The following is a 95,726-nucleotide window of genomic DNA, read 5'->3' on the forward strand; positions in this document are numbered from 1 at the left end:
GATAGCGGGTCAAGATCATAAAGGCGCTTTAGTTCGCGCTGAGTTTAATGCCCATGTCGGTATTCGTGGTTTATTTAATTTGAGCTATCGTAATAAACCAGTTCCATTTGGTGCGACGGCCAGTGTACCCACTGAGGGAACCACTCAGATTACAGGAATAGTGGGTGACAGTGGGCAGGTTTATCTCTCCGGTTTGCCTTTGCAAGGCATAATAAATATACAGTGGGGAGAAAGTTCTTATCAGCAATGTCAGGCAAGCTATCAATTACCGGAAAGTGAGCTAGATAATGCTATTAGCTATGCAAATCTGGAGTGCCGCTGATGAATATATTACAGCAATTTATTCTATTAATTTTCACTTCATTATCCATGATGGTGGTTTCATATAATGCACTGGCTAACGATACCGTAGTGGTCACATTTACAGGCCAGTTATTAGCAAAAACGTGTGATATTACAGCTGGAAGTAAAGACCAGCCAGTAAACATGGGAACTTATGACGTCAATGATTTTTTAAATGTGGGAGATGTTTCTGGTAGCCGTACATTTACAATAAATCTGGAAGGGTGTCCAACGACAACCAGCACTGTTTATAGTTCAGGAGTTAGTGCTAATGTGCGGTTTAGCGGGGATACAGATGCTATCAATACCACCTTATTACGCCTTACTTCCAGTGCAGATAGTGCAACTGGAGTGGGCGTCGAAATTTTAGATAGCAATGATAAAATTATAGCAATTAATGGTGAGTCAGGCTTCCGGGAATTAGTTTTAGATAATAATGGCGATGCCAGTTTGGCCTTTAAACTCCGCTATAAGTCAACTCAGCAAAACGTACATGCGGGGCAGGCGAATGCACTGTTGTACTTTGATATAGACTATCAGTGAGGGTGATATGAAGCGCTATTGGAATTTAATTGCTCTGTTATTCTCTGTGATATCCATGTCATCAATTGCTGATGATACAACACATGCTGGTATTGTACGTATAGAAGGAATAATAACGGCAAAGACTTGTATTGTTGCCGATGAGTCTAAAAATTTCACGGTTAACATGCCTGATGTTCCCAGTTATAGGGTTAAAAATTCAGGGGATATCACTGAAAAAATTGACTTCTCTATAAAATTAACCCGATGTGGCAGTGATGTCAGTAATGCCAATATCAAATTTGATGGAGCATCTGTGAGTGAAGATACCACTCTGTATAAACTGGAAGAGGGATCTGTTGAGGGGTTAGCACTGGCTATTTATGATAACAACAAACAAAGTATTAGTAATGGTATAAAAAGTACCAGTTATGCCCTTACGCCATTGGTAGATAATACATTGCATTTCTTTGCTGCTTATAAAGCGATAAAAAATGATGTACAACCAGGAGATGCGAATGCATCAGTTTCCTTTATCGTCACTTATGATTAATGTGCTGATATGCTTTTTAATATGTTGCGTAAATGCGCAAGCAGGGGTTGTCGTTGGCGGTACCCGTTTTGTTTACCCAGAAAAGCAGTCATCAATTTCGGTCGAGCTTAAAAATACAGCCAGTAAAGATATGCTGGTTAAAATTTCCGTGACACCTGATGATGGACGTCAGTTAAATGGGACAGTAGAATCTCAGCCTTTACTTCCAGATAAGGCATTTATTGCTACGCCACCATTATTGGTACTTAAACAAGATAAAAATACCAAAATAAGAATTAATCGCGTAGGTGGTCAGTTACCTACAGATCGTGAGAGTTTATTTATACTGAATGTTGCTGCGTTACCTGCTCAGGAACAAGACTCACAGCTTAAGCACGAAAATCAACTCCAGGTAGCTGTACGCAACCGGATGAAAATATTTTATCGCCCGGAGGCGTTATCAGGTAATCCACTTAACGCTTATCAGCAGTTACGCTGGTCGCGAAGCAATGAGGCTGTCACTGTTTTTAATCCTACACCCTGGTATGTGACACTCTATAATTTATCTATTGATGGTAAAAACATAAATGGTGGCATGGTCGCACCATTTAGCCATCGTCAACAGAATTGGTGTCAGGGGCAAGGATATTGCGAGATTAACTGGCAGACGTTGGATCTTTACAATAATGCTTTACCTGTATGGAGTGTGAAATTAAATGTTTTGCAAAATAATGCTATGGGTACAGCAGCGATACATGGATAACTGGAGAGGCATGATGTTTACTTGTTTTTGGGGAAATGTAAAAGCAATTTTTATATTTTCTATTCTTTTAATCAGTAATTTCTATAACATTGTGTATGCTGAAGATATGGGACGTGATCGCGCTTTTTGTTATCCTGGTTCTCCTGGTAATAACAGTACGCCAGCAGTATTTTCTTATAATTTTGGTACTATTACTGTCTCTGATGTCAATAATAACTCTCCTGGAACGGTATTACCAACGCAGAACTGGAAAATAGGGCGTTATAAGGCATATTGCAATTCTCTTGATGATTATGAAGTTTATTTTTCCGGTGTGTCTGGAATTGACCCGTCGGGAGCATCTGGTGATCATCAGGGGAGCGATATATTTATTCCTCTGACTCATGAAATATCTGTCTCGACACATATAAAACTCTATAATAAAAATGGCACAATGACAGATAAAACAGTACCTTTTGATAACTATAGCACCAATTATCCAGCAGACAGAAGTAAACCATCTGATTGGACCTCAGGAACAGAGGGATATATAAAAATCAGACTGGATAAAAAAATAATATCCGATGTCTCAATAAATAGTGTGCTACTAGTTTCTTTGTACGTTAGCCAGTTCCCAACTGAACATGGCCCCGTTCCTGTATTTAATGCTTATATTGGCAACTTAAATATTGAGGTTCCACAAGGCTGCACAATTAATGAGGGCACCAGTTTTACCGTTAATATGCCTGATGTCTGGGCTAGTGAGTTAAGTCGGGCTGGCGCTGGAGTGAAGCCAACAGGTATTTCTCCAGTTGCAACCACTATTCCGATCAATTGCACGAACAAAGATATTGATGCCGTAATGACGCTGGTTTTTGATGGAAATATTTCATCAACGAGAGATGTTAACGGTCGGCAAAGTATTCTTCAGGCGGAGGATAACCCAGACGTTGGCATTATGATTATGGATAGCCAACAGGAGTCCGTAGATTTGAACGCTCTTGCTACTCATGTTGGAGTACCATTTAAGTTAATAGAAAACCGGGCAGCATCCGCTCAGACGGCAGACGTGACTTTTCTGTCTCTCCCCGTCAGTACCACAGGGCGACTACCTGCCGCGGGGCGTTATAACGCCCTGGCTGTTTTACGGGTGGAATATCAGTGATATGTGAGTCAGTGCAGAAACGGATTAGCCCGCTTTTAGCCATCGGTGCAAAATAAAGCACAGTAACAGCAAGGATGAATAATATGCAAAACGGAAAATGGATTTTGACCTCGCTGGTAATGACTTTTTTCGGCATCCCCATACTGACGCAATTTTTGGCAGCGGTTGTTGCCATGCTGGGTGCCGGGCTTGCCGCCATTCTTGAAGTTTGCAATTTACTCTTCACGCCAACAATTTACCTTCTGCTTAACATTTTTATGTTGGCGCTGGGTTCGATAATGCTATTTTTCTCGGGGCGAGTATGGGCGGGCGATAGCGCACCAGAAAAAAGAGAAATAGCCGCCTGGCGACAATGCTTTTTTCTCTTACCCGCACTATTAACCCTGATTGGCTGGATAATCGCGCTGCATCTGGAAGATTATCAATTTCGCCAGATGGGATCGGGTTGGTTGGCAGACCTTATGCTCCCCTGGCTGGGCGTTTTGTTAGTCTCATTAGTCGGTGGTGAGTATTGGTGGGTAGTCATTATTCCCGTTGGGGCGCATATCAGTTTTTCGCTGGGATACAGCTGGCCAACCAGACATTCTTTAACCGGCACATCCGGGCTACGTTGCCGTAATTCTCTCCTGTTTATCCTTCTCATACTTGTTTTTATCGCTGGTTATCAGGCTCATTTATATAAAGAACTTAATCCAGGCGTTGGTGTGCGCGAAAATATTGATACCTGGGCCTGGCAACCCGATAAACTAAATAATCAACTGACGCCACTGCGTGGTAAACCGCAAATTCAGTTCACGCAAAACTGGCCGCGACTCGATGGCGCTACGGCAGCGTATCCAATTTATGCATCTGCCTTTTATGCGTTAAGCGTAATACCAGAGGATTTTCACGTATGGGAATATCTGGATAACTCTCGTACCCCAGAAGCATATAATAAGATTGTTAAAGGTGAAGCTGATATTATCTTTGTGGCTCAACCTTCCGGTGGGCAGAAAAAACGCGCATGGGAATCGGGCGTCACTTTGAACTACATACCTTTCGCCCGTGAAGCGTTTGTTTTCATTGTCAATGCGGATAACCCAGTTAATTCCCTGACTGAACAACAAGTGCGTGACATCTTCAGTGGCACAATTACCAACTGGCGCACGGTTGGCGGTAATGATCAGGAGATCCAGACCTGGCAACGCCCGGAAGACTCTGGCAGTCAGACGGTGATGCAATCACAGGTCATGAATAATGTCCGCATGATCTCACCAAAGGAAACTGAAGTGGCTAGCATGATGGGGGGAATGATTAAAGTCGTTGCCGAATACCGTAATACAAAAAATTCAATAGGCTACACCTTCCGCTATTACGCGACGCAAATGAATGCTGACAAAAATATAAAATTATTAGCAGTTAACGGTATTACACCGACAGAGGAAAGTATTCGAAATGGTAAATATCCGTATATCGTCGATGCATTCATGGTAACACAGGAAAATACGACGTCAGAGACACAAAAATTGGTGGAGTGGTTTTTAACGCCACAAGGGCAGAGCCTGGTGGAAGATGTGGGATATGTGCCGATGTATCCAACAATGAAATAAAATTCGATGCAAAGGAATCAGCGCGATGAATAAATTCATAGGCGTTTTACTGTTAGGTGCAGTATTACTGGCGGGATGCGCCGACCGGGAAGCCTACTATAACAGTGTCAGGGAAGAAGAGAGTCGGGGACTGACTTCTCTGCGGGGAGAACCTGAACTACGTTACAGCGATGATTGGTCAAGATGGCCGAGAGTGTACGGTGCAACAGCTTTATACCCGCTGTATGCTTCTGCATATTATGAATTAGTACCGGAGCCGAAAGATGCGGATCAAACTTCGCTGGCCTGGCAGGCGTATGGTTTACAGCAAACCCGAACAGCGGAAGCCTACGATAGTCTGATTAAAGGTACTGCGACAGTTATTTTTGTCGCGCAACCTTCTGAAGGACAGAAAAAACGTGCAGAAGAAGCGGGAGTTAAGCTGAAATATACCGCGTTTGCCCGCGAAGCCTTTGTCTTTATCGTTGATATCAAAAACCCGGTTAATTCACTTAGCGAACAGCAGGTCAAAGACATTTTTAGCGGTAAAGTGAGTCGCTGGAATAAAGTAGGCGGTGGTGACGACCGCATAAAAGTCTGGCAGCGGCCAGAAGATTCAGGAAGCCAAACGGTTATGAAGGGACTGGTTATGCAAGACACTCCAATGCTGCCAGCCAAAAAATCCACTGTTATTGATCTTATGGGCGGTTTAATTACCGAAGTCGCCGACTACCAAAACACACCATCTTCCATTGGATACACCTTCCACTATTACGTCACACGTATGAATGACAATATGCTCAAAATGCGCAAACAAATCAAACTGCTGGCTATAAATGGCGTTGCGCCTACAGAGGAAAATATCCGTAACGGCACTTATCCGTACATAATTGATGCTTATATGGTGACGCGTGAAAACCCCACGCCGGAGACGCAGAAATTCGTCGACTGGTTTTTAAGCCCGCAGGGGCAGCAATTGGTAGAGGATGTGGGATATGTGCCGCTGTATAAAACGCAACCTTAAAGCAGGAGAAATAATATGGATACTACTATTATTCGCCTGAACGCGGCGAATGCTCGTTTTGTTTATCAACCGTTTACACGCGACCAGCGGGCGAGGGGATAATTATGCAACCCAGCCCCGCCATGCAGGCATTAATTGAGCAGATATATCACACCTTTCACCGTTATCCAGTGCCGAAGCGATGTGTGGTTTGTTGTGAATATTGCCTGAGTCAGCAGGAACAAATAGTAGCTTTGAGCAGGATGATGACGATAAAGCTATTACCGCCCAAATCAATACCTGGGCTGACAACAAGCAATCCATCCTGAAAGAACGCGCGCGGCAAGCGATTGAAAACCCGCTTAAACAGCCTGAACAGGGCACACAGTATCAGGTCTGGGAAGATGACTGGATGATTGATGAGTGTTTGTGCGCGATGTATGACGCATGCCCCGAATCATCAGGACAATAAAGATGAATAAAATCAGACTTTATATTCCCCCGCTAATTCTCGGCTTTATTATTGTACCGTTGTTGATATGGCCGACGGTAGTTGCGCTGGCTGCTTCTGTTATAACGCTGAGTTTTCTGGGGGAGATACTGTTCTCTATCCCGCTCATGATCAGGCGTATTTCATTTCTGGAATTACAACTTTGGTTATCGGTCGAATATGCGCTTTTCTTCTGTGTAATGTGCTGCGTCGGTTGGCAATTTGCTCGCAGAACTCAATCTGAATTGAAAAGCAGACTCCATTGTTGGCTGGTATTCGCACCAGTTTATTTCTGGTTGCTCCTGTGGAATATCATTTTTTATGTCGCGCCAGCGCAAATTGCTTTGCTGGAAAATATGCGCAGTTTCTTTCTGACAGTCGTCTGGCTCCCACTGAATTTTTCGCCATTTTGGTCCCAACCGTGGACTGGCTTTGTCGGCCCGATAAGTGCACAGCTTGGTTTTGCGTTGGGATATTATTGCCAGTGGCGTAGCAAAAATAGAAGCCAGAGGAAGAAGTGGGGCGAGTGGGTAATGTGTCTGAGTTTTGTTACGTTGGGTATGATGGCGTGGGCTTTGCGGTAATTCCCTGAATCAAAAAGTAGGTTAGATTGAAATTTGACCTCAGATTGTTGACAAAGTGCGCTTTGCTCATGCCGGATGCGGCGTGAACGCCTTATTCGGCCTACAAAATCGCGCAAATTCAATGTATTGCATAAACCACGTAGGCCTGATAAGCGTAGCGCATCAGGCAGTTTTTTTGTTTGTCATCAGTCTCAGGTCAGATTGAAATCTGACCTGGCCACCTTGCGTTAATTTACGACGCCAGCGACAACTTCTGCTGCGTATACTCCACCAGCCACTGACTCACACGAGACTGTTGTTCCGCATTTAGCCACATGCCTTGTTTTGTGCGACGCCACAGGGCATCGTCGGCGCGACGGACCCATTCGTGGTCGACCAGGTATTTCAGCTCCGCTTCGTAAAACTCATGACCGAAATCCTCCCCGAGGTCGCTTATCGCCCCCGCATTGCCGAGCAGCAGCTCGCTGTTGCTGCCGTAAGTGCGCGCGTAATGACGTGTCAGCGATTCGGTCAGGAACGGGTAACGGCGACGCAGGCGGGCTGCGTAGTCGTCGCGGTCGCCTTCGATGGCACCACCCGGCAGCACGCTCTCTTTCGTCCACGCCGGGCCAATACCCTGATAATACGGCGTCAGTTTTTCCAGCGCATGTTCCGCCAGTTTGCGGTAGGTGGTCAGCTTACCGCCAAATACCGACAGCAGCGGTGCTTTGCCGTTTTCATCATGAATATCAAGGGTGTAATCACGGGTAATAGCCTGCGGCGAATCGGACTCGTCATCACACAGTGGGCGCACGCCGGAGTAGGTCCAGACGATATCGTCCCGGCTTAACTGCTTTTTAAAGTGCGTGTTATACACTTTCAGCAGGTAATTGATTTCACTCTCTTCAATCTTCACTGCTTTTGGATCGCCTTTGTACTCTACATCGGTAGTGCCGATGATGGAAAACTCGTCCATCCACGGGATCACAAAGACAATACGTTTATCTTCGTTTTGCAGAATGTAGGCTTGTTTTTGGGTATGCACGCGCGGCACCACAATATGGCTGCCTTTGATCAGGCGAATGCCATAAGGCGAGGGCAAATGCATGCCGTCGTCGAAGAACTGTTTCACCCACGGGCCAGTGGCGTTAACCAGGCCGCGCGCCTGCCATGTATATTTTTTGCCAGTATCGATATCTTCCGCTTCCACAATCCACAGGCCGTTTTCGCGGCGAGCAGAAGTGGCACGAGTACGAGTAAGCACTTCACCGCCTTTACGCACCACCATCTGGGCGTTGGCGAGTACCAGACGGGCGTCGTCTACCCAACAGTCGGAATATTCGAATCCGCGCTTAATTTCCGGTTTTAACACTGAATTTGCGCCAAAACGCAAACCGGTTGATCCCGGCAGGCTGGTGCGTTTGCCCAGATGATCGTACATGAACAGACCAATACGAATCATCCACGCCGGGCGCAGATGCGGACGATGCGGCAGGCGAAAACGCATCGGGAAGGCGATATGCGGCGCCATTTTCAGTAGCACTTCACGTTCGGCCAGCGCCTCGCTGACCAGTCGGAATTCATAGTGCTCAAGGTAGCGCAGGCCACCGTGAATGAGTTTTGAACTGGCGGAGGAGGTCGCGCAAGCGAGATCCTGGGCTTCCAGCATCAGCACGGATAAACCGCGTCCAGCGGCGTCTGCCGCGATACCAGCACCATTGATGCCGCCACCTATCACAATCAGATCTTTGGTTTCCATGCTGCCCTCATTCACTTTCGTTAAAGCTCATAAATGTTCGTTATCGAACATATTAGCAAAGAATCGCGCTTTGGGTAACATTGAAAAAACATTTTAGAGTGATATGTATAACATTATGGCGTTTATCTGCCGCTTCGACGTAAACTGTGCGGTAAATTTGCCCACTTGTTTGTAAAGAAAGAGAGACGCATGGATCAGTTCGAATGTATTAACGTTGCCGACGCGCACCAGAAGTTGCAGGAAAAAGAGGCGGTGCTGGTCGATATTCGCGATCCACAGAGTTTCGCAATGGGGCATGCGGCGCAGGCTTTCCATTTGACTAACGACACACTGGGCGCGTTTATGCGTGATAACGACTTCGATACGCCGGTGATGGTGATGTGTTACCACGGTAATAGCAGCAAAGGCGCGGCGCAGTATCTGCTGCAACAGGGCTACGATGTGGTCTATAGCATTGATGGCGGTTTTGAAGCCTGGCAACGTCAGTTTCCCACAGAGGTGGCGTACGGCGCGTAAGGCTTTATACTGTCCCCTTTTGTGTGGAATAAGCGACAGCAACAATGTTGATGATTACCTCTTTTGCTAACCCCCGCGTGGCGCAGGCGTTTGTCGATTACATGGCGACGCAGGGTGTTATCCTCACGATTCAACAACATAATCAAAGCGATGTCTGGCTGGCGGATGAATCCCAGGCTGAACGTGTGCGGGCGGAGCTGGCGCGTTTTCTCGAAAACCCGGCTGATCCGCGTTATCTCGCTGCCAGCTGGCAGGCGGGCCATACCGGCAGTGGCCTGCATTATCGCCGTTATCCTTTCTTTGCTGCCTTGCGTGAACGTGCAGGTCCGGTAACCTGGGTGATGATGATCGCCTGCGTGCTGGTGTTTATCGCCATGCAAATCCTTGGCGATCAGGACGTGATGCTATGGTTGGCCTGGCCATTCGATCCGACGCTGAAATTTGAGTTCTGGCGCTACTTCACCCATGCGTTAATGCATTTCTCACTAATGCATATCCTCTTTAACTTGCTCTGGTGGTGGTATCTCGGCGGTGCGGTGGAAAAACGCCTCGGTAGCGGTAAGCTAATTGTCATTACTCTCATTAGCGCCCTGTTAAGTGGCTATGTGCAGCAAAAATTCAGCGGGCCGTGGTTTGGCGGGCTTTCTGGCGTGGTGTATGCGCTGATGGGCTACGTCTGGCTACGTGGCGAACGCGATCCGCAAAGTGGCATTTACCTGCAACGTGGGTTAATCATCTTCGCGCTGATCTGGATTGTCGCCGGATGGTTTGATTTGTTTGGGATGTCGATGGCGAACGGAGCACACATCGCCGGGTTAGCCGTGGGTTTAGCGATGGCTTTTGTTGATTCGCTCAATGCGCGAAAACGAAAATAATTCCAGGGATTTATAAATGAAACAAACACAACGTCACAACGGTATTATCGAACTGGTTAAACAGCAGGGTTATGTCAGCACCGAAGAGCTGGTAGAACATTTCTCCGTCAGCCCGCAGACTATTCGCCGCGACCTCAACGAGCTGGCAGAGCAAAACCTGATCCTGCGCCATCATGGCGGTGCGGCGCTGCCTTCCAGTTCGGTTAACACGCCGTGGCACGATCGCAAGGCCACCCAGACCGAAGAAAAAGAGCGCATCGCCCGTAAAGTGGCGGAGCAAATCCCCAACGGCTCGACGCTGTTTATCGATATCGGCACCACGCCGGAAGCGGTGGCGCACGCGCTGCTCAATCACAGCAATTTGCGCATTGTCACCAACAATCTCAACGTTGCTAACACGTTGATGGTAAAAGAAGATTTTCGCATCATTCTCGCCGGAGGCGAATTACGCAGCCGCGATGGCGGGATCATTGGCGAAGCGACGCTCGATTTTATCTCTCAGTTCCGTCTGGACTTTGGCATTCTGGGGATCAGCGGCATCGATAGCGACGGCTCGCTGCTGGAGTTCGATTACCACGAAGTTCGCACCAAACGCGCCATTATTGAGAACTCGCGTCACGTTATGCTGGTTGTCGATCACTCGAAATTTGGCCGTAACGCGATGGTCAATATGGGCAGCATCAACATGGTTGATGCCGTCTACACCGACGCCCCGCCGCCAGCGGGCGTGATGCAGGTGCTGACAGACCACCATATTCAACTGGAGCTGTGCTGATTCTGTACTGCTTCCCACGTCAGACCAAAACGCGCCAGGTATTTGCGTAGCCGATCCGCGTCATTGACGCTGGCTTTGCCCTGGCGCGAAACATCAAAAAGCTGTCGTCCGGCAGCAGAAAGCGACTTTGCCTGGCGGCAGATAGCGATAACGAGTTCCAGTTGCAGCCGATCAAAGAGATCGATGTTTTCTGCCTCTGCGCCCAGCAACGCCGTAAGCGCGGAGGGGCGACTTTCCTGCCAGTTATAGCGCAGACGGTTTATCTCATCTTCAACCACTTCCAGAGTGATGCGTCCGTTAGTGGCAAAGGTTGCCATCCGCGTAACGCTGGCAGAAAGCTCGCGAAAGTTACCGCGCCATGTTGCCTGGGGAGATGTCGCAAAGGCGAGCCAGGCGCGCCGCGCTTCGGTGTTAAAACGCACGCTGTCGCCAGTGAGTGAGGCGTGGCGCTCCACTTCATAATCAAGGTTCGGTTCAATATCTTCCTGGCGCTGGCGTAGACCCGGCAGGGTGAAGGTCCAGAGATTGATCCGCGCGTACAGATCTTCGCGAAATTTGCCTTCGGCAACCAGCTGGCGCAAATCGCGCACCGTTCCGGCGATAAGCTGAAAGTCGCTACTCACCTGGCGATCGCTGCCAAACGGATAAAAGGTTTTCTCTTCAATGGCTTTCAGCAGCATTGCCTGTTCGTCTGCGCCCAGTTCGCCAATCTCATCAAGAAACAACATTCCGCCGTTGGCGCTGCGTAATAATCCTTCACGAGATTCCCGCGCCCCGGTAAACGCGCCTTTCACATGACCAAACAGCGTCGACATGGCGGTATCGCCGCGCAGGGTGGCGCAGTTCACTTCCACAAACGCGCCGCTAAACTGATGCCGCGCCTGTTTTAGCTCGAAGATGCGTCGCGCCAGAAATGACTTACCTGCACCGGTCGGGCCATTAAGCAGAATTGGCGCGCGGGATTTAATCGCCACTTTTTCGATCTGCTCAATCATGCGGTTGAATTGGGGGTTACGCGTGGCAATGCCGGATTTGAGGAAATCGAGGGTTTGCTGGCGTTCTTCAGCAAAGCGGCTGGCGATGGCGTTATAACGGCTTAAATCGAGATCGATGATCGTCACTTCACCTGCGCCGCGCGGTTGTTCTTTTTTGCGCGGTGGTGAAGATTGTATCAGCCGGGCGGGCAGGTAACGCGCTTCCGCCAGTAGAAACCAGCAAATCTGCGCCACGTGGGTGCCGGTGGTGATGTGAATTAAATACTCTTCTTTATCAGGGCGAAACGCGTAGCCACGGGCAAAATCATGCAGGCAGGCGTAAACCTCTTCGAAATCCCACGGGTTATGCAGTTCAATCTCAACGCTCACCACTTCTGTTTCTGGCGAAACGCTGGCGATATCGCGTTTAAGCGTTTCAAATAGCGAGCGCGAGCGGGCGTCGTGCAATAATTCCAGTCGATCGATGACCAACGATTCTTGCTGGCATAAACAGAGTGTCGGGCGCCATTTTGACCAGCGCTGACTACCGCGCCCGGCATAATCCAGCACCGTTCCGACAAAGCCAAAAGCCACTGTTTTACGCATCTTAGATATCCTTATAAAAGACGATATTTCATTATCGGTAAATCGGCTTTGCGGGAAATCTCCGGTTACGGACGTAAAGACATAATCTTTTTTAAAGCAATGAATTAAAAAATTAATCTGCTTATTTAATTTTCTGGCACGACGGTTGCAATTATCAGGACATACCAACGAAAAGAGAAAAACAAAATGAATTACGAATTACTGACCACTGAAAATGCCCCGGTAAAAATGTGGACCAAAGGCGTGCCGGTAGAAGCCGATGCGCGTCAGCAACTTATTAATACGGCGAAGATGCCGTTTATTTTCAAACATATTGCGGTAATGCCTGATGTACACCTGGGTAAAGGTTCCACCATTGGTAGCGTGATCCCGACCAAAGGGGCGATTATTCCGGCAGCGGTGGGTGTGGATATCGGTTGTGGAATGAATGCACTGCGTACTGCGTTAACGGCGGCAGACCTGCCTGAAAACCTGGCGGAGCTGCGTCAGGCAATTGAAACGGCCGTGCCGCACGGGCGTACTACCGGACGTTGTAAACGTGATAAAGGTGCCTGGGAAAATCCACCTGTTAACGTCGATGCGAAATGGGCTGAGCTGGAAGCCGGTTATCAGTGGCTAACGCAAAAATATCCGCGTTTCCTGAATACCAATAACTATAAACATCTGGGAACGCTGGGAACGGGTAACCACTTTATTGAAATCTGCCTTGATGAGTCGGATCAGGTGTGGATTATGCTGCACTCCGGTTCACGCGGAATTGGTAACGCCATCGGGACTTACTTTATCGATCTGGCGCAAAAAGAGATGCAGGAAACGCTTGAAACCTTGCCGTCGCGTGATCTGGCGTACTTTATGGAAGGTACGGAATACTTTGATGATTACCTGAAAGCCGTGGCCTGGGCGCAGCTTTTTGCCAGCCTTAACCGCGATGCGATGATGGAAAACGTGGTAACGGCGTTGCAGAGCATTACGCAGAAAACGGTAAGACAGCCACAAACGCTGGCGATGGAAGAGATCAACTGTCACCACAACTATGTGCAAAAAGAACAGCACTTTGGCGAAGAGATCTATGTGACGCGTAAAGGCGCGGTGTCTGCGCGTGCTGGTCAATATGGAATTATTCCCGGTTCGATGGGAGCGAAAAGCTTTATCGTCCGTGGGCTGGGAAATGAAGAGTCGTTCTGTTCGTGCAGCCACGGTGCCGGGCGGGTAATGAGCCGTACTAAAGCGAAAAAACTGTTCAGCGTGGAAGATCAAATTCGTGCCACCGCGCATGTGGAATGCCGTAAAGATGCCGAAGTGATCGACGAAATCCCGATGGCGTATAAAGATATTGATGCGGTGATGGCGGCACAAAGCGATCTGGTGGAAGTTATCTACACCCTGCGTCAGGTGGTGTGCGTAAAAGGATAAATGATGAAAAGGATGATTGCGCTGGATGGCGCACAGGGCGAAGGCGGCGGGCAGATCCTGCGTTCGGCGCTGAGTCTGTCGATGATAACCGGCCAGCCATTTACCATCACCGGCATTCGTGCCGGGCGGGCAAAACCGGGACTGTTGCGCCAGCATCTGACCGCGGTAAAAGCGGCTGCGGAAATTTGTAGGGCAACGGTGGAAGGCGTGGAGCTGGGGTCGCAGCGTCTGGTCTTCCGGCCTGGTACCGTGCGCGGCGGCGATTACCGCTTTGCTATCGGTAGCGCCGGAAGCTGTACGCTGGTGCTGCAAACGGTACTGCCCGCGCTGTGGTTTGCCGACGGGCCTTCGCGTGTTGAAGTGAGCGGCGGTACCGATAACCCGTCGGCCCCGCCTGCGGATTTTATCCGCCGGGTGCTGGAGCCGCTGCTGGCGAAAATGGGAATTCATCAGCAAACCACATTATTACGCCACGGTTTTTACCCTGCCGGAGGCGGCGTGGTGGCAACGGATGTCTCGCCCGTGGCATCGTTTAACACCTTGCAACTTGGCGAGCGCGGGAACATTGTGCAGATGCGTGGAGAGGTGCTACTGGCTGGTGTGCCGCGCCATGTTGCTGAACGTGAAATCGCTACGCTGGCGGGAAGTTTTTCCCTGCATGAGCAGAATATTCATAACCTGCCGCGCGACCAGGGGCCGGGTAATACCGTCTCGCTTGAAGTCGAAAGTGAAAATATTACCGAACGCTTTTTCGTCGTCGGTGAAAAGCGCGTCAGCGCCGAGGTGGTTGCGGCACAGTTAGTGAAAGAGGTGAAGCGCTACCTGGCAAGCCCAGCGGCGGTGGGGGAATATCTCGCTGACCAGTTGGTACTGCCGATGGCGCTGGCGGGCGCGGGAGAATTTACGGTCGCCCATCCCTCATGTCATCTGCTGACCAATATCGCCGTGGTGGAGCGTTTCTTGCCCGTGCAGTTCAGTCTGACAGAAACAGACGGCGTAACGCGAGTGAGCGTTGAATGATGCAGAGATGTAAGCCGGATCTGGCGCGTTATCAGGCTAAATTCACACTCCATACCCCATCATCTTCAGCAGTTTCTGCGCGTGTTGTACCGCAGCCTGGCGGTGGGCGACGCCGAGTTTTTGATACAGGTTGCGGATATGCGTTTTGATGGTGGTCGCTGCGACTTCCAGTTCACCGGCAATTTGCTCGTTGCTGTAACCGGAGTAAATCAGCCCCAGTACCTGCCATTCACGTTGTGTCAGCGGGCTGGTGCGGATAAGTTCTGGCACTTCCGGATGATTTAGCAGACGTTCAACGAAACTCTCATCGAAATGGGCGAATTTATGTCGATGGTGTTGATTTATTTCCCGCAGAATACGCTGCGCGCGGTGCTGTTCCAGTTCCGGCAACGTATTGAGTTGAATCAGCTGACGTAACTGCTGCGCCATCGCTTCGCCTTCAATAACAAAATGACTGATAAATCCAGTGCGGTTTGCCAGTTTTAATGCATCCAGCAGCACACGCTGGGCGTCGCTTTTACGCCCGGCTTGCCAGTACAACTGATTGAGTAAAAGCAGGTTACGGTTGAGGTCGCTCATCAACCGCAGACTGCGGGCGTTTTCGTTCAGTTCTTCGAGGACAATTTCCGCTGGTTCAAACTCTCCCAGCAAGATTTGTGCGCGGGCAATGTTGCGCCATTGACCTTGCAGGAAGTGATTGTTCGCAAACTCTGGTTTCGCAGTATGGCTCAGCCAGTTGGCGGCAGCCGCTTTATCTCCGGTCATCTGCCAGTAAATCACGCGAACTTTGTTGGCGTTAGAGATCCAGTCGCTGTGATATTTGCCATTCCCCAGCAAGTTTTCCAGACGGTTAAGCTGGCTACGGGCGTTATCCAGATCGCCACGGGCCAGCGAGCATTGAATCAACATTGCCAGGCACTGAAGCTGTTGCTGCGGCTGATAAGACGACAAGACTTCAATCCCGCTTCGTGCCGAGGCTTCGGCTTCATCCAGCCGCGCCCAGGCCCATAGCAGCTGTGCACGGATGCGCACCAGAAACTCATGCATCGGCAACTGTTCCAGATGCTGCTCGTTTATCAACTGGAACGCTTTTTCCTGTGTTTCCCATGCAGTTTGCAGGAACCCTTGGGCAAACAGAATTTCACTTTGCTGGATTAAACTCCACAAGGCGTAGTGCCAAACATCGTGCTGACGTGCCATTTGTTCGGTTTGCTGCATTAACGCCAGTGAACGGGTCAATTCACCTTTGCAGTGCAACACTTCGCCAAGCACGGAGGTTGCCACAATGCGGCTGTAGAACCAGCCCGGAGGCAGTTCTTCCAGTGCCAGTTTTGCCAGCCGTTCAGCTTCATCCGGATTGCCGTCGTTAATGGCCACCTGGGCGCGCAAAGCGTTAAATTCTGCGTGCATGGTGCCTTCTCTGATGTCCTTGATCTCATGCTCGGCACGTGCAAGCAGGGTGTTCACTTCGCCATAGCGATGTTGGCTTTGCATCAGCCACGCCTGCAACAACACCAGCTGTGGGTTTTCCAGCAGGCTGTCCCACGGCAGGGCGTTGAGCGACTCTTCCAGCAGTGACAGTTCGCTATGGTTGAACAAACTCCATGCGTGATTAAGCAGAATATCGCGCAGCATCAGCGCGTCGCCCGCGGCCAGCGCATGATGAATAGCTTCGCTGGGAAAACCTTGCGCCATCCAGCTTTCTGCAGCGGCACGATGAATTTCCGGCAGTTCCGCCGCCAGTTCCCACTGGCAGCGCTGGCGCAGGAAGTTGCCAAACAACGGGTGATAGCAGAACCACTCGCCGGTATCATCCATCCGTTGCAAAAACAGTCCCTGACGCTCAATTTCTTCGAGGCGCATTTGCCCGTTGTCTTCACCTGTCACGCGGGTGATTAGCGTATCGTTCATCGATCGCAAAATGGCACTTTTCAGCAGGAAATGACGTGTTGCCAGATCAACGTTATCTAACACTTCATCGACCAGATAATCAGAAAGATGGCTGGCATTAATGCCCGCCAGGCGACGTGCGGATTTGTGCGCAGAGTGGGTATTCTGTCGGACGGAGAGGGCGATTAATTGTAAAGCCGTTGCCCAACCAGAAACGTCATCGCAAATCCGGCTACTTTCAGCGGCTTCGATGGGTGAAGACAGACGGCAATCAAAAAACTGCTTGGCTTCCTGGTGGGTAAACGCCAGTTGCTGGCTGCCAATTTCCAGCAGTTGGTCACGTACACGCAAATTGGCAATACCCAGTTGCGGAAGATTGCGCGACAAAACTACCAGGGTCAGATTTTCCGGTTGATGACGAATAAAGAAGCGCATTGACTCGTGAATCACTGGGTTAGTGATCAGATGATAATCGTCAATAACCAAGTAGAGCGGCTGGTGCCACTCTGCCAGTTCGATAAACAGTTGGGCAAAAAGTGAGGATAGACTGGCATATTGCCGCTTTTGCGCCATCACTTCACTGGCGGGGCAATGCCCGTTGGTGGCCTGTTGAATTGCGGCAATCAGGTAGCTGGCGAAACGTTCTTGCTGGTTATCGCCGTCATCCAGCGAGTACCAGCCCAAATCGTTTTTGCCTGCCGCCCATTGGGATATGAGTGTGGTCTTTCCGTAGCCCGCAGGACTTGTGATCAGCACCAGCCTGAAGTTGTTCGCGCCGGAAAGTTTAGCCAGCAGGCGCTCACGAACCACGGTATGGTCGAGTCGAACCGGACGACTTAATTTTGACGGAATCAGCATAGTTAATCACTTCACTGTGGAAATTGAGGAAATATTATTTTTTTTGCGCTTCGTAATTAATGGTTATAAGGTCGGCTAGAAATCTGTGCAATGCAAGCGATGACGGTTTTTTATGTGTCTGAATTTGCACTCTGTCACAATTCAAAACCTTTATTAATGTTTCATCTTAAAACTACGCTGATCCAGCGTAGATACTGGATCTTATGGTGTTTTCTCATGGTTCAATAGTGTTATTAAAGCAATGATGCTTCCTTAATTCATGATGAAAGGTCTATCTAAAAAGATGATTTTAATAAATCTATTAAGAATGAGATGAATCACGATTGGTATTTCATTGCTGAAACTATTTCGCTGCTTTACTTAATTTATAGAGTGGCTTTCCGCTTTTTGATAATACGCGACGCCCTTTCTTACTGTTAATCGTCGGTTTTTTTGCGCTCTTTGGCACTGGGCCGATGCTTTTGCAGTTGATTGCACTACCTTTAAGTGTTCGCGATCACATTTTCTTGCTCATCCCCGTCACTCCTCCCCGCCTAATCCCCCGTAGGATGAGGAAGGTCAACATGGAGCCTGGCAAACTAACGATAACGTTGTGTTTAATGTCTAAGAAAACTGGAACTCCTATGTCACAACCCATTTTTAATGAAAAGCAATTTCAGGAAGCCCTGTCACGTCAATGGCAGCGTTATGGCTTAACTTCTGCAGCTGAGATGACCCCTCGTCAGTGGTGGCAGGCCGTGAGTGAAGCGCTGGCGGAAATGTTGCGTGCCCAGCCTTTTGCCAAACCGACGGCGAATCAGCGCCATGTTAATTACATCTCAATGGAGTTTTTGATTGGTCGTCTGACGGGCAACAACCTGTTAAATCTCGGTTGGTATCAGGCTGTTCAGGATTCGCTGAAATCCTATGACATCAACCTGACAGATCTGCTGGAAGAAGAGACTGACCCGGCGCTGGGCAACGGCGGTCTGGGCCGTCTGGCGGCATGTTTCCTCGATTCAATGGCGACCGTCGGACAATCCGCAACAGGCTATGGTCTGAACTATCAATATGGTCTGTTCCGTCAGTCATTTGTTGACGGTCAACAAATGGAAGCGCCAGATGACTGGCATCGCGGTAACTATCCGTGGTTCAGCCATAATGAAGCGCTTGACGTGCAGGTTGGGATTGGTGGCAAGGTCACGAAAGACGGACGTTGGGAGCCCGCATTTACCATTACCGGCCAGGCGTGGGATTTACCTGTGCTGGGCTACCGAAATGGTGTGGCGCAGCCGCTGCGTTTATGGCAAGCGACACATGCGCATCCGTTTAACCTCACCAAATTCAACGACGGCGATTTCCTGCGAGCTGAACAACAGGGCATCGACGCTGAAAAACTGACTAAAGTACTCTATCCAAACGACAACCATACTGCCGGTAAAAAACTGCGTCTGATGCAGCAATATTTCCAGTGTGCTTGTTCGGTTGCCGACATTCTGCGTCGTCACCATCTGGCGGGGCGTAAACTGCACGAGCTGGCAGATTACGAAGTCATTCAACTGAACGACACCCACCCGACTATCGCTATTCCGGAGCTGCTTCGTGTGCTAATCGATGAGCACCAGATGAGCTGGGATGACGCATGGGCAATCACCAGCAATACCTTTGCTTATACCAACCATACCCTAATGCCAGAAGCACTTGAGTGCTGGGATGAGAAACTGGTAAAAGCCCTGCTGCCACGCCATATGCAGGTAATCAACGAAATCAACAACCGCTTTAAGAAGCTGGTGGAAAAAACCTGGCCGGGCGATAAAGCGGTATGGGCGAAGCTGGCGGTGGTGCATGACAAACAAGTTCGCATGGCCAATATGTGCGTGGTAAGCGGCTTTGCGGTAAACGGTGTGGCGGCGTTGCACTCGGATCTGGTGGTGAAAGATCTGTTCCCGGAATACCACCAGCTATGGCCGAACAAATTCCATAACGTCACCAACGGCATTACCCCGCGTCGCTGGATCAAACAGTGCAACCCGGCACTGGCGGCATTGTTGGATAAGTCACTGAAAAAAGAGTGGGCTAACGATCTCGATCAACTGATTAATCTGGAAAAATTCGCTGATGACGAGAAATTCCGCCAGCAATATCGCGAGATCAAACAGGCGAATAAAGTTCGTCTGGCGGAGTTTGTGAAAGTCCGTACCGGTATTGAAATCAATCCTCAGGCGATTTTCGATATTCAGATCAAACGCCTGCACGAGTACAAACGCCAGCACCTGAATCTGTTGCATATTCTGGCGCTGTACAAAGAAATTCGCGAGAACCCGCAGGCTGACCGCGTACCGCGCGTGTTCCTGTTCGGCGCGAAAGCGGCGCCAGGCTACTACCTCGCGAAGAACATTATCTTTGCGATCAACAAAGTGGCTGAGGTGATCAACAACGATCCGCAGGTGGGCGACAAGCTGAAGGTTGTATTCCTGCCAGATTATTGTGTATCTGCTGCGGAAATGCTGATCCCGGCGGCGGATATCTCCGAGCAGATCTCCACCGCAGGTAAAGAAGCTTCTGGTACTGGCAATATGAAACTGGCGCTTAACGGTGCGCTCACTGTCGGCACGCTGGATGGTGCAAACGTGGAGATCGCCGAGAAAGTCGGTGAAGAGAATATCTTTATCTTTGGTCATACCGTGGAGCAGGTTAAGGCGCTGAAAGCGAAGGGCTATGATCCGGTGAAATGGCGGAAGAAAGATAAGGTGCTTGATGCGGTATTAAAAGAGCTGGAAAGCGGTAAATATAGCGATGGCGATAAACACGCGTTTGACCAGATGCTGCATAGCCTCGGTAAGCAGGGCGGCGATCCGTATCTGGTGATGGCGGACTTTGCGGCTTATGTCGAAGCGCAAAAACGCGTGGATGTGCTGTACCGCGACCAGGAGGCCTGGACTCGCGCGGCGATCCTCAATACCGCCCGCTGCGGTATGTTTAGCTCGGATCGCTCAATCCGTGATTATCAGGCCCGTATCTGGCAGGCAAAACGCTAAGGAAGCGCGATGGAAAGCAAACGTCTGGACAAAGCCGCGTTGGCGGCGGGGATCAGCCCCAATTACATCAATGCCCACGGAAAACCGCAGTCGATTAGCGCCGAAACCAAACGGCGTTTGCTTGATGCGATGCATCAAAGTACCGCCACGAAAGTGGCGGTAACACCAGTGCCAAATGTCATGGTGTATACCTCCGGGAAAAAAATGCCAATGGCAGTAGAGGGCAGCGGCGAATTTAGCTGGTTGCTGACCACCGAAGAAGGTACGCAGTACAAAGGCCACGTGAGCGGTGGTAACGCGTTCAATCTACCGACGAAGCTGCCGGAAGGTTATCACACGCTGACGCTTACTCAGGATGAACAGCGTGCTCATTGTCGGGTGATTGTCGCCCCGAAACGCTGCTACGAACCGCAGGCATTGCTCAATAAGCAAAAGCTGTGGGGCGCTTGCGTTCAGCTTTATACGCTGCGATCGGAAAAAAACTGGGGTATTGGGGATTTTGGCGATCTCAAAGCTATGCTGGTGGACGTGGCGAAACGTGGTGGAGCGTTTATCGGCCTGAATCCGATTCATGCGCTCTATCCGGCAAACCCGGAAAGCGCCAGCCCATATAGCCCGTCTTCTCGCCGCTGGCTGAACGTGATTTATATCGACGTCAACGCTGTTGAAGATTTTCAGCTTAGCGAAGAGGCGCAAGCCTGGTGGCACATGCCGACCACGCAGCAGACGCTGCAACAGGCGCGGGATGCCGGCTGGGTAGATTACTCCACGGTTACCGCCCTGAAAATGACAGCATTGCGGATGGCGTGGAAAGGTTTCGCGCAACGTGATGATGAGCAGATGACCGCGTTTCGCCAGTTTGTTACAGAGCAGGGCGACAGCCTGTTCTGGCAGGCAGCCTTTGATGCGCTACATGCCCAGCAAGTGAAAGAGGACGAAATGCGCTGGGGCTGGCCAGCATGGCCTGAGATGTATCAGAACGTGGATTCGCCAGAAGTGCGTCAGTTCTGCGAAGAACATCGCGATGACGTCGATTTTTATCTCTGGTTGCAGTGGCTGGCTTACCGCCAGTTTGCCGCCTGCTGGGAGATAAGCCAGGGCTATGAAATGCCGATTGGCTTGTATCGTGATCTGGCGGTTGGTGTAGCAGAAGGTGGGGCAGAAACCTGGTGTGACCGTGAATTGTATTGCCTGAAAGCGTCGGTTGGCGCGCCGCCGGATATCCTCGGCCCGCTGGGGCAGAACTGGGGCTTGCCGCCGATGGACCCGCATATTATCACCGCGCGCGCCTATGAACCGTTTATCGAGCTGCTGCGCGCGAACATGCAAAACTGCGGCGCATTACGAATTGACCATGTGATGTCGATGCTGCGTTTGTGGTGGATACCGTATGGCGAGACGGCGGATCAGGGGGCATATGTTCACTATCCGGTGGATGATCTGCTCTCGATTCTGGCACTCGAAAGTCAGCGTCATCGCTGCATGGTGATTGGGGAAGATCTCGGCACTGTACCAGTAGAGATTGTCGGTAAACTGCGCAGTAGCGGTGTTTACTCCTATAAAGTGCTCTATTTCGAAAGCGACCACGAGAAGACATTCCGCGCGCCGAAAGCGTACCCGGAGCAGTCGATGGCAGTTGCGGCGACACACGACCTGCCAACGCTTCGCGGTTACTGGGAGAGCGGTGATTTAACGCTGGGCAAAACGCTGGGGCTGTATCCGGATGAAGAGGTGCTACGCGGTTTGTATCAGGATCGTGAGCAGGCGAAGCAGGGGCTGCTGGATGCACTGCACAAATATGGCTGCCTGCCTAAACGCACCGGGCATAAGGCGTCGCTGATGGCGATGACGCCGACGCTTAATCGTGGTTTGCAACGCTACATTGCCGACAGCAACAGCGCCCTGTTAGGGCTACAGCCGGAAGACTGGCTGGATATGGCGGAACCGGTAAATATTCCTGGAACCAGTTACCAGTACAAAAACTGGCGACGCAAGCTTTCCGCAACGCTTGAGACGATGTTTGCCGATGATGGGGTGAACAAGTTGATTAAGGATCTGGACAAGCGGCGCAGGGCGGCAGCGAAGAAGAAGTAGAGTACGTTTGATGCCGGATGCGACGCTTGACGCGTCTTATCCGGCCTACTAATTAATGCCGAATCGTAGGCCGGATAAGGCGGTCACGCCGCATCCGGCCATCAGTGTTATCAAATCACCATATTCAGCAGCAGACAGCCAACCAGACCGCACACTGAGATAATGGTTTCCAGCATCGACCAGGATTTGATGGTCTCGCCGATAGTCAGGTTAAAGTACTCTTTGAACAGCCAGAAGCCCGGATCGTTCACGTGCGAGAAAATCACACTACCGGAACCAACCGCAATAACCATCAGCTCTGGGCTAACGCCTGTCGTTGCAATCAGCGGCGCAGCGATACCACCTGCAGTGATTGCCGCAACGGTTGCGGAACCCAGCGCGATACGCAGTACGGCAGCAATCGACCAGGCCATCAGCAGCGGAGAAATGTTGGTTTCGTGCATCATGGAAGCAATGTATTTGTCCACGCCGCTGTCTACCAGCACCTGCTTGAACGCACCGCCACCACCGATGATCAACAGCATCATCGCAATGATTTTGATGGAAGAAACCAGCGTGTCGTTAATCTGATCCATTGAACGGCCACGGTTCAGACCAAAGGTGAACATCGCAATCAGCACGGCAATCAGCGTTGCCATTACCGGGTCACCGAGGAACTCCGCCACCGGCAGGAAAGCGTGACCTTTCGGCAGGATCATTTCGGCAATCGCACGCATCGCCATCAGCACAACTGGCACCAGAGAAGTCCAGACGCTGACGCCAAAGCTCGGCATCTCTTCTTCGCTGAAGGTTTTCGCGCTGTACAGACCTTCCGGGATTGGCTTATCGATACCTTTCAGCACGCGAGCGTAAACCGGACCCGCGAGAATCACGGTCGGGATTGCCAGAATGGTACCGTACAGCAGGGTTTTACCCATATCGGCGTTGAAAATGGTAGCAATCGCAGTCGGGCCCGGATGTGGCGGCAGGAAGCCGTGGGTGACAGACAGCGCAGCGGCCATCGGTACACCAACATACAGCAGCGGGATATTTGCCGCCGCGGCGATGGTGAACACCAGCGGCAGCATCAGTACGAAGCCCACTTCATAGAACAGGGCAAAACCAACGGTAAAACCGGTTAGTACCACGGCCCACTGGATATGTTTTTTACCAAATTTGGCAATCAGCGTGGTGGCGATACGTTGTGCACCGCCACAGTCTGCCAGCATTTTGCCCAGCATCGCGCCAAAACCCATGATCAGGGCAAGGCTGCCGAGCGTCCCGCCGACACCGGCTTTGATAGAGCCAATAACTTTATCCAGTGGCATACCTTGCATTAATCCAACAGCAAGTGCCACCAGGACGAGAGCGATGAAACCGTTCATTTTGAAGCGAATCATCAGGAGTAATAACAAGATTACACCGACAGCAACAATGACTAATGGCATGATTTACCTGGCCTTTCATTTGTTATGGGTAACGTCAGGCTTCTGACGATAAATTCTGATCGTCCCAACTGGGAACAGAGATATAACAGCACCATGGCTGACGACTTCTAAAACTAGTTAGTGTAGTCAGATGTTATGAGTGTGTTTGGTGCCCATGCAAATGATACGGGTAACATCGCGTGCTTGAGAATCACCAGAGCGGGGTAAATTTAAATTATGAGAGGTTGGTCATATTATCGCGGGGAAACGTAGGGATTGGATTTGCCGAGACAATATAGCGCTAATGCCTGGCAGATGGCCCGAAAAGACGCTTTAGCGTCGCATCGGGCAATCTACAAAAGAGAGGGTAACTTAGTAGTAGGAGTGTTCGCCGCGCTGGTGTTCGGTGAGATCGCGTACACCTTTCAGCTCCGGGAATTCGTTCAGCAGCTGCTTCTCGATCCCTTCTTTCAGCGTCACATCGACCATTGAACAACCGTTACAGCCGCCGCCGAATTGCAGAATGGCGTAACCGTCTTCGGTGATTTCCATCAGCGAAACGCGACCACCGTGACCGGCAAGTTGCGGGTTGATCTGCGATTGCAGCATGTACTCCACACGCTCCATCAGCGGCGCATCGTCAGCTACTTTACGCATTTTGGCATTCGGGGCTTTCAGCGTCAGCTGAGAACCCAGCTGGTCGGTAACAAAGTCGATCTCTGCATCTTCCAGGTAAGGTGCGCTTAACTCATCAACATACGCGGTCAGCAGGTCAAATTTCAGGGCGGTATCGGTGGCTTCCACAGCGTCCGGCGGACAATAAGAAACACCACATTCAGCGTTAGGCGTGCCAGGGTTAATCACAAATACGCGGATTTGTGTCCCTTCTTCCTGGTTTGCCAGCAGTTTGGCAAAGTGCGCTTGTGCAGCATCGGAAATACGGATCATAGTAATGGCCTAATAGTTGACTATTTTAGTTGGTTATAATACGCCCATCATCGAGGCTCTACAAGGTTCGACAAAGGCACCAGACCTGGACTGTCGCCGCACCATTGCGTAAAAGCAGCTGCGCAATCTCTGCGACGGTACTTCCGGTGGTAACGACATCATCCACAATCACCATATGGCGACCTTGCACGGGCAATTCAAGGCGAAAAGCATTCTTCAGATTGCGTCTGCGTAGTCGGGCGCTGAGGAAATGCTGGGTCGCAGTGGCTCGTGTACGCATGACGGCTTCGCTATCCCATTGGCAATTCAACCAGCGTGATAACGGCTGACACAGCAAGTCGCTCTGATTAAACCCCCGATGCCAGTGACGGCGCTGCCATAACGGGACGCTGACGATACGATCCGGCAGTTGTAATCCGGTAGTCCGACGGGCGTGTAAGACTTCTAATAGTAACAGACGTGACAGGGCGCTGGCGATTTCGCTGCGTAGCGAAAACTTAAGCTGGTGGATGAGCGGACTTAAGGGGGGCGCATAGTCGGCGACCGTGACCAGTCTTTGCCATGGCGGCGGTTTTTGCAGGCAGCGACCGCAAGGAAGATGTGAGTGTGTGGCAGGTAATCCACATTGTGGGCATAGCGTTTTATCTGTACGGGCGGCACGAGAGCATACCGAACAAATCCCCCAGTGACCTAACGCCAGCGGCATTCGGCATAGCCAGCATAATCCCGGTACTGTTAGCATATGTTCATCCTTGTAAGTAAAAAGAGAACAATAGCGGATGAATAACATCTGGTGGCAGACCAAAGGTCAGGGGAATGTTCATCTTGTGCTGCTGCACGGATGGGGACTGAATGCCGAAGTGTGGCGTTGCATTGACGAGGAACTTAGCTCGCATTTTACGTTGCATCTTGTTGATCTTCCTGGCTTCGGGCGCAGCCAGGGATTTGGTGCGCTGTCGCTTGCTGATATGGCTGAAGTGGTGCTGCGACAGGCGCCGGACAAAGCTATCTGGCTAGGCTGGAGTCTCGGCGGGCTGGTGGCAAGCCAGATTGCGTTAACCCATCCCGAGCGTGTTCAGTCGTTGGTTACCGTGGCATCGTCGCCGTGTTTTAGTGCTCGTGACGAGTGGCCGGGGATAAAACCGGACGTGCTGGCAAGTTTCCAGCAGCAACTGAGTGAAGATTTTCAGCGCACAGTAGAACGGTTCCTTGCGTTACAAACCATGGGTACAGAAACGGCGCGCCAGGATGCGCGAGCGCTGAAGAAAACCGTTCTGGCGTTACCGATGCCGGAGGTTGACGTGCTTAATGGCGGACTGGAAATTCTGAAAACGGTCGATCTCCGTCAGCCGTTGCAAAACGTACCCATGCCGTTTTTGCGATTGTATGGCTATCTCGACGGTCTGGTGCCGCGCAAAGTGGTGCCGATGCTGGATGAACTCTGGCCGCACAGCGAGTCATACATCTTCGCCAAAGCGGCCCATGCGCCGTTTATTTCGCATCCGGTCGAGTTTTGTCACCTGCTGGTGGCGTTGAAGCAGAGGGTGTAGGTGGTAAGTGAGAGCTAATTATTGTGGGTCGATTAAATTCACCAGTTTACTGATAACTTCACTAATCAATGCTTCATCGGCAACGGTATGAAATTTAGCGCCACGGGCAATAAGATCGACGGCTTTTAGCTGGTGACAAAGTACAACGCCATGCAGGCTACCGGTTTGCGTATCATGGGGGAGGACGTTCACTGTCACCCCTGTGGAACGCGCTGCATTTGCGCCTGTTGAAATTGGACAGCACATAGCAACTTTTAAAACATTGTTGAGTTCTTTGTCCGTTACCACAATGCAATAATGTGGTCCGCGAAGTTCATGTCCGGCAACCGGATCAGGGTTAAAATACCATATCTCTCCACGATGTGGCGTCCTTGCCTTTACCATGCTTCATTACCTTTTTTTCCTTCAGCCCATCCTTCTGTGGACTGATTTAACTCCGTAATTTCGTTTTCATCGATCTGGCTCAACAACTGCGCGACGGTAAGACGCCCACGCGGTTTGTGCTCTGTGGGGCGCAAATTAACACTATCGCCTTTTTTCTCCACGGTAAGTTCCGTCCCTGGTGACCATCCAAGATCGGTAGCAAGATCTCGTGGGATAGTAACGATCATGGCTCCTCCTTGTTGCCGTAATTTCACTGTCTGCATATTAGTTCCTTAAGTGCTACTTTGTGTTACATACAAGATAGCACAAAGTAGCACTTAAGCAGGGGATAGTGTCTACTGACTCGCCGCAGCCAACTCTTCTTCTGACAGCCCGGTAAATCGTATGATGTCCGCAAGAGGGACTCCGGCATCCAGCATGGTTTTGGCAATAGCACGTATACCATTCTGAAACCCCTCCTGCCGCAATCTTTCCGCAATAGTCATTAAACTCTCCTTATGTTTCGGTGAACGTTCGGCCACACCGTCGATAAAATCGTTAAAACGCACCGCATCGCCAGTCTGTAGTATGTAATTAAACAGCCCTTTGATTTGTCTGTCATTAGCGTATCCACTACTTAATAAGCAGGCCATTTGCTCTACCAGCCCCATCAGGTCGCGTTGACGAATATGTTTTTGAATTAACTCCAGCAGCGCCATGCGTCGGTGCTGCATGATTTCATCATCAGGCATGACGGTGACATCAATCAGCGGAAATGCAGAGGCATAAAGCTGCCTTGCCAGTTTGGGATCGGCAAAACAATCCAGCCAACACAGCGAATAGGGATAGGGGCTTTCAATACCGTGATAAAACAACAATGGCACTACCATCGGCAACGTTTTGTGTCCAGCATCCAGGTGGTTTTGCATTGCGGCAATGGCGTAGCGCATCATGCGAAATGCGATCAGTTTGTTTGAAGTGCTTTGATGTTCAATCAGGCAATAGATGTATCCTGGCCCTTGTTCCGTTTTCACCGACCACAGTACGTCGGAATAACTTTCACGCAGATCGTCATCGATAAAACTGCTCGACTCCAGCTTGAGGGTTCTCATATCACAGAGCGCGTGAATGGGTGCCGGTAAATGGAACGCAAGAAAATCGCGTGCCGTGTCTGGTTGGCGTAAAAAGAGTTTGAACAGCGCGTCGTGTGGGGTGGAACTCTGCTTTTTGTTCATGGCGTTCCTTCACCTGTTGTTTGAATGCCGCGACTTTACGCGCCACCCCACGACTGTGCACTAGCCCGTTTTCATCCCTGCGAGACGCTTTCAGAGGAACTTACGCTGTGCTGCAAGAATTGCATTTTTATGGAAAGCCGCACGCAAAAAAAGCCCGGTAGCAAACGCATACCGGGCTTTTCAAAACAGGCGATGGAGTATGGTTAACGCAGCGCCCACCACTCGCGCAGACAGGCTTTTCCTTCCGGGCAGCTTTTACAACTGCCGGAGAGGCAGCCGTCAGGTTCTTCCTGAATCCGCACGGCTTTGCCCATACTTTCCAGTTGTTGCAGCATGGCGTTAATCATTGGCTGTGGAGTGTTCAATGTCTGGCTTATCTGGGCCGCTTCCATACGCCCCCGTAACGCCAGCAAATCACGCACCTGAATGAGCGAAGCCATTGCTGTATCCTTAGTGGCAATCGCCAGTGGTGCTGGCTGCACAGCAACTGCTTACCGACTTGCGCGTTGCCAGCAGTTCGATATCCACCCGGCTACGCGCGCGGCGCAGCAAACCGATAACCACGATGTTAAACAGGATAACCGCCAGAATGCACACCAGGCTGTAGGTTGGATGCTGGCTGTAGCTGGCAACCTGATAGAACAATGTTGCCAGCGAGTAAGCGATATTCAGCCCCCACAGGATGGAGAAGCCCATCCAGCCACGGCTTGATTCACGGGCGATAGCACCCATCACCGAGATGCACGGTACATACAGCAGGACGAAAATCAGGTAGCTGTAAGCGGCAGCTGCGCTACCGAATTTCTGATCCATCACGCCCATCGCCCCGGTACCCATTTCGCCGTCGCCTTTGCTTGCTTCAATGGGGTTCATCAGTACGCTAAGACTGAAGGTGTCTTTCAGGCTCTGCCAGGTTTCATCTACCGCGCTGAACAGCTCTTCACCGAGGTTAAATTCTGCTGGATTGAACTCTTCGTCCTGAATATTTTCTGCGGTGTAGAGAGTGTTGAGCGTACCCACCACCACTTCTTTCGCCATGGCACCTGTAAACAGGCCAACCGTTGCCTGCCAGTTATCTTCATGTACGCCAATCGGTTTGAAGACCGGGGTGATCACACGGCTAACGGAAGCCAGTGCCGAGTCGTTGATGTTATCGACGATTTTCCCGCTCAACGAGAAGCTGTTGAAGGCGCTCAGGAAAATGCTGACGATGATGATCACTTTACCAGCACGCAGAACGAAGCCTTTCAGACGCTGCCAGGTCTGGATAATCAGGCTTTTAACGTGTGGTACATGATAGACCGGCAACTCCATGACAAACGGCGTCGCTTCACCGCGCATGATGGTGTACTTGAGCATCAGGCCAGTCAGCACCGCCATCACGATACCCAGCATATACAGCGAGAAGACCGCCAGCGCGCCGTTCTGCCCGAAGAAGGCAGCCGCAAATACTGCGAAGATAGCCAGACGCGCGCCGCAGGACATAAACGGTGCCATCATAATGGTCATCAGGCGTTCACGCGGCGCATCAAGAGTTCGCGCACCCATCACAGACGGCACGTTACAACCGAAGCCGACGATCAGCGGCACAAAGGATTTCCCCGGCAAGCCCAACGCCTGCATCAGACGGTCCATCACAAACGCCGCACGCGCCATATAACCGGAGTCCTCGAGGAAGGAGAGGAACAGATACATCATGCCGATCTGCGGCACCAGCGGCAGCACAGTGTTAATACCGCCGCCCAGGCCCTGGGCGAGGAAGATAGTCAGCCAGTCCGGGAAGTGGAGCGTGTAGCCAATCCACTGAATACCATGCACAAATAGTGCCACGGAGCCGACGTCAAACAGCGGCTGTAACGCCCCGCCGATGTTGATAGCCAGCAGGAACATCAGGTACATCACAAAGAGGAAAATCGGCAGCCCGAGGAAACGGTTGAGCACGATTTTATCCACTGCCGTGGTGAAGCGACTGGGTTCTGCCGTCAGCGTGTTGCTTACCACATCGCAGATAGCAGCAATACACTGGTAACGCGCATCGGCAATATGCAGCGCCGGATCGTCCATCTCATTACGCAGACGGGCGAGGGCGGCATCCAGATGCTGCGACGCTTCACCGGCGTAGGCGCGGCTGTAGATATCGCCTTCCAGCATTTGCAGACCCAGCCAGCGACGCTGTTTCAGCGGGATGTCGGACGGCATCACTTTTGCCAGTGAATCTGCTTCGTTGAGCAGCGGCTGTGCGTAATGCACCAGTTCTACATTGTCGTTGGCTTTGTAGCGGTCAATCGCCAGTTTCAGAGCTTCGATACCGCGACCACGCGTGGAAACCAGCGGGATCACCGGGCAGCCAAGACGCGCCGACAGCGCATCAATTTCAATGCGAATATTTTGCTTCTCGGCAATGTCGAGCATGTTCAGCGCCACGATGCAGGGAATACCGAGTTCCAGCAGCTGTAGCGTCAGATACAGGTTACGCTCAAGGTTAGACGCATCCACCACGTTAATCAGCAGATCGGCGTCGCCACTCAAAATGTAGTGGCAGGCGATTTGCTCGTCCAACGACGTCTGCGATGAAATAGTAGTCAGAGAATAAGTACCGGGCAGATCCACCAGCGTGACCTGATGATCGGTGGTGGAAAACTGACCCTCTTTACGTTCGACGGTAACGCCAGCCCAGTTTCCTACACGCTGACGTGCTCCGGTGAGCTGGTTAAATAAGGTTGTCTTGCCAGAATTTGGATTACCAATTAAGCCAATGGTTAATTTTTTCATTGTTGTTATCACCGTATTAACAGGAAACCGCTTCCACTTCTAATAAGGCCAGATCTTTTTTGCGTAATACCAGGCTTACACGACGGGTTTCGATATGAATGGGATCGCCGAGTGGAGCGACGCGCACCACATTAAAAGAGGAGCCAGGTAACATGCCAAGAGAAAGCAGCTTCTGACGATATGCCGGGCTGATTTCACGGGAAAAGCCAGTGATTTTCCACGCAGTATCTGGAGTGTATTGCATAGGTGCCTACTTGTTTCTCATTAACTGGATAACTACCTCATGGGGCGTTTGACAGCGACATGGGACCAGATGATTTGCCAACGAAGGAGAGATTAAATAATCAACAGTACAATGATAATGAGAATGGTTTCTATCAGCAATACTTAAAATGTGTGCGAATGTTGGTTTAGATAATAATCTGCGTGAATGTTGATGTGGCTCAAGGTTATATCGGAGCAAAAATATAATTCGGAGGACGAATTATTATGGCTGCTTAATGTTTTATTAAGGTTTCAATTGTTAATGTTGTGATAAATATTAACGAAATATAGTGTGAGTTTCGTTGCGGAATAAAAATGCCGGAGATATTCTCCGGCATTTTTATGTCAGGCAAGGCGTTCGTTGCCAGATGTGGCGTGAACGCCTTATCTGGCCTACGATTTCGTGCAAATTCGAACCGTAGGCCAGTCGGAGCGTTTAACGTTTTTTGCCCATTGCTGCCGCCAGCGCATCCATCATCGCGCTATTACCGGCAGGCTGCGCTTCACGCCCACGCGGTTTGGCTGCCGGGCGGTTGTTTTGCGGGCGATCGTTACCGCCGCCGCGACGAGCGTTGGTTTCGCCAGGCTGCTCGTCCAGACGCATGGTCAGGGCGATACGTTTACGCTGAAGATCCACTTCCAGCACTTTCACCTTCACAATGTCGCCTGCTTTCACCACGGTATGCGGATCTTCCACAAACTTGTTCGACAAAGAAGAGATGTGAACCAGGCCGTCCTGATGTACGCCGATATCAACAAAAGCACCAAAATTGGTGACGTTGGTGACAGCACCTTCGAGGATCATACCCGGTTGCAGGTCGTTCATCGTTTCGACGCCATCAGCAAACTGAGCGGTTTTAAATTCCGGACGCGGATCGCGACCCGGTTTTTCCAGCTCTTTGATGATGTCGGTTACTGTCGGCACACCGAATTTCTCATCGGTGAAATCAGACGCTTTCAGATTACGCAGTTCACTGCTGTTACCCATCAGATCTTTCAGCGCCTGCTGTGTTGCTGCCAGAATGCGTTCCACCACCGGATAGGCTTCCGGGTGAACGGTAGACGCGTCCAGCGGGTTATCGCCGTGGTTAATGCGCAAGAAGCCCGCGCACTGTTCGAAGGCTTTCGGCCCCAGACGGCTCACTTTTAACAGTTGCTGACGGTTCTGGAACTGACCATTTTCATCGCGCCAGGCCACGATGTTTTGCGCCATCATGCGCGTCAGGCCCGCCACGCGAGTTAACAGCGGAACAGAAGCAGTATTCAGATCAACGCCAACGGCGTTTACGCAGTCTTCTACTACTGCATCCAGCTTGCGGGCCAGCTGCGTCTGGCTGACGTCATGCTGATACTGACCAACGCCGATAGATTTCGGATCGATTTTCACCAGCTCCGCCAGCGGATCCTGCAAACGGCGGGCGATAGATACTGCGCCACGCAGAGAAACGTCGAGATCCGGGAACTCCTGCGCTGCCAGCTCGGAAGCCGAGTAAACCGACGCGCCAGCTTCGCTGACGATCACTTTCTGCGCGGTAACCTTCGGGAACTGCTTCTGGACATCAAGATAGAAACGCTCGGTTTCGCGGGAAGCCGTACCGTTACCGATCGCTACCAGTTCAACATTATGTTTTTCACACAGGGCGGCAACGGTCATCGCCGCCTTTGCGGCCTGTCCGGTGTGCGGATAAATGGTATCGGTTGCTACCAGTTTGCCCGTTGCGTCGACCACCGCTACTTTTACCCCGGTACGCAGACCCGGATCGAGGCCCATCGTCGCACGCAGTCCGGCAGGGGCCGCCATCAGCAGATCGTGCAGGTTACGGGCAAAGACATTAATCGCTTCATCTTCCGCACGTTCGCGCACGGTTCCCATCAGTTCTGTTTCCAGGTGCATCAGCACCTTGATGCGCCACGTCCAGCTCACCACGCCTTTGCGCCAGCTATCCGCCGGGGCATTGTTCAGGCGCAGGCCGAGATGATCCATGATGATTTGCTCGCAATAGCTCTCTTTCGGCGGCTCGTCGAACTGCGGATCGGCATTCAGCGAAAGCTGGAGTACACCTTCGTTACGCCCACGGAACATCGCCAGCGCGCGGTGAGAAGGCACCGTTGACAGCGGTTCGTGATGATCGAAATAGTCGCGGAATTTCGCGCCTTCCTCTTCTTTACCGTTCACTACGGTCGACACCAGATGCGCGTTCTTCCACAGATAATCACGCACTTTCGCCAGCAGCGCGGCATCTTCGGCAAAGCGTTCCATCAGGATATAACGCGCGCCGTCCAACGCGGCTTTGGTATCTGCCACGCCTTTATCGGCATCAACATATTGTGCAGCGGCGACTTCTGGCGTGTGTGATGGATCGCTCCACAGTAGGTCAGCCAACGGCTCAAGCCCTGCTTCAATGGCGATTTGCCCGCGGGTACGACGTTTCGGTTTGTAGGGCAGGTAAAGGTCTTCGAGTTCGGTTTTGCTCAAGGTAGCGTTGATGGCATTCGCCAGCTCGTCGGTGAGTTTACCTTGCTCAGAAATGGACTTGAGAATAGCCTGACGTCTCTCTTCCAGCTCGCGCAGATAGCTCAGACGCGTTTCCAGATTACGCAGCTGCGTGTCATCCAGACCGCCGGTGATTTCCTTACGATAACGTGCGATAAACGGCACGGTATTCCCTTCGTCAAGCAGGCGAACGGCAGCGTCAACCTGTTCCGGGCGCGCCTGGATTTCACCCGCAATAATGCGGCAGAACGAATCATTCATCATGGTTTGAGTTCATCTTTTCGGATCAAAAATCAGGGGATAGTTATACGGACTGGCTGGCAAAAATGCCAGCCATCGGCAGGAGGTTAAGACTCTTCCTTACGGTTTCACGTACTCGATAGCATTAACATACCAGCTCGCTTCCCCGGCAGGGGTATTCACCACCGCCAGATCGCCCACCTCTTTTTTCAGCAATGCGCGGGCCATCGGGGAATCGATAGAGATGTAATCTTTACGGCCAAAGATTTCATCGTAGCCGACGATACGGAAACGGTGAGTAACGCCATCGTCGTTTTCAATCTCTACCCACGCGCCAAAGAAAACTTTGCCTTCCTGCTGGGGCGAGTAATCGACGATTTTGAGATTTTCCATGCATTTAGTGAGATAGCGCACACGACGGTCGATTTCACGCAGGCGCTTTTTATTATACTGATAGTCAGCATTTTCGCTGCGGTCGCCCAGACTTGCGGCCCAGGTCACCTTCTTTGTGACTTCCGGGCGCTCTTCACGCCAGAGATAATTTAGCTCTTGTTTGAGTTTTTCATACCCTTCCCGGGTAACCAGGGGCGTTTTCATCTCGTTGATTCCCTTTGTCTGTTTGATAATGCGCACATTGGGTATAACGTGATCATATCAACAGAATCAATAATGTTTCGCTGAATAAATTGTATACTTAAGCCGCTGTTTAATATGCTTTGTAACAATTTAGGCTGAAATTCATACCAGATTTAGCTGGTGACGAACGTGAGCTTTTTTAAGAATACACGCTTACAAATTGTTGCGAACCTTTGGGAGTACAAACAATGCAAGAGAACTACAAGATTCTGGTGGTCGATGACGACATGCGCTTGCGTGCGCTGCTGGAGCGTTATCTCACCGAACAAGGCTTCCAGGTTCGAAGCGTCGCTAATGCAGAACAGATGGATCGCCTGCTGACTCGTGAATCTTTCCATCTTATGGTACTGGATTTGATGTTACCTGGTGAAGATGGTTTGTCGATTTGCCGACGTCTTCGTAGCCAGAGTAATCCGATGCCGATCATTATGGTAACGGCGAAAGGGGAAGAAGTTGACCGTATCGTTGGCCTGGAAATTGGTGCTGACGATTACATTCCAAAACCATTTAACCCGCGTGAATTGCTGGCCCGCATCCGTGCGGTGCTGCGTCGTCAGGCGAATGAACTGCCGGGCGCGCCGTCACAGGAAGAAGCTGTGATTGCTTTCGGTAAGTTCAAACTTAACCTGGGTACGCGTGAAATGTTCCGCGAAGATGAACCGATGCCGCTGACCAGCGGTGAATTTGCGGTTCTGAAGGCGCTGGTCAGTCATCCGCGTGAGCCGCTCTCCCGCGATAAGCTGATGAACCTTGCCCGTGGCCGTGAATATTCCGCAATGGAACGTTCCATCGACGTGCAGATCTCTCGTCTGCGCCGCATGGTGGAAGAAGATCCGGCGCATCCGCGTTACATTCAGACCGTTTGGGGTCTGGGCTACGTTTTCGTGCCGGACGGTTCTAAAGCATGAGGCGATTGCGCTTCTCGCCACGAAGTTCATTTGCCCGCACGTTATTGCTCATCGTCACCTTGCTGTTCGTCAGCCTGGTGACGACTTATCTGGTGGTGCTGAACTTCGCGATTTTGCCGAGCCTCCAGCAGTTTAATAAAGTCCTCGCGTACGAAGTGCGTATGTTGATGACCGACAAACTGCAACTGGAGGACGGCACGCAGCTGGTTGTGCCTCCCGCTTTCCGTCGGGAGATCTACCGTGAGCTGGGGATCTCTCTCTATTCCAACGAAGCTGCCGAAGAGGCCGGGCTGCGTTGGGCGCAACACTATGAATTCTTAAGCCATCAGATGGCGCAGCAGCTGGGCGGTCCGACGGAAGTTCGCGTCGAGGTTAACAAAAGCTCGCCTGTTGTCTGGCTGAAAACCTGGCTGTCGCCCAATATCTGGGTACGCGTGCCGCTGACCGAAATTCATCAGGGCGATTTCTCCCCGCTGTTCCGCTATACGCTGGCGATTATGCTGATGGCGATTGGCGGGGCGTGGCTGTTTATTCGTATTCAGAACCGACCGTTGGTCGATCTCGAACATGCTGCTTTGCAGGTCGGTAAAGGGATTATTCCGCCGCCGCTGCGTGAATATGGCGCTTCGGAGGTGCGTTCGGTTACCCGAGCCTTCAACCATATGGCGGCTGGTGTTAAGCAACTGGCGGATGACCGCACGCTGCTGATGGCAGGGGTAAGTCATGACCTGCGCACGCCACTCACGCGTATTCGCCTGGCGACCGAGATGATGAGCGAGCAGGATGGCTACCTGGCGGAATCGATCAACAAAGATATCGAAGAGTGCAACGCCATCATTGAGCAGTTTATCGACTACCTGCGCACCGGGCAGGAGATGCCAATGGAACTGGCGGATCTTAATGCGGTGCTTGGTGAGGTGATTGCCGCGGAAAGTGGCTATGAGCGTGAAATTGATACCGCGCTTTATCCTGGCTGCATAGAAGTGAAAATGCATCCGCTGTCAATCAAACGTGCGGTGGCGAATATGGTGGTGAACGCTGCCCGTTACGGCAATGGCTGGATTAAAGTCAGCAGTGGCACCGAGCCAAATCGCGCCTGGTTCCAGGTGGAAGACGACGGTCCGGGTATCGAGCCTGAACAGCGTAAGCATCTGTTCCAGCCTTTTGTCCGCGGCGACAGTGCGCGCACCATTAGCGGCACGGGACTAGGCCTGGCGATTGTGCAGCGTATCGTGGATAACCATAACGGGATGCTGGAGCTTGGCACCAGCGAGCGGGGCGGGCTTTCCATTCGCGCCTGGCTGCCATTACCGGTAACGCGGGCGCAGGGCACGACAAAAGAAGGGTAAATAAACGGGAGGCGAAAGTACCTCCCGTTTTTTTCGCTTCTAATACATTATGCTCACAACACGAGAATATAGACTCATCGTGTTGATAAGATTATTCAACTTCCATATTGCTACTTACATTGCAAAAGCCAACCTGATGAATGTGAGCTATTTCACGAACTTTTTTCAATGCGTCATCTGCTACAGACCAGCTGAATGCCATATAGATAATATTTTTTCCAATTGAATAGTCGGTCAAATAAACATCTAATCCTGACTCCTCCAGCTTATCGAACTGTTCGTCATCGGGGGCATCCGGCCCATTTAAATTAGGGAAGGTTTGAATCAGAGTTGAGTAAAAATTTCTAAGGGCGGGGCTGCTTATTTCTGAATTATTGTAGTCGTGTTGTTCACTCCACGAAGTTTGCTTCTCATACCATTCCATAAAAACAGCCGGATCTTGTGGGGCTGCACTACGTTCAAACACCATTAAATCGTAGCTCATTGATGCTTCCTTTCTACTATAAAAAATCCCCCGAATCTCGCGAAACGGGGGATTTCGTCGCTTAACTTAACCGATTACAGCTTCGGACCAGCCGCTACCAGCGCGGCACCCGCTGGGGTGTCGGTGTATTTATCGAAGTTGTCGATAAACAGTTTCGCCAGCGTTTCAGCTTTTTCCTGCCACTGTTCCGGAGAAGCGTAGGTGTTACGCGGATCGAGGATCTTCGTGTCTACGCCCGGCAGTTCGGTCGGGATCGCCAGGTTAAACATCGGCAGAGTGAAGGTTTCTGCGTTATCCAGCGAACCGTTGAGGATGGCGTCGATAATGGCGCGGGTATCTTTAATGGAGATACGTTTGCCAGTGCCGTTCCAGCCAGTGTTAACCAGATATGCCTGCGCGCCCGCTGCCTGCATACGTTTTACCAGCACTTCTGCGTACTGAGTTGGGTGCAGCGACAGGAATGCCGCGCCGAAGCAGGCAGAGAAGGTTGGTGTCGGTTCGGTGATGCCACGCTCTGTACCAGCCAGTTTGGCGGTGAAGCCTGAGAGGAAGTGGTACTGAGTTTGATCGGCAGTCAGGCGAGAAACCGGCGGCAGTACGCCAAAAGCATCTGCGGTCAGGAAGATAACTTTAGTCGCGTGGCCCGCTTTGGAAACTGGCTTAACGATGTTATCGATGTGATAGATCGGATAAGAAACGCGGGTGTTCTCGGTTTTTGAACCATCATCAAAGTCGATGGTGCCATCTTCACGTACAGTGACGTTTTCCAGCAGTGCATCGCGACGGATAGCGCCATAGATTTCTGGCTCTGCTTCTTTCGACAGTTTAATGGTTTTCGCGTAGCAGCCGCCTTCGAAGTTAAACACACCGTCATCGTCCCAGCCGTGCTCGTCATCGCCAATCAGGCGACGTTTCGGGTCGGTGGAAAGGGTGGTTTTACCGGTGCCGGAAAGGCCGAAGAACACCGCAACATCGCCTTTCTCGCCAACGTTGGCGGAGCAGTGCATAGAAGCGATACCTTTCAGCGGCAGCAGGTAGTTCATCATTGAGAACATCCCTTTCTTCATTTCGCCGCCGTACCAGGTGCCACCAATCAGCTGCATGCGCTCGGTGAGGTTAAACGCCACGAAGTTTTCAGAGTTCAGACCCTGTTCTTTCCACTGCGGGTTGGTGCACTTCGCGCCGTTCATGACGATAAAGTCAGGTTTGAAACCTTCCAGCTCTTCATCACTCGGGCGAATAAACATGTTCTTGACGAAATGCGCTTGCCAGGCCACTTCGGTGATGAAACGTACGGAAAGGCGAGTATCCGGGTTAGCGCCACAGAAAGCATCAACCACGAACAGGCGTTTGCCGGAAAGCTGTTTGGTCACCAGGCCTTTCAGATGTTGCCAGGTTTCCGGAGAGAGAGGTTTGTTGTCGTTCTTACCTTTGCCTTTGTCTGCCCACCAGAAGGTATCGCGAGTCGTATCGTCACGGACGATATACTTATCTTTTGGTGAACGCCCGGTGAAGATCCCGGTATCCACGGCAACGGCACCCAGATTAGTTAACACCCCGCGCTCATAACCTGTCAGGCTCGGATCGAGCTCTTCCTGATACAGCAGGTCGTAGCTTGGGTTGTAAACGATATCATGTACGTCACTGATACCATAAGCCTCGAGTTCTTGCGGGGTCAAACCATTGTTAACGCGCATTTCACTGCTCCTTAGCCAATATGTATTGCCTGAATAGTAAAGTCTTTTTGGGGGTGTTAACCGCGACAAGGCTCATAGATTTACGCATCTGGAGAAATTCATATTTGACAAAAAACTCCGTGATTCCTGTCACGAAACGGTTGCTATTATCGCAGAAATAGCATTCCAGGTGTGGAAAATGTTCCTAAAAGGTTAAATGTTAGTTTAATTGGCCATTATAATGTGAGTTAAATCTCATTCTTGATTGAAATTTATGTAAAATCAATCAGTAAAGTATCGATTCACCACCGCAAAATTTTTTGTAAATTTTTCTTAAAATAAATATTAGTACTGCCTGAATGCAATAATTAACCTTCCTTTTGATTCCGGATCACGAACATGGATAACGTTGAAATTTCACCTGCAACACGGTGGGGAATGGTCGCCACTGGATTAATCCAGGGGCTGGTTTGCTATTTTCTGATAACCTGGCTGGCTGTGGACAATAACAACTGGCTTGTTTACGGCATTCCTGCGACCGTGGCGCTTTCATCCGTTTTGTTATTCACCGTGGAATCCTTCAAACAGAAGCGTTTGTGGGGGTGGCTGGCGCTGGTATTTATTGCCACCCTGGCGATGAGCGGCTGGCTGAAGTGGCAAATTGATGGCATGAGTCCCTGGCGAGCGGACCAGGAACTCTGGGAATTTGGTTGTTATCTGCTGTTAATGGCGATGTTGTTATTGCCTTGGGTACAACTGAATTTGCACGACAGAAAAGAGCGAACGAACTATAGCTTTTTTTACCAGTCAGCGTGGCATAACGCTCTAATATTGATGGTGATTTTGATCACTAATGGTCTGACATGGCTGGTACTTTTACTGTGGAGTGAGTTATTTAAACTTGTTGGCATCACGTTTTTCAGTACCCTCTTTTTTTCAACCGACTGGTTTATGTATCTTACGCTGGGCCTGGTTACCGCGCTGGCAGTCATTCTTGCGCGGACTCAATCGCGGTTAATCGCCTCTATTCAAAAGCTCTTCACGTTAATCGCCACAGGTTTGCTACCACTGGTTTCACTGCTGACGCTGCTGTTTATTATCACTTTGCCCTTTGCTGGTTTGAATACGATTTCCCGCCACATCTCCGCCGCTGGGCTGCTTTTAACTCTGGCCTTTTTGCAGTTGCTCTTAATGGCCATTGTCCGCGATCCGCAAAAAGCATCGCTTCCCTGGACTGGCCCGTTGCGTTGCCTGATAAAAACGTCTCTGCTGGTGGCGCCGCTCTATGTGTTGATCGCCGCCTGGGCTATATGGATGCGGGTCGCTCAATACGGCTGGACTACCGAACGCTTGCACGGCGCACTGGCGGTGGTGGTGTTACTGGTCTGGTCGCTGGGGTATTTCGTCAGTATTGCCTGGCGTAAAGGGCAAAATCCCCTTGTTCTTCAGGGCAAAGTGAACCTTACGGTTTCGTTATTGGTGCTGGTGATACTGGTGCTTCTTAATTCACCGGTGCTGGACAGTATGCGCATTAGCGTGAACAGCCATATGGCGCGTTATCAGAGTGGCAAGAACACGCCAGACCAGGTAAGTATCTACATGCTCGAACATAGCGGTCGCTATGGGCGTGCAGCGCTTGAGTCGCTGAAAAGCGATGTCGAGTATATGAAAGACCCGAAACGCAGGCGGGGTCTGCTGATGGCGTTTGATGGAGTGCAACGTCTTCAGCAGCAGATATCGGAAAAAGCATTAGCTGATAATGTATTTATTGCCCCAGGTTCTGGCAAACCTGATACGACATTCTGGTCGGTAGTGATGAAAAATCGCTATAACGCAATGATATGTATTGAAAAAGATGCCTGCGTGCTGGTAGAGCAAGATCTGAATAGTGATGGTAGGGCTGAGCGGATCCTGTTTGCCTTTAATGATGAAAGAGTCATTGTCTATGGTGTTGATCCTGCCGGGAAAGAATGGAAAGAGATTACGATGAGTTCACTTCCGCGTGTAATAACGAAAGAGAAATTACTCACAGCGGCGAAGGATGGAAAACTGGGGACGAAGCCTAAAGTGTGGCGCGATCTTACGGTGGATGGTGAAACGCTGGATTTGAATCTGAATTAATGACAGCGCGGTTGGATGCGGCGCCTTATCTTACCTGCGATAAATTGCATTTAATCCGTAGGCCAGATAAGCGCAGCGCATCAGGCAATTTAGTTATGATATCCGGCAGAGTCATCTCTGCCGGACATGGCGATTAATGAACCTGCGGGTCTGCCGGAGACGCATTGTTGCGGATCTCGGCAATATCCATTGCATTGAACAGATAGTGGTTACCACAGTAATCACAATGCATGTCAATTTCGCCTTCTTCCGCGAGGATGCTATCAACTTCTTCATCCGGCAGCGTTTTCAGCGCGCCTGCGCAACGTTCACGCGAGCAGGTGCATTTGAACTCAACATCCTGCGGATCGTAAACCGTCACCTCTTCTTCGTGGTATAAGCGCCACAAAACTTCGTTTGCCGGTAACGTCAGCAGCTCTTCAGTTTTGATGGTTTCGGTCAGCGTCGCCAGGTGGTCGAAGTCGTCTTGCTGGGCATTTTGCGCAGGCATTACCTGCAACAACATACCGCCCGCAGCCGGTTTGCCATCTACGTCGCCGGTGCGAATAAACAGGCGCGTCGGCAGCTGTTCAGAACGCATAAAGTAATCTTCCAGGCAAGCCGCCAGGGTATCACCTTCCAGACCAACCACGCCCTGATAGCGTTCGCCTTCGCTCGGGGTAATGGTGATCACCACGTAACCATTGCCGACCAGCGTTTTCAGGTCGGCATTTTCTGGAATTTCGCCCTGCACGCGCGCAACACCGCGCATCTGCTGTTTGTTGTTACCGTTAATAACCGCCAGATTCATCGGACCGTCGCCTTGCAACTGTACGGTGATATCACCATCAAACTTCAGCGTAGCGGTCAACAGGCTGGTCGCGACCAGCAGTTCTGCCAGCACGTTTTTCACCGGCTGCGGATAATCGTGATTCTCAAGGATCTGTTGCAGGGTTTCCGAAACGGTTACCAGTTCGCCGCGAACGGCAAAGTTTTCAAACAGATAGCGATGTAATTGGTCATGTTGCGGCATAATCATCTCTCTTGCAGGTGACAGTTATTCACTGTCGCCGTGTTTAAATCGTAACAGGTCACGGCGCTCTTTTTTGTCCGGGCGCCGGTCCGGGTGCGGCATGGTTAAGGCATTAAGTTTACGTGCCAGCGCCATTTTTTCGCGTTTCTCTACGCTTTCCGCAGTCTCTTCATACAACAAGACCGCCTCGCTGGCGGGGCGACGCTGTTCAGTAATCGCCTTTACAATCACCGTTCGTTCGTCATTTCCCTGGCGCAGCGTGAGCGTGGCATTCAGCTCGACGACTTTACTCGGCTTGCTGCGTTGCCCGTTGTAATGCACCTTACCGCCTTCAATCATTTCGCGGGCCAGCGCGCGGGTTTTATAAAAACGGGCGGCCCATAGCCATTTATCCAGTCGAACCTCAACAGCCGGTTTTTCTTTCATGGCGTCTCCTTCACATTAGCGAGGGGATCAGGCGGCGGTAGTCATTCAGTGACGGATGGCGTTCATACTGTTTTTCGGCTATTCCAGAGTCAGGGTTGGTGACGCCGAGACAGTAACGAATACCAAATTGCGCGGCAGCATCGAGAATGGCTTCGCTGTCATCAATAAACAGCGTTCTTTCAGCTTTCAGACCCGTAGCTTCGGCCACCGCATGCCATAACCGCTGATCCTCTTTCGGATAACCAAATGTGTGGGTGGAAAGTAATAAATCAAGGTGTGCGTCCAGACCCGTATGCTCAAGTTTAACGGCCAGGTTATGTGGATGGGCGTTAGTGAGCAAAATTCGCTGCTTGCCGCTGGCTTTCAGCGCTTCGAGAAACGGAATAGTATCTTCACGCAACACAGCACGCGGCCCCATCTCGGTGGTCATCGCACAGATATCCAGACCCAGTTGCTCGCTCCAGTAATCAAGACAGTACCAGTTTAGCGTATGCTGCACGTCGTGATATTGCCGGCGCATATATTCCATTGCTTCCTGTGGCGTAACACCGTTTTTCGCGCCCCATGTTTCAGGCACCAGCTTTTGCCAAAAATAGTTATCGAAGGCGAGGTCGAGCAACGTGCCGTCCATATCCAGCAGAACGGTGTCTACGTCCTGCCAGGCAATGTTGATATGCATGGGGGAAATCTCCAGAGTGAAGCAATTTGCGCGACAGGGTAGCATAACCTGCCGCGCAAACGTGTTATTCGATGAGGCTTTCTGAAGACGTGAGCAGCGTCGGATTCAGGCAGCTTTCGTAATATTCCTTAATCTCCATCATGCGGGTGCGATGACGCTGGTAACGACGCCAGGCCTGCACGCCATTATAGATGGCACAACCGAACATCGTCAGTAGCAGTAATGTGGTGCCGAGATAGCGCCACAGGCCAGAACGGTCCGGAATAGGGTGCAAGCTGATATGCTGCGTGCCGTTGGCATCGGTGAAAATATTGGTGACGATCCCCTCGGCGTTAAACGGTGTATGCATCAACATTTGCGCCAGCTTCTGGAAAGCGTTCCATTGTTCTTGCGCCGGGTAGTCATAAAGTGAGGCTGCTGGCCACGGTTGATCGACAAAATCGCTGCCTTCGTCGCTGACAATCAGGAAGCCGCCAGGCGCTGGGCTATTCAGTGATTGTGCCGCTCGCGCCGTTTCATGAGTGATAAACGGTGCGGTGGAAGTCGCCACCAGATTATCCAGCGATTCTGCGCTCACCGGGCGGAGTAATACATTCACACCATCAAGTTTTCCTGCGTTGGCGCGTTTCACCAGTGCGTCCCAGTCCTTACTGTTGCCAAGATTCACCAGGGCGTTTTTTAAGCGCACACAATCATCTTTGGCTGCACAGAGATCTGCTGTCTTCAGTACGATGTCGCCAAAGTCATCAAGCAAAACCATGCCGGATTTCTGAATCGCAGAACGTAATGAGGCACTGACGCGTGATTCATCTTCTGGTTTAGGGTGCAGTTGACGGTTTACTGCTTCGGTCAGTGCCGTAGCTTTGTTAACCAGTTCCGATTCCGGTAATGGCAATGAACGGGCGTCATTCCAGATGATTTGCGAGCAGTCAAACGGCAAAAACGGTGAATTGGTTTTCGCGCTCCAGGTGCCGGAAGTGCGGATATTACACATGCCTGTACCACTTAGACGTAAGGTATCGCCTACGCGTACGCCAGCGTCCGCAAGTTGTTTAACACTGGTGGCCTCAATAGTCTGCGCGCCTTTCATCCACGAGAGAGTGAATTTCAGCGGCATATCCAGTGGGATCCAGAACAGCAGCATAAACAAGACTATCAGCGAACCGGCTGCGATAACCGTGCTGCGTAGCCAGTGCTGCAACGGGAAGTTTTTTACTTCGTCATGCAGCGAAAGATAGCGCCCCTGGCGCACGACGTGACGGTCGAGGTAGATATCGATATCGGTTTGTTGTCCGAGATCCTGGGCAATGTAAGGTTGCCAGTGCGCGGGGTAGACCAGATCGATAATACCAAGCGAAATATTGTTAATCTGTTCCTGAGAGTTTTCACCAAACAGCCCCCAGCGACGCGGTGTCCCGCGCAGGCAGTGGATTTCCCTTAGGGAGGATTTGGCAGGTGGCGCATATAATCCCCACAGGCCCGCGCCCAGCAGCAGCAGCGCGCCGCCAACTAACCACGGGACAAATACATCCGGGGTCACCAGGCAGAAATAGAACATCAGGAATGAGGCGACAATCAGCAGCGCTTCCCGCAATCCTCGTGGGCGGCTAAGTGCATACTCTTCGTGCGTTTCCTGGCGAATGTTGAGCAACTCAATTTGTTCGCTCTCTTCACCGCGAATCGATGCCTGCGTTGATGGAATAGGTTGTAACGTGTAACCGCGAGTCTCCTGCATATACTCTTGCAGCGTATGGCCGTTGAGTGAAATGACTAATGGGAGTGAGTCGGTATAAATCAGTTCAACGGTGTTTTCGTCGTTGATGTACTGCTCCCAGAAAGGCGGCAGGTGGACTTCTACCGAGTCAAGGTAGTAGCGCCATTTATTGGGATCGTCGGTAGAGATGCCATAACGTGTGATAGCGTGCGTCAGCATCATCACATTATTGCTTTCGGCGTTCAGCGTCAGAGAGACAGGCGCCGTGCTGGCACCCGTCGGACCGGGAACCTGCAAAATCTGCGTCAGGCTTTCGAGATAATTTTCAACGGCGCTACGTTCTTCAGAAGTGAGTTTGCGCGTTTGCGCATCAGCGAAGGCGTTAGCCCAGGGCAATTGTCGCCGCCTGGTGCGGGTTTTTATCAGCCATCCCGCAAGTAGTGAGCAGGCCAGCAAAGCAGCTAAAAAAATCACAATGGTGCTCATGCTTTCCCCATCTTACTTAATTTGTCAGGCGTGATTATTCGCACCCTGGACACAATATAGGATTCTGCGGTTGGCTATCGGCAAGCGTGGAGTTGAACTTGAGCATCATTAAGCGCATCCCAGTAACCGCTGATCATAGCAAACCCTCTGAGGGCGGAATATCAGCAAATTCCTGGAGTTATTTCAACCTATTGACTTTTAATTTGATTTGAGAACGATTATTTATCAGGTTGCATAAATGTAAATAACATGCAATTCACATTGCCGAAACGGTGTCCGATATCGCACAATAAATACTGATTTCACTGCAAAGATTCCACAATGAGAAAATCATTACAAAAACCCACCATTCTGAATGTTGAAACTGTAGCCCGTTCCCGACTGTTTACCGTCGAAAGCGTGGATCTGGAGTTCAGCAATGGCGTGCGGCGTGTTTATGAACGAATGCGTCCAACCAACAGGGAAGCGGTGATGATTGTGCCTATTGTGGACGACCATCTGATCCTGATTCGTGAGTACGCGGTGGGAACTGAATCCTACGAGTTAGGGTTTTCGAAAGGGCTGATTGATCCCGGTGAAAGCGTCTACGAAGCAGCTAACCGCGAGCTAAAAGAAGAAGTGGGATTTGGTGCGAACGATCTGACTTTTTTGAAGAAACTCAGCATGGCGCCGTCTTACTTTTCCAGCAAAATGAATATTGTGGTGGCGCAAGATCTCTACCCGGAATCGCTGGAAGGCGATGAGCCGGAGCCGCTACCGCAGGTTCGCTGGCCGCTGGCGCATATGATGGATTTGCTCGAAGAGCCTGACTTCAATGAAGCGCGCAATGTCAGCGCGCTGTTCCTGGTACGTGAGTGGTTGAAGGGGCAGGGACGGTTGTAAATACGTAGATCTTGCCTGATGCGTCATGCATATCAGGCCTACGGGGTTCCTGCAATGTATTGAGTTTTCAAGATTTTGCATGCCGGCTAAGGCGTTCATGCCGCATCCGGCATGAACAACGCGCACTTTGCCAGCAAACTGAAAAGGCGCCGAAGCGCCTTTTTAATCAGAACAATTCCTGTGCCTCACCATTATCGATAATGGTCGTTCCCACCTCGCGCACCGCTTGCTGTGTAGGCTGTGTACCTTCAATGAAGTACTCTTCGCGGCTGTTGCCGCCGCTGGCCAGTTGCCCAGTGCTGCGATCGATATTCACCGTCACAATACCCGGCGGCGGCGTCAGCGGTTGTTCCGGTACGCCTTCCAGAACGGCTTTCATATAAGCGTCCCATGCAGGCTGCGCGCTTTTAGCACCACCTTCATAACCAGAGATCTGATCTTTAATTGCCCCGGAAGCCGTGGTATGACCGAGATTACGACGGTGGTCGTCAAAGCCAATCCATACTGAGGTTACTACGCCTGGTCCGTAACCCGAGAACCATGCATCCTTCGAGCTGTTGGTGGTCCCGGTTTTCCCGCCGATATCATGACGTTGCAAATCACGACCTGCGCGCCAGCCAGTACCTTGCCAGCCTGGTTCACCAAAGATATTGGTGTTCAGTGCGCTCTTAATCAGGAATGCCAGCGGAGTGCTGATAACGTGCGGTGCATACTCCTGCGCGCCGGTCTTCGCGACTAATGTCTGATTAGCTTGCTCCAGTTGCGGCATCGGCACCGAAACATTTTGCTGCTCGCGGGAGATAGCCACGTCTTCAACGTCGTTATTTTCCAGCACGTTCGATTTTTGCGTATCGCCATAAATCACCGGGATATCGCATTCCGGGCAAGCTACTTTCGGTTTCGCTTCGAAAATCACGCCGCCCTGGTCGTTTTCAATTTTGCTGATAAACCACGGATCCACCAGGAAGCCACCGTTCGCCATTACTGCATAGCCGCGCGCCACCTGCAGCGGCGTGAAGGACGCGGAACCCAGCGCCAGCGATTCGGTATGAACAATGTTTTGCGCCGGGAAGCCGAAGCGTTGCAGATACTCTGCAGCGTAGTCAACGCCCATAGCCCGCATTGCACGCACCATCACTACGTTCTTCGACTGACCCAGTCCCTGACGTAAACGGATTGGACCGGCATATTGCGGCGGTGAGTTTTTCGGCTCCCAGTCAGAACCAGCACCGGCGTCCCAGCGAGAAATCGGCACATCGTTCAGCATACTTGCCAGCGTCAGACCTTTATCCATTGCTGCGGTGTAGAGGAACGGTTTGATATTCGAACCTACCTGACGCAGCGCCTGAGTTGCGCGGTTAAACTTGCTCTGGTTGAAGTCAAAGCCACCAACCAGCGCCATGACGGCACCGTTTTGCGGATTGATCGACACAAGCGCCGAGTTCACCTCTGGCACCTGCGCCAGCCACCAGGCATCGCCAACCTGGCGAACCCAGATTTGCTGACCCGTTTGCACCACATCAGTCACTTTACGCGGCGTTGGTCCCTGTTGAGTGTCTGAACGGTAAGGACGCGCCCAGCGAACGCCTTCCATACGCAACGTTACGGACGTTCCGTCAGCCAGCATCGCTGTCGCTTCCTGCGGATTGGTGCTGGTAACTGCGGCAGGCAGCAGCGGACCGTAAGTCGGCAACGCTTTCAGAGTATTGGTTATCTTTTTGGTGTCCCACGCCGTCTCACCCACTTTCCACAGCACATTAGCCGGGCCGCGATAACCGTGACGCATGTCGTAGTCCAGCACGTTGTTACGCACCGCTTGCTGCGCGGCCTGCTGAACTTTGCGGGTAATGGTGGTGTAAATGCGATAACCGTCTTCATAAGCGCTTTCGCCGTAACGGCTATACATCTCCTGACGCACCATTTCGGTGAGATACGGCGCCGAGAAGGCAATTTCCGGCGCGTGATAATTGGCGTTAATCGGCTCACTACGCGTCTGATCATATTGCTGCTGGGTGATATACCCTTCGCTCAACATACGCGACAGCACAACGTTACGCCGCGCGACGGCGCGATCCATTGAGTAGAGCGGGTTGAAAGTGGATGGGGCTTTTGGCAGCCCGGCAATCACCGCCATTTCGTTCAGCGTCAGTTGGTCGACCGTTTTACCGAAATAGACTTGTGCCGCAGCACCGACACCATAGGCGCGGTAACCGAGGTAAATCTTGTTCAGATAAAGCTCGAGGATCTCGTCTTTAGTCAGCAACTGTTCAATACGAATCGCGAGGAAGACTTCCTTAATCTTACGCATCAGCGTGCGTTCCGGACTGAGGAAGAAGTTTCTCGCCAGTTGCTGGGTAATGGTACTCGCCCCTTGTGACGCGTGACCAGAGAACAACGCCACACTTGCCGCACGGAAGATCCCCACCGGGTCAACGCCGTGATGCTCATAAAAGCGGCTGTCCTCCGTCGCGATAAAGGCTTTCACCATTTCCGGCGGGATTTGATCCAACGTAACCGGAATACGACGTTTTTCACCATATTGCGCAATTAGCTCGCCATCGGCGCTGTAAATCTGCATCGGAATTTGCAGGCGAACATCTTTTAATGTCGCCACATCCGGCAGTTGTGGCTCGATGTAGCGGTAGAGGCCATAAATCGAGCCTGCTCCCAGCAGAATGCAACAGACTGCAAGGATCAATAAATACTTTACGAACTTCACTGGAAATTTCCGATTTGGTTTCATTTGGGCAGTTTATAAACAAACGCGCGGTAGTATAAAGGCAAGCCAGACGCATTGATATACCCGTCAGAGTGACGGGTGATAAGGAGATCATCACAATGGCATTTAAGAACTGGCAAATTGGGTTGCATTTACAACAGCAAGAAGCGGTGGCGGTTGCTATCGTGCGTGGTGCAAAAGAATGTTTTTTGCAACGTTGGTGGCGTTTGCCGCTGGCGACAGACATTATCAAAGATGGACGCATTCTCGATACAGAGCGGCTGGCAAAAACGTTGTTACCGTGGAGTCGTGAACTGCCGCATCGACATCACATTATGCTGGCATTTCCTGCTGGTCGAACGTTACAGAGGGCATTTCCACGCCCGGCGATGTCTCTCGGTGAGCGAGAGCAAACGGCATGGCTGGCAGGCACAATGGCACGCGAGCTGGATATGGAACCGGACTCCCTGCGCTTCGATTATAGCGAAGATTCACTAAGCCCGGCCTATAACGTGACCGCCGCGCAAAGCAAAGAGTTGGCAACGTTACTTACCCTGGCAGAAAGATTGCGTGTTCACGTTAGCGCAATTACCCCAGATGCCTGCGCTTTACAACGGTTTCTGCCTTTTTTACCCCCTCACAAGCAATGTCTGGCCTGGTGTGATCACGAACAGTGGTTGTGGGCGACGCGTTATCGCTGGGGGCGCAAGCTGGTGGTGGGGATGACAAGCGCGAATGACCTTGCAGCGATGTTATCCGTGGATCCCGACAGTATCGCAATATGCGGCGAAGGCGGATTTGACCCCTGGGAGGCGGTTTCTGTTCGTCAGCCGCCGCTACCGCCACCAGGTGGAGACTTCGCCATTGCGCTGGGGCTGGCGCTTGGGGAGAGTCGCTAATGAACCCACCAATCAATTTTTTGCCCTGGCGACAGCAACGCCGTGCGGCCTTTTTTCGCTTCTGGTTGCAGATGTTTGTTGCCCCTCTGCTGCTGACCGTAGGGATAACGCTAATGCAGCGTCTGGCATATAACGCCGAAGCACGCGTAGACGCCATTTTGCTCGAGGGAGAACAACAACTCGCCCGTAGCTTACAGGTCACTAAGCCACGTTTGTTGGAACGCCAACAGTTACGCGAACAGCATTTGCGACGTCAGCGTCAGCGACAATTTACCCGCGACTGGCAACCAGCGCTGGAAGCGCTGGCGACGCTTTTACCAGAAAAAGCCTGGCTGACCACGCTGAGCTGGCAGCAGGGAACGCTGGAAGTCAAAGGACTTACGTCGAACATCACAGCACTAAATGTGTTGGAGAAGTCACTCCGTGAGGATGCCTCTTTTCAGCTCAACCAGCGAGGGGCCACGCAGCAGGATGCACAAGGGCGCTGGCAATTTGCGTACCGGTTAACAAGGAAGGTTAGCGATGAACTCGCTCTTTGACTGGTGGTTTGCCACATCTCCTCGTACCCGTCAGTTTGGCTGGGCAGTCTGGTTGCTGGTGTTATTCACAATCATCGTTCTTTCATTGGCCCATCAGGAAGAGAGCGACGCATTAATTCGACTGCGGGCAAGTAATCACCAGCAGTGGGCTGCACTGCATCGCCTGGTAGACACCACACCCATCCGCGAAGAAAAGACGTTGCCCTTTTCGCCGCTGGATTTTCAGTTGCCTGGCGCGCAACTGGTTTACTGGCATCCGTCCGCCCAGGGAGGGGAGTTGGCGTTGAAAACGCTCTGGGAAGCGGTGCCGTCGGCATTTACACGACTGGCAGAGCGCAACGTCAGCGTAAGTCGTTTTTCGTTAAGCGTGGAAGGTGATGAACTCTTGTTCACGCTCCAACTGGAGGGGGCGAATGATGGCTAAACGTTGGCTGCTGGCTGGTGTTGCATTATGGCTATTAACCGGCATGCGCGACCCGTTTAAACCACCGGAAGATCTATGCCGGATTAGCGAACTTACCCAGTGGCGCTATCAGGGGATGGTAGGAAGAGGCGAGCGCGTTATTGGCGTAATAAAAGATGGGCAAAAGAAATGGCGACGGGTGCAGCAAAACGATGTGCTGGAAAACGGCTGGACGATCTTACAGCTGACGCCAGACACACTAACGCTGGGAACCGGGACAAACTGCGAACCGCCACAGTGGTTGTGGCAACGGCAAGGAGATACAAATGAAGCAATGGATAGCCGCACTACTGTTGATGATGATACCCATCGTGCAGGCGGCAAAGCCGCAAAAAGTCACGCTGATGGTGGATGACGTTCCGGTTGCTCAGGTTTTGCAGGCGCTGGCCGAACAGGAGAAGCTAAACCTGGTGGTGTCGCCAGACGTCAGCGGTACGGTATCGCTACATTTAACGGATGTTCCCTGGAAGCAGGCGCTACAAACCGTAGTGAAAAGCGCCGGGCTGATAACGCGTCAGGAAGGCAATATTCTTTCAGTGCATTCCGTTGCCTGGCAAAATGAAAATATCGCCCGCCAGGAGGCAGAGAAAGCACGGGCGCAGGCAAACCTGCCGCTGGAAAATCGCAGCATTACCCTGCAATACGCCGATGCCGGAGAGTTGGCGAAAGCGGGGGAGAAGCTACTTAGCACCAAAGGCAGCATGACCGTTGATAAACGCACTAATCGCCTTTTGCTGCGCGATAACCAGGCGGCGTTAACTGCACTGGAACAGTGGGTCATGCAAATGGATTTGCCGGTAGGCCAGGTTGAACTGTCGGCACACATTGTCACCATTAATGAAAAAAGTCTGCGCGAGTTAGGCGTGAAATGGACGCTGGCCGATGCGCAACAAGCTGGCGGCGTTGGGCAAGTGACTACGCTCGGTAGCGATCTCGCGGTGGCGACGGCGACGACGCATATCGGTTTTAACATTGGGCGGATCAACGGACGTTTGCTGGATCTGGAGCTTTCCGCACTAGAACAGAAACAGCAACTGGATATCATCGCCAGTCCACGTTTACTGGCTTCGCATCTCCAGCCTGCCAGCATTAAACAGGGAAGCGAAATTCCGTATCAGGTTTCCAGTGGTGAAAGTGGTGCAACATCGGTGGAGTTTAAAGAGGCGGTACTGGGAATGGAAGTCACGCCCACGGTGTTACAAAAAGGTCGCATCCGGCTGAAATTACACATCAGCCAGAACGTTCCGGGGCAGGTCCTTCAACAAGCCGATGGCGAAGTGCTGGCAATTGACAAGCAGGAGATCGAAACGCAAGTCGAGGTCAAAAGCGGAGAAACGTTGGCGCTGGGCGGCATTTTTACCCGTAAAAATAAATCGGGTCAGGATAGCGTACCGCTGTTGGGTGACATTCCCTGGTTCGGGCAATTATTTCGTCATGACGGAAAAGAAGATGAACGACGTGAGTTAGTGGTGTTTATCACGCCACGACTGGTTTCCAGTGAGTAAACCGCCGCAAAAGCGGTGATGTTTTTACGTTGAACGTGTTTCATCTATTTGACGCGCGCAGGTATTTAGCATACAAGGAGTACCGATTTGAGAGTTGGTGCTCTTAGCTGCCTGCGTTTTATGATGATGATTTATCATTCAGGCGGCATTTTGCTGTCTTTTTTACGCTAATCTTACCCGGTGATTTATCGCCAAAGCGGTGATAGCAAGGCAGCATGCCTGCAGCGACCAGATATGCAGAGGGATGGGCGATTTATTCAGTTGCCAAACCTGCTGGAGTATTGAGATAATTTTCAGTCTGACTCTCGCAATATCTTATGAGGTTTCAGTTCATGTCCTGCTGCGCTCTCTGAGCGAAGCGGGTTTATCATTAACGAATAGTCTTAGTAGTACCGAAAAAATGGCAGAGAAACGCAATATCTTTCTGGTTGGGCCTATGGGTGCCGGAAAAAGCACTATTGGGCGCCAGTTAGCTCAACAACTCAATATGGAATTTTACGATTCCGATCAAGAGATTGAGAAACGAACCGGAGCTGATGTGGGCTGGGTTTTCGATTTAGAAGGCGAAGAAGGCTTCCGCGATCGCGAAGAAAAGGTCATCAATGAATTGACCGAGAAGCAGGGTATTGTGCTGGCTACTGGCGGCGGCTCTGTGAAATCCCGCGAAACGCGTAACCGTCTTTCCGCTCGTGGCGTTGTCGTTTATCTTGAAACGACCATCGAAAAGCAACTTGCACGCACGCAGCGTGATAAAAAACGCCCGTTGCTGCACGTTGAAACACCGCCACGTGAAGTTCTGGAAGCGTTGGCCAATGAACGCAATCCGCTGTATGAAGAGATTGCCGACGTGACCATTCGTACTGATGACCAAAGCGCTAAAGTGGTCGCAAACCAGATTATTAACATGCTGGAAAGCAACTAATTCTGGCTTTAAATACACTCGTCTGCGGGTACAGTAATTAAGGTGGATGTCGCGTTATGGAGAGGATAGTCGTCACTCTCGGGGAACGTAGTTACCCAATTACCATCGCATCTGGTTTGTTTAACGAACCAGCTTCATTCTTACCGCTGAAATCGGGCGAGCAGGTGATGTTGGTCACCAACGAAACTCTGGCTCCTCTGTATCTCGATAAGGTCCGCGGCGTACTTGAACAGGCGGGTGTTAACGTCGATAGCGTTATCCTCCCTGACGGCGAGCAGTATAAAAGCCTGGCTGTACTCGACACCGTCTTTACAGCGTTGTTGCAAAAGCCGCATGGCCGCGATACTACACTGGTTGCACTTGGCGGCGGCGTGGTGGGCGATCTTACCGGTTTCGCGGCGGCGAGCTATCAGCGCGGCGTTCGCTTCATTCAAGTCCCAACGACGTTATTGTCGCAGGTTGACTCCTCCGTTGGCGGCAAAACCGCGGTAAACCATCCCCTCGGTAAAAACATGATTGGCGCGTTTTACCAACCTGCATCGGTGGTGGTAGATCTCGATTGTCTGAAAACGCTTCCTCAGCGTGAGTTAGCTTCGGGGCTAGCGGAAGTCATCAAATACGGCATTATTCTTGACGGCGAGTTTTTCCACTGGCTGGAAGAGAATCTCGACGCGCTGCTTCGTCTGGATGGCCCTGCAATGGCGTACTGTATTCGCCGCTGCTGTGAGCTGAAAGCAGAAGTTGTCGCCGCCGACGAGCGTGAAGCTGGCTTACGTGCTTTACTCAATCTTGGACATACCTTTGGTCATGCCATTGAAGCTGAAATGGGCTATGGTAATTGGCTACACGGTGAAGCGGTTGCTGCGGGTATGGTAATGGCGGCGCGCACATCGGAACGTCTCGGGCAGTTCAGTTCTGCCGAAACGCAGCGTATTATTACCCTGCTCACGCGGGCTGGGTTACCGGTCAATGGGCCGCGCGAAATGTCCGCGCAGGCATATTTACCGCATATGCTGCGTGACAAGAAAGTTCTTGCGGGAGAAATGCGCTTAATTCTTCCGCTGGCAATTGGTAAGAGCGAAGTTCGCGGCGGTGTTTCGCACGATATCGTTCTTAACGCCATTGCTGATTGTCAGTTAGCGTAACAACAAGAAAGGTCAGGCCGCTTATCCGGCGGTTTATTAGCTTCAGGTTAATTGCAACGTGGTAAGCATTAACCTTTTAGTGGGGTGTTAAATGGATGAATTCAAACCAGAAGACGAGCTGAAACCCGATCCCAGCGATCGTCGTACTGGTCGTTCTCGTCAATCTTCTGAGCGTTCTGAACGTGGCGAACCGCAGATCAATTTTGATGATATTGAACTTGATGATACGGATGATCGCCGTCCGACCCGCGCGCAAAAAGAGCGCGATGAGGAACCGGAAATCGAACAAGAATATGACGAATCCGAAGATGAAACGGTGGATGAAGAGCGTGTAGAGCGGCGTCCGCGTAAGCGCAAAAAAGCAGCCAGCAAACCTGCTTCTCGTCAGTATATGATGATGGGCGTCGGTATTCTGGTTCTGTTGCTGTTGATCATCGGTATCGGTTCTGCGTTAAAAGCCCCCTCGACCTCTTCCAGCGATCAAACTGCGTCTGGCGAGAAGAGTATTGATCTTGCTGGCAATGCGACCGATCAGGCGAATGGCGTGCAGCCAGCACCGGGAACCACGTCTGCGGAAAATACTCAGCAGGATGTTTCTCTGCCGCCGATTTCTTCTACGCCGACCCAGGGGCAGACCCCGGCGGCAACGGATGGTCAACAGCGTGTTGAAGTACAGGGTGATCTGAACAATGCCCTGACCCAGCCACAAAATCAGCAACAGCTGAACAATGTGGCGGTAAATTCGACATTGCCGACCGAACCCGCAACGGTTGCGCCAGTACGCAATGGCAATGCATCGCGCGACACGGCAAAAACGCAAACCGCTGAACGTCCGACCACCACGCGTCCGCCGCGTCAGCAGGCAGTGATTGAACCGAAAAAACCGCAAGCAACTGTGAAAACCGAACCGAAGCCGGTAGCACAGCAACCGAAGCGTACCGAACCAGCAGCGCCAGTGGCGAGCTCGAAGGCACCGGCTGCGACTTCTACGCCAGCGGCAACGCCAGCGCCGAATGCGACTGCCAGCACGGAGCCGGCACAAACGGCATCTCCGGCGCAAACCACGACAACACCAGCTGCTGGGGCGAAGAGCGCGGGTAATGTTGGTTCGTTGAAATCGGCACCGTCAAGCCATTACACTCTGCAGTTGAGCAGTTCCTCTAACTACGACAACCTGAACGGTTGGGCGAAGAAAGAGAACCTGAAAAACTACGTTGTCTATGAAACGACGCGTAATGGTCAGCCGTGGTATGTCCTGGTTTCTGGCGTGTACGCTTCGAAAGAAGAAGCGAAAAAAGCGGTATCTACATTGCCAGCCGATGTCCAGGCCAAAAATCCTTGGGCGAAACCGCTGCGTCAGGTACAGGCCGATCTGAAGTAATCAAGGCTATTTCCCGCAATGGATAACCGTTGCGGGAACTGCCTGAAGCGCTGGATGCTGTCGGAGCTTTCTCCACAGCCGGAGAAGGTGTAATTAGTTAGTCAGCATGAAGAAAAATCGCGCTTTTTTGAAGTGGGCAGGGGGCAAATATCCCTTGCTTGATGATATTAAACGGCATTTGCCTAAGGGCGAATGTCTGGTTGAGCCTTTTGTTGGTGCCGGGTCGGTGTTTCTTAACACCGACTTTTCTCGTTATATCCTTGCTGATATCAACAGCGATCTGATTAGTCTCTACAACATTGTAAAGACGCGTACTGAAGAGTATGTGCAGGCTGCCCGCGAGCTGTTTGTTCCCGAAACAAATTGCGCCGAGGTCTACTATCAGTTCCGCGAAGAGTTCAACAAAAGCCAGGATCCCTTGCGTCGGGCAGTACTGTTTTTATATTTGAACCGCTACGGTTACAACGGTTTGTGCCGTTACAATCTGCGCGGTGAATTTAATGTGCCGTTTGGCCGTTATAAAAAGCCCTATTTCCCGGAAGCTGAGTTGTATCATTTTGCCGAAAAAGCGCAGAATGCCTTTTTCTATTGTGAGTCTTACGCCGACAGCATGGCGCGCGCAGATGATGCATCCGTCGTCTATTGCGATCCGCCTTATGCGCCGCTTTCTGCGACCGCTAACTTCACGGCGTATCACACAAACAGTTTTACGCTTGAACAACAAGCCCATCTGGCGGAGATCGCAGAAGGTCTGGTTGATCGCCATATTCCTGTGCTGATCTCCAATCACGATACGATGTTAACGCGTGAGTGGTATCAGCGCGCAAAATTGCATGTCGTCAAAGTTCGACGCAGTATAAGCAGCAACGGCGGCACACGTAAAAAGGTGGACGAACTGCTGGCTTTGTACAAACCAGGAGTCGTTTCACCCGCGAAAAAATAATTCTCAAGGAGAAGCGGATGAAACAGTATTTGATTGCCCCCTCAATTCTGTCGGCTGATTTTGCCCGCCTGGGTGAAGATACCGCAAAGGCCCTGGCAGCTGGCGCTGATGTCGTGCATTTTGACGTCATGGATAACCACTATGTTCCCAACCTGACAATTGGGCCAATGGTGCTGAAATCCTTGCGTAACTACGGCATTACCGCCCCTATCGACGTGCATCTGATGGTGAAACCGGTCGATCGCATTGTGCCTGATTTCGCTGCCGCTGGTGCCAGCATCATTACCTTTCATCCAGAAGCCTCCGAGCATGTTGACCGCACGCTGCAACTGATTAAAGAAAATGGCTGTAAAGCGGGGCTGGTATTTAACCCGGCGACACCATTGAGCTATCTGGATTATGTGATGGACAAGCTGGATGTGATCCTGCTGATGTCCGTCAACCCTGGTTTCGGCGGTCAGTCTTTCATTCCGCAAACACTGGATAAACTGCGCGAAGTGCGCCGCCGCATCGATGAGTCGGGCTTTGATATCCGTCTGGAAGTGGACGGTGGCGTGAAGGTGAACAACATTGGCGAAATCGCTGCGGCGGGAGCGGATATGTTCGTCGCCGGTTCGGCAATCTTCGACCAGCCAGACTACAAAAAAGTCATTGATGAAATGCGCAGTGAACTGGCAAAGGTAAGTCATGAATAAGTTTGAAGATATTCGCGGCGTCGCTTTTGATCTCGACGGTACGCTGGTGGACAGTGCTCCAGGTCTTGCTGCTGCGGTAGATATGGCGATGTATGCGCTGGAGTTGCCCGTTGCAGGCGAAGAACGCGTTATTACCTGGATTGGCAACGGCGCAGATGTCTTGATGGAGCGGGCATTGGCCTGGGCGCGTCAGGAACGTGCGACCCTGCGTAAAACAATGGGTAAACCGCCCGTTGATGACGACATTCCGGCAGAAGAACAGGTACGTATTCTGCGTAAACTGTTCGATCGCTACTATGGCGAGGTTGCCGAAGAGGGGACGTTTTTGTTCCCGCACGTTGCCGATACTCTGGGCGCGTTGCAGGCTAAAGGCCTGCCGCTAGGCCTGGTTACCAACAAACCGACGCCGTTCGTCGCGCCGCTGCTCGAAGCCTTAGATATCGCCAAATACTTCAGCGTGGTGATTGGTGGTGATGACGTGCAAAACAAAAAACCGCATCCGGACCCGCTGTTACTGGTGGCTGCGCGGATGGGAATTGCCCCACAACAGATGCTGTTTGTTGGCGACTCACGCAATGATATTCAGGCGGCAAAAGCGGCAGGTTGCCCATCAGTTGGCTTAACCTACGGATATAACTACGGCGAGGCTATCGATCTCAGCCAGCCTGATGTAATTTATCACTCTATAAATGACCTTCTGCCCGCATTAGGGCTTCCGCATAGCGAAAATCAGGAATCGAAAAATGACTAAGCCCATCGTTTTTAGTGGCGCACAGCCCTCAGGTGAATTGACCATTGGTAACTACATGGGTGCGCTGCGTCAGTGGGTAAACATGCAGGATGACTACCATTGCATTTACTGCATCGTTGACCAACATGCCATCACCGTGCGCCAGGATGCGCAAAAGCTGCGTAAAGCGACGCTGGATACGCTGGCCCTGTATCTGGCATGTGGCATCGATCCTGAGAAAAGCACCATTTTTGTTCAGTCCCATGTACCAGAACATGCGCAGCTAGGCTGGGCGTTGAACTGCTATACCTACTTCGGCGAACTGAGCCGCATGACCCAGTTCAAAGATAAATCTGCGCGTTATGCCGAGAACATCAACGCTGGTCTGTTTGACTATCCGGTGCTGATGGCGGCGGACATCCTGCTGTATCAAACCAATCTGGTGCCGGTCGGTGAAGATCAGAAACAGCATCTGGAACTGAGCCGCGATATCGCCCAGCGTTTCAACGCGCTGTATGGCGATATTTTTAAAGTACCGGAGCCGTTTATTCCGAAATCTGGCGCGCGCGTAATGTCGCTGCTGGAGCCGACCAAGAAGATGTCCAAGTCTGACGATAACCGCAATAACGTTATCGGCCTGCTGGAAGATCCGAAATCGGTAGTGAAGAAAATCAAACGTGCGGTCACTGACTCCGACGAGCCACCGGTAGTTCGCTACGATGTGCAGAACAAAGCGGGCGTTTCCAACCTGCTGGATATCCTTTCTGCAGTTACTGGCAAGAGCATCCCGGAACTGGAAAAACAGTTCGAAGGCAAGATGTATGGTCATCTGAAAGGCGAAGTGGCTGATGCCGTTTCCGGTATGCTGACTGAATTGCAGGAACGCTATCACCGTTTCCGCAATGACGAAGCCTTCCTGCAACAGGTGATGAAAGACGGCGCAGAAAAAGCCAGCGCGCACGCTTCCCGTACGCTGAAAGCGGTGTATGAAGCGATTGGTTTTGTGGCGAAGCCGTAATTCACTATTGCTGGCAAATTGCGCTTTGTTCATGCCGGATGCGGCGTGAACGCCTTATCCGGCCTACAAAGTAATGCACATATTGCAAGGAAATGTAGGCCTGATAAGCGTAGCGCCATCAGGCAATTTTGCTTTTATCATCACTCTGAAACTGGGGAAACCCGGTTTTTTTATCCTCTTTTCGCAACAACCCGAAAAAATGTGAAGTGCCTCGCCGTTTCCACATCTCTTAGTTGCCACTTATCTTCATTTTAATGAAGATATAAATATTCACTTTATTGAAAATATACTATGCGTCGAACGTTTATCAAAAAAGAAGGCGTCGTCATCACGACTCTGGCTCGTTATCTGTTAGGTGAAAAGTGCGGTAATCGATTGAAAACCATAGATGAACTGGCAACTGAATGCCATTCATCGGTTGGTCTGACACAGGCCGCGCTGAAAACGCTGGAATCAAGCGGCGCGATTAGAATTGAACGCCGTGGGCGCAATGGCAGTTATCTGGTCGAGATGGATAACAAAGCATTGCTGACTCATGTGGATATCAACAACGTGGTATGTGCGATGCCCTTGCCCTATACCCGTTTGTACGAAGGACTGGCAAGCGGGCTGAAAGCTCAGTTTGATAGCATTCCTTTTTATTATGCGCATATGCGCGGCGCGGATATTCGCGTGGAGTGTTTACTTAACGGCGTCTATGACATGGCTGTAGTGTCCCGCCTGGCGGCAGAAAGTTATCTCACGCAAAAAGGGTTATGCCTGGCGCTGGAACTTGGGCCACATACCTATGTTGGCGAGCACCAGCTGATTTGCCGTAAAGGGGCGTCTGGCAACGTGAAACGCGTGGGGCTGGATAACCGCTCGGCGGATCAGAAAATCATGACCGATGTCTTTTTTGGCAATAGCGATGTGGAGCGCGTCGACCTCTCATATCACGAGAGTTTACAACGCATTGTAAAAGGCGATGTCGATGCGGTTATCTGGAACGTGGTGGCGGAAAGCGAACTGGCCATGCTGGGATTAGAAGCGACGCCGCTGACGAACGATCCACGATTTTTACAGGCCACTGAAGCCGTGGTGCTAACGCGAGCCGATGATTACCCGATGCAACAATTGCTACGTGCGGTTGTTGATAAACATGCCCTGCTTGCTCATCAACAGCGAGTCGTCAGTGGGGAACTTGAACCCAGTTATTAAGCGAAAGGCGTCTTAAATGGAAAACAGACTCAACCTGCTTTGCGAGGCAGGCGTCATTGATAAGGACATCTGCAAAGGCATGATGCAGGTCGTCAAAGTACTGGAAACAGAATGCCATCTTCCCATACGCAGCGAGCAGGGAACGATGGCGATGACGCATATGGCGAGTGCGCTGATGCGCAGTCGTCGGGGCGAACACATATTGCCGCTGGATGACGAATTACTGGCGGAACTGGCGCAATCCACATACTGGCCAGCGATTGTGCAATTGCATCAGGTGCTATTGAAGGAATTCGCGCTGGAAATTAACCCGTGTGAAGAAGGGTATTTGCTGGCCAATCTCTATGGATTATGGATGGCCGCCAACGAAGGTGTCTGAGTTATACGGCAAATCCGCGTCACATAACTTAAATATTCAAAAAAATGAATGTTTAATTCAAGGAATAGAAACGAGGCAACAAGATGTTTGTAGAAGCATTGAAACGCCAGAACCCAGCGCTGATTTCCGCCGCACTAAGCTTGTGGCAACAGGGCAAGATCGCCCCGGACAGTTGGGTTGTCGACGTGGATCAGTTACTGGAAAACGGTAAGAGGCTGATTGAGACGGCGCGGCTTTACGGCATTGAGCTGTATCTGATGACCAAGCAGTTTGGCCGTAATCCATGGCTGGCGGAAAAACTTCTGGCACTGGGCTACAGCGGCATTGTGGCGGTGGATTACAAAGAGGCGCGGGTCATGCGCCGCGCCGGTCTGCCGGTGGCGCATCAGGGACATCTGGTGCAAATCCCTTGTCACCAGGTTTCTGACGCCGTTGCACAGGGAACTGACGTCATCACCGTGTTTACTCTCGACAAAGCGCGGGAAGTCTCTGCGGCAGCGGTGAATGCCGGACGTGTGCAGTCTGTGCTGCTCAAAGTTTATAGCGATGATGATTTTCTTTATCCGGGCCAGGAGAGCGGTTTTCCCCAAAACACGCTGCATGACATTGTCGCTGAAATCCAGAAACTGCCGGGACTACATTTAGCGGGACTTACCCATTTCCCTTGCCTGCTTTGGGATGAAACAAGCGGGAAAGTTTTGCCGACACCGAATCTTCACACGCTGGTACAAGCACGGGATCAACTGGCGAAATCTGGTATTGCGATTGAGCAACTGAACGCTCCTTCAGCGACCAGCTGCACTTCGCTGCCATTACTGGCGGAATACGGTGTGACTCATGCCGAACCCGGTCATGCACTGACGGGCACTATTCCGGCAAACCAGCAGGGCGATCAGCCTGAACGTATCGCCATGCTCTGGTTAAGTGAAATCTCCCATCATTTCCGTGGCGACAGCTACTGCTACGGCGGCGGTTACTACCGTCGTGGTCATGCTCACCGCGCTCTGGTTTTTACTAAAGAAAATCAAAAGATTACTGAAACCAATCTCAAAACTGTAGATGACAGCAGTATCGACTACACCCTGCCGTTAGCAGGTGAGTTTCCGGTGAGCAGCGCGGTGGTGCTCTGTTTTCGTACGCAGATTTTTGTTACCCGCAGTGATGTCGTGCTGGTATCGGGTATTCAGCGTGGCGAACCGGAGATCGTCGGTCGTTATGACAGTCTTGGAAACTCTCTGGGGGCGTAATGGCGCGATTCGTGGTGTTAGTGATTGATAGCTTTGGCGTAGGCGCAATGAAAGATGTCACGCTGGTGCGTCCGCAGGATGCGGGAGCGAATACCTGTGGTCACATTTTGAGCCAGCTGCCGCATTTGCAGCTGCCAACGCTGGAGAAAATGGGGCTAATCAACGCATTAGGTTATGCGCCTGGAGATATGCAGCCGTCAGATTCTGCAACCTGGGGCGTGGCAGAGCTGCAACATGAAGGTGGCGATACCTTTATGGGGCATCAGGAAATTTTAGGCACGCGCCCGTTACCGCCGCTACGGATGCCCTTTCGCGATGTGCTTGACCGTGTTGAGCAAGCATTACTTAACGCTGGCTGGCAGGTGGAGCGCCGTGGCGATGATCTGCAATTTCTGTGGGTCAATCAGGCGGTTGCGATTGGCGATAATCTCGAGGCGGATTTAGGCCAGGTCTATAACATCACCGCCAATCTCTCTGTGATCTCTTTTGACGACGCAATCAAAATTGGTCGTATCGTGCGTGACCAGGTACAGGTCGGTCGGGTCATTACATTTGGCGGCTTGTTAACCGACAGTCAGCGTATTCTCGATGCCGCAGAAAGCAAAGAAGGGCGCTTTATTGGCATCAACGCGCCGCGTTCTGGCGCTTATGACAACGGCTTCCAGGTCGTGCATATGGGCTATGGCGTCGATGAAAAAGTGCAGGTGCCACAAAAACTGTATGAAGCAGGCGTGCCAACCGTGCTGGTGGGTAAGGTGGCAGATATCGTCAACAATCCTTATGGCGTGAGCTGGCAAAACCTGGTGGATAGCCAGCGGATTATGGATATCACCCTCGACGAATTTATCACCCATCAGACAGCGTTTATTTGCACCAACATTCAGGAAACCGACCTCGCTGGTCACGCAGAAGACGTCGCACGTTATGCCGAACGTTTGCAGGTCGTTGACCGTAATCTTGCTCTCCTGGTTGAGGCGATGCAGCCAGATGATTGCCTGATTGTCATGGCGGATCACGGCAACGACCCGACAATCGGTCACAGCCACCATACCCGCGAAGTCGTGCCTGTGCTGGTTTATCAGCAAGGGCTGGTCCATACGCAACTCGGTGTGCGCACCACGCTTTCTGATGTGGGGGCTACCGTGTGTGAATTTTTCCGTGCACCACCGCCACAAAATGGTCGCTCTTTTCTTTCCTCCCTCCGGTTTGCAGGAGACACCCTATGAGTTTTGATCCGACGGGTTACACCCTGGCCCATGAGCATCTGCATATTGATCTCTCCGGCTTTAAAAACAACGTGGACTGCCGCCTTGATCAGTATGCGTTCATCTGCCAGGAGATGAACGACCTGATGGCCCGGGGCGTTCGTAATGTGATCGAGATGACCAACCGTTACATGGGGCGCAATGCGCAATTTATGCTTGATGTAATGCGCGAAACCGGGATCAACGTGGTGGCCTGTACCGGTTATTACCAGGATGCGTTTTTCCCGGAACATGTGGCGATCCGCAGCGTGCAGGAACTGGCGCAGGAGATGGTCGATGAAATTGAACAGGGTATCGATGGCACTGACCTGAAAGCCGGGATTATCGCGGAGATTGGCTCCAGCGAAGGAAAGATTACGCCGCTGGAAGAGAAGGTATTTATTGCCGCCGCGCTGGCACATAACCAGACCGGACGCCCGATCTCCACACATACCTCTTTTAGCACCATGGGGCTGGAACAACTGGCGCTACTGCACGCCCACGGAGTTGATCTTTCGCGTGTCACCGTTGGTCACTGCGATCTGAAAGACAACCTCGACAACATTTTGAAGATGATCGATCTCGGCGCGTACGTGCAGTTCGACACCATTGGTAAGAACAGTTACTACCCGGACGAAAAGCGTATTGCGATGCTTCATGCGCTACGCGACCGTGGGTTGCTGAACCGCGTCATGCTGTCGATGGATATTACGCGCCGCTCTCATTTAAAAGCCAACGGTGGTTATGGCTATGACTATTTATTGACCACCTTTATTCCGCAATTGCGCCAGTCAGGATTCAGTCAGGCCGATGTGGATGTGATGTTACGTGAAAATCCCTCTCAATTTTTCCAATAAGGACAGACTAATGAAAAAGATTGGCGTTGCAGGCTTACAGCGTGAGCAGATTAAAAAAACCATTGAAGCGACGGCTCCAGGCTGTTTTGAAGTTTTCATTTATAACGACATGGAAGCAGCGATGAAGGTGAAATCCGGGCAACTGGATTACTACATCGGCGCGTGTAATACCGGTGCGGGCGCGGCATTGTCGATTGCCATCGCGGTGATTGGCTATAACAAAAGTTGCACCATTGCCAAGCCGGGCATTAAAGCGAAAGACGAGCATATCGCCAAAATGATCGCCGAAGGGAAAGTGGCGTTTGGGCTTTCCGTTGAGCACGTCGAACACGCGATTCCGATGTTGATTAACCATCTGAAATAAAAGGCACGACTATGGATCTGTATATTCAGATTATCGTGGTGGCGTGCCTGACGGGTATGACATCGCTTCTGGCGCATCGCTCGGCGGCTGTTTTTCATGACGGTATCCGCCCGATCCTGCCGCAGCTGATTGAAGGCTATATGAACCGTCGCGAGGCGGGGAGTATTGCTTTTGGTCTGAGCATTGGTTTTGTGGCCTCGGTGGGGATCTCTTTTACCCTGAAAACCGGGCTACTCAACGCATGGTTACTCTTTCTTCCTACCGATATCCTCGGCGTACTGGCGATAAACAGCCTGATGGCGTTTGGTCTTGGCGCTATCTGGGGGATATTGATCCTCACATGCCTGTTGCCGGTAAACCAGCTGCTGACCGCGCTACCGGTGGATGTATTAGGTAGCCTGGGGGAATTAAGCTCACCGGTGGTTTCAGCGTTTGCACTGTTCCCGCTGGTAGCGATTTTCTACCAGTTTGGCTGGAAGCAAAGTCTGATCGCTGCCGTGGTTGTGCTGATGACCCGTGTGGTGGTAGTGCGCTATTTCCCGCATCTCAATCCGGAATCCATCGAAATCTTTATTGGCATGGTGATGCTGCTGGGGATCGCGATAACTCACGACCTGCGTCATCGTGATGAAAATGATCTTGATACAAGCGGACTTTCCGTCTTTGAAGAGCGTACGTCGCGGATTATCAAAAATTTACCCTATATCGCCATCGTGGGGGCATTGATTGCCGCCGTTGCCAGCATGAAGATTTTTGCTGGTAGCGAAGTGTCGATCTTCACACTGGAGAAAGCATATTCCGCAGGCGTAACGCCGGAACAATCGCAAACGCTGATCAATCAGGCGGCACTGGCGGAATTTATGCGTGGGCTGGGGTTTGTGCCGTTGATTGCCACCACCGCGTTAGCCACCGGCGTATATGCAGTTGCGGGCTTTACCTTTGTTTATGCGGTGGGCTATCTCTCGCCGAATCCGATGGTTGCAGCGGTATTAGGCGCAGTGGTTATTTCGGCAGAAGTCTTGCTGCTTCGTTCGATCGGCAAATGGCTGGGGCGCTACCCGTCGGTGCGTAATGCGTCGGATAACATCCGTAACGCCATGAATATGCTGATGGAAGTGGCGCTGCTGGTCGGTTCGATTTTCGCAGCAATTAAGATGGCGGGTTATACCGGATTCTCTATCGCGGTTGCCATTTACTTCCTCAACGAATCCCTGGGCCGTCCGGTACAGAAAATGGCGGCACCGGTCGTGGCAGTAATGATCACCGGCATCCTGCTGAATGTTCTTTACTGGCTTGGCCTGTTCGTTCCGGCTTAAGGAAGGCATCGATGAAGACGTTTCCTCTGCAAAGCCTGACGATTATTGAGGCGCAGCAAAAGCAGTTTGCGCTGGTGGATAGCATTTGCCGCCATTTCCCCGGCAGCGAGTTTCTTACTGGCGGTGATTTAGGGTTAACTCCAGGTCTGAATCAACCGCGTATTACCCAACGGGTGGAGCAGGTGCTGGCTGATGCATTTCACGCACAGGCCGCGGCGCTGGTGCAGGGCGCGGGGACTGGAGCAATTCGCGCCGGGCTGGCGGCTTTGCTCAAACCGGGGCAGCGTCTTCTGGTGCATGACGCGCCTGTTTATCCGACGACGCAGGTCATTGTTGAGCAGATGGGGCTGACGCTTATCACTGCTGATTTCAATGACCTGGCGGCACTTAAGCAGGTCGTCGAAGAGCAACAACCGGATGCGGCGCTAGTACAGCATACGCGCCAGCAGCCACAGGACAGCTACATGCTGGCAGATGTGCTGGCAACGTTGCGCTCGTCTGGCGTTCCAGCGTTAACCGATGACAACTATGCGGTGATGAAGGTAGCGCGAATCGGCTGCGAATGCGGGGCGAATGTTTCGACATTCTCCTGCTTCAAGCTGTTTGGGCCAGAGGGTGTTGGCGCGGTGGTAGGTGATGCCGATGTTATTAGTCGGATTCGCGCCACGCTTTACTCCGGCGGCAGCCAGATTCAGGGTGCTCAGGCGCTGGAAGTGTTGCGTGGGCTGGTGTTCGCGCCTGTAATGCATGCGGTGCAGGCGGGTGTTTCTGAACGGTTGCTGGCTTTACTTAACGGTGGTGCGGTGCCGGAAGTTAAAAACGCCGTCATTGCTAATGCGCAGTCGAAAGTATTAATTGTGGAGTTTCATCAGCCGATTGCCGCCAGGGTGCTGGAAGAGGCGCAAAAGCGCGGCGCGTTGCCTTACCCGGTGGGTGCGGAGTCGAAATATGAAATCCCGCCGCTCTTTTACCGCCTTTCCGGAACGTTTCGCCAGGCGAATCCACAATTAGAACATTGTGCGATTCGCATTAATCCGAATCGTAGTGGTGAAGAGACGGTGCTGCGGATTTTGCGTGAGAGTATTGCCAGCGTTTAATCGTTGTGAATGACGTTTTCGGAGTTAATACAAAAACAAATACGCCCTCAGGTAATCCCGAGGGCGTCAGGTAATTAAATCAGCGTTAGCTAATTTCAGTCAGAGACTTACTGTGCAGTAGGACCGCAGCCGCCAATGATTTTAGAAATAGAAATTGCCGGGTGCAGCAGGTAGTCGTAAGAGCAGTTCTTTTCACGGTTTTCAATATGACCAGTACATGCAGTTAATGTTGCCAGGACTGCACCAACCAGTGCCACTTTAATAAACTTGTTCATTTTCATTCCCTATGTAAAATATATCGAGTAATATTCATTGATTATGTGAATATAAGCAAACAGCTCGCTAAAGACGATACAGGAATATTTATTGTGCGTCAGTGAACGGACTATGAATATTATGCTTATATTTGTAAGCCGCTGTAACTGCAGGGCGTTATTAAAATAAATTATACTCATCATACTTCAAGTTGCATGTGCTGCGTCTGCGTTCGCTCACCCCTGTCACTTACTCATGTAAGCTCCTGGGGATTCACTCGCTTGTCGCCTTCCTGCAGCTCGAATTATTTAGAGTATAGTTAAAAGTTTGTTTTATGTATGCTGAAAATAAACATTAATATAAGTATGTTTGTAAATAAAAAAAGGCCAGAAATATCCGGCCTTAGTTAATTTTTTTTAAATTAATGGTTAGAGAACCAATTTAATTTATTGCGCAGGCCAACGACCCGACCAATAATAATTAATGATGGGCTGTTCATTTGTTGAGCCAGTTCACCTAGCTGCGCGAGCGTACCGTCAATCACGCGCTGCGTGACTGCCGTGCCGTTTTCAACAATCGCCACTGGCATTTCACCAGGCATTCCGTGTTCAATCAGTTTTTGCTGAATGGTCGCGGCCTGATTCAGCCCCATATAGAACACCAGCGTCTGTTTTTCTGCCGCCAGATTTTCCCAGTCCAGCTCGCCACCGGTTTTTAAGTGTCCGGTAATTAAGCGTACGCTCTGAGCATAATCGCGATGCGTAAGTGGAATACCCGAATAGGCAGAGCAACCAGAAGCTGCGGTAATACCCGGAACCACCGAGAACGGAATACCCGCGTTGCACAGTGTTTCCAGCTCTTCGCCACCACGGCCGAAAATAAACGGATCGCCGCCTTTCAGACGCACTACGCGTTTGCCTTTTTGCGCTTCCCGCAGCAGGATCTGGTTAATCTCTTCCTGCGGTACGCAGTGATATCCCGCGCGTTTACCGACGAAGACACGATCCGCATCTCGACGTACCAGATTCATAATATCGTCAGAAACCAGACGGTCGTAGACCACCACATCAGCCTGCTGAATTTGTTGCAGACCTTTCAGCGTCAGCAGCCCGGCATCGCCCGGACCTGCGCCAACCAGCACCACTTCACCACGATGATCGAGTGGTTCGTTGATTAACTGTTCGGTGGTTTCAGTAATGGCTTTCTGATCGTTGTTTGCCAGCGACTGCGCCAGGCGGTCGTTAACGAACAATTTTTCCCAGAAACGGCGACGTTCACCCATCGTGGCGAACTGTTGTTTGACCCGACCGCGTAACTGCCCGGCATATTTCGCTACCTGGCCCAGATGCAACGGCAGCAATGATTCAAGTTTTTCGCGCAACAGTCGCGCCAGAACCGGAGAAGTACCGCCAGAGGAAACCGCCACCATTAGCGGTGAGCGGTCAATAATCGACGGCATAATAAAGCTGGCGGCTTTCGGCGCATCGACCACGTTACAGAAGATACGACGAGATTCAGCGGCTTCGCTGACACGCTGGTTAAGCGCGTCATCATCCGTCGCTGCAATCGCCAGCCAGCAGGTGTCGAGAAGGCTTTCATCAAATGGCCCTTCGACGAGGGTTAACATGCCTGCATCTGCCCATGCGGTGAACTGTGGAATAAACGCTAATGCATTCACCGTTAAGCGAGCGCCTGCGTCTAACAGCAACCTTGCTTTGCGTTCCGCGACATCACCACCGCCGACAATCAGACAGTCGCGATCGCGTAATTGGCAAAATATAGGCAAATGATCCACGTAAAAACCCCTTAGTAATTAACCGGCAGCCGTTTCAGTTTGATTAAATTTGTCCGCAATCGGACGATTCGCTTTCGGCGTAGCATACCAATAACCCAATCCCATGAATACGGCGCCCGATAAAGTATTACCCAGCGTCACCCACAGCAGGTTATGACCGATACCCGCCAGCGTGTAGGCCTCGCTGTGGTTGCCGAACCAGGAGAGCGCGAACAGCGTCATGTTAGCGATGGAGTGCTCATAGCCGGACGCGATAAATGCCAGCAGACACCACCAGATAGCGATAAATTTCGCCGCCCCTTCAGTGCGCAGCGCCATCCAGATTGCCAGGCAAACCAGCCAGTTACACAATGCACCTTTGAAGAACAGTACCATTGCCGGTGCGGTAGTTTTAGCCAGCGCGACGGAGTGAACGATGCTGGTATCTACCGGCAGCAGGCTACCGCCACCCCAGCTATAGAGCATGGCAACAAAGACGGAACCGACCAGATTACCCAGCCAGGTTTGCGGCAGGATTGCCCACATTTGCCCGTGGCTGATGGTGCCCGCTTTCACCCCAAAGGTGAGGAACATGGTGTGTCCGGTGAACAGTTCAGAACCGGCGATAATCACCAGCGTTAAGGCGATACCAAAAGTCGCGCCCATCACCAGAGGACGTATGGACGGATCGAGCAAATTACCGAGTGTGAAAATCAGGATGATCCCAAGACCCACATACGCGCCCGCCATGGCGGAGCTGACCCAAAAGCCGAGCGGGTTATTTGCCGACAGGCGAGCAATGCGCGCAGCGTTAGCCGCACACTTATTAATAGTGTCTGTAAACATTTGATTATCCTTTAAAAAATAAAAACAAAAAATAAAGCAAAAAGTTTAAAAAATGTCCTGCAATATACCGAAGGTCATTACAGGACAATGCAAAAAGGGGAGGCATTGCGCCTCCCGTTAAAACAATTAACCGCGTAACTGCACCACGCCGTCTTTCACACGAGCTTCGTAATGCTTGACGGAAAACTGCTCGTCTTCCATGCACAAGCCGTCGCTTAAGCGAAAACGCTGTTTTTTCAGCGGGCTGGCGACCCACAGCTCGCCCTGGTGTTCCGCAATCAGCCCGCGTGACAGCACGCTGGATTCGAAGAACGGATCAATGTTGCTGATCGCAAACACCTGATCGCTGTGATACGGGCGGAAAATCGCGACCTGCTCGTCACCTAACAGCGCGCAGACGCCGGTTTCAGGCAGGATGTCATCGATTTTGCAGATGTCTTTCCACTGGCTCATGCGTTGTCCTCCACCAGAGTTACCGGGATACGTTCATACGGCGTTGCCGGACGGTGCTGTTCGCGCTCTGGCACCATCTGCACGTTCGGGTCACGCTTGTCGCTGTTGATGAAGTGTTTGAAGCGAGTCTGCGCAGACGGCGTGTTGACCGTTTCAGTCCACTCACACACTACCGCTTCACGCAGGCGCGCCATCTCTTCTTCCAGATGTGCGTTCAGGCCCAGTTTGTCGTCAATGATCACCGCTTTCAGGTAATCAATGCCGCCTTCGAGGTTTTCTAACCACGGTGCGGTACGCGTCAGTTTGTCGGCGGTACGGATGTAGAACATCATGAAGCGGTCGAGGTATTTGATCAGCGTTTCGCGATCGATATCCGCCGCCAGCAGATCCGCATGACGCGGTTTCATGCCGCCGTTACCGCAAACGTATAGGTTCCAGCCTTTTTCAGTGGCGATAATACCCACGTCTTTACCCTGAGCTTCTGAACATTCACGGGTACAGCCGGAGACACCGAACTTCATTTTGTGCGGCGTACGGATGCCTTTGTAGCGGTTTTCCAGTTCCACGCCGAGGCCGACGCTGTCGCCAACGCCGTAGCGGCACCAGGTGCTACCCACGCAGGTTTTCGCCATACGCAGTGCTTTCGCATAGGCATGACCGGTTTCGAAGCCTGCTTCAATCAGCTGACGCCAGATCTCCGGCAGATCGTCTTTTTGTGCGCCAAACATCGCCAGGCGCTGGGAGCCGGTGATTTTGGTGTAGAGATTAAATTCACGCGCGATACGACCCACTGCCATCAGCCCTTCCGGGGTGATTTCACCGCCCGGAGAACGCGGGATCACCGAGTAGGTGCCGTCTTTCTGGATGTTAGCGAGGAAGTTGTCGTTAGAATCCTGCAGCGGAGTATGTTCCGGCTTCAGAATGTATTCGTTCCAGCAGGAGGCCAGCAGCGAACCGACGGTCGGTTTACAAACTTCACAACCGTAGCCTTTGCCGTGTTTCGCCAGCAGTTCTTCGAAGGTTTTAATGCCTTCAACGCGGATCAAATGGAACAGTTCCTGACGCGAATAAGCAAAGTGTTCGCACAGGTTGTTGTTAACTTCGATGCCCTGTTTCGCCAGTTCCGCGTTCAGTACCTGAGTGACCAGCGGGATACAGCCACCGCAGCCAGTACCCGCTTTGGTTTCGGCTTTCAGCGCCGCAACGGTGTGGCAGCCTTTGTTGATGGCAGCAATCAGATCGCCTTTGGTGACGTCGAAGCAGGAGCAGATTTGCGCGCTGTCCGGCAGTTTATCAACACCGATAGACGGCTTACCGCTACCAGAGTGCGCTGGCAGGATCAGGGAATCCGGGTTTTCCGGCAGCTCGATAGCGTTCAGCACCAGTTGCAGCAGGTTACCGTAGTCGCTGGTATCGCCCACCAGTACCGCGCCGAGCAGGGTTTTGTTGTCTTCGCTGACAATCAGGCGTTTGTAGATCTCTTTGCTTTCGTCGAGGTAAACGTAGCTACGTGCGCCAGGCGTGCGACCGTGTGCATCACCAATACCGCCTACGTCTACGCCCAGCAGTTTCAGCTTGGCGCTAAGGTCAGCACCTTCAAAGGCGTTTTCGCTGCCAAGAATGTGGTCAACGGCGACCTGCGCCATTTTGTAGCCAGGTGCTACCAGACCAAATACACGGTTGTTCCAGCTTGCGCATTCACCGATGGCGTAGATATCCGGATCGGAAGTCTGGCAGGAATCATTAATGACGATACCCCCACGCGGAGCTACGTCCAGACCACACTGGGTTGCCAGTTTATCGCGCGGACGGATACCGGTAGAGAAGACGATAAAGTCGACTTCCAGCTCGCTGCCGTCGGCAAAACGCATAGTTTTACGCGCTTCAACCCCTTCCTGCACAATCTCAAGGGTGTTTTTGCTGGTGTGAACGCGCACGCCCATGCTTTCGATTTTGCGACGCAGCTGTTCGCCGCCCATCTGATCAAGCTGTTCCGCCATCAGCATAGGGGCAAATTCAATAACGTGGGTTTCAATACCTAAATTTTTCAGCGCTCCAGCGGCTTCCAGACCTAACAGGCCGCCACCAACAACGGCACCGCGCTTGCTGCGACGGGCGCAGGATTCAATGGCGTTGAGGTCTTCAATGGTGCGATAGACAAAGCAGTCCTGAGTATCAGAACCTTTGATTGGCGGGATCCACGGGTAGGAACCGGTCGCCATGATCAGCTTGTCATAAAAAACGGTACGCCCGGCGCTGGAGTGGATCACCTTCTCCTGACGGTTAATGGTGATAGCGCGTTCGCCGACCAGAACTTTGATGCCGTGTTTCTCGTAGAAGCCTTCGCGCACCAGCGACAGCTCTTCGGCGGTGTGGTGAGAGAAGTAAGACGAGAGGTGTACGCGGTCATAAGCGATGCGCGGTTCTTCACAGAAAACGGTAATATCAAAGTTGGCCGCATCAGATTTATCAAGAAGATCTTCGATAAAGCGATGGCCGACCATACCGTTACCGATAATTGCGAGTCTGACTTTGCTCATTTTTGCCTCGATTTCTTTTTTATTACCGCCTACCTTAACGATTCAGCAACCCCGCTTATTGATGTAAATCAAATTCACCTTTATATACTCCTTAAGTGGTATATTGCTGATTTGTATAAATTTTCTTAAGTCACGGAATTGTCTGATATTTCATGTTTGTGTAAAAAACACACAAAATGAAAGGTTTTATAGAGATGAAGGCACGTTGCGGGGGAAGAGAAGAAAAGGCCGGACGACGATAGCGCCGCCCGGCATGAGCAATTAATGAGAGGTCAGGGTGTTGTGCTGACGGTGACGGCTGACAAAACCTAACAGGAAGCACATCACGAATACCACAGCGTACAGACCGTTTGCAGTGAGCAGTGCTGCCTGTGGACCGCTATGTTCAACAATCGGTCCGGTAACCACAAAGGTCAACATGGTGCCGATGGTCCCGCAGGTCAGGACAAAGTTAACCAGTTTTGGCGATGGTACTTTGGTCTGCTGTGAACCCAGGGTGATGATGGTGGTATAGATCGCGCTGGAGAAGAAGCCCAGGGCGAGAATTGACCACGCCATGTGTGCCGGTGTTCCGGTGTTAAAGACATACATCAGAATCGCAGCCAGACCAGCCAGTACGGTCAGAATGCGTTGCAGATCAAAGAAGCGAAGAATAAAGCTGAATGCCCACATGCCAACCATGTACGACATCCAGAAGTTGCTTACCAGCGTACCTGCATCGTTCAGGCTCATGCCCAAACCTTTGGCATACTCCGGCACCCAGGAGATAAAACCTAACTGACCGAGGATGTAGCACAGTGCCGCAATGGAGAGAAACAGCACGCCGATCCCCCATTTTTCTTTCGCTACCGGAGCGTCAGTTTTTGGCGCATGTTTACCCAGTGCCGGGAACTCACAGCCGAAGGTCAGAATAAAGATAGCGACGTACACCAGCCCGATGCAGGCATAAACCCAGTACCACTCAATGCTGCGTGCCAGCAGATACGCGGCAATCATCGGGAAAATCATCCCGGCCATGCTGAAGAAGGAGTCGGTAAATAACAGGCGGGAACCGCGCTGACGCCCTTCATACATTTGCGTTATCAGGAACGTACCAATCGACATGGTGATGCCGCTAACCACCCCGAGAATGAACATCGCCGCCGAGAACAGCGCCAGGCTGTGGCTGAACATCAAACCGGCAACCGCCAGCACCATCAGGAGAAAGCCAAAACGTAACTGCGTTTTCAACGGGACGATTTCCATCAGCCAGGCGTTGAGGAAGATAGAGATTAAAATGCCGGCATTGAGGAAGGTGAAGGTATTACTCATACTGGAAACAGGCAGATTGAAATAATCGGCGATGTTTCCCATCACCATCCCGGTGACAATAACCAACGCACCGGTCAGTGCGTAGGAGAGAAAGCTAATCCATGTGAGCTTGATGCGATTGCTGTTAGTCATGATTGGCCTGCGTTAAAAGATAAAATGGCATAGTGGATATGCTGCGAGCGGGCGATTTTAGGTGATTTTGTGATCTGATTAAATATTTAATTGCAAACGGTTGCTAATTTGCAATATTTAAAGTGATTCTCATCACGAAATATACGTGATCATCAGGTTACATATATTTCAAGTGCGTAAAATTAGGTAAAGGAATGGCCTTGTCATTGAAGGCTATTTAGAATCTCTCCACTTGCTTTTTTTCTGCTCTGTTAAGGAAATCTCATGTTCAAATCGACCCTGGCAGCTGTTGTAGCTGTTTTCGCTCTTTCTGCTCTCTCACCTGAAGCAATGGCAGCGAAAGGGGATCCGCACGTATTGTTAACAACCTCTGCTGGTAATATCGAACTGGAACTGGATAGCCAGAAAGCGCCAGTATCAGTGCAAAATTTCGTCGATTATGTGAACAGCGGCTTTTATAACAACACCACTTTTCACCGGGTGATCCCGGGCTTTATGATTCAGGGTGGTGGATTTACCGAGCAGATGCAGCAGAAAAAACCGAATCCGCCGATCAAAAATGAGGCTGATAACGGTCTGCGTAACACCCGTGGCACCATCGCGATGGCGCGTACCGCCGACAAAGACAGCGCCACCAGCCAGTTCTTTATCAACGTTGCCGATAACGCCTTCCTCGACCACGGTCAACGTGATTTCGGTTACGCGGTATTTGGCAAAGTGGTGAAAGGCATGGATGTTGCTGACAAGATTTCCCAGGTCCCAACCCATGATGTTGGCCCGTACCAGAATGTGCCGTCAAAACCGGTAGTTATCCTTTCCGCTAAAGTCCTGCCGTAAGGATTTCTCGCGCGGGTAATCTTGCCCGCGCCTCTGCTCTCCCGGCGTAACCTGGATTTGCCGCTTATACTTGTGGCAAACGGACACGTTCAGGGAGGCATCAAGTGAAGAAACTCACCGATAAGCAAAAGTCCCGTCTCTGGGAGCTTCAGCGTAATCGTAATTTCCAGGCCAGCCGCCGCCTTGAAGGCGTCGAGATGCCATTAGTCACTCTTACTGCCGCAGAGGCTTTAGCACGCCTTGAAGAGCTGAGGAGGCACTATGAGCGATAAATTCGGCGAAGGGCGCGATCCGTATCTTTATCCTGGCCTTGATATCATGCGTAATCGGTTGAATATCCGCCAGCAGCAGCGGCTGGAACAGGCTGCTTACGAAATGACGGCGCTGCGTGCTGCGGCCATTGAGCTTGGTCCGCTGGTGCGCGGTTTACCGCATTTGCGCGCTATTCATCGCCAGCTTTATCAGGATATTTTCGACTGGGCGGGGCAACTACGCGAAGTCGATATTTATCAGGGCGATACGCCGTTCTGCCACTTTGCCTATATCGAAAAAGAGGGCAATGCCCTGATGCAGGATCTGGAGGAAGAAGGTTATCTGGTTGGCCTGGAGAAAGCGAAGTTCGTCGAGCGGCTGGCGCACTACTATTGTGAAATCAACGTCCTGCATCCATTCCGTGCGGGAAGCGGTCTGGCGCAGCGGATCTTCTTCGAACAACTGGCGATTCATGCCGGATATCAACTGAACTGGCAAGGTATTGGTGAAGAGGCCTGGAATCAGGCGAATCAGAGTGGGGCAATGGGTGATCTTACCGCGCTGCAGATGATATTTAGCAAAGTGGTAAGCGAAGCCGGGGAATCTGAGTAAAATAGCGCGGTTCTTTCGTACCGGAGCCGCCATGATCCTGCTTATTGATAACTACGATTCTTTTACCTGGAACCTCTACCAGTACTTTTGTGAACTGGGGGCCGATGTGCTGGTTAAGCGCAACGATGCGTTGACGTTGGCAGATATCGACGCCCTTAAACCACAAAAAATTGTCATATCACCCGGCCCCTGTACGCCAGATGAAGCCGGGATCTCCCTTGACGTTATTCGTCACTATGCCGGGCGCTTGCCGATCCTTGGCGTCTGCCTCGGTCATCAGGCGATGGCACAGGCTTTTGGTGGCAAAGTTGTGCGCGCCGCAAAGGTCATGCACGGCAAAACCTCGCCGATTACACATAACGGTGAGGGCGTATTCCTGGGGCTAGCGAATCCACTCACTGTGACGCGCTACCATTCGCTGGTGGTGGAACCTGACTCATTACCAGCGTGCTTTGACGTGACGGCCTGGAGCGAAACCGGGGAGATTATGGGGATTCGCCATCGCCAGTGGGATCTGGAAGGTGTGCAGTTCCATCCAGAAAGTATTCTTAGCGAACAAGGACATCAACTGCTGGCTAATTTCCTGCATCGCTGATTTCTGATTGCTATCAAGTGATTTTTTATGCATATTTTGTGATTATAATTTCACATTGATTTATGCGTAACAGGGTGATCATGAGATGGCAATTGAACAAATAGCAATTACACGCGCGACTTTCGATGAAGTGATTCTGCCGATTTATGCTCCGGCAGAGTTTATTCCGGTAAAAGGTCAGGGCAGCCGAGTCTGGGATCAGCAAGGCAAGGAGTATGTCGATTTCGCGGGTGGGATTGCGGTAACGGCGTTAGGCCATTGCCATCCGGCGCTGGTGGAAGCGTTAAAAACCCAGGGGGAAACCCTGTGGCATATCAGCAACGTTTTCACCAATGAACCGGCGCTGCGTCTTGGGCGTAAACTGATTGAGGCGACGTTTGCCGAACGCGTGGTGTTTATGAACTCCGGTACGGAAGCCAACGAAACCGCTTTTAAACTGGCGCGTCACTACGCCTGCGTGCGTCATAGTCCGTTCAAAACCAAAATCATCGCCTTCCATAACGCCTTTCATGGTCGCTCGTTGTTTACCGTTTCTGTGGGCGGGCAGCCAAAATATTCCGACGGCTTTGGGCCGAAACCGGCAGATATTATCCACGTGCCTTTTAATGATCTTCACGCAGTGAAAGCGGTGATGGATGACCATACCTGCGCGGTGGTGGTTGAGCCTATTCAGGGTGAGGGCGGCGTGACGGCGGCGACGCCAGCGTTTTTGCAGGGCTTGCGTGAGTTGTGCGATCAGCATCATGCATTGCTGGTGTTTGATGAAGTGCAGTGTGGAATGGGGCGGACTGGCGATTTGTTTGCCTATATGCACTACGGCGTGACGCCAGATATTTTGACCTCTGCGAAAGCCCTGGGCGGCGGCTTCCCGATTAGCGCCATGCTGACCACGGCGGAGATTGCTTCAGCGTTTCATCCTGGTTCTCACGGTTCCACCTATGGCGGTAATCCACTGGCCTGTGCAGTCGCGGGTGCGGCATTTGATATCATCAATACCCCTGAAGTGCTGGAAGGCATTCAGGCGAAACGCCAGCGTTTTGTTGACCATTTGCAGAAGATCGATCAGCAGTTTGATGTGTTTAGCGATATTCGCGGCATGGGGTTGTTGATTGGCGCGGAGCTGAAACCTCAGTACAAAGGTCAGGCGCGTGATTTTCTTTATGCGGGTGCCGAGGCTGGCGTAATGGTGCTGAACGCTGGGCCGGATGTGATGCGTTTTGCGCCGTCGCTGGTGGTGGTGGATGCGGATATCGATGAAGGGATGCAACGTTTCGCCCACGCGGTGGCGAAGGTGGTCGGGGCGTAAATAAGACGCGTCATCGTCGCATCAGGCAAAAGATGTCGCTTCTGGCAATGAATTGATTACGCCTTCGAATCCCGCAACTTGCGACTCAACCAAATCCCGTGATGCGGTCGCTGACGCCATGCCATCGACGATATGGTGTGCATGGTGTTCAGATGGCCAATAACCCGTTGTAAATGCTGTTCCAGGGTACCAGCCGCGCCTTCGTGCGGCAGCATCTCTGGCGCGTCTATGATATTGGCGTCACCAGACCCGCCCGGCTCGTCATATTCCAGCCGCTGTTGACAGCGTTGAATAGCGATTTCACAAGACTGCAAATACTCTTGCGCCAGCTCCTGTGGTAATGTCCGGTGTTCTCGTGCCAGCGTGGTCATGGCATTAATATGTTCAACAATAAACTGACTATGTGTTACCCACAGTTTCATGTCAGCCAGATAATGGCTGTTAAATGCGGGTTCCTGCATCGCCTGATTTAATGAGTTATACAGAGTGTTATGTGCCTGATTAACCCGCATTCGCTGCCAGGCCAGTGGTGTTGGTTGCGGATCTTTACTCAGGATCAGACGAATCGCTTCCTGGTAGGTTTCTAAAGCATCATGGGCGTTCTTACGCAATAACCCGCTCTGCCACTGCGGCCACAGCCATACCGTGCCACCGAAGGCAATCAAACAACCAATAATGGTATCGATAAGACGCGGAATGATGTATTGCTCGCCGTTCAGCCACAACAGTTGCAGGGTATACACCGCAGTAATGGTAAAGCCGACCGTTGCCCAGCCGTAGTTTTTGCGCAATATCAGGTAGCTGGCGAGGGTGGTAAACAGCATCAGCGTCAGGGTGTAACCTTCGGGAATTTTAAAGTGCAGCGCCACGCCCGCAATGATTAACCCGACCACGGTTCCCACGGAGCGATTCACAATCCTCAGACGGGTCGCGCCGTAACCATTTTGTGTCACCAGCAACACCGTCATCAGGATCCAGTACGACTTCGGCAGATGCAGCGCGGTGCCCATCAGGCTGGCGACGCTCAACATCACACTGAGTCGCCCGGCATTGCGCAGTGCCGGAGATTTCAATGAAAGATAACTTTTTAATGCCGGAAGTAATGGCATTCGCCGCTGTTTATCCGCCAGCAGATCGCGGGCATAGAGTGGTTTCTGGGTACGCAGCACACGAGCGATGCGGCTGAAGTGCCAGTAGCAGAATTGCCCCACGGGGTTATCCGGGTGTTGGCGGGCGATTTTCTCCAGTGCACCAATTTGCTTCTCCATCGTAAAACGCGTCGGCAGGCGATGGTAAAGAATGTCATCAGCCAGCACGCGCAGGCGAGCAGCGATGGTTTGCGCATTCCAGCGGATAACTTCCTCCGCATGGCTACGCTCGACCAACTTTTGCACCTCTTCAGGTTGATGCAAACTGACCGAAATATGTTCCTGTAAATCCAGAGCTTCCTGGAAAATGCGCAACATCCGCTTGTAGTCAGTATTATTTTGCGCGGAAAGCATGTGCATTTGCTGATAGCACTGGGTAATTAAATCGACCGCTTTTTGCTGGCGTACCAGTAGTGGCGGGAGCGCTTTTTCGGGATCGGTGTGCTGAGTGAGCAGACTGTATTTGATTTCACAGTAATCAGCCAGTTCACGGTAGAGCAGACTAAGTGATTCGCGTAGGGGTTGTTCGCGCCAGATCCAGAACCAAAACCAGTTAAACAGCCCGTACCAGAGTGTGCCTAACGCATAAATGAGCAATGGCTCCCATACCGGCATATATCCCGCCAGACTGAGGGTGAAAATGGCAGCCAGCAGCGATGCAGGAAGCAATTTTGCGTGTAATGGCCCAAGCTCGGCAGTGACGCCAAGTACCAGCGTTAACCCAGTCAGCAGAAAGGGTAGGGGGATATCTTTTTCCAACAGCAGCTGTGTCAGTAAGCTACAGGTAGCAAACAGCGACGCGCCAATAATCAAGCGTTTGAAAAAACGTTTATGGGGGGTATCAAGCCCCGCAATGTTGCAACAGGCAGGGACGAGTGAAAACAGCAGGCCGAGTCTTAATTCGCCAAACAACAGACCAACGGCCACGGGCAAACATAGCACCAGTGTTTGTCGTAGTGCATAGTTGATATCAGGATGATAAATCAGTCTGCGCCACATCGGTTTAAACAAAATGGCGCGCTACCAGGTAACGCGCCACTCCGATGGGGTTAACGGGTGCCGTAAACGACGATGGTTTTCCCGTGTGCGGAGATCAGGTTCTGATCTTCCAGCATCTTCAGAATGCGCCCCACGGTTTCACGAGAACAGCCGACAATCTGACCGATTTCCTGACGGGTAATTTTAATTTGCATACCGTCCGGGTGAGTCATGGCATCGGGTTGTTTCGCCAGATTCAGCAGCGTCTGCGCGATGCGACCTGTAACGTCGAGGAAAGCGAGGTTGCCTACTTTCTCTGAAGTGACTTGCAGACGACGCGCCATCTGCGCGGAGAGACGCATCAGAATATCCGGGTTAACCTGAATTAATTGACGAAATTTTTTGTAGGAAATTTCAGCTACTTCACAGGCGGTTTTTGCACGTACCCATGCGCTACGTTCCTGGCCTTCTTCAAACAGGCCCAATTCGCCAATAAAATCACCCTGATTCAGATAGGAGAGGATCATTTCTTTACCCTCCTCGTCTTTGATCAGCACTGCCACAGAGCCTTTAACGATGTAGTACAGCGTTTCCGCTTTTTCACCCTGGTGAATAAGCGTGCTCTTGGATGGATACTTATGAATGTGGCAATGAGACAAGAACCATTCGAGAGTCGGGTCTGTTTGCGGTTTGCCAAGCACCATGCGCGGTTATCCTCTGTTATAAGCTTTCTCCAGAGCCAGAAAACGCCGCTGTCTCTGGGTTGCCGAAATGTGCTTCCCGCTACCTGGGAAGGGGCTATCAACTGAACTGCACGGTAATGTGACGTCCTTTACATACATGCAGTACATCAATGTATTACTGTAGCATCCTGACTGTTTTAGCATAGCTTTCGCTCTGTGTCTCCTGGTGTCTCGCTTCAGCATGACCCAGGTCGCCTTCCGTTGCGCGATTTGGTCAGTACGCGTACTCTGTCAGGAAAATTGACGCAATGGAGTTCCGATTATGCAAGCGCGTGTGAAGTGGGTTGAAGGGTTAACTTTTTTGGGTGAATCCGCCTCTGGTCACCAGATTTTAATGGATGGCAACTCTGGCGATAAAGCGCCAAGTCCGATGGAAATGGTGCTGATGGCGGCGGGTGGCTGTAGCGCCATTGATGTGGTTTCTATCCTGCAAAAAGGGCGTCAGGATGTGGTTGATTGTGAAGTAAAACTAACCTCTGAACGCCGCGAAGAGGCTCCGCGCCTGTTTACCCATATCAATTTGCATTTTATCGTCACCGGTCGCGACCTGAAGGACGCAGCGGTTGCGCGTGCGGTGGATCTCTCTGCTGAGAAATATTGTTCAGTGGCGCTGATGCTGGAAAAAGCCGTGAATATTACCCACTCGTATGAAGTGGTTGCCGCGTGATTTAACTACCCCGTTGTGACGCCGGATAGTATTTTATCCGGCTTATTAGCGGCGCTACTCGATTTTCTTCCCTTCCATCAGTCGTTGCACCAGCGGCAGCATAATTAACTCCATTGCCAGACCCATTTTGCCGCCCGGCACCACTAATGTATTGATGTGGGAAATGAATGAGCCCTGCAACATCGCTAGTAGCCAGGGGAAATCGATCCCTTCCAGATTACGAAAATGGATCACCACAAAGCTTTCATCCAGCGATGGTATGCCTTTTGCCGCGAACGGGTTTGAAGTGTCGACGGTGGGAACGCGCTGGAAGTTAAGATGGGTGCGGGAAAACTGCGGCGTGATGTAGTTGATATAGTCTTCCATTGAACGCACTACAGAGTCCATCACCGCTTCTCGTGAGTGCCCGCGCTCGCTGGTGTCGCGGATGAGTTTTTGAATCCACTCCAGGTTAACGATAGGCACTACGCCAACCAGTAAGTCTACATGCTGCGCAACGTTATGCTGTGGTGTGACCACGCCGCCGTGCAAACCTTCATAAAACAGCACATCGGTGGGTTCCGGTAGCGCCTGCCACGGGGTGAATGTGCCTGGCACCTGATTCCACGGCACGGCTTCGTCGTAGGTATGTAGATATTTGCGAGATTTCCCTTTGCCGCTCTGGCCGTATTCAATAAAGGTCTGTTCCAGCAGGCCGAAGTCGTTGGCTTCGGGACCGAAGTAGCTGATATGCCGCCCGGCGTCGCGCGCTTTGCGGATCGCCATGTCCATTTCCGGGCGGGTGTAGCGGTGAAAACTGTCGCCTTCCACCTCGGCGGCTTGCAGATTTAACTGGGCGAATATTTTACGAAACGCGAGGCTGGTGGTGGTAGTCCCCGCGCCGCTGGATCCTGTTACCGCAATGACCGGATGTTTGGCAGACATAGTAACTCCATGACTTGGCTATCATTATTATTTCGTCCGCCGACGGTTGCAGGTTATTCGCGAAACTGACTGCGCGGCATGATATTGACCGTCTCGTGCAGTTCCGACCAGACCAGTACCGCTTCTCCGCACTGTAGCTGGCGTTTGACGTCGGCGGCTTTCTGTTCAAGCGTACGCTCTTGTTCACCATAATCGGTGCCTTCACGTAACACAAAGCTTTCAATTAAATTTTCCAGCGTTTCAGGGGAGATGTCTTGCCAGGGAATCAACATGATTTCGCCTCCAGATACGTTGTTAACCAGTCAGGAATGCGTGACTCCAGCCACATTTGCGGGTGAAGTAATGTACCGCCAATAAAACCAACATGACCCCCATGTTCGGTCAGTTGATACTCTACTTGCGGAGGAAGATTTTCCGGTTTCGGGATCACCTGGTGATCCATAAACGGATCGTCTTTGGCGTGAATAATCAGCGTCGGTTTGGCGATCCGGTTCAGCATCGGCATGGCGCTACACTGACGATAATAGTCGATAGCGTCGGCGTAGCCGTGAATTCTGGCGGTGATCAGATCGTCAAATTCACGGATGCGACGTACCGATTTTAACTGCGCGAGATTAATCGGTAGCGTACCGGGGTAGGCCGCCAGCTTGCGCGCCGCATTGGCTTTTAGCAGGTTCAGCAAATAACGCTGATAAACGCGGGAAAAGCCCTTTTCCATATGGTAACTACAGGCTTCCAGCACAAACGGCGCGGAGACAATCACCGCCGCATCAATCGGGACATCATTACCTTCTTTAGCCAGCAGGCAAGCCAGCATATTACCGCCGAGCGAATAGCCGACGGCCGCCGTTGGCGCATGACCAAACTCACGTTGCAGCCAGCGTAAAAACCAACTGGCGTCTTCGGTTTCGCCCGAATGGTAAATGCGGTGCATGCGATTAGGTTCACCGCTGCATCCGCGAAAATGCATCACCACACCCAGCCAGCCGCGCTTTTTCGCCGCATCAACCAAGCCGTGGGCGTAAGGGCTATTGAGACTGCCTTCCAGACCATGAAACACCACCAGACGCGGTTTATGCTGCGCTTGTGTGGGATCTTCACTCCACGCGAGATCAACAAAATCGCCGTCGGGCAACTCCAGCCGCTGCCAGTGCGGAGTGAATTTCACCTGACGACGAAACAGACGCGGCAGCATGGTTTGTAGATGGCAATTGCTGAAACCGCGCATAGGGATGAATTCAGCACTGCTGCTGAATTCATTGGCATCGGTCGTCGTTATCTGTGCCATCAGTTGCTTTGGCCTTCCTGCAGCATCTGCTCAAGCTGCTCCTGGGCCTCCAGCCATGCCATTTCGCACTCTTCCAGCCCGGATTTAGCGCTCGCTTGTTGTTGCAGGCAGGCGGTCAGTTCCGCTTTACGGCTCTGGTCGTACAGTTCGCTGTCGCCGAGTTTCTCTTCCGCCTGCGCCAGTTGCGCGTTCAGCTTCTCCATCTCTTTTTCCAGACGGGCAATCTCTTTACGCAGTGGCTGGGTTTGCGCACGCAGCTCCGCTTCCCGACGCTTCTGATCTTTACGTGCCTGGGCGCTGTTCGCGTTCTCTTTTGGCGCGTCGTCGGTCTGGTTTTCCTGCTTTTGTACGTCGCTCAACCACTGTTGATAATCTTCCAGATCACCGTCGAACGGTTCGACTTTACGATCGTGAACCAGATAGAGATCGTCAGTGGTGGAACGCAGCAAATGACGGTCGTGCGAGACGACAACCAGCGCACCTTCGAACTCGATTAATGCTTCGGTGAGTGCCTGACGCATGTCGAGATCAAGGTGGTTGGTCGGTTCGTCGAGCAGCAGCAGATTCGGGCGCTGCCAGACAATTAATGCCAGCACCAGGCGGGCTTTTTCACCACCGGAGAAGCGGCGCGTTTCTTCCGTCACTTTATCGCCCTGGAAACCAAAGCCGCCGAGATAGTCACGCAGTTTTTGCTCCAGCTCCTGCGGCGCTAAACGTGCCAGATGTTGAATAGGCGATTCGTCGGCGCGCAGGTATTCCAGTTGATGCTGGGCGAAGTAGCCGAGTTTGATCCCTTTCGCCAGACCAATTTCACCGCTGACTGGCGCAAGTTCTCCGGCTAACAGTTTGATTAATGTCGATTTACCCGCGCCATTGCGGCCTAACAGACCAATGCGCGAACCGGGGACCAGATTCAGTTTAATCGAGTCGAGAATAATGCGATCGCCATAGCCCGCACTGACTTTTTCCATCTTCAGTAACGGATTTGGCAGGCTTTCCGGCGCGCGGAAGCTAAAGCGGAACGGGTTGTCGACGTGCGCAGGGGCAATCAGCTCCATACGCTCGAGCATCTTAATGCGACTCTGGGCCTGCTTCGCTTTGGTGGCTTTGGCACGGAAACGGTCGATATAACTTTGCAGATGCGCCACGCGTTCCTGCTGGCTTTCGTACATCGCCTGTTGCTGCGCCAGACGGGTGGCGCGCTGCACTTCAAACGAGCTGTAGTTACCGGTGTACTCGAACATGCTTTGTTGTTCGATATGAATAATTTTATCAACGATCGGATCGAGGAAGTCGCGGTCGTGAGAGATCAGGATCAGCGTGCCCTGATAGCTCTTCAGCCATTTTTCCAGCCAGATAACGGCATCGAGATCGAGGTGGTTAGTTGGTTCGTCGAGCAGCAGTAAGTCTGAACGGCAAATCAGCGCCTGGGCAAGGTTAAGACGCATACGCCAGCCACCGGAGAAATCACTCACCGGGCGCTCCAGTTGTTCATTGCTGAAACCGAGGCCGTGCAGCAGGCTGGCGGCGCGGGAGCGAATACTCCATGCGTCGATAGCATCCAGCTTGCCATGAATGGTCGCAATGGCGTGCCCATCGTTACGTTCATTGGCGTCGTGTAGTTGCGCTTCCAGTTGGCGATATTCACGGTCGCCATCAATGACATATTCCAGCGCCGCTTGCGGCAGTGCCGGCGTTTCCTGATTCACCCACGCCAGTTGCCAGTTTCCCGGAAAGGTGTAGCTGCCGCCGTCGGCGCTGATTTCATTTTTCAGCAATGCCAGCAGGGTAGATTTACCACAGCCGTTTTTACCCACCAGGCCGACTTTCTGCCCGGGGTTGATGGTGGCGGTGGCATTATCCAGCAGGACGCGCACGCCGCGACGAATTTGTAACGAGGAGAAAACAATCATAAGGCGCCGTATGTTCAGACTATGTTAACTTATCATTATGATAATGTATGGGCGAGCTGCCGCACCGGGCGCAATGGTAGCCCAAAACAGCGACTATACACAAAAACCATACCGGGAGGGGGATGATGTCTCAGCCAGCGAAAGTTTTGCTGCTGTATGCCCATCCGGAATCTCAGGACTCGGTGGCAAACCGGGTACTGCTTAAACCGGCCACGCAGCTCAGCAATGTTACCGTGCACGACCTTTACGCGCACTATCCCGATTTTTTTATTGATATCCCCCGTGAGCAGGCATTACTGCGCGAGCACGAGGTGATTGTCTTTCAGCATCCTCTTTATACCTATAGCTGCCCGGCGCTACTGAAAGAGTGGCTGGACCGGGTATTAAGTCGTGGTTTTGCCAGCGGGCCGGGGGGAAACCAACTGGCGGGAAAGTACTGGCGTAGCGTGATTACCACCGGCGAGCCGGAAAGTGCTTACCGTTATGACGCATTGAATCGCTACCCGATGAGCGATGTTCTGCGCCCCTTTGAACTGGCGGCGGGCATGTGTCGGATGCATTGGTTAAGCCCCATCATTATTTACTGGGCGAGACGGCAAAGCGCACAGGAGCTGGCGAGCCACGCCAGAGCCTACGGTGACTGGCTGGCAAATCCACTGTCTCCAGGAGGCCGCTGATGGAAGGTTCCGATTTTTTACTCGCAGGAGTGCTGTTTCTCTTCGCGGCGGTAGCTGCTGTGCCGTTGGCATCGCGGCTGGGTATTGGCGCTGTGTTGGGATATTTGCTGGCAGGGATTGCAATTGGCCCGTGGGGACTGGGGTTTATTAGCGACGTCGATGAGATCCTCCATTTTTCAGAGCTCGGCGTGGTATTCCTGATGTTTATCATCGGCCTGGAGTTGAATCCCTCCAAGCTTTGGCAACTGCGGCGTTCGATTTTTGGCGTAGGCGCGGCACAGGTGCTGTTAAGCGCGGCGTTGCTGGCGGGATTATTGATGCTGACGGATTTCGCCTGGCAGGCGGCAGTGGTCGGTGGCATTGGCCTTGCGATGTCTTCAACTGCAATGGCGTTGCAATTGATGCGTGAGAAAGGGATGAATCGCAGCGAATCCGGCCAGTTAGGTTTCTCGGTGTTACTGTTTCAGGATCTGGCAGTGATCCCGGCACTGGCGTTAGTGCCGTTGTTGGCGGGGTCAGCAGATGAACATTTCGACTGGATGAAGATCGGCATGAAGGTGCTGGCGTTTGTCGGCATGCTGATTGGCGGGCGCTATTTACTGCGTCCGGTATTCCGCTTTATTGCAGCTTCTGGCGTGCGGGAAGTGTTCACCGCCGCGACGCTGCTGCTGGTGTTGGGTTCCGCATTGTTTATGGATGCGCTGGGACTGTCGATGGCGCTCGGTACGTTTATTGCAGGCGTGCTGCTGGCGGAAAGTGAATATCGCCATGAACTGGAAACGGCAATCGATCCGTTTAAGGGGTTGCTGCTCGGGCTATTTTTTATCTCGGTCGGGATGTCGCTCAACCTCGGGGTGCTTTATACCCATCTGTTGTGGGTAGTGATAAGCGTGGTTGTGCTGGTGGCGGTGAAAATTCTCGTGCTGTATCTACTGGCGCGACTGTATGGCGTGCGTAGCTCAGAGCGAATGCAGTTTGCTGGTGTATTGAGTCAGGGTGGTGAGTTTGCCTTTGTACTCTTTTCTACCGCTTCTTCACAACGCTTATTCCAGGGCGACCAGATGGCGCTGTTGCTGGTGACGGTGACGCTTTCCATGATGACCACGCCGCTGCTGATGAAGCTGGTGGATAAATGGCTATCCCGCCAGTTTAACGGACCGGAAGAAGAAGACGAAAAACCGTGGGTCAACGATGATAAACCGCAGGTCATTGTCGTGGGCTTTGGGCGTTTTGGTCAGGTGATTGGTCGTTTGCTGATGGCAAATAAAATGCGCATTACTGTGCTGGAGCGGGATATCAGCGCTGTTAACCTGATGCGTAAATATGGCTACAAAGTTTATTACGGCGACGCCACGCAGGTAGATCTTTTACGTTCTGCGGGTGCAGAGGCCGCTGAGTCTATCGTCATTACCTGTAACGAGCCGGAAGACACCATGAAGCTGGTGGAGATTTGCCAGCAACACTTCCCGCATTTGCATATTCTTGCGCGAGCGCGCGGACGTGTGGAAGCGCATGAGTTATTACAGGCAGGGGTGACGCAGTTTTCTCGTGAGACATTCTCCAGTGCGTTAGAGCTGGGGCGCAAAACTCTGGTCACGCTTGGGATGCACCCGCATCAGGCACAGCGGGCGCAACTGCATTTTCGCCGCCTGGATATGCGAATGCTGCGGGAGTTAATCCCGATGCATGCTGATACCGTACAAATTTCTCGCGCCAGGGAAGCCCGACGCGAACTGGAAGAGATTTTCCAGCGTGAGATGCAACAAGAACGACGCCAGCTGGACGGCTGGGATGAATTTGAGTAGAGGGTAAAGATGGCAATCCGAAAACGTTTTATCGCGGGCGCAAAATGCCCGGCCTGTCAGGCGCAAGATTCCATGGCGATGTGGCGCGAAAATAATATTGATATTGTTGAATGTGTTAAGTGTGGACACCAGATGCGTGAAGTCGATAAAGAAGCCCGCGATCACGTTCGCAAAGATGAACAAGTGATCGGGATTTTTCATCCGGACTAGCGATATGCGCCGAGTTTTTTTAAGCTAGTGAGTACACGGCTGCAGAATTCCGCTACAATCTGCGCCACTATTCTTCCCATGCTCAGGAGATATCATGAAAGTAGCAAAAGACCTGGTGGTCAGCCTGGCCTATCAGGTACGTACAGAAGACGGTGTGTTGGTTGATGAGTCTCCGGTGAGTGCGCCGCTGGACTATCTGCATGGTCACGGTTCCCTGATCTCTGGCTTGGAAACAGCGCTGGAAGGTCATGAAGTTGGCGACAAATTTGATGTCGCTGTTGGCGCGAACGACGCTTACGGTCAGTACGACGAAAACCTGGTGCAGCGCGTTCCTAAAGACGTATTTATGGGCGTTGATGAACTGCAGGTAGGTATGCGTTTCCTGGCTGAAACCGACCAGGGTCCAGTACCGGTTGAAATCACTGCGGTTGAAGACGATCACGTTGTGGTTGACGGTAACCACATGCTGGCTGGTCAGAATCTGAAATTCAACGTTGAAGTTGTGGCGATTCGCGAAGCGACTGAAGAAGAACTGGCTCATGGTCACGTTCACGGTGCGCACGATCATCACCACGATCATCACCACGATCACGACCACGACGGTTGCTGCGGCGGTCATGGCCACGATCACGGTCATGAACACGGTGGCGAAGGCTGCTGTGGCGGTAAAGGTAACGGCGGTTGCGGTTGCCACTAATACCGAAAAAGTGACAAAAAAGCGGGGAATCCCCGCTTTTTTTTACGCCTCAATAATGCGGCGGTGGCGTTTCTTCAGCCTGCGACGCGATGTTCGACGGCTGGCTGGCTTTTAACTTCTCGGTCAGCAGACGCAGATGATCGCGCAGTTTCGCCATCTCCATTTCATGAGCGGTCACCGTGACGTTCAGTTCTTCAATGGTGATTTCCTGAAAAGCCAGCCGGCTCTCCAGTTCTGCCAGGCGTGCTTCCAAAGTTAAATCCTGCATGATTCACCTCTTTTGTCGAATGGTCGCCGCGGATTCTACTTAACTTTGCTGCCCGAGACAGCACTCATTTCGCAGTCATCGAAACTAATTTAAACAAAAAGAGTCTGAAAATAGATGATAATAGGGCGTATCTGTATGTAGATTTGTTCGACAACGTTTTATAGTACCTTTCTGATAATAGTTAACCCAGGGGTGAGATGCCCCGATCCTGGAGATATGGATGAAATCACTGTTTAAAGTAACGCTGCTGGCGACCACAATGGCCGTTGCCCTGCATGCACCAATCACTTTTGCTGCCGAAGCGGCGAAACCAACTGCAACTGCTGACAGCAAAGCAGCGTTCAAAAATGACGATCAGAAATCAGCTTACGCGCTGGGTGCTTCGCTCGGTCGTTACATGGACAATTCTCTGAAAGAACAAGAAAAGCTGGGCATCAAACTGGATAAAGATCAGCTAATCGCGGGTGTTCAGGATGCATTTGCTGATAAAAGCAAACTCTCCGATCAAGAGATCGAACAGACTCTGCAAGCGTTTGAAGCACGCGTGAAGTCCTCCGCTCAGGCGAAGATGGAAAAAGATGCTGCTGATAACGAAGCGAAAGGTAAAGAGTACCGCGAGAAATTTGCCAAAGAGAAAGGTGTAAAAACCTCTTCAACTGGCCTGGTTTATCAGGTAGTGGAAGCTGGTAAAGGCGAAGCACCGAAAGACAGCGATACTGTAGTAGTGAACTACAAAGGTACGCTGATCGACGGTAAAGAGTTCGATAACTCATACACCCGTGGTGAACCGCTCTCGTTCCGTCTGGACGGCGTGATCCCTGGCTGGACTGAAGGTCTGAAGAACATCAAGAAAGGCGGTAAGATCAAACTGGTTATTCCACCAGAGCTGGCTTACGGCAAAGCGGGCGTTCCGGGGATCCCACCGAACTCTACTCTGGTATTTGACGTAGAACTGCTGGATGTGAAACCAGCACCGAAGGCTGATACGAAGCCAGAAGCAGATGCTAAAGCAGCAGATTCTGCTAAAAAATAAGCATTAAAAACCGCCGCCTGACCAGGCGGCGGTTTTTTTATTGCAGGCCGGATATAATTAGTGCTGGAAAGCGGAACCTCCGCTGTATTAATTTAATTACCCGCATCATTAATGAGCCTGCCCTGAAAAGTTAACGACAGGCTCCTGAAAAGGAGTGTTTTTTTTCATGTCCAGGTCGCTTTTAACCAACGAAACCAGTGAGTTGGATTTACTGGATCAACGTCCTTTCGACCAGACCGATTTTGATATTCTGAAATCCTACGAAGCGGTGGTGGACGGGTTAGCGATGCTCATTGGTTCCCACTGTGAAATCGTTTTGCACTCTTTGCAGGATTTAAAATGTTCAGCCATTCGTATTGCCAACGGCGAACATACAGGCCGGAAGATTGGCTCGCCAATTACCGATCTGGCACTGCGTATGCTGCACGACATGACGGGAGCGGATAGCAGCGTTTCTAAATGCTACTTTACTCGCGCCAAAAGCGGCGTATTAATGAAGTCCCTGACCATCGCGATTCGTAACCGCGAACAGCGTGTAATTGGTCTGCTGTGCATCAATATGAATCTTGATGTTCCCTTCTCGCAGATTATGAGCACTTTTGTGCCGCCAGAAACCCCGGACGTCGGTTCAAGTGTCAACTTTGCGTCTTCGGTTGAAGATCTGGTTACCCAAACACTGGAGTTCACCATTGAAGAAGTGAACGCCGATCGTAATGTTTCTAATAACGCCAAAAATCGTCAAATCGTGTTGAATCTTTACGAGAAAGGCATTTTCGATATCAAAGATGCGATCAACCAGGTTGCTGATCGTCTCAACATCTCCAAACATACTGTTTATCTCTATATCCGTCAGTTCAAGAGCGGTGATTTCCAGGGGCAAGATAAGTAATGCGTTTTGCCATCGTGGTGACCGGGCCAGCATACGGAACGCAACAGGCGAGTAGTGCTTTTCAGTTTGCACAGGCGCTGATAGCAGAAGGCCATGAGTTGAGTAGCGTCTTTTTCTACCGGGAAGGGGTCTATAACGCTAACCAATTGACCTCACCGGCAAGCGACGAATTTGACCTTGTGCGCGGCTGGCAACAGTTGAATGCGCAACATGGCGTGGCACTGAATATCTGCGTAGCGGCAGCGTTACGCCGCGGTATCGTCGATGAAACTGAAGCAGGAAGACTGGGGCTGGCCTCGTCAAACCTTCAGCCGGGATTTACCTTAAGCGGACTTGGCGCTCTGGCAGAAGCCTCGCTAACCTGTGACAGGGTGGTACAGTTCTGATGAAACGAATAGCGTTTGTCTTTTCTACTGCGCCTCATGGCACCGCGGCTGGTCGCGAGGGATTAGATGCTTTACTGGCAACTTCCGCTTTAACTGACGATCTGGCCGTCTTCTTTATCGCCGATGGCGTTTTTCAGCTTCTGCCAGGACAAAAGCCCGATGCGGTGCTGGCGCGTGATTACATTGCCACTTTTAAATTGTTGGATCTGTACGACATTGAACAGTGCTGGGTTTGTGCGGCTTCTCTGCGCGAGCGCGGGTTAGATCCGCAGACACCATTTGTTGTCGAAGCCACGCCGCTTGAAGCAGAAGCCTTATGCAGCGAACTCGGTAACTACGATGTTATTTTGAGATTTTGAGGCGTACATGCTGCACACATTACATCGCTCACCCTGGCTGACAGATTTTCCTGCGCTGCTGCGTCTGCTCAGTGAGGGCGACGAACTGCTGTTATTGCAGGATGGCGTAACTGCCGCAGTTGACGGCAACCGCTACCTTGAAAGTCTGCGTAATGCCCCCATTAAGGTTTATGCCCTGAACGAAGACCTCATTGCCCGCGGTTTGAGTGCTCAAATTTCGAACGATATCATCCCAATTGACTATACTGATTTCGTCAGACTTACGGTTAAGCACACCAGCCAGATGGCCTGGTGACGGCGGGATCGTTGTATATTTCTTGACACCTTTTCGACACCGCCCTAAAATTCGGCGTCCTCATATTGTGTGAGGACGTTTTATTACGTGTTTACGAAGCAAAAGCTAAAACCAGGAGCTATTTAATGGCAACAGTTAACCAGCTGGTACGCAAACCACGTGCTCGCAAAGTTGCGAAAAGCAACGTGCCTGCGCTGGAAGCATGCCCGCAAAAACGTGGCGTATGTACCCGTGTATATACTACCACCCCTAAAAAACCGAACTCCGCACTGCGTAAAGTATGCCGTGTTCGTCTGACTAACGGTTTCGAAGTGACTTCCTACATCGGTGGTGAAGGTCACAACCTGCAGGAGCACTCCGTGATCCTGATCCGTGGCGGTCGTGTTAAAGACCTCCCGGGTGTTCGTTACCACACCGTACGTGGTGCGCTTGACTGCTCCGGCGTTAAAGACCGTAAGCAGGCTCGTTCCAAGTATGGCGTGAAGCGTCCTAAGGCTTAATGGTTCTCCGTTAAGTAAGGCCAAACGTTTTAACTTAAATGTCAAACTAAACTCGTAGAGTTTTGGACAATCCTGAATTAACAACGGAGTATTTCCATGCCACGTCGTCGCGTCATTGGTCAGCGTAAAATTCTGCCGGATCCGAAGTTCGGATCAGAACTGCTGGCTAAATTTGTAAATATCCTGATGGTAGATGGTAAAAAATCTACTGCTGAATCTATCGTATACAGCGCGCTGGAGACCCTGGCTCAGCGCTCTGGTAAATCTGAACTGGAAGCATTCGAAGTAGCTCTCGAAAACGTGCGCCCGACTGTAGAAGTTAAGTCTCGCCGCGTTGGTGGTTCTACTTATCAGGTACCAGTTGAAGTCCGTCCGGTTCGTCGTAATGCTCTGGCAATGCGTTGGATCGTTGAAGCTGCTCGTAAACGCGGTGATAAATCCATGGCTCTGCGCCTGGCGAACGAACTTTCCGATGCTGCAGAAAACAAAGGTACTGCAGTTAAGAAACGTGAAGACGTTCACCGTATGGCCGAAGCCAACAAGGCGTTCGCACACTACCGTTGGTAATCCCTTCGGAGTTTTAGTCACCAGGCGGGCGCTTCCAGTAAGCAGCCCGCTTTGGGCTACTTAAATTGAACGCCTAAAAGATAAACGAGGAAACAAATGGCTCGTACAACACCCATCGCACGTTACCGTAACATCGGTATCAGTGCGCACATCGACGCCGGTAAAACCACTACTACCGAACGTATTCTGTTCTACACCGGTGTAAACCATAAAATCGGTGAAGTTCATGACGGCGCTGCAACCATGGACTGGATGGAGCAGGAGCAGGAACGTGGTATTACCATCACTTCCGCTGCAACTACTGCATTCTGGTCTGGTATGGCTAAGCAGTATGAGCCGCATCGCATCAACATCATCGACACCCCGGGGCACGTTGACTTCACAATCGAAGTAGAACGTTCCATGCGTGTTCTCGATGGTGCGGTAATGGTTTACTGCGCAGTTGGTGGTGTTCAGCCGCAGTCTGAAACCGTATGGCGTCAGGCAAACAAATATAAAGTTCCGCGCATTGCGTTCGTTAACAAAATGGACCGCATGGGTGCGAACTTCCTGAAAGTTGTTAACCAGATCAAAACCCGTCTGGGCGCGAACCCGGTTCCGCTGCAGCTGGCGATTGGTGCTGAAGAACATTTCACCGGTGTTGTTGACCTGGTGAAAATGAAAGCTATCAACTGGAACGACGCTGACCAGGGCGTAACCTTCGAATACGAAGATATCCCGGCAGACATGGTTGAACTGGCTAACGAATGGCACCAGAACCTGATCGAATCCGCAGCTGAAGCTTCTGAAGAGCTGATGGAAAAATACCTGGGTGGTGAAGAACTGACTGAAGAAGAGATTAAAGGTGCTCTGCGTCAGCGCGTTCTGAACAACGAAATCATCCTGGTAACCTGTGGTTCTGCGTTCAAGAACAAAGGTGTTCAGGCGATGCTGGATGCGGTAATTGATTACCTGCCATCCCCGGTTGACGTACCTGCGATCAACGGTATCCTGGACGACGGTAAAGACACTCCGGCTGAACGTCACGCAAGTGATGACGAGCCGTTCTCTGCACTGGCGTTCAAAATCGCTACCGACCCGTTTGTTGGTAACCTGACCTTCTTCCGTGTTTACTCCGGTGTGGTTAACTCTGGTGATACCGTACTGAACTCCGTGAAAGCTGCACGTGAGCGTTTCGGTCGTATCGTTCAGATGCACGCTAACAAACGTGAAGAGATCAAAGAAGTTCGCGCGGGTGACATCGCTGCTGCAATCGGTCTGAAAGACGTAACCACTGGTGACACCCTGTGTGACCCGGATGCGCCGATCATTCTGGAACGTATGGAATTCCCTGAGCCGGTAATCTCCATCGCAGTTGAACCGAAAACCAAAGCTGACCAGGAAAAAATGGGTCTGGCTCTGGGCCGTCTGGCTAAAGAAGACCCGTCTTTCCGTGTATGGACTGACGAAGAATCTAACCAGACCATCATCGCGGGTATGGGCGAACTGCACCTCGACATCATCGTTGACCGTATGAAGCGTGAATTCAACGTTGAAGCGAACGTAGGTAAACCGCAGGTTGCTTACCGTGAAACTATCCGCCAGAAAGTTACCGATGTTGAAGGTAAACACGCGAAACAGTCTGGTGGTCGTGGTCAGTATGGTCATGTTGTTATCGACATGTACCCGCTGGAGCCGGGTTCAAACCCGAAAGGCTACGAGTTCATCAACGACATTAAAGGTGGTGTAATCCCTGGCGAATACATCCCGGCCGTTGATAAAGGTATCCAGGAACAGCTGAAAGCAGGTCCGCTGGCAGGCTACCCGGTAGTAGACATGGGTGTTCGTCTGCACTTCGGTTCTTACCATGACGTTGACTCCTCTGAACTGGCGTTTAAACTGGCTGCTTCTATCGCCTTTAAAGAAGGCTTTAAGAAAGCGAAACCAGTTCTGCTTGAGCCGATCATGAAGGTTGAAGTAGAAACTCCAGAAGAGAACACCGGTGACGTTATCGGTGACTTGAGCCGTCGTCGTGGTATGCTCAAAGGTCAGGAATCTGAAGTTACTGGCGTTAAGATCCACGCTGAAGTACCGCTGTCTGAAATGTTCGGATACGCAACTCAGCTGCGTTCTCTGACCAAAGGTCGTGCATCATACACCATGGAATTCCTGAAGTATGATGAAGCGCCGAGTAACGTTGCTCAGGCCGTAATTGAAGCCCGTGGTAAATAAGCCTAAGGGTTAATACCAAAGTCCCGTGCTCTCTCCTGAAGGGGAGAGCACTATAGTAAGGAATATAGCCGTGTCTAAAGAAAAATTTGAACGTACAAAACCGCACGTTAACGTTGGTACTATCGGCCACGTTGACCACGGTAAAACTACTCTGACCGCTGCAATCACCACCGTACTGGCTAAAACCTACGGCGGTGCTGCTCGTGCATTCGACCAGATCGATAAC

At 51.5% G+C, this 95,726-nt stretch carries 93 protein-coding genes and 1 pseudogene; 60 read left to right on the forward strand and 34 right to left on the reverse strand.

Features of this window, described 5'->3' with window-relative positions; translation table 11 throughout:
- From FEK46_RS16585 to FEK46_RS16625, 9 genes and pseudogenes are all read left to right on the forward strand, one after another.
- The coding region (locus FEK46_RS16585; RefSeq protein WP_240731126.1) for a FimD/PapC C-terminal domain-containing protein at nt 1-322 on the forward strand (322 nt) is incomplete at its 5' end.
- Entirely contained in the window at nt 322-885 is a 564-nt protein-coding gene (locus FEK46_RS16590; protein ID WP_135490445.1) for a fimbrial protein, read from the forward strand. The genes FEK46_RS16585 and FEK46_RS16590, both read left to right, overlap by 1 nt.
- A gap of 7 nt (nt 886-892) precedes the next feature.
- On the forward strand, nt 893-1,417 hold the full coding sequence (locus FEK46_RS16595; RefSeq protein WP_135560279.1) for a fimbrial protein: 525 nt from the start codon (nt 893-895) through the stop codon (nt 1,415-1,417).
- Nucleotides 1,383-2,159, forward strand: coding sequence for a molecular chaperone (locus tag FEK46_RS16600; protein ID WP_130209025.1), 777 nt, complete (start codon nt 1,383-1,385; stop codon nt 2,157-2,159). Before FEK46_RS16595 ends, FEK46_RS16600 begins: the two co-directional genes overlap by 35 nt.
- Nucleotides 2,160-2,172: 13 nt before the next feature.
- The gene (locus FEK46_RS16605; RefSeq protein WP_171020822.1) at nt 2,173-3,303 is read left to right on the forward strand and encodes a fimbrial protein; all 1,131 of its coding nucleotides are present in this window, start codon (nt 2,173-2,175) and stop codon (nt 3,301-3,303) included.
- A gap of 83 nt (nt 3,304-3,386) precedes the next feature.
- The gene (locus FEK46_RS16610) at nt 3,387-4,892 is read left to right on the forward strand and encodes a PstS family phosphate ABC transporter substrate-binding protein (RefSeq protein ID WP_135560278.1); all 1,506 of its coding nucleotides are present in this window, start codon (nt 3,387-3,389) and stop codon (nt 4,890-4,892) included.
- 25 nt (nt 4,893-4,917) lie between these two features.
- Nucleotides 4,918-5,895: a PstS family phosphate ABC transporter substrate-binding protein gene (locus FEK46_RS16615; protein ID WP_135560277.1), complete on the forward strand. Its 978-nt coding sequence runs from the start codon at nt 4,918-4,920 to the stop codon at nt 5,893-5,895.
- 104 nt (nt 5,896-5,999) lie between these two features.
- Nucleotides 6,000-6,346, forward strand: a pseudogene (locus FEK46_RS16620) (hypothetical protein).
- Between the two features lie 2 nt (nt 6,347-6,348).
- Entirely contained in the window at nt 6,349-6,948 is a 600-nt protein-coding gene (locus tag FEK46_RS16625; RefSeq protein ID WP_130258709.1) for a hypothetical protein, read from the forward strand.
- 232 nt (nt 6,949-7,180) lie between these two features.
- Here FEK46_RS16625 and glpD read toward each other — a convergent pair whose 3' ends face one another.
- On the reverse strand, nt 7,181-8,686 hold the full coding sequence (glpD, locus tag FEK46_RS16630; protein ID WP_135560276.1) for a glycerol-3-phosphate dehydrogenase: 1,506 nt from the start codon (nt 8,684-8,686) through the stop codon (nt 7,181-7,183).
- Between the two features lie 189 nt (nt 8,687-8,875).
- On the opposite strand from glpD, the gene glpE reads away from it, so the two are divergent.
- The 3 genes from glpE to FEK46_RS16645 are packed head-to-tail and all read left to right on the forward strand — an operon-like array spanning nt 8,876 to nt 10,852.
- Complete coding sequence (glpE, locus tag FEK46_RS16635) at nt 8,876-9,202, forward strand: thiosulfate sulfurtransferase GlpE (protein ID WP_130221378.1); 327 nt, start codon at nt 8,876-8,878, stop codon at nt 9,200-9,202.
- A 44-nt stretch (nt 9,203-9,246) separates the two neighbouring features.
- The gene (gene glpG, locus FEK46_RS16640) at nt 9,247-10,077 is read left to right on the forward strand and encodes a rhomboid family intramembrane serine protease GlpG (protein ID WP_130221379.1); all 831 of its coding nucleotides are present in this window, start codon (nt 9,247-9,249) and stop codon (nt 10,075-10,077) included.
- A gap of 16 nt (nt 10,078-10,093) precedes the next feature.
- Nucleotides 10,094-10,852 carry a DeoR/GlpR family transcriptional regulator gene (locus tag FEK46_RS16645; protein ID WP_130209015.1) on the forward strand — a complete coding sequence of 253 codons (759 nt, stop codon included), beginning with the start codon at nt 10,094-10,096 and terminating at the stop codon, nt 10,850-10,852.
- Here the strand turns inward: FEK46_RS16645 and rtcR are convergent.
- Entirely contained in the window at nt 10,834-12,432 is a 1,599-nt protein-coding gene (gene rtcR / locus FEK46_RS16650; protein ID WP_135560275.1) for a DNA-binding transcriptional regulator RtcR, read from the reverse strand. The genes FEK46_RS16645 and rtcR overlap by 19 nt on opposite strands.
- 186 nt (nt 12,433-12,618) lie before the next feature.
- On the opposite strand from rtcR, the gene rtcB reads away from it, so the two are divergent.
- Nucleotides 12,619-13,845, forward strand: coding sequence for an RNA-splicing ligase RtcB (rtcB, locus tag FEK46_RS16655; RefSeq protein WP_001105466.1), 1,227 nt, complete (start codon nt 12,619-12,621; stop codon nt 13,843-13,845).
- 3 nt (nt 13,846-13,848) lie between these two features.
- Nucleotides 13,849-14,865, forward strand: coding sequence for an RNA 3'-terminal phosphate cyclase (gene rtcA, locus FEK46_RS16660; protein WP_135560274.1), 1,017 nt, complete (start codon nt 13,849-13,851; stop codon nt 14,863-14,865).
- Nucleotides 14,866-14,907: 42 nt separating this feature from the next.
- Here rtcA and malT read toward each other — a convergent pair whose 3' ends face one another.
- Nucleotides 14,908-17,613, reverse strand: coding sequence for an HTH-type transcriptional regulator MalT (gene malT / locus FEK46_RS16665; protein WP_130261037.1), 2,706 nt, complete (start codon nt 17,611-17,613; stop codon nt 14,908-14,910).
- 623 nt (nt 17,614-18,236) lie between these two features.
- On the opposite strand from malT, the gene malP reads away from it, so the two are divergent.
- The gene (malP, locus tag FEK46_RS16670) at nt 18,237-20,630 is read left to right on the forward strand and encodes a maltodextrin phosphorylase (RefSeq protein ID WP_135560273.1); all 2,394 of its coding nucleotides are present in this window, start codon (nt 18,237-18,239) and stop codon (nt 20,628-20,630) included.
- Between the two features lie 9 nt (nt 20,631-20,639).
- A complete protein-coding gene (malQ, locus tag FEK46_RS16675; protein ID WP_135560272.1) occupies nt 20,640-22,724 on the forward strand; it encodes a 4-alpha-glucanotransferase in 2,085 nt (694 codons plus the stop codon).
- Between the two features lie 110 nt (nt 22,725-22,834).
- Here malQ and gntT read toward each other — a convergent pair whose 3' ends face one another.
- The 3 genes from gntT to gntX form a co-directional block, all read right to left on the reverse strand.
- Complete coding sequence (gene gntT, locus FEK46_RS16680) at nt 22,835-24,151, reverse strand: gluconate transporter (RefSeq protein ID WP_135493054.1); 1,317 nt, start codon at nt 24,149-24,151, stop codon at nt 22,835-22,837.
- Nucleotides 24,152-24,502: 351 nt separating this feature from the next.
- Entirely contained in the window at nt 24,503-25,078 is a 576-nt protein-coding gene (nfuA, locus tag FEK46_RS16685; RefSeq protein WP_000619389.1) for a Fe-S biogenesis protein NfuA, read from the reverse strand.
- A 58-nt stretch (nt 25,079-25,136) separates the two neighbouring features.
- A complete protein-coding gene (gene gntX, locus FEK46_RS16690; protein WP_135493053.1) occupies nt 25,137-25,820 on the reverse strand; it encodes a DNA utilization protein GntX in 684 nt (227 codons plus the stop codon).
- A 37-nt stretch (nt 25,821-25,857) separates the two neighbouring features.
- On the opposite strand from gntX, the gene bioH reads away from it, so the two are divergent.
- A complete protein-coding gene (gene bioH, locus FEK46_RS16695) occupies nt 25,858-26,628 on the forward strand; it encodes a pimeloyl-ACP methyl ester esterase BioH (RefSeq protein ID WP_135560271.1) in 771 nt (256 codons plus the stop codon).
- Nucleotides 26,629-26,646: 18 nt separating this feature from the next.
- On the opposite strand, the gene FEK46_RS16700 is transcribed toward bioH, so the two are convergent.
- From FEK46_RS16700 to greB, 8 genes are all read right to left on the reverse strand, one after another.
- Nucleotides 26,647-27,012: a type II toxin-antitoxin system PemK/MazF family toxin gene (locus FEK46_RS16700; protein ID WP_135495236.1), complete on the reverse strand. Its 366-nt coding sequence runs from the start codon at nt 27,010-27,012 to the stop codon at nt 26,647-26,649.
- Entirely contained in the window at nt 27,006-27,275 is a 270-nt protein-coding gene (locus FEK46_RS16705; protein ID WP_130261031.1) for an AbrB/MazE/SpoVT family DNA-binding domain-containing protein, read from the reverse strand. Before FEK46_RS16705 ends, FEK46_RS16700 begins: the two co-directional genes overlap by 7 nt.
- 72 nt (nt 27,276-27,347) lie before the next feature.
- Nucleotides 27,348-28,226 (reverse strand): recombination-promoting nuclease RpnA, encoded by an 879-nt coding sequence (gene rpnA, locus FEK46_RS16710; RefSeq protein WP_135560270.1) that lies wholly within the window; start codon nt 28,224-28,226, stop codon nt 27,348-27,350.
- Between the two features lie 203 nt (nt 28,227-28,429).
- Nucleotides 28,430-28,666 carry a [Fe-S]-dependent transcriptional repressor FeoC gene (gene feoC, locus FEK46_RS16715; RefSeq protein ID WP_000157586.1) on the reverse strand — a complete coding sequence of 79 codons (237 nt, stop codon included), beginning with the start codon at nt 28,664-28,666 and terminating at the stop codon, nt 28,430-28,432.
- 10 nt (nt 28,667-28,676) lie between these two features.
- Nucleotides 28,677-30,998, reverse strand: coding sequence for a Fe(2+) transporter permease subunit FeoB (feoB, locus tag FEK46_RS16720; RefSeq protein WP_000736997.1), 2,322 nt, complete (start codon nt 30,996-30,998; stop codon nt 28,677-28,679).
- A gap of 16 nt (nt 30,999-31,014) precedes the next feature.
- A complete protein-coding gene (gene feoA, locus FEK46_RS16725; protein ID WP_001200455.1) occupies nt 31,015-31,242 on the reverse strand; it encodes a ferrous iron transporter A in 228 nt (75 codons plus the stop codon).
- A gap of 456 nt (nt 31,243-31,698) precedes the next feature.
- Complete coding sequence (locus FEK46_RS16730; protein WP_135410770.1) at nt 31,699-34,020, reverse strand: Tex family protein; 2,322 nt, start codon at nt 34,018-34,020, stop codon at nt 31,699-31,701.
- 96 nt (nt 34,021-34,116) lie between these two features.
- The gene (gene greB, locus FEK46_RS16735) at nt 34,117-34,593 is read right to left on the reverse strand and encodes a transcription elongation factor GreB (protein WP_000856744.1); all 477 of its coding nucleotides are present in this window, start codon (nt 34,591-34,593) and stop codon (nt 34,117-34,119) included.
- A 227-nt stretch (nt 34,594-34,820) separates the two neighbouring features.
- Between greB and ompR the strand changes: the two genes are divergently transcribed.
- Together ompR and envZ are read left to right on the forward strand one after the other, a co-directional pair.
- Nucleotides 34,821-35,540 carry a two-component system response regulator OmpR gene (ompR, locus tag FEK46_RS16740; RefSeq protein WP_001157751.1) on the forward strand — a complete coding sequence of 240 codons (720 nt, stop codon included), beginning with the start codon at nt 34,821-34,823 and terminating at the stop codon, nt 35,538-35,540.
- Entirely contained in the window at nt 35,537-36,889 is a 1,353-nt protein-coding gene (gene envZ / locus FEK46_RS16745; RefSeq protein ID WP_130217662.1) for a two-component system sensor histidine kinase EnvZ, read from the forward strand. The genes ompR and envZ overlap by 4 nt, the downstream gene beginning before the upstream one ends.
- Nucleotides 36,890-36,980: 91 nt before the next feature.
- Here the strand turns inward: envZ and FEK46_RS16750 are convergent, their stop codons facing one another.
- Complete coding sequence (locus tag FEK46_RS16750) at nt 36,981-37,373, reverse strand: hypothetical protein (protein WP_130221390.1); 393 nt, start codon at nt 37,371-37,373, stop codon at nt 36,981-36,983.
- A 74-nt stretch (nt 37,374-37,447) separates the two neighbouring features.
- A complete protein-coding gene (gene pckA, locus FEK46_RS16755; RefSeq protein WP_130208983.1) occupies nt 37,448-39,070 on the reverse strand; it encodes a phosphoenolpyruvate carboxykinase (ATP) in 1,623 nt (540 codons plus the stop codon).
- Nucleotides 39,071-39,448: 378 nt separating this feature from the next.
- Between pckA and FEK46_RS16760 the strand changes: the two genes are divergently transcribed.
- Nucleotides 39,449-41,170, forward strand: a complete 1,722-nt coding sequence (locus FEK46_RS16760; protein WP_135560269.1) for a DUF4153 domain-containing protein — start codon at nt 39,449-39,451, stop codon at nt 41,168-41,170.
- 133 nt (nt 41,171-41,303) lie between these two features.
- On the opposite strand, the gene hslO is transcribed toward FEK46_RS16760, so the two are convergent.
- The 4 genes from hslO to igaA form a co-directional block, all read right to left on the reverse strand.
- Nucleotides 41,304-42,182 carry an Hsp33 family molecular chaperone HslO gene (hslO, locus tag FEK46_RS16765; protein WP_130208979.1) on the reverse strand — a complete coding sequence of 293 codons (879 nt, stop codon included), beginning with the start codon at nt 42,180-42,182 and terminating at the stop codon, nt 41,304-41,306.
- A 24-nt stretch (nt 42,183-42,206) separates the two neighbouring features.
- Entirely contained in the window at nt 42,207-42,608 is a 402-nt protein-coding gene (gene hslR / locus FEK46_RS16770) for a ribosome-associated heat shock protein Hsp15 (protein WP_000660493.1), read from the reverse strand.
- Nucleotides 42,609-42,618: 10 nt separating this feature from the next.
- Nucleotides 42,619-43,287 (reverse strand): GMP/IMP nucleotidase, encoded by a 669-nt coding sequence (yrfG, locus tag FEK46_RS16775; RefSeq protein ID WP_130208977.1) that lies wholly within the window; start codon nt 43,285-43,287, stop codon nt 42,619-42,621.
- A 64-nt stretch (nt 43,288-43,351) separates the two neighbouring features.
- The gene (gene igaA / locus FEK46_RS16780; RefSeq protein ID WP_130261026.1) at nt 43,352-45,487 is read right to left on the reverse strand and encodes an intracellular growth attenuator protein IgaA; all 2,136 of its coding nucleotides are present in this window, start codon (nt 45,485-45,487) and stop codon (nt 43,352-43,354) included.
- Between the two features lie 321 nt (nt 45,488-45,808).
- Between igaA and nudE the strand changes: the two genes are divergently transcribed.
- Nucleotides 45,809-46,369 carry an ADP compounds hydrolase NudE gene (nudE, locus tag FEK46_RS16785; RefSeq protein WP_105268146.1) on the forward strand — a complete coding sequence of 187 codons (561 nt, stop codon included), beginning with the start codon at nt 45,809-45,811 and terminating at the stop codon, nt 46,367-46,369.
- Nucleotides 46,370-46,535: 166 nt separating this feature from the next.
- Here the strand turns inward: nudE and mrcA are convergent, their stop codons facing one another.
- Nucleotides 46,536-49,088, reverse strand: a complete 2,553-nt coding sequence (mrcA, locus tag FEK46_RS16790) for a peptidoglycan glycosyltransferase/peptidoglycan DD-transpeptidase MrcA (protein WP_130208973.1) — start codon at nt 49,086-49,088, stop codon at nt 46,536-46,538.
- A 119-nt stretch (nt 49,089-49,207) separates the two neighbouring features.
- On the opposite strand from mrcA, the gene hofM reads away from it, so the two are divergent.
- From hofM to FEK46_RS16890, 20 genes are all read left to right on the forward strand, one after another.
- Nucleotides 49,208-49,987, forward strand: a complete 780-nt coding sequence (gene hofM / locus FEK46_RS16795) for a DNA utilization protein HofM (RefSeq protein WP_135560268.1) — start codon at nt 49,208-49,210, stop codon at nt 49,985-49,987.
- Nucleotides 49,987-50,526 carry a PilN domain-containing protein gene (locus FEK46_RS16800; RefSeq protein WP_135560267.1) on the forward strand — a complete coding sequence of 180 codons (540 nt, stop codon included), beginning with the start codon at nt 49,987-49,989 and terminating at the stop codon, nt 50,524-50,526. Before hofM ends, FEK46_RS16800 begins: the two co-directional genes overlap by 1 nt.
- Nucleotides 50,510-50,950 carry a DNA utilization protein HofO gene (locus FEK46_RS16805; RefSeq protein WP_130217650.1) on the forward strand — a complete coding sequence of 147 codons (441 nt, stop codon included), beginning with the start codon at nt 50,510-50,512 and terminating at the stop codon, nt 50,948-50,950. Before FEK46_RS16800 ends, FEK46_RS16805 begins: the two co-directional genes overlap by 17 nt.
- Entirely contained in the window at nt 50,940-51,344 is a 405-nt protein-coding gene (locus FEK46_RS16810; RefSeq protein ID WP_135560266.1) for a DUF2531 family protein, read from the forward strand. Before FEK46_RS16805 ends, FEK46_RS16810 begins: the two co-directional genes overlap by 11 nt.
- On the forward strand, nt 51,256-52,494 hold the full coding sequence (gene hofQ, locus FEK46_RS16815) for a DNA uptake porin HofQ (protein ID WP_135560265.1): 1,239 nt from the start codon (nt 51,256-51,258) through the stop codon (nt 52,492-52,494). Before FEK46_RS16810 ends, hofQ begins: the two co-directional genes overlap by 89 nt.
- Nucleotides 52,495-52,894: 400 nt before the next feature.
- The gene (gene aroK, locus FEK46_RS16820; RefSeq protein WP_001507994.1) at nt 52,895-53,416 is read left to right on the forward strand and encodes a shikimate kinase AroK; all 522 of its coding nucleotides are present in this window, start codon (nt 52,895-52,897) and stop codon (nt 53,414-53,416) included.
- A gap of 56 nt (nt 53,417-53,472) precedes the next feature.
- Nucleotides 53,473-54,561, forward strand: coding sequence for a 3-dehydroquinate synthase (gene aroB / locus FEK46_RS16825; protein WP_130208963.1), 1,089 nt, complete (start codon nt 53,473-53,475; stop codon nt 54,559-54,561).
- Nucleotides 54,562-54,652: 91 nt separating this feature from the next.
- A complete protein-coding gene (gene damX / locus FEK46_RS16830) occupies nt 54,653-55,942 on the forward strand; it encodes a cell division protein DamX (protein ID WP_135560264.1) in 1,290 nt (429 codons plus the stop codon).
- Between the two features lie 106 nt (nt 55,943-56,048).
- Nucleotides 56,049-56,885: an adenine-specific DNA-methyltransferase gene (gene dam, locus FEK46_RS16835; RefSeq protein ID WP_130217642.1), complete on the forward strand. Its 837-nt coding sequence runs from the start codon at nt 56,049-56,051 to the stop codon at nt 56,883-56,885.
- Nucleotides 56,886-56,902: 17 nt separating this feature from the next.
- A complete protein-coding gene (rpe, locus tag FEK46_RS16840; protein ID WP_000816280.1) occupies nt 56,903-57,580 on the forward strand; it encodes a ribulose-phosphate 3-epimerase in 678 nt (225 codons plus the stop codon).
- Nucleotides 57,573-58,331: a phosphoglycolate phosphatase gene (gene gph, locus FEK46_RS16845; RefSeq protein WP_135560263.1), complete on the forward strand. Its 759-nt coding sequence runs from the start codon at nt 57,573-57,575 to the stop codon at nt 58,329-58,331. The genes rpe and gph overlap by 8 nt, the downstream gene beginning before the upstream one ends.
- Entirely contained in the window at nt 58,324-59,328 is a 1,005-nt protein-coding gene (gene trpS / locus FEK46_RS16850) for a tryptophan--tRNA ligase (protein ID WP_130208955.1), read from the forward strand. Before gph ends, trpS begins: the two co-directional genes overlap by 8 nt.
- Before the next feature lie 291 nt (nt 59,329-59,619).
- Nucleotides 59,620-60,525, forward strand: coding sequence for a GntR family transcriptional regulator YhfZ (yhfZ, locus tag FEK46_RS16855; protein ID WP_135560262.1), 906 nt, complete (start codon nt 59,620-59,622; stop codon nt 60,523-60,525).
- A 16-nt stretch (nt 60,526-60,541) separates the two neighbouring features.
- On the forward strand, nt 60,542-60,904 hold the full coding sequence (locus tag FEK46_RS16860; RefSeq protein ID WP_130208951.1) for a PRD domain-containing protein: 363 nt from the start codon (nt 60,542-60,544) through the stop codon (nt 60,902-60,904).
- 83 nt (nt 60,905-60,987) lie between these two features.
- Nucleotides 60,988-62,151 carry a YhfX family PLP-dependent enzyme gene (locus FEK46_RS16865; protein WP_131161833.1) on the forward strand — a complete coding sequence of 388 codons (1,164 nt, stop codon included), beginning with the start codon at nt 60,988-60,990 and terminating at the stop codon, nt 62,149-62,151.
- The gene (locus FEK46_RS16870; protein ID WP_135560261.1) at nt 62,151-63,377 is read left to right on the forward strand and encodes a phosphopentomutase; all 1,227 of its coding nucleotides are present in this window, start codon (nt 62,151-62,153) and stop codon (nt 63,375-63,377) included. The genes FEK46_RS16865 and FEK46_RS16870 overlap by 1 nt, the downstream gene beginning before the upstream one ends.
- Nucleotides 63,374-64,252, forward strand: a complete 879-nt coding sequence (locus FEK46_RS16875; protein ID WP_135560260.1) for a phosphotriesterase-related protein — start codon at nt 63,374-63,376, stop codon at nt 64,250-64,252. The genes FEK46_RS16870 and FEK46_RS16875 overlap by 4 nt, the downstream gene beginning before the upstream one ends.
- A gap of 10 nt (nt 64,253-64,262) precedes the next feature.
- Nucleotides 64,263-64,616 (forward strand): DUF2620 domain-containing protein, encoded by a 354-nt coding sequence (locus FEK46_RS16880; RefSeq protein WP_064527568.1) that lies wholly within the window; start codon nt 64,263-64,265, stop codon nt 64,614-64,616.
- Between the two features lie 11 nt (nt 64,617-64,627).
- Nucleotides 64,628-65,932 carry a YhfT family protein gene (locus FEK46_RS16885; RefSeq protein WP_130208943.1) on the forward strand — a complete coding sequence of 435 codons (1,305 nt, stop codon included), beginning with the start codon at nt 64,628-64,630 and terminating at the stop codon, nt 65,930-65,932.
- Between the two features lie 11 nt (nt 65,933-65,943).
- Entirely contained in the window at nt 65,944-67,029 is a 1,086-nt protein-coding gene (locus FEK46_RS16890) for an aminotransferase class I/II-fold pyridoxal phosphate-dependent enzyme (protein WP_131161829.1), read from the forward strand.
- Between the two features lie 107 nt (nt 67,030-67,136).
- Here FEK46_RS16890 and FEK46_RS16895 read toward each other — a convergent pair whose 3' ends face one another.
- From FEK46_RS16895 to tsgA, 6 genes are all read right to left on the reverse strand, one after another.
- Nucleotides 67,137-67,304, reverse strand: coding sequence for a YhfL family protein (locus FEK46_RS16895; protein ID WP_064527562.1), 168 nt, complete (start codon nt 67,302-67,304; stop codon nt 67,137-67,139).
- Nucleotides 67,305-67,705: 401 nt separating this feature from the next.
- Nucleotides 67,706-69,079: a siroheme synthase CysG gene (gene cysG / locus FEK46_RS16900; RefSeq protein WP_130208939.1), complete on the reverse strand. Its 1,374-nt coding sequence runs from the start codon at nt 69,077-69,079 to the stop codon at nt 67,706-67,708.
- A gap of 18 nt (nt 69,080-69,097) precedes the next feature.
- A complete protein-coding gene (nirC, locus tag FEK46_RS16905; protein ID WP_130208937.1) occupies nt 69,098-69,904 on the reverse strand; it encodes a nitrite transporter NirC in 807 nt (268 codons plus the stop codon).
- A 126-nt stretch (nt 69,905-70,030) separates the two neighbouring features.
- Nucleotides 70,031-70,357: a nitrite reductase small subunit NirD gene (nirD, locus tag FEK46_RS16910; RefSeq protein WP_000084764.1), complete on the reverse strand. Its 327-nt coding sequence runs from the start codon at nt 70,355-70,357 to the stop codon at nt 70,031-70,033.
- Nucleotides 70,354-72,897, reverse strand: a complete 2,544-nt coding sequence (gene nirB / locus FEK46_RS16915) for an NADPH-nitrite reductase large subunit (protein WP_000049213.1) — start codon at nt 72,895-72,897, stop codon at nt 70,354-70,356. Before nirB ends, nirD begins: the two co-directional genes overlap by 4 nt.
- A 261-nt stretch (nt 72,898-73,158) precedes the next feature.
- Complete coding sequence (gene tsgA / locus FEK46_RS16920) at nt 73,159-74,340, reverse strand: MFS transporter TsgA (protein WP_130208935.1); 1,182 nt, start codon at nt 74,338-74,340, stop codon at nt 73,159-73,161.
- Between the two features lie 264 nt (nt 74,341-74,604).
- Here tsgA and ppiA point away from each other — a divergent pair, with 264 nt between their 5' ends.
- From ppiA to argD, 5 genes are all read left to right on the forward strand, one after another.
- The gene (gene ppiA, locus FEK46_RS16925; RefSeq protein ID WP_064527557.1) at nt 74,605-75,177 is read left to right on the forward strand and encodes a peptidylprolyl isomerase A; all 573 of its coding nucleotides are present in this window, start codon (nt 74,605-74,607) and stop codon (nt 75,175-75,177) included.
- Between the two features lie 104 nt (nt 75,178-75,281).
- Nucleotides 75,282-75,449, forward strand: a complete 168-nt coding sequence (locus tag FEK46_RS16930) for a YhfG family protein (protein ID WP_000736860.1) — start codon at nt 75,282-75,284, stop codon at nt 75,447-75,449.
- Complete coding sequence (locus FEK46_RS16935) at nt 75,439-76,041, forward strand: putative adenosine monophosphate-protein transferase Fic (protein WP_131161827.1); 603 nt, start codon at nt 75,439-75,441, stop codon at nt 76,039-76,041. Before FEK46_RS16930 ends, FEK46_RS16935 begins: the two co-directional genes overlap by 11 nt.
- 31 nt (nt 76,042-76,072) lie before the next feature.
- On the forward strand, nt 76,073-76,636 hold the full coding sequence (pabA, locus tag FEK46_RS16940) for an aminodeoxychorismate synthase component 2 (protein WP_135408026.1): 564 nt from the start codon (nt 76,073-76,075) through the stop codon (nt 76,634-76,636).
- Nucleotides 76,637-76,721: 85 nt separating this feature from the next.
- Complete coding sequence (argD, locus tag FEK46_RS16945; RefSeq protein ID WP_135560259.1) at nt 76,722-77,942, forward strand: bifunctional acetylornithine/succinyldiaminopimelate transaminase; 1,221 nt, start codon at nt 76,722-76,724, stop codon at nt 77,940-77,942.
- Nucleotides 77,943-77,998: 56 nt separating this feature from the next.
- Here the strand turns inward: argD and FEK46_RS16950 are convergent, their stop codons facing one another.
- Together FEK46_RS16950 and crp are read right to left on the reverse strand one after the other, a co-directional pair.
- Nucleotides 77,999-80,089, reverse strand: coding sequence for a YccS/YhfK family putative transporter (locus FEK46_RS16950; protein WP_130209200.1), 2,091 nt, complete (start codon nt 80,087-80,089; stop codon nt 77,999-78,001).
- A gap of 50 nt (nt 80,090-80,139) precedes the next feature.
- Entirely contained in the window at nt 80,140-80,772 is a 633-nt protein-coding gene (crp, locus tag FEK46_RS16955) for a cAMP-activated global transcriptional regulator CRP (RefSeq protein WP_000242755.1), read from the reverse strand.
- Nucleotides 80,773-81,073: 301 nt separating this feature from the next.
- Between crp and FEK46_RS16960 the strand changes: the two genes are divergently transcribed.
- A complete protein-coding gene (locus FEK46_RS16960; RefSeq protein WP_001148908.1) occupies nt 81,074-81,478 on the forward strand; it encodes an OsmC family protein in 405 nt (134 codons plus the stop codon).
- A gap of 54 nt (nt 81,479-81,532) precedes the next feature.
- Here FEK46_RS16960 and FEK46_RS16965 read toward each other — a convergent pair whose 3' ends face one another.
- From FEK46_RS16965 to FEK46_RS16980, 4 genes are read right to left on the reverse strand one after another with little or no spacing between them, the layout of a single operon-like run.
- Complete coding sequence (locus tag FEK46_RS16965; protein ID WP_130261007.1) at nt 81,533-82,402, reverse strand: phosphoribulokinase; 870 nt, start codon at nt 82,400-82,402, stop codon at nt 81,533-81,535.
- Between the two features lie 53 nt (nt 82,403-82,455).
- On the reverse strand, nt 82,456-82,674 hold the full coding sequence (locus tag FEK46_RS16970; RefSeq protein WP_135560258.1) for a YheU family protein: 219 nt from the start codon (nt 82,672-82,674) through the stop codon (nt 82,456-82,458).
- A complete protein-coding gene (locus FEK46_RS16975; protein WP_131161824.1) occupies nt 82,668-83,690 on the reverse strand; it encodes a hydrolase in 1,023 nt (340 codons plus the stop codon). The genes FEK46_RS16970 and FEK46_RS16975 overlap by 7 nt, the downstream gene beginning before the upstream one ends.
- Complete coding sequence (locus FEK46_RS16980; RefSeq protein ID WP_135493041.1) at nt 83,690-85,603, reverse strand: ABC transporter ATP-binding protein; 1,914 nt, start codon at nt 85,601-85,603, stop codon at nt 83,690-83,692. The genes FEK46_RS16975 and FEK46_RS16980 overlap by 1 nt, the downstream gene beginning before the upstream one ends.
- A 125-nt stretch (nt 85,604-85,728) precedes the next feature.
- Here FEK46_RS16980 and kefG point away from each other — a divergent pair, with 125 nt between their 5' ends.
- From kefG to slyD, 4 genes are all read left to right on the forward strand, one after another.
- Complete coding sequence (kefG, locus tag FEK46_RS16985) at nt 85,729-86,280, forward strand: glutathione-regulated potassium-efflux system ancillary protein KefG (protein WP_001297514.1); 552 nt, start codon at nt 85,729-85,731, stop codon at nt 86,278-86,280.
- Nucleotides 86,280-88,085 (forward strand): glutathione-regulated potassium-efflux system protein KefB, encoded by a 1,806-nt coding sequence (gene kefB / locus FEK46_RS16990; protein ID WP_000399122.1) that lies wholly within the window; start codon nt 86,280-86,282, stop codon nt 88,083-88,085. The genes kefG and kefB overlap by 1 nt, the downstream gene beginning before the upstream one ends.
- Before the next feature lie 9 nt (nt 88,086-88,094).
- On the forward strand, nt 88,095-88,295 hold the full coding sequence (locus tag FEK46_RS16995) for a YheV family putative zinc ribbon protein (protein ID WP_001007734.1): 201 nt from the start codon (nt 88,095-88,097) through the stop codon (nt 88,293-88,295).
- A 94-nt stretch (nt 88,296-88,389) separates the two neighbouring features.
- Nucleotides 88,390-88,992 (forward strand): peptidylprolyl isomerase, encoded by a 603-nt coding sequence (gene slyD / locus FEK46_RS17000; RefSeq protein ID WP_096245588.1) that lies wholly within the window; start codon nt 88,390-88,392, stop codon nt 88,990-88,992.
- A gap of 49 nt (nt 88,993-89,041) precedes the next feature.
- Here slyD and FEK46_RS17005 read toward each other — a convergent pair whose 3' ends face one another.
- Nucleotides 89,042-89,260 carry a protein SlyX gene (locus FEK46_RS17005; RefSeq protein WP_064527535.1) on the reverse strand — a complete coding sequence of 73 codons (219 nt, stop codon included), beginning with the start codon at nt 89,258-89,260 and terminating at the stop codon, nt 89,042-89,044.
- Between the two features lie 220 nt (nt 89,261-89,480).
- Between FEK46_RS17005 and fkpA the strand changes: the two genes are divergently transcribed.
- The 9 genes from fkpA to FEK46_RS17050 all read left to right on the forward strand — a co-directional run.
- Nucleotides 89,481-90,293: an FKBP-type peptidyl-prolyl cis-trans isomerase gene (gene fkpA, locus FEK46_RS17010; protein WP_130208921.1), complete on the forward strand. Its 813-nt coding sequence runs from the start codon at nt 89,481-89,483 to the stop codon at nt 90,291-90,293.
- Nucleotides 90,294-90,459: 166 nt separating this feature from the next.
- Entirely contained in the window at nt 90,460-91,182 is a 723-nt protein-coding gene (locus tag FEK46_RS17015) for a transcriptional regulator (RefSeq protein ID WP_000091466.1), read from the forward strand.
- Nucleotides 91,182-91,568, forward strand: coding sequence for a sulfurtransferase complex subunit TusD (tusD, locus tag FEK46_RS17020; RefSeq protein ID WP_001209689.1), 387 nt, complete (start codon nt 91,182-91,184; stop codon nt 91,566-91,568). The genes FEK46_RS17015 and tusD overlap by 1 nt, the downstream gene beginning before the upstream one ends.
- Nucleotides 91,568-91,927: a sulfurtransferase complex subunit TusC gene (tusC, locus tag FEK46_RS17025; RefSeq protein ID WP_135560257.1), complete on the forward strand. Its 360-nt coding sequence runs from the start codon at nt 91,568-91,570 to the stop codon at nt 91,925-91,927. The genes tusD and tusC overlap by 1 nt, the downstream gene beginning before the upstream one ends.
- Nucleotides 91,928-91,934: 7 nt before the next feature.
- Nucleotides 91,935-92,222: a sulfurtransferase complex subunit TusB gene (tusB, locus tag FEK46_RS17030; RefSeq protein ID WP_130261004.1), complete on the forward strand. Its 288-nt coding sequence runs from the start codon at nt 91,935-91,937 to the stop codon at nt 92,220-92,222.
- Nucleotides 92,223-92,347: 125 nt separating this feature from the next.
- Nucleotides 92,348-92,722, forward strand: coding sequence for a 30S ribosomal protein S12 (rpsL, locus tag FEK46_RS17035; RefSeq protein WP_000246815.1), 375 nt, complete (start codon nt 92,348-92,350; stop codon nt 92,720-92,722).
- Nucleotides 92,723-92,818: 96 nt separating this feature from the next.
- The gene (rpsG, locus tag FEK46_RS17040) at nt 92,819-93,289 is read left to right on the forward strand and encodes a 30S ribosomal protein S7 (RefSeq protein ID WP_001138043.1); all 471 of its coding nucleotides are present in this window, start codon (nt 92,819-92,821) and stop codon (nt 93,287-93,289) included.
- A 96-nt stretch (nt 93,290-93,385) separates the two neighbouring features.
- The gene (fusA, locus tag FEK46_RS17045; RefSeq protein ID WP_001603897.1) at nt 93,386-95,500 is read left to right on the forward strand and encodes an elongation factor G; all 2,115 of its coding nucleotides are present in this window, start codon (nt 93,386-93,388) and stop codon (nt 95,498-95,500) included.
- A gap of 70 nt (nt 95,501-95,570) precedes the next feature.
- Nucleotides 95,571-95,726: GTP-binding protein (locus FEK46_RS17050; RefSeq protein ID WP_072103173.1), on the forward strand; the 156-nt coding region annotated here is incomplete at its 3' end.

The organism is Escherichia sp. E4736, assembly GCF_005781225.1.
GTDB lineage: Bacteria > Pseudomonadota > Gammaproteobacteria > Enterobacterales > Enterobacteriaceae > Escherichia.

Bases quoted from the DNA above. Each gene is read 5' to 3' on its own strand.
- FEK46_RS16760 (WP_135560269.1), top strand. From the start codon at position 39,449: ATGGATAACGTTGAAATTTCACCTGCAACACGGTGGGGAATGGTCGCC.
- FEK46_RS16965 (WP_130261007.1), bottom strand. From the start codon at position 82,402: ATGTCTGCCAAACATCCGGTCATTGCGGTAACAGGATCCAGCGGCGCG.
- hslR (WP_000660493.1), bottom strand. From the start codon at position 42,608: ATGAAAGAAAAACCGGCTGTTGAGGTTCGACTGGATAAATGGCTATGG.
- nirD (WP_000084764.1), bottom strand. From the start codon at position 70,357: ATGAGCCAGTGGAAAGACATCTGCAAAATCGATGACATCCTGCCTGAA.
- FEK46_RS16860 (WP_130208951.1), top strand. From the start codon at position 60,542: ATGGAAAACAGACTCAACCTGCTTTGCGAGGCAGGCGTCATTGATAAG.
- greB (WP_000856744.1), bottom strand. From the start codon at position 34,593: ATGAAAACGCCCCTGGTTACCCGGGAAGGGTATGAAAAACTCAAACAA.
- fusA (WP_001603897.1), top strand. From the start codon at position 93,386: ATGGCTCGTACAACACCCATCGCACGTTACCGTAACATCGGTATCAGT.
- FEK46_RS16605 (WP_171020822.1), top strand. From the start codon at position 2,173: ATGTTTACTTGTTTTTGGGGAAATGTAAAAGCAATTTTTATATTTTCT.
- FEK46_RS17005 (WP_064527535.1), bottom strand. From the start codon at position 89,260: ATGCAGGATTTAACTTTGGAAGCACGCCTGGCAGAACTGGAGAGCCGG.
- FEK46_RS16895 (WP_064527562.1), bottom strand. From the start codon at position 67,304: ATGAACAAGTTTATTAAAGTGGCACTGGTTGGTGCAGTCCTGGCAACA.
- dam (WP_130217642.1), top strand. From the start codon at position 56,049: ATGAAGAAAAATCGCGCTTTTTTGAAGTGGGCAGGGGGCAAATATCCC.
- envZ (WP_130217662.1), top strand. From the start codon at position 35,537: ATGAGGCGATTGCGCTTCTCGCCACGAAGTTCATTTGCCCGCACGTTA.
- FEK46_RS16705 (WP_130261031.1), bottom strand. From the start codon at position 27,275: ATGCAGACAGTGAAATTACGGCAACAAGGAGGAGCCATGATCGTTACT.
- malQ (WP_135560272.1), top strand. From the start codon at position 20,640: ATGGAAAGCAAACGTCTGGACAAAGCCGCGTTGGCGGCGGGGATCAGC.
- rtcB (WP_001105466.1), top strand. From the start codon at position 12,619: ATGAATTACGAATTACTGACCACTGAAAATGCCCCGGTAAAAATGTGG.
- tusD (WP_001209689.1), top strand. From the start codon at position 91,182: ATGCGTTTTGCCATCGTGGTGACCGGGCCAGCATACGGAACGCAACAG.
- aroK (WP_001507994.1), top strand. From the start codon at position 52,895: ATGGCAGAGAAACGCAATATCTTTCTGGTTGGGCCTATGGGTGCCGGA.
- kefG (WP_001297514.1), top strand. From the start codon at position 85,729: ATGTCTCAGCCAGCGAAAGTTTTGCTGCTGTATGCCCATCCGGAATCT.
- malT (WP_130261037.1), bottom strand. From the start codon at position 17,613: ATGCTGATTCCGTCAAAATTAAGTCGTCCGGTTCGACTCGACCATACC.
- FEK46_RS16610 (WP_135560278.1), top strand. From the start codon at position 3,387: ATGCAAAACGGAAAATGGATTTTGACCTCGCTGGTAATGACTTTTTTC.
- FEK46_RS16750 (WP_130221390.1), bottom strand. From the start codon at position 37,373: ATGAGCTACGATTTAATGGTGTTTGAACGTAGTGCAGCCCCACAAGAT.
- FEK46_RS16595 (WP_135560279.1), top strand. From the start codon at position 893: ATGAAGCGCTATTGGAATTTAATTGCTCTGTTATTCTCTGTGATATCC.
- slyD (WP_096245588.1), top strand. From the start codon at position 88,390: ATGAAAGTAGCAAAAGACCTGGTGGTCAGCCTGGCCTATCAGGTACGT.
- nirC (WP_130208937.1), bottom strand. From the start codon at position 69,904: ATGTTTACAGACACTATTAATAAGTGTGCGGCTAACGCTGCGCGCATT.
- hslO (WP_130208979.1), bottom strand. From the start codon at position 42,182: ATGCCGCAACATGACCAATTACATCGCTATCTGTTTGAAAACTTTGCC.
- FEK46_RS16645 (WP_130209015.1), top strand. From the start codon at position 10,094: ATGAAACAAACACAACGTCACAACGGTATTATCGAACTGGTTAAACAG.
- feoB (WP_000736997.1), bottom strand. From the start codon at position 30,998: ATGAAAAAATTAACCATTGGCTTAATTGGTAATCCAAATTCTGGCAAG.
- fkpA (WP_130208921.1), top strand. From the start codon at position 89,481: ATGAAATCACTGTTTAAAGTAACGCTGCTGGCGACCACAATGGCCGTT.
- FEK46_RS16880 (WP_064527568.1), top strand. From the start codon at position 64,263: ATGAAAAAGATTGGCGTTGCAGGCTTACAGCGTGAGCAGATTAAAAAA.
- FEK46_RS16730 (WP_135410770.1), bottom strand. From the start codon at position 34,020: ATGATGAATGATTCGTTCTGCCGCATTATTGCGGGTGAAATCCAGGCG.
- rpsL (WP_000246815.1), top strand. From the start codon at position 92,348: ATGGCAACAGTTAACCAGCTGGTACGCAAACCACGTGCTCGCAAAGTT.
- ppiA (WP_064527557.1), top strand. From the start codon at position 74,605: ATGTTCAAATCGACCCTGGCAGCTGTTGTAGCTGTTTTCGCTCTTTCT.
- FEK46_RS16975 (WP_131161824.1), bottom strand. From the start codon at position 83,690: ATGGCACAGATAACGACGACCGATGCCAATGAATTCAGCAGCAGTGCT.
- FEK46_RS16700 (WP_135495236.1), bottom strand. From the start codon at position 27,012: ATGGTAAAGGCAAGGACGCCACATCGTGGAGAGATATGGTATTTTAAC.
- FEK46_RS16950 (WP_130209200.1), bottom strand. From the start codon at position 80,089: ATGTGGCGCAGACTGATTTATCATCCTGATATCAACTATGCACTACGA.
- FEK46_RS16805 (WP_130217650.1), top strand. From the start codon at position 50,510: ATGAACTCGCTCTTTGACTGGTGGTTTGCCACATCTCCTCGTACCCGT.
- FEK46_RS16935 (WP_131161827.1), top strand. From the start codon at position 75,439: ATGAGCGATAAATTCGGCGAAGGGCGCGATCCGTATCTTTATCCTGGC.
- FEK46_RS16865 (WP_131161833.1), top strand. From the start codon at position 60,988: ATGTTTGTAGAAGCATTGAAACGCCAGAACCCAGCGCTGATTTCCGCC.
- trpS (WP_130208955.1), top strand. From the start codon at position 58,324: ATGACTAAGCCCATCGTTTTTAGTGGCGCACAGCCCTCAGGTGAATTG.
- aroB (WP_130208963.1), top strand. From the start codon at position 53,473: ATGGAGAGGATAGTCGTCACTCTCGGGGAACGTAGTTACCCAATTACC.
- FEK46_RS16970 (WP_135560258.1), bottom strand. From the start codon at position 82,674: ATGTTGATTCCCTGGCAAGACATCTCCCCTGAAACGCTGGAAAATTTA.
- malP (WP_135560273.1), top strand. From the start codon at position 18,237: ATGTCACAACCCATTTTTAATGAAAAGCAATTTCAGGAAGCCCTGTCA.
- yrfG (WP_130208977.1), bottom strand. From the start codon at position 43,287: ATGCATATCAACATTGCCTGGCAGGACGTAGACACCGTTCTGCTGGAT.
- FEK46_RS16875 (WP_135560260.1), top strand. From the start codon at position 63,374: ATGAGTTTTGATCCGACGGGTTACACCCTGGCCCATGAGCATCTGCAT.
- glpG (WP_130221379.1), top strand. From the start codon at position 9,247: ATGTTGATGATTACCTCTTTTGCTAACCCCCGCGTGGCGCAGGCGTTT.
- feoC (WP_000157586.1), bottom strand. From the start codon at position 28,666: ATGGCTTCGCTCATTCAGGTGCGTGATTTGCTGGCGTTACGGGGGCGT.
- kefB (WP_000399122.1), top strand. From the start codon at position 86,280: ATGGAAGGTTCCGATTTTTTACTCGCAGGAGTGCTGTTTCTCTTCGCG.
- damX (WP_135560264.1), top strand. From the start codon at position 54,653: ATGGATGAATTCAAACCAGAAGACGAGCTGAAACCCGATCCCAGCGAT.
- FEK46_RS17015 (WP_000091466.1), top strand. From the start codon at position 90,460: ATGTCCAGGTCGCTTTTAACCAACGAAACCAGTGAGTTGGATTTACTG.
- rtcA (WP_135560274.1), top strand. From the start codon at position 13,849: ATGAAAAGGATGATTGCGCTGGATGGCGCACAGGGCGAAGGCGGCGGG.
- FEK46_RS16890 (WP_131161829.1), top strand. From the start codon at position 65,944: ATGAAGACGTTTCCTCTGCAAAGCCTGACGATTATTGAGGCGCAGCAA.
- nudE (WP_105268146.1), top strand. From the start codon at position 45,809: ATGAGAAAATCATTACAAAAACCCACCATTCTGAATGTTGAAACTGTA.
- pabA (WP_135408026.1), top strand. From the start codon at position 76,073: ATGATCCTGCTTATTGATAACTACGATTCTTTTACCTGGAACCTCTAC.
- FEK46_RS16870 (WP_135560261.1), top strand. From the start codon at position 62,151: ATGGCGCGATTCGTGGTGTTAGTGATTGATAGCTTTGGCGTAGGCGCA.
- FEK46_RS16810 (WP_135560266.1), top strand. From the start codon at position 50,940: ATGATGGCTAAACGTTGGCTGCTGGCTGGTGTTGCATTATGGCTATTA.
- rpnA (WP_135560270.1), bottom strand. From the start codon at position 28,226: ATGAACAAAAAGCAGAGTTCCACCCCACACGACGCGCTGTTCAAACTC.
- gph (WP_135560263.1), top strand. From the start codon at position 57,573: ATGAATAAGTTTGAAGATATTCGCGGCGTCGCTTTTGATCTCGACGGT.
- FEK46_RS16800 (WP_135560267.1), top strand. From the start codon at position 49,987: ATGAACCCACCAATCAATTTTTTGCCCTGGCGACAGCAACGCCGTGCG.
- FEK46_RS16590 (WP_135490445.1), top strand. From the start codon at position 322: ATGAATATATTACAGCAATTTATTCTATTAATTTTCACTTCATTATCC.
- nfuA (WP_000619389.1), bottom strand. From the start codon at position 25,078: ATGATCCGTATTTCCGATGCTGCACAAGCGCACTTTGCCAAACTGCTG.
- FEK46_RS16885 (WP_130208943.1), top strand. From the start codon at position 64,628: ATGGATCTGTATATTCAGATTATCGTGGTGGCGTGCCTGACGGGTATG.
- tusB (WP_130261004.1), top strand. From the start codon at position 91,935: ATGCTGCACACATTACATCGCTCACCCTGGCTGACAGATTTTCCTGCG.
- rpsG (WP_001138043.1), top strand. From the start codon at position 92,819: ATGCCACGTCGTCGCGTCATTGGTCAGCGTAAAATTCTGCCGGATCCG.
- gntX (WP_135493053.1), bottom strand. From the start codon at position 25,820: ATGCTAACAGTACCGGGATTATGCTGGCTATGCCGAATGCCGCTGGCG.
- tusC (WP_135560257.1), top strand. From the start codon at position 91,568: ATGAAACGAATAGCGTTTGTCTTTTCTACTGCGCCTCATGGCACCGCG.
- tsgA (WP_130208935.1), bottom strand. From the start codon at position 74,340: ATGACTAACAGCAATCGCATCAAGCTCACATGGATTAGCTTTCTCTCC.
- hofM (WP_135560268.1), top strand. From the start codon at position 49,208: ATGGCATTTAAGAACTGGCAAATTGGGTTGCATTTACAACAGCAAGAA.
- bioH (WP_135560271.1), top strand. From the start codon at position 25,858: ATGAATAACATCTGGTGGCAGACCAAAGGTCAGGGGAATGTTCATCTT.
- igaA (WP_130261026.1), bottom strand. From the start codon at position 45,487: ATGAGCACCATTGTGATTTTTTTAGCTGCTTTGCTGGCCTGCTCACTA.
- argD (WP_135560259.1), top strand. From the start codon at position 76,722: ATGGCAATTGAACAAATAGCAATTACACGCGCGACTTTCGATGAAGTG.
- FEK46_RS16625 (WP_130258709.1), top strand. From the start codon at position 6,349: ATGAATAAAATCAGACTTTATATTCCCCCGCTAATTCTCGGCTTTATT.
- hofQ (WP_135560265.1), top strand. From the start codon at position 51,256: ATGAAGCAATGGATAGCCGCACTACTGTTGATGATGATACCCATCGTG.
- FEK46_RS16980 (WP_135493041.1), bottom strand. From the start codon at position 85,603: ATGATTGTTTTCTCCTCGTTACAAATTCGTCGCGGCGTGCGCGTCCTG.
- ompR (WP_001157751.1), top strand. From the start codon at position 34,821: ATGCAAGAGAACTACAAGATTCTGGTGGTCGATGACGACATGCGCTTG.
- yhfZ (WP_135560262.1), top strand. From the start codon at position 59,620: ATGCGTCGAACGTTTATCAAAAAAGAAGGCGTCGTCATCACGACTCTG.
- feoA (WP_001200455.1), bottom strand. From the start codon at position 31,242: ATGCAATACACTCCAGATACTGCGTGGAAAATCACTGGCTTTTCCCGT.
- rtcR (WP_135560275.1), bottom strand. From the start codon at position 12,432: ATGCGTAAAACAGTGGCTTTTGGCTTTGTCGGAACGGTGCTGGATTAT.
- FEK46_RS16960 (WP_001148908.1), top strand. From the start codon at position 81,074: ATGCAAGCGCGTGTGAAGTGGGTTGAAGGGTTAACTTTTTTGGGTGAA.
- rpe (WP_000816280.1), top strand. From the start codon at position 56,903: ATGAAACAGTATTTGATTGCCCCCTCAATTCTGTCGGCTGATTTTGCC.
- FEK46_RS16615 (WP_135560277.1), top strand. From the start codon at position 4,918: ATGAATAAATTCATAGGCGTTTTACTGTTAGGTGCAGTATTACTGGCG.
- FEK46_RS16600 (WP_130209025.1), top strand. From the start codon at position 1,383: ATGCATCAGTTTCCTTTATCGTCACTTATGATTAATGTGCTGATATGC.
- nirB (WP_000049213.1), bottom strand. From the start codon at position 72,897: ATGAGCAAAGTCAGACTCGCAATTATCGGTAACGGTATGGTCGGCCAT.
- pckA (WP_130208983.1), bottom strand. From the start codon at position 39,070: ATGCGCGTTAACAATGGTTTGACCCCGCAAGAACTCGAGGCTTATGGT.
- glpE (WP_130221378.1), top strand. From the start codon at position 8,876: ATGGATCAGTTCGAATGTATTAACGTTGCCGACGCGCACCAGAAGTTG.
- FEK46_RS16995 (WP_001007734.1), top strand. From the start codon at position 88,095: ATGGCAATCCGAAAACGTTTTATCGCGGGCGCAAAATGCCCGGCCTGT.
- crp (WP_000242755.1), bottom strand. From the start codon at position 80,772: ATGGTGCTTGGCAAACCGCAAACAGACCCGACTCTCGAATGGTTCTTG.
- gntT (WP_135493054.1), bottom strand. From the start codon at position 24,151: ATGCCATTAGTCATTGTTGCTGTCGGTGTAATCTTGTTATTACTCCTG.
- glpD (WP_135560276.1), bottom strand. From the start codon at position 8,686: ATGGAAACCAAAGATCTGATTGTGATAGGTGGCGGCATCAATGGTGCT.